The 86,630-nt window shown below is 44.0% G+C and carries 88 protein-coding genes and 1 pseudogene; 44 read left to right on the top strand and 45 right to left on the bottom strand.

Annotated features, from left to right (window positions below):
• Positions 1-48 precede the first annotated feature (48 nt).
• Positions 49-1,485 carry an IS1182 family transposase gene (locus WJM94_RS20605; RefSeq protein ID WP_444493534.1) on the top strand — a complete coding sequence of 479 codons (1,437 nt, stop codon included), beginning with the start codon at positions 49-51 and terminating at the stop codon, positions 1,483-1,485.
• 129 nt (positions 1,486-1,614) lie between these two features.
• Here the strand turns inward: WJM94_RS20605 and WJM94_RS20600 are convergent, their stop codons facing one another.
• The 4 genes from WJM94_RS20600 to WJM94_RS20585 all read right to left on the bottom strand — a co-directional run bounded on the left by WJM94_RS20600 (position 1,615) and on the right by WJM94_RS20585 (position 4,278).
• Positions 1,615-2,406 carry a PhzF family phenazine biosynthesis protein gene (locus tag WJM94_RS20600; RefSeq protein ID WP_444496051.1) on the bottom strand — a complete coding sequence of 264 codons (792 nt, stop codon included), beginning with the start codon at positions 2,404-2,406 and terminating at the stop codon, positions 1,615-1,617.
• Between the two features lie 104 nt (positions 2,407-2,510).
• Complete coding sequence (gene arsB, locus WJM94_RS20595) at positions 2,511-3,566, bottom strand: ACR3 family arsenite efflux transporter (protein WP_444496050.1); 1,056 nt, start codon at positions 3,564-3,566, stop codon at positions 2,511-2,513.
• 87 nt (positions 3,567-3,653) lie between these two features.
• Complete coding sequence (locus WJM94_RS20590) at positions 3,654-3,995, bottom strand: ArsR/SmtB family transcription factor (RefSeq protein ID WP_444496049.1); 342 nt, start codon at positions 3,993-3,995, stop codon at positions 3,654-3,656.
• Positions 3,996-4,155: 160 nt separating this feature from the next.
• A complete protein-coding gene (locus WJM94_RS20585) occupies positions 4,156-4,278 on the bottom strand; it encodes a hypothetical protein (protein WP_444496048.1) in 123 nt (40 codons plus the stop codon).
• Between the two features lie 238 nt (positions 4,279-4,516).
• Between WJM94_RS20585 and WJM94_RS20580 the strand changes: the two genes are divergently transcribed.
• Entirely contained in the window at positions 4,517-6,274 is a 1,758-nt protein-coding gene (locus tag WJM94_RS20580; RefSeq protein WP_444496047.1) for an SgrR family transcriptional regulator, read from the top strand.
• Between the two features lie 31 nt (positions 6,275-6,305).
• Here the strand turns inward: WJM94_RS20580 and WJM94_RS20575 are convergent, their stop codons facing one another.
• Both WJM94_RS20575 and WJM94_RS20570 read right to left on the bottom strand, forming a co-directional pair.
• Positions 6,306-7,025: a hypothetical protein gene (locus WJM94_RS20575; protein WP_444496046.1), complete on the bottom strand. Its 720-nt coding sequence runs from the start codon at positions 7,023-7,025 to the stop codon at positions 6,306-6,308.
• A 66-nt stretch (positions 7,026-7,091) separates the two neighbouring features.
• Positions 7,092-7,421, bottom strand: a complete 330-nt coding sequence (locus tag WJM94_RS20570) for a helix-turn-helix transcriptional regulator (RefSeq protein ID WP_444496045.1) — start codon at positions 7,419-7,421, stop codon at positions 7,092-7,094.
• A gap of 139 nt (positions 7,422-7,560) precedes the next feature.
• On the opposite strand from WJM94_RS20570, the gene WJM94_RS20565 reads away from it, so the two are divergent.
• From WJM94_RS20565 to WJM94_RS20555, 3 genes are all read left to right on the top strand, one after another.
• A complete protein-coding gene (locus WJM94_RS20565) occupies positions 7,561-7,869 on the top strand; it encodes a hypothetical protein (RefSeq protein ID WP_444496044.1) in 309 nt (102 codons plus the stop codon).
• A gap of 698 nt (positions 7,870-8,567) precedes the next feature.
• The gene (locus WJM94_RS20560) at positions 8,568-9,725 is read left to right on the top strand and encodes an amino acid permease (protein ID WP_444496043.1); all 1,158 of its coding nucleotides are present in this window, start codon (positions 8,568-8,570) and stop codon (positions 9,723-9,725) included.
• Positions 9,726-9,958: 233 nt separating this feature from the next.
• Complete coding sequence (locus WJM94_RS20555; protein ID WP_444496042.1) at positions 9,959-10,306, top strand: hypothetical protein; 348 nt, start codon at positions 9,959-9,961, stop codon at positions 10,304-10,306.
• A 42-nt stretch (positions 10,307-10,348) separates the two neighbouring features.
• Here the strand turns inward: WJM94_RS20555 and WJM94_RS20550 are convergent, their stop codons facing one another.
• The 4 genes from WJM94_RS20550 to WJM94_RS20535 form a co-directional block, all read right to left on the bottom strand.
• Positions 10,349-12,220: a methyl-accepting chemotaxis protein gene (locus WJM94_RS20550; RefSeq protein ID WP_444496041.1), complete on the bottom strand. Its 1,872-nt coding sequence runs from the start codon at positions 12,218-12,220 to the stop codon at positions 10,349-10,351.
• 435 nt (positions 12,221-12,655) lie between these two features.
• A complete protein-coding gene (locus WJM94_RS20545; RefSeq protein WP_444496040.1) occupies positions 12,656-14,020 on the bottom strand; it encodes a YjiH family protein in 1,365 nt (454 codons plus the stop codon).
• A gap of 550 nt (positions 14,021-14,570) precedes the next feature.
• A complete protein-coding gene (locus tag WJM94_RS20540) occupies positions 14,571-15,242 on the bottom strand; it encodes a YoaK family protein (RefSeq protein ID WP_444496039.1) in 672 nt (223 codons plus the stop codon).
• A 234-nt stretch (positions 15,243-15,476) separates the two neighbouring features.
• Positions 15,477-15,884, bottom strand: coding sequence for a GFA family protein (locus tag WJM94_RS20535; protein WP_444496038.1), 408 nt, complete (start codon positions 15,882-15,884; stop codon positions 15,477-15,479).
• 287 nt (positions 15,885-16,171) lie between these two features.
• Here WJM94_RS20535 and WJM94_RS20530 point away from each other — a divergent pair, with 287 nt between their 5' ends.
• Positions 16,172-16,801 (top strand): hypothetical protein, encoded by a 630-nt coding sequence (locus WJM94_RS20530; RefSeq protein WP_444496037.1) that lies wholly within the window; start codon positions 16,172-16,174, stop codon positions 16,799-16,801.
• Positions 16,802-16,924: 123 nt separating this feature from the next.
• Positions 16,925-18,220 carry a peptidoglycan DD-metalloendopeptidase family protein gene (locus WJM94_RS20525; RefSeq protein WP_444496036.1) on the top strand — a complete coding sequence of 432 codons (1,296 nt, stop codon included), beginning with the start codon at positions 16,925-16,927 and terminating at the stop codon, positions 18,218-18,220.
• A 64-nt stretch (positions 18,221-18,284) separates the two neighbouring features.
• Here the strand turns inward: WJM94_RS20525 and WJM94_RS20520 are convergent, their stop codons facing one another.
• Both WJM94_RS20520 and WJM94_RS20515 read right to left on the bottom strand, forming a co-directional pair.
• Positions 18,285-20,105, bottom strand: coding sequence for a putative bifunctional diguanylate cyclase/phosphodiesterase (locus WJM94_RS20520; protein ID WP_444496035.1), 1,821 nt, complete (start codon positions 20,103-20,105; stop codon positions 18,285-18,287).
• A gap of 254 nt (positions 20,106-20,359) precedes the next feature.
• Positions 20,360-21,247, bottom strand: coding sequence for a LysR family transcriptional regulator (locus WJM94_RS20515; protein ID WP_444496034.1), 888 nt, complete (start codon positions 21,245-21,247; stop codon positions 20,360-20,362).
• Between the two features lie 105 nt (positions 21,248-21,352).
• On the opposite strand from WJM94_RS20515, the gene WJM94_RS20510 reads away from it, so the two are divergent.
• The 3 genes from WJM94_RS20510 to WJM94_RS20500 all read left to right on the top strand — a co-directional run bounded on the left by WJM94_RS20510 (position 21,353) and on the right by WJM94_RS20500 (position 23,334).
• A complete protein-coding gene (locus tag WJM94_RS20510) occupies positions 21,353-22,546 on the top strand; it encodes a multidrug effflux MFS transporter (protein WP_444496033.1) in 1,194 nt (397 codons plus the stop codon).
• 180 nt (positions 22,547-22,726) lie between these two features.
• Positions 22,727-23,074 (top strand): hypothetical protein, encoded by a 348-nt coding sequence (locus tag WJM94_RS20505; protein ID WP_444496032.1) that lies wholly within the window; start codon positions 22,727-22,729, stop codon positions 23,072-23,074.
• Between the two features lie 125 nt (positions 23,075-23,199).
• Complete coding sequence (locus WJM94_RS20500) at positions 23,200-23,334, top strand: hypothetical protein (RefSeq protein WP_444496031.1); 135 nt, start codon at positions 23,200-23,202, stop codon at positions 23,332-23,334.
• Positions 23,335-23,416: 82 nt separating this feature from the next.
• Here the strand turns inward: WJM94_RS20500 and WJM94_RS20495 are convergent, their stop codons facing one another.
• A complete protein-coding gene (locus WJM94_RS20495; protein WP_444496030.1) occupies positions 23,417-24,031 on the bottom strand; it encodes a glutaredoxin family protein in 615 nt (204 codons plus the stop codon).
• 586 nt (positions 24,032-24,617) lie between these two features.
• Entirely contained in the window at positions 24,618-25,589 is a 972-nt protein-coding gene (locus tag WJM94_RS20490; RefSeq protein ID WP_444496029.1) for a porin, read from the bottom strand.
• 335 nt (positions 25,590-25,924) lie between these two features.
• Here WJM94_RS20490 and WJM94_RS20485 point away from each other — a divergent pair, with 335 nt between their 5' ends.
• The gene (locus WJM94_RS20485; protein WP_444496028.1) at positions 25,925-26,539 is read left to right on the top strand and encodes a fumarylacetoacetate hydrolase family protein; all 615 of its coding nucleotides are present in this window, start codon (positions 25,925-25,927) and stop codon (positions 26,537-26,539) included.
• Here the strand turns inward: WJM94_RS20485 and WJM94_RS20480 are convergent.
• From WJM94_RS20480 to WJM94_RS20470, 3 genes are all read right to left on the bottom strand, one after another.
• On the bottom strand, positions 26,536-26,847 hold the full coding sequence (locus WJM94_RS20480) for an AzlD domain-containing protein (protein WP_444496027.1): 312 nt from the start codon (positions 26,845-26,847) through the stop codon (positions 26,536-26,538). The genes WJM94_RS20485 and WJM94_RS20480 overlap by 4 nt on opposite strands.
• Entirely contained in the window at positions 26,847-27,557 is a 711-nt protein-coding gene (locus WJM94_RS20475; protein WP_444496026.1) for an AzlC family ABC transporter permease, read from the bottom strand. Before WJM94_RS20475 ends, WJM94_RS20480 begins: the two co-directional genes overlap by 1 nt.
• An 84-nt stretch (positions 27,558-27,641) precedes the next feature.
• On the bottom strand, positions 27,642-28,469 hold the full coding sequence (locus WJM94_RS20470; protein WP_444496025.1) for an AraC family transcriptional regulator: 828 nt from the start codon (positions 28,467-28,469) through the stop codon (positions 27,642-27,644).
• 244 nt (positions 28,470-28,713) lie between these two features.
• Here WJM94_RS20470 and WJM94_RS20465 point away from each other — a divergent pair, with 244 nt between their 5' ends.
• Positions 28,714-29,346, top strand: coding sequence for a LysE family translocator (locus WJM94_RS20465; protein WP_444496024.1), 633 nt, complete (start codon positions 28,714-28,716; stop codon positions 29,344-29,346).
• Positions 29,347-29,430: 84 nt separating this feature from the next.
• Here the strand turns inward: WJM94_RS20465 and WJM94_RS20460 are convergent, their stop codons facing one another.
• The gene (locus tag WJM94_RS20460; RefSeq protein WP_444496023.1) at positions 29,431-31,125 is read right to left on the bottom strand and encodes a phospho-sugar mutase; all 1,695 of its coding nucleotides are present in this window, start codon (positions 31,123-31,125) and stop codon (positions 29,431-29,433) included.
• Positions 31,126-31,436: 311 nt separating this feature from the next.
• Here WJM94_RS20460 and coxB point away from each other — a divergent pair, with 311 nt between their 5' ends.
• Genes coxB through WJM94_RS20440 form a run of 4 tightly spaced genes read left to right on the top strand, consistent with a single transcriptional unit; the run spans position 31,437 to position 35,730 of the window.
• Positions 31,437-32,600, top strand: coding sequence for a cytochrome c oxidase subunit II (gene coxB / locus WJM94_RS20455; RefSeq protein ID WP_444496022.1), 1,164 nt, complete (start codon positions 31,437-31,439; stop codon positions 32,598-32,600).
• Complete coding sequence (gene ctaD / locus WJM94_RS20450) at positions 32,597-34,237, top strand: cytochrome c oxidase subunit I (protein ID WP_444496021.1); 1,641 nt, start codon at positions 32,597-32,599, stop codon at positions 34,235-34,237. The genes coxB and ctaD overlap by 4 nt, the downstream gene beginning before the upstream one ends.
• A gap of 16 nt (positions 34,238-34,253) precedes the next feature.
• The gene (locus WJM94_RS20445) at positions 34,254-34,796 is read left to right on the top strand and encodes a cytochrome c oxidase assembly protein (protein ID WP_444496020.1); all 543 of its coding nucleotides are present in this window, start codon (positions 34,254-34,256) and stop codon (positions 34,794-34,796) included.
• Positions 34,797-34,845: 49 nt separating this feature from the next.
• Positions 34,846-35,730 carry a cytochrome c oxidase subunit 3 gene (locus WJM94_RS20440; RefSeq protein ID WP_444496019.1) on the top strand — a complete coding sequence of 295 codons (885 nt, stop codon included), beginning with the start codon at positions 34,846-34,848 and terminating at the stop codon, positions 35,728-35,730.
• 13 nt (positions 35,731-35,743) lie between these two features.
• Here WJM94_RS20440 and WJM94_RS20435 read toward each other — a convergent pair whose 3' ends face one another.
• A complete protein-coding gene (locus tag WJM94_RS20435; RefSeq protein ID WP_444496018.1) occupies positions 35,744-35,980 on the bottom strand; it encodes a DUF2909 family protein in 237 nt (78 codons plus the stop codon).
• Between WJM94_RS20435 and WJM94_RS20430 the strand changes: the two genes are divergently transcribed.
• Genes WJM94_RS20430 through cyoE form a run of 4 tightly spaced genes read left to right on the top strand, consistent with a single transcriptional unit; the run spans position 35,979 to position 39,199 of the window.
• Entirely contained in the window at positions 35,979-36,746 is a 768-nt protein-coding gene (locus WJM94_RS20430) for an SURF1 family protein (RefSeq protein WP_444496017.1), read from the top strand. The two genes, WJM94_RS20435 and WJM94_RS20430, sit on opposite strands and share 2 nt — an antisense overlap.
• The gene (locus WJM94_RS20425; protein WP_444496016.1) at positions 36,743-37,279 is read left to right on the top strand and encodes a cytochrome oxidase biogenesis cluster protein; all 537 of its coding nucleotides are present in this window, start codon (positions 36,743-36,745) and stop codon (positions 37,277-37,279) included. Before WJM94_RS20430 ends, WJM94_RS20425 begins: the two co-directional genes overlap by 4 nt.
• Before the next feature lie 8 nt (positions 37,280-37,287).
• A complete protein-coding gene (locus WJM94_RS20420; RefSeq protein WP_444496015.1) occupies positions 37,288-38,307 on the top strand; it encodes a COX15/CtaA family protein in 1,020 nt (339 codons plus the stop codon).
• Positions 38,300-39,199: a heme o synthase gene (gene cyoE, locus WJM94_RS20415; protein ID WP_444496014.1), complete on the top strand. Its 900-nt coding sequence runs from the start codon at positions 38,300-38,302 to the stop codon at positions 39,197-39,199. Before WJM94_RS20420 ends, cyoE begins: the two co-directional genes overlap by 8 nt.
• Before the next feature lie 206 nt (positions 39,200-39,405).
• Here the strand turns inward: cyoE and WJM94_RS20410 are convergent, their stop codons facing one another.
• The gene (locus tag WJM94_RS20410) at positions 39,406-39,879 is read right to left on the bottom strand and encodes an FKBP-type peptidyl-prolyl cis-trans isomerase (RefSeq protein ID WP_444496013.1); all 474 of its coding nucleotides are present in this window, start codon (positions 39,877-39,879) and stop codon (positions 39,406-39,408) included.
• Positions 39,880-39,892: 13 nt separating this feature from the next.
• Positions 39,893-40,525: a thiol:disulfide interchange protein DsbA/DsbL gene (locus WJM94_RS20405; protein ID WP_444496012.1), complete on the bottom strand. Its 633-nt coding sequence runs from the start codon at positions 40,523-40,525 to the stop codon at positions 39,893-39,895.
• Positions 40,526-40,792: 267 nt separating this feature from the next.
• On the opposite strand from WJM94_RS20405, the gene WJM94_RS20400 reads away from it, so the two are divergent.
• Positions 40,793-41,419 (top strand): OmpA family protein, encoded by a 627-nt coding sequence (locus WJM94_RS20400; protein WP_444496011.1) that lies wholly within the window; start codon positions 40,793-40,795, stop codon positions 41,417-41,419.
• Positions 41,420-41,502: 83 nt separating this feature from the next.
• On the opposite strand, the gene WJM94_RS20395 is transcribed toward WJM94_RS20400, so the two are convergent.
• The 4 genes from WJM94_RS20395 to WJM94_RS20380 all read right to left on the bottom strand — a co-directional run bounded on the left by WJM94_RS20395 (position 41,503) and on the right by WJM94_RS20380 (position 43,358).
• Positions 41,503-41,862 (bottom strand): glutaredoxin family protein, encoded by a 360-nt coding sequence (locus WJM94_RS20395; protein ID WP_444496010.1) that lies wholly within the window; start codon positions 41,860-41,862, stop codon positions 41,503-41,505.
• A gap of 126 nt (positions 41,863-41,988) precedes the next feature.
• Positions 41,989-42,528, bottom strand: coding sequence for a hypothetical protein (locus WJM94_RS20390; RefSeq protein WP_444496009.1), 540 nt, complete (start codon positions 42,526-42,528; stop codon positions 41,989-41,991).
• Positions 42,515-43,060, bottom strand: a complete 546-nt coding sequence (locus WJM94_RS20385; protein WP_444496008.1) for a YaeQ family protein — start codon at positions 43,058-43,060, stop codon at positions 42,515-42,517. The genes WJM94_RS20390 and WJM94_RS20385 overlap by 14 nt, the downstream gene beginning before the upstream one ends.
• Positions 43,061-43,148: 88 nt before the next feature.
• The gene (locus WJM94_RS20380) at positions 43,149-43,358 is read right to left on the bottom strand and encodes a cold-shock protein (RefSeq protein ID WP_005375625.1); all 210 of its coding nucleotides are present in this window, start codon (positions 43,356-43,358) and stop codon (positions 43,149-43,151) included.
• 368 nt (positions 43,359-43,726) lie between these two features.
• Here WJM94_RS20380 and WJM94_RS20375 point away from each other — a divergent pair.
• The 7 genes and pseudogenes from WJM94_RS20375 to WJM94_RS20345 all read left to right on the top strand — a co-directional run bounded on the left by WJM94_RS20375 (position 43,727) and on the right by WJM94_RS20345 (position 49,939).
• A pseudogene (locus WJM94_RS20375) lies at positions 43,727-43,974 on the top strand (alternative ribosome-rescue factor A).
• Between the two features lie 176 nt (positions 43,975-44,150).
• Positions 44,151-44,897 (top strand): outer membrane lipoprotein-sorting protein, encoded by a 747-nt coding sequence (locus WJM94_RS20370; RefSeq protein WP_444496007.1) that lies wholly within the window; start codon positions 44,151-44,153, stop codon positions 44,895-44,897.
• A 31-nt stretch (positions 44,898-44,928) separates the two neighbouring features.
• Positions 44,929-46,158: an ABC transporter permease gene (locus WJM94_RS20365; protein ID WP_444496006.1), complete on the top strand. Its 1,230-nt coding sequence runs from the start codon at positions 44,929-44,931 to the stop codon at positions 46,156-46,158.
• A complete protein-coding gene (locus WJM94_RS20360; protein WP_444496005.1) occupies positions 46,148-47,383 on the top strand; it encodes an ABC transporter permease in 1,236 nt (411 codons plus the stop codon). The genes WJM94_RS20365 and WJM94_RS20360 overlap by 11 nt, the downstream gene beginning before the upstream one ends.
• Entirely contained in the window at positions 47,383-48,096 is a 714-nt protein-coding gene (locus WJM94_RS20355; protein WP_444496004.1) for an ABC transporter ATP-binding protein, read from the top strand. The genes WJM94_RS20360 and WJM94_RS20355 overlap by 1 nt, the downstream gene beginning before the upstream one ends.
• Entirely contained in the window at positions 48,089-49,285 is a 1,197-nt protein-coding gene (locus tag WJM94_RS20350) for a hypothetical protein (protein ID WP_444496003.1), read from the top strand. Before WJM94_RS20355 ends, WJM94_RS20350 begins: the two co-directional genes overlap by 8 nt.
• 174 nt (positions 49,286-49,459) lie before the next feature.
• Positions 49,460-49,939, top strand: coding sequence for a Dps family protein (locus WJM94_RS20345; RefSeq protein ID WP_444496002.1), 480 nt, complete (start codon positions 49,460-49,462; stop codon positions 49,937-49,939).
• Positions 49,940-50,009: 70 nt separating this feature from the next.
• On the opposite strand, the gene WJM94_RS20340 is transcribed toward WJM94_RS20345, so the two are convergent.
• The 4 genes from WJM94_RS20340 to elbB all read right to left on the bottom strand — a co-directional run bounded on the left by WJM94_RS20340 (position 50,010) and on the right by elbB (position 53,985).
• Positions 50,010-50,639 carry an HAD family hydrolase gene (locus WJM94_RS20340; protein WP_444496001.1) on the bottom strand — a complete coding sequence of 210 codons (630 nt, stop codon included), beginning with the start codon at positions 50,637-50,639 and terminating at the stop codon, positions 50,010-50,012.
• A 61-nt stretch (positions 50,640-50,700) separates the two neighbouring features.
• A complete protein-coding gene (locus tag WJM94_RS20335) occupies positions 50,701-51,783 on the bottom strand; it encodes a PQQ-dependent sugar dehydrogenase (protein WP_444496000.1) in 1,083 nt (360 codons plus the stop codon).
• Between the two features lie 162 nt (positions 51,784-51,945).
• Positions 51,946-53,094, bottom strand: a complete 1,149-nt coding sequence (gene yiaY / locus WJM94_RS20330) for an L-threonine dehydrogenase (RefSeq protein WP_444495999.1) — start codon at positions 53,092-53,094, stop codon at positions 51,946-51,948.
• A gap of 240 nt (positions 53,095-53,334) precedes the next feature.
• Positions 53,335-53,985, bottom strand: a complete 651-nt coding sequence (elbB, locus tag WJM94_RS20325) for an isoprenoid biosynthesis glyoxalase ElbB (protein WP_444495998.1) — start codon at positions 53,983-53,985, stop codon at positions 53,335-53,337.
• Positions 53,986-54,257: 272 nt separating this feature from the next.
• On the opposite strand from elbB, the gene yddG reads away from it, so the two are divergent.
• On the top strand, positions 54,258-55,160 hold the full coding sequence (gene yddG / locus WJM94_RS20320; protein ID WP_444495997.1) for an aromatic amino acid DMT transporter YddG: 903 nt from the start codon (positions 54,258-54,260) through the stop codon (positions 55,158-55,160).
• A 79-nt stretch (positions 55,161-55,239) separates the two neighbouring features.
• Here yddG and WJM94_RS20315 read toward each other — a convergent pair whose 3' ends face one another.
• Both WJM94_RS20315 and WJM94_RS20310 read right to left on the bottom strand, forming a co-directional pair.
• Positions 55,240-56,136 (bottom strand): cation diffusion facilitator family transporter, encoded by an 897-nt coding sequence (locus WJM94_RS20315; protein ID WP_444495996.1) that lies wholly within the window; start codon positions 56,134-56,136, stop codon positions 55,240-55,242.
• A 175-nt stretch (positions 56,137-56,311) separates the two neighbouring features.
• Positions 56,312-57,190: a LysR family transcriptional regulator gene (locus WJM94_RS20310; RefSeq protein ID WP_444495995.1), complete on the bottom strand. Its 879-nt coding sequence runs from the start codon at positions 57,188-57,190 to the stop codon at positions 56,312-56,314.
• A gap of 432 nt (positions 57,191-57,622) precedes the next feature.
• Between WJM94_RS20310 and WJM94_RS20305 the strand changes: the two genes are divergently transcribed.
• The gene (locus WJM94_RS20305) at positions 57,623-58,198 is read left to right on the top strand and encodes a class I SAM-dependent DNA methyltransferase (protein WP_444495994.1); all 576 of its coding nucleotides are present in this window, start codon (positions 57,623-57,625) and stop codon (positions 58,196-58,198) included.
• Between the two features lie 79 nt (positions 58,199-58,277).
• Here WJM94_RS20305 and WJM94_RS20300 read toward each other — a convergent pair whose 3' ends face one another.
• Positions 58,278-60,251, bottom strand: a complete 1,974-nt coding sequence (locus tag WJM94_RS20300; protein WP_444495993.1) for an acetoacetate--CoA ligase — start codon at positions 60,249-60,251, stop codon at positions 58,278-58,280.
• A gap of 222 nt (positions 60,252-60,473) precedes the next feature.
• Between WJM94_RS20300 and phhA the strand changes: the two genes are divergently transcribed.
• Together phhA and WJM94_RS20290 are read left to right on the top strand one after the other, a co-directional pair.
• Positions 60,474-61,268, top strand: coding sequence for a phenylalanine 4-monooxygenase (gene phhA, locus WJM94_RS20295; protein ID WP_444495992.1), 795 nt, complete (start codon positions 60,474-60,476; stop codon positions 61,266-61,268).
• Positions 61,258-61,599, top strand: a complete 342-nt coding sequence (locus tag WJM94_RS20290) for a 4a-hydroxytetrahydrobiopterin dehydratase (RefSeq protein WP_444495991.1) — start codon at positions 61,258-61,260, stop codon at positions 61,597-61,599. The genes phhA and WJM94_RS20290 overlap by 11 nt, the downstream gene beginning before the upstream one ends.
• 125 nt (positions 61,600-61,724) lie before the next feature.
• Here WJM94_RS20290 and WJM94_RS20285 read toward each other — a convergent pair whose 3' ends face one another.
• Positions 61,725-63,494, bottom strand: a complete 1,770-nt coding sequence (locus tag WJM94_RS20285; protein WP_444495990.1) for a choice-of-anchor I family protein — start codon at positions 63,492-63,494, stop codon at positions 61,725-61,727.
• Between the two features lie 205 nt (positions 63,495-63,699).
• On the opposite strand from WJM94_RS20285, the gene WJM94_RS20280 reads away from it, so the two are divergent.
• Positions 63,700-64,044, top strand: coding sequence for a HopJ type III effector protein (locus tag WJM94_RS20280; protein ID WP_444495989.1), 345 nt, complete (start codon positions 63,700-63,702; stop codon positions 64,042-64,044).
• A gap of 18 nt (positions 64,045-64,062) precedes the next feature.
• Here WJM94_RS20280 and WJM94_RS20275 read toward each other — a convergent pair whose 3' ends face one another.
• Positions 64,063-64,371, bottom strand: a complete 309-nt coding sequence (locus tag WJM94_RS20275) for a cysteine-rich CWC family protein (RefSeq protein ID WP_444495988.1) — start codon at positions 64,369-64,371, stop codon at positions 64,063-64,065.
• A 116-nt stretch (positions 64,372-64,487) separates the two neighbouring features.
• Between WJM94_RS20275 and WJM94_RS20270 the strand changes: the two genes are divergently transcribed.
• Entirely contained in the window at positions 64,488-64,703 is a 216-nt protein-coding gene (locus WJM94_RS20270) for a DUF3820 family protein (protein ID WP_444495987.1), read from the top strand.
• 70 nt (positions 64,704-64,773) lie between these two features.
• Here WJM94_RS20270 and trpB read toward each other — a convergent pair whose 3' ends face one another.
• Both trpB and WJM94_RS20260 read right to left on the bottom strand, forming a co-directional pair.
• The gene (gene trpB, locus WJM94_RS20265; RefSeq protein ID WP_444496052.1) at positions 64,774-65,973 is read right to left on the bottom strand and encodes a tryptophan synthase subunit beta; all 1,200 of its coding nucleotides are present in this window, start codon (positions 65,971-65,973) and stop codon (positions 64,774-64,776) included.
• Between the two features lie 477 nt (positions 65,974-66,450).
• Entirely contained in the window at positions 66,451-66,699 is a 249-nt protein-coding gene (locus tag WJM94_RS20260; RefSeq protein WP_444495986.1) for a hypothetical protein, read from the bottom strand.
• Between the two features lie 241 nt (positions 66,700-66,940).
• On the opposite strand from WJM94_RS20260, the gene pcp reads away from it, so the two are divergent.
• The 3 genes from pcp (at position 66,941) to WJM94_RS20245 (ending at position 70,206) form a co-directional block, all read left to right on the top strand.
• Positions 66,941-67,579, top strand: a complete 639-nt coding sequence (gene pcp, locus WJM94_RS20255; protein WP_444495985.1) for a pyroglutamyl-peptidase I — start codon at positions 66,941-66,943, stop codon at positions 67,577-67,579.
• Positions 67,580-67,752: 173 nt separating this feature from the next.
• Entirely contained in the window at positions 67,753-68,739 is a 987-nt protein-coding gene (locus WJM94_RS20250) for a CobW family GTP-binding protein (RefSeq protein ID WP_444495984.1), read from the top strand.
• Between the two features lie 174 nt (positions 68,740-68,913).
• Positions 68,914-70,206 (top strand): DEAD/DEAH box helicase, encoded by a 1,293-nt coding sequence (locus WJM94_RS20245; protein ID WP_444495983.1) that lies wholly within the window; start codon positions 68,914-68,916, stop codon positions 70,204-70,206.
• Between the two features lie 67 nt (positions 70,207-70,273).
• Here the strand turns inward: WJM94_RS20245 and WJM94_RS20240 are convergent, their stop codons facing one another.
• The 3 genes from WJM94_RS20240 to WJM94_RS20230 all read right to left on the bottom strand — a co-directional run bounded on the left by WJM94_RS20240 (position 70,274) and on the right by WJM94_RS20230 (position 73,650).
• A complete protein-coding gene (locus WJM94_RS20240; RefSeq protein ID WP_444495982.1) occupies positions 70,274-71,116 on the bottom strand; it encodes an arginase in 843 nt (280 codons plus the stop codon).
• Between the two features lie 6 nt (positions 71,117-71,122).
• Positions 71,123-71,857 carry an IclR family transcriptional regulator gene (locus tag WJM94_RS20235; RefSeq protein WP_444495981.1) on the bottom strand — a complete coding sequence of 245 codons (735 nt, stop codon included), beginning with the start codon at positions 71,855-71,857 and terminating at the stop codon, positions 71,123-71,125.
• Between the two features lie 338 nt (positions 71,858-72,195).
• Positions 72,196-73,650 (bottom strand): ATP-binding cassette domain-containing protein, encoded by a 1,455-nt coding sequence (locus WJM94_RS20230; RefSeq protein WP_444495980.1) that lies wholly within the window; start codon positions 73,648-73,650, stop codon positions 72,196-72,198.
• 180 nt (positions 73,651-73,830) lie between these two features.
• Between WJM94_RS20230 and WJM94_RS20225 the strand changes: the two genes are divergently transcribed.
• Complete coding sequence (locus tag WJM94_RS20225; protein ID WP_444495979.1) at positions 73,831-74,085, top strand: hypothetical protein; 255 nt, start codon at positions 73,831-73,833, stop codon at positions 74,083-74,085.
• A 97-nt stretch (positions 74,086-74,182) separates the two neighbouring features.
• Here the strand turns inward: WJM94_RS20225 and WJM94_RS20220 are convergent, their stop codons facing one another.
• Positions 74,183-75,130, bottom strand: coding sequence for an LLM class oxidoreductase (locus WJM94_RS20220; RefSeq protein ID WP_444495978.1), 948 nt, complete (start codon positions 75,128-75,130; stop codon positions 74,183-74,185).
• A gap of 51 nt (positions 75,131-75,181) precedes the next feature.
• Positions 75,182-75,634: a nuclear transport factor 2 family protein gene (locus WJM94_RS20215; RefSeq protein WP_444495977.1), complete on the bottom strand. Its 453-nt coding sequence runs from the start codon at positions 75,632-75,634 to the stop codon at positions 75,182-75,184.
• Positions 75,635-75,785: 151 nt separating this feature from the next.
• Here WJM94_RS20215 and WJM94_RS20210 point away from each other — a divergent pair, with 151 nt between their 5' ends.
• Positions 75,786-76,709 (top strand): LysR family transcriptional regulator, encoded by a 924-nt coding sequence (locus WJM94_RS20210; RefSeq protein ID WP_444495976.1) that lies wholly within the window; start codon positions 75,786-75,788, stop codon positions 76,707-76,709.
• 160 nt (positions 76,710-76,869) lie between these two features.
• Here the strand turns inward: WJM94_RS20210 and WJM94_RS20205 are convergent, their stop codons facing one another.
• From WJM94_RS20205 to WJM94_RS20195, 3 genes are all read right to left on the bottom strand, one after another.
• Positions 76,870-78,024 (bottom strand): MBL fold metallo-hydrolase, encoded by a 1,155-nt coding sequence (locus tag WJM94_RS20205; RefSeq protein WP_444495975.1) that lies wholly within the window; start codon positions 78,022-78,024, stop codon positions 76,870-76,872.
• Positions 78,025-78,480: 456 nt separating this feature from the next.
• A complete protein-coding gene (locus tag WJM94_RS20200) occupies positions 78,481-78,696 on the bottom strand; it encodes a hypothetical protein (RefSeq protein WP_444495974.1) in 216 nt (71 codons plus the stop codon).
• Positions 78,697-78,700: 4 nt separating this feature from the next.
• The gene (locus WJM94_RS20195; protein ID WP_444495973.1) at positions 78,701-78,886 is read right to left on the bottom strand and encodes a hypothetical protein; all 186 of its coding nucleotides are present in this window, start codon (positions 78,884-78,886) and stop codon (positions 78,701-78,703) included.
• 188 nt (positions 78,887-79,074) lie between these two features.
• On the opposite strand from WJM94_RS20195, the gene WJM94_RS20190 reads away from it, so the two are divergent.
• Positions 79,075-80,046 carry a glucokinase gene (locus WJM94_RS20190; RefSeq protein ID WP_444495972.1) on the top strand — a complete coding sequence of 324 codons (972 nt, stop codon included), beginning with the start codon at positions 79,075-79,077 and terminating at the stop codon, positions 80,044-80,046.
• Between the two features lie 108 nt (positions 80,047-80,154).
• Here the strand turns inward: WJM94_RS20190 and WJM94_RS20185 are convergent, their stop codons facing one another.
• Entirely contained in the window at positions 80,155-81,354 is a 1,200-nt protein-coding gene (locus tag WJM94_RS20185) for an MFS transporter (RefSeq protein WP_444495971.1), read from the bottom strand.
• Between the two features lie 692 nt (positions 81,355-82,046).
• Between WJM94_RS20185 and WJM94_RS20180 the strand changes: the two genes are divergently transcribed.
• From WJM94_RS20180 to WJM94_RS20165, 4 genes are all read left to right on the top strand, one after another.
• Positions 82,047-82,196 (top strand): twin-arginine translocation signal domain-containing protein, encoded by a 150-nt coding sequence (locus WJM94_RS20180; protein WP_444495970.1) that lies wholly within the window; start codon positions 82,047-82,049, stop codon positions 82,194-82,196.
• A complete protein-coding gene (locus WJM94_RS20175; RefSeq protein WP_444495969.1) occupies positions 82,178-83,152 on the top strand; it encodes an alpha/beta hydrolase in 975 nt (324 codons plus the stop codon). Before WJM94_RS20180 ends, WJM94_RS20175 begins: the two co-directional genes overlap by 19 nt.
• Positions 83,153-83,856: 704 nt before the next feature.
• Complete coding sequence (locus WJM94_RS20170; protein WP_444495968.1) at positions 83,857-84,993, top strand: GlxA family transcriptional regulator; 1,137 nt, start codon at positions 83,857-83,859, stop codon at positions 84,991-84,993.
• 120 nt (positions 84,994-85,113) lie between these two features.
• Positions 85,114-86,550, top strand: a complete 1,437-nt coding sequence (locus WJM94_RS20165; protein ID WP_444493534.1) for an IS1182 family transposase — start codon at positions 85,114-85,116, stop codon at positions 86,548-86,550.
• Positions 86,551-86,630 lie beyond the last annotated feature (80 nt).

Genomic DNA, 86,630 nt, shown 5'->3' with positions numbered 1-86,630 from the left:
GGCTAGTCCTTTGATCTAATAGGAGTATCGAAATCTGGATACCTCGACATGCTTCAAGAACCTTCTCCACAACAATACGAACTTGAAATGGTGACGATGGAACAACTTGTTCCCAAAGACCACCTTGTGCGTAAAATTGACTCTGCTATCGATTTTGAATTCATTCGTGATGAAGTCGCCCACCTCTATTGCAAAGACAATGGCCGACCACCTGTAGACCCTGTCCGCCTATTCAAAATTATCCTACTGGGGTACATCTTCGGCGTAAAAAGCGAGCGTCAGCTTGTCAAAGAAATCGAAGTGAATGTCGCATATCGTTGGTTCCTCCGCATGTCCCTCACTGAAAAGGTCATCCATGCCTCGACACTCAGTCAAAACCGTATCCGTCGCTTCAATGGTACGGATGTCTTCGAACGTATCTTTATTAACATCGTTCAACAAGCGATGGCTAAAGGCTTAGTCGCTGGACAAGAGCTCTTTACTGACAGCACTCACCTCAAAGCGAACGCGAACAAAAACAAGCACACCAATAAACAAACGGCAGTCCGAGCGAGTGCATATTTAGATATGCTGGATGAAGACGTTGCACTAGACCGAGCAAAAGAGGGAAAGAAGCCACTTAAAGAACGAACTTCTGAGCAGAAAGCTAATAACACGAAGAGCAGTACGACTGACCCAGAAAGTGGCTTCATGACCCGAGACAATAAGCCGCAAGGGTTCTTCTATCTCGACCATCGCACGGTTGATGGTCAGCATGGCATCATCGTTGATACCCATGCGACCGCGGGGAATGTCAATGACTCCCAGCCTTATATCTGCCGTCTCGACCACACGCTTGAACAGTTTAACCTCAATCCTATCGCCGTTGGTCTTGATGCCGGTTACTTCACGGCCCCTGTTGCTGAATCCCTTGAGCGCCGAGGGATACTTGGCGTGTTCGGCTATCGCCGACCATCACGCACAAAGAATGCCTTCAAGAAGAAACACTTTATCTATAACAAAGAAAAAGACAGCTATCGTTGCCCCAACGGACAGGACCTTATCTACAAGACGACGTCACGCGGCGCTTACCGAGAGTATCACTCAGACCCTAAAGAATGTGCGTTCTGCCCAATGCGTGATGACTGTACTCAAAGTAAAAACATGAAGAAGGTCATCACGAGGCATATCTATACGGAGGCCATGGATAGAGCCAACCAGATGCGGCTCTCTGCTTATGGAAAGAAAACCTACAGGCGGAGAAGTGAAACGGTAGAAAGAAGCTTCGCCGATGCAAAACAACATCACGGTCATCGATACGCTCGCTTTCGAGGGTTAGCCAAGGTGCAGATGCAGTGCTGGTTGGCGGCGGCTGCTCAAAACATCAAGAAGATAGCGTTGGTGGTGAGCACTCTGCGTAAACTCGGCCTAAATCGAGGTGAAATAGCGCAAATCCTCACTTATATACGCCAATTTAAGAACACTAACGCTCTAGAGTTTATCTAACAAAAAATATCGCGATCGCGGCCTGCGGCCGCAAAAAAAACAGAACCCCACCTTAAAAGTGGGGTTCGTCATCAATCTGAGCCCAACTTGCGGTTGGGCTTGGTTTTGGATCGTCTACTGAGTGGTTTATTAAACGAAAATTTTCCCTTTCATATACAGCACACCATCACCGGAAACTTTAACGTGGTCTTCACTCACATCACAGTGTAAAACGCCACCACGTGCAGAAGCTTGGTAGGCGACAAGTGAGCTTTTACCAAGCTCTTTTGCCCAAAACGGCGCGAGCCCGGCGTGAATAGAGCCTGTTACAGGATCTTCGTCACCACCATTGGCGGGCCAAAAGTAACGTGAGACAAAATCATAGTCAGAGCCTTTTGCGGTAACGACAACATCGTACGGAGCGAGTTTCTTAAGCTGGGCAGATTGGTATTCAATGTCTAGCACGTCTTGCTGGTTATCTAAAACGACAAAGTAAGCTTGAGAGCTTAGCAATACACGTTCGACATTACTGCTGAGGCCCTCAATTAGTGCCGTTGGGATCTCTTTAACGGGGAGGGGAGCTCTGGCTGGGAAGGTCATTTCGATCTTACCGTGCGAATTTTTCACTACGGTTAGTTTTCCTACTTTCAGAGTGTAGAATTCGATACTGCCTTCAACATTCAATTGGTCAAATAACACTAATGATGAAGCGAGCGTCGCGTGACCACAAAAGTCGATTTCAGTCAGTGGCGAGAACCAACGAATTTCATACTGATTTTTACCGACTTGTTTAATAAACGCGGTCTCAGAAAGATTATTCTCTGCGGCGATGTTTTGCATCAGCTCAGGTTCAAGCCATTCAGTCAGGGGAACGACTGCGGCGGAGTTACCTTTGAACTGTGAGTTTGTGAATGCGTCAACCACGTAAATATCTAATTCCATTTCTTTTTCCTTTTCTGAGCAAAACCGGAGTAGCGTAAACACTATACTCAAACGCCTTCCGGTTGGGGAAGGCGTTTTCATCTCTGATCGTTAACTATGGCTTTTTAGCTGTTGTATTTCTCTTTCATTCTCAGTGCGACGTTAACCAAAGCAATTAATACTGGCACCTCAATCAGTGGACCAATCACGCCAGCGAAAGCTTGGTCAGAACTCAAACCAAACACGGCGATGGAAACCGCGATAGCAAGTTCGAAGTTATTACCGGTTGCTGTAAAAGCGATTGAGGCGTTTTTGTCGTATGGGAGTCCCATCTTGTTGCCAATAAAGAAGCTGGCAAAAAACATCAATACAAAGTAAATAGCCAGTGGAACGGCCACCCGGAAGACATCCATGGGCAGCTCTAAAATCATTTCACCCTTGAGGCTGAACATCAGCACGATAGTCGCGAGCAGAGCGATTAAGGTGATTGGAGAAATACGTGGAATGAACACGTCGTTGTACCATTGCTCTCCCTTAGTTGCGACTAGCCACTTGCGGCTAATAAAACCAGCTAGGAAAGGAATGCCAAGGTAAATCAACACGCTTTGAGCAATGTCACTCATCGAGATATCAACCACAAATCCTTCGTAGCCAAAGAATGGCGGTAGCACGGTGATAAATAACCAAGCCATAACACTGTAGGTCAGAATTTGGAAAGCACTATTTAATGCGACCAAAGCTGCGCCATATTCTTTATTACCACCACCGATGTCATTCCATACCAGAACCATCGCAATGCAACGAGCGAGGCCAATGAGAATGATACCAACCATATATCCCGGATGATCGCCTAGGAAGGTCAGCGCAAGGATGAACATCAGTATCGGGCCAACGATCCAGTTCATTACCAGAGAAAGCGTGATCGCTTTTTTATCTCTTGTCACCGTTCCTAGCAGACCATAGTTCACCTTGGCCAGTGGCGGGTACATCATCAGGATCAAACCTACAGCCAGCGGTACGTTAGTACTGCCAACAGACATTGCCTGATTCCATTCTGCAACTTGTGGGAATGCCGCTCCAATACCCACGCCAACAGCCATGGCAACAAAAATCCAAACCGTTAAGTAACGGTCCAGGAAGCTCATTCTGTTACTGGCATTATTTAATACTTCAGTCGTCATCGTATCTATTACTCGTTTATCGTCGAAAGACGATGTTTAAATATAACGTTCATCTGCATGCGCCTTATAAAGTGAAAGGATAATAGGCTAACTAAAAAGTGTGGAAAAACTGGTCTTGAAGTTCTCAAGAGTCTCGCTTTGGATTCGGTAACAAACCTTTGGGGGATTTGGCTCGGCAGTGATGAACCCTGCTTGCTTAAGAATACGTAAGTGCTCTGATACCGTGGATTGAGCAAGGCCAAGTTCAGACACTAAATCACTATTCAAGCACCCACCCATAGTGTCTAGTGTATGAAGGATATGCAGAATGCGTAAACGAGCAGGATGTGACAAGGCTTTTGCTTGTGCTGCTAACGTTTTTTCATTGTTAAGTTGTTGCGGAGTAGTCTCGAAAGAAACCTGGCAAATACTACTGCATTTATCGCTCATCGTTTGGTCTTTATAGTTAATCGTCGAATTACGATTGAGTCTACGAGGTACAAGATAGGTATGCAAGAGGTATCTTACCAAAATGAGGAAAAGCAGAACTTAAAGATACGACGTTAGGGGGTGTGGTATCAGGAGCTAAGTTCTGCTTTGAAGAGAAGGGTTAAGTCCAGTGAAACATCTCATTGAGGTGAATCAATGCCATGACTTCTAATTTGCTATGTGACTGTACGACGCGCTGTTGGAAAAAGGAAGCCATCGTTGTCTTATCCATGTTTGACATCATATTTGTTTCTCCTAATTGGGCTGACAACTGCAGTATGCGAAGAAAAGGGGATTGGAAAAAGAGAGTGAATTTCTTAAGTCCGTTCCTGGTTATGTTTAAATGAATAGGAAACCCTGCAAATTTGGGCGGATCTTATGGAAAAAGAGGAACTAGATTGATTGAGGTTTTCTTATTTTGTTTTTGCTAGGTTTAGTAAAATATCCTAACGATAAAATCTTCTATATCTAAGGAATGGTCGGTGTCAGATCTAAACTTGTTTCGCTACTATCAACGTTTGATGTCACTTGGGGTTGGTACAGAAACAAAAACTACACTACATGAAATCGCGGATTTGTTGTTTGTTTCGCCACGTCATGCGCGCAGTCTGTTAGCGCAAATGCAAGAACTAGAGTGGTTGAGTTGGAGTCCTAAAGCTGGCCGGAATCACCGTTCTTCTTTAATAGTAAATATCGAACTCGGCGCGTTGAAAGAGAGCCTGGCAGTCGAGCGAATCAAGTTAGGGAAATACGAAAAAGCACTCTCCATTCTGGATGAAGATGAAGCGGCTTTTGGTCGCTTACTAAAAACGACGTCCGGTGCATCGCTTCAAGAAGGAAGGCTCAATATTCAGCTGACCTACAAGCGTTTGTTTGAGCGTGTGGTGCCTCATCAACTTCAGCGAAGTAGTGAACGCTTTCTGTTGCGCCAAATATATTGCTGCCTCGTATCTAGTGATTACAACGGACAAATCCAACCGGAACTGGCTCATCATTGGCGATATGATGAAGACAATTTTGAGTGGACGTTTTATCTGCGTCCTGGCCTCACCTTTCACAATGGCGGCCCTATTGATGCTGAAATGGTAGTCAGTCTTTTCAATAAACTTAGACTTTTGGATTACTACGACAAAGACCTCGCCCATGTCGAAATGGTTACCGCGCCGAGTCCGCTTAAGATTGTGTTTACATTAAATAAGCCTGACTTGGGTTTTGCCGGTCTTGTTTCGGGAGTGAAGTATGGCATCCAGCCAGTAAGTCAGGTGAATGCGGCAAACAATCTTCTTGTCGTTGGGAGCGGACCTTTTTCTGTCATTGAACACAGTGATAATCGAATTAAGTTGCAGGCTTTCGATGGGTACTATGCTTGCAGAGTATTAACCGACCAAGTTACCATCTGGATTGTTGATGATGAGAAGATGGAAAACCCTTCATTATCTGCGAACACATTGCTAACGAATCGGACAGCGATTGATGGGGTATGCAGTCATTCAATGTCTGCAGTCGACACCGAAGCGCTACCATCGAGCAAAAGGAGTCGCATCGAAGATGGATGTCTGTTTGCTCTATTTAACCATAATGCTAAGCACAAGTTGTCTCAGGAGCAGCGCCGGTACATCAGTGATTTGATTCAGCCTAAATACTTAGTCGAAGTGTTGAAAAGTGAAAATATTGTGTTCGGCAGTATCCCAGCCTTCAACTTATTGCCAGCCTGGAAACCAGTTTTGAGACCATTTGGGGTTGAGAGCAAGTTGCCGAAGCACATTACCATCGCAGGTTATAACTATACGGCTTTGCGTCGATGTGCTCGTGCGATTTCATCCCGCTTAGAAGGTAAAGGTTGCAAAGTAGAGGTTGTGATGTATTCCTACCGAGAACTGAGTGAACGAGCCCGAAATGGCACTCTTGACGAGATGCTCGTGGTGACCAATACCAATCTGGATGATAATCGGCATGCGTCCGCATTCAGCAATTTTTTTAGTAATGCAGTATTACACCATACATTAGGCGAAGAAAACGCAGTCTGGTTGGATGAACAACTCGAAGCACTGCGAGCACATACGCCTCTTAACGATTATTTAACCGCGCTCGAACCCATAGCCACGACGTTAATCAGCGAATACTGGATAGCACCAATGTTTCACCACACACAAACTTTGCGTTTTCAGGGCGTACTGGAAGATGTGGCACTAACCAACTGGGGATGGCCCGAAATACGCTCTGTGTGGTGTGCTGATTAACGTTTGTTGTACGAATCAAGGTCTACAATTTCTATAAAGGTGACTCGACAACCACATATTTTCTCTGATCCCTTAAAGGTAGAAACCAGGTGTTCTGATATTGGAAATACGTCTGCCCATTAACTATGACGGTTTTCTTAGTGCTTGGGAGAGTATCGACTATTTCTCCTTTCTTGTAAGGGCTGTTTGAGGCAGCATTCGAGCCTGACGAGAGCACCACATCATTACTGTCTATCACCGTGTAGTTGCCGGCTGGCGGGCTTTGCACATACACATAGCGGTCGCCATTTTTCTGATAGTAGGCGTCGTGAACTATCGCGTACGTAATCCCGGCAAATATAGCGAATGTGGCGATGTCTACTAAGTCTCTGTGATAGTAATAGTAATGACCACGATAGGGTGGATAACGATAGCCTCTACGAACGTTAATATAGGTTGTGTGATGATGCGGTGGTCTAATCACAACCGGCGGACGGTAATAACTAGGCGGTCTGCTTACATTTGGTGGACGATGATAGCTCGGCGGTCTGCTTACATTTGGAGGACGATAGTAACTCGGTGGTCTATGCTGATACGGAGGCTTTACTGGTTTAGTAGGGTGCTTAATCGGCCGAGTCTGATGTTTGTTACCTGGTTGAGTAACTGGGCGTACATAGGGCTCGTTGTTCGGTTTAGCCGACACTGAAACCATACCAATGAGAGAAAATATCAAGGTTATTACAACCCATCTGATGATTGAACCGCTTTTCATAAAACGCCTCCGTTACATATTTGGAGAGCAGATGTACTCATGCCTAAGTATAACAGAGCATCAGGCTTAGGATGTGCTCTTATGCTGTTCAAGTATGAGAGATAAAAGACGAACTAAAAGGGATTGAGCTTCGGGAGACAGCACCCGGGCAATGGAAGCAAGATCGTTTTCGGAAACGTGCTCTACCCCTCTGATATCCAGAGCGATATCAAGATCAGTTAACTGTAGTGATCTTAAAATAGAGCGGTATTGTGAAAGTTTCAGGTCAGATTCACCTCGTTCGATTCTTTGGTAGGTTTTTACGCTCATACCTGCCATTTGGGCAATTTGTTCGCGGGAAAGACCTTGCTCTTTTCGCCTTTTGATAAGCGCTTCGATAATAGGGTCGACATGCATAGCTCCTCCTTTAGTGGACTGTTTTGACCTAAATAACGCAAGAAGTGGACCAGTTTAACCAGTCACTCTTTACCGATGTTAAAAATAGGTATAAGAATGGCGACCTAAAAATTACACATATTTCAGTTGGTTATAAAAAATGGAAAATTATCAGTCGTGTTATTCAACCACGAGTGAAGCGTTTATTCGCAAAATGCAATGCATTTTAGACAAATTACGCAGTGAAATCGCGGATAAGCCACAGGTATCGAGTGAGAACACTATAGCTCTAACGCGAGAATCTCAATTTCGGTTGATGAACTACAAGGAACTTTATCTGCATCGTGAATCGATTGGCGAAGAAGAGTTACAGACACTTTATGAAACAATGAGTGTGATTGAAAAAGTGATTGCAGATGAAGGAGTTTCTGCGCTGACGTACACGATTGAAGCGTTAGACAGGAAATGATGAGTGAGTATATCAAAGAGAGAAAACGTTCTGGATTTAAAGCCAAATGTTACGGAAGAAAAGATATAAATGCTGGGGAACCACACCCAGCATTTCGACACTGACTTACCAAATTTTCGAACCGTAAATCAGTGTTTAGAGGTATATGAACCGAAACTTGTCGGAACGCAGCGAATAATAGCGATATTGTCCGATCTAGGCTACGCCATTGGAATTTAACGCGCGCTCTCGAACTGTAAAATAAAATGTACGCTGTTTAAATATTAAGCAAAGTAAGTGGCTAGACGTTCGTCATGTCTGCAGGTCAACACAGCAACACATTTATGGTAGTTAAGTCACCTTGTTAAAATATCTGGCTAGAAATCTGACCTTTTACTTTTCAATCATCCTAGTTATGCCTTACAATCCCGCCGAACCAATCCCATTCCGTTAAGAATGGGAGATTGATGAATACGATGGATGATTTTTGCTTCGAACCCAAAAATTTGGCATCCCATCAATCAAAATATCGCCTGGAAATGATCTCCTGCATACCCATGATCATTAGAGTTAATTCTCTTAATGTTCGTTACGTGTTATGGCCTTTTGGTGTTTTTTTTGCGCCCAAATTTTGGCTAGCAGGGGACGTTTTGTTGTTTGTTCTATTTACGTAGTACGACTGGCGAAATAAAAACGGATTGAATTTAGAGGTATTAACCGTGAATCTAAAACTTGTCGGCAGTTCCCTGATCGTTGCAGGTACTGCTCTTGGCGCCGGTATGCTTGCTATACCTATGGTGCTAGCTCAATTTGGCCTCCTATGGGGCACTCTTCTTATGCTTTTCATCTGGGCTGGAACGACTTATGCGGCACTGCTTCTTCTTGAAGCAAGTTGTAAAGTTGGTGGTGGCGTTAGTATGAACGCGATTGCCCGAGATACACTGGGCAAAGGTGGTCAGTTGGTGACTAACGGCCTACTTTACGCACTGCTTGTCTGTCTGCTTATGGCTTACATTATCGGTGCTGGTGATCTTGTGCAAAAAGTCACTTCGTCTATAGGGTTTCCTGTTTCCACTATCTCAAGCCAGGTTGGTTTTACACTTGTGGTTGGCATCATCGTTTCTGCTGGTACCGGTGTTATTGATAAGCTTAACCGTGCCTTGTTCGTTGGTATGATTGTTGCGCTTATCCTCACTCTATTTGCTCTTATGCCAAGCGTAACGTTCGAAGGCTTGGATGAAGTAGTTAGTGAAGACAAAGTGGCGCTGATTAAAACTAGCTCTGTTCTATTCACGAGCTTTGGCTTTATGGTGGTGATTCCGTCTTTGGTCAGCTACAACAAAGAAGCGAGTAAAACTCAGCTGCGCAACATGATTATTGTTGGCTCGACGATTCCTCTCGTCTGCTACCTATTGTGGTTACTTGCAGTGGTAGGTAACTTACCGCCACATGAGCTTGTACAGTACTCAAACGTAACTGAGTTGATCTCGGTTCTGGGTCAGCATTACTCAGGTCTGGAGTTTATTCTGTCGATGTTTACGGGCCTTGCTTTGTTAACCTCATTCTTAGGCGTGGCGATGGCGCTGTACGACCAAAACGCAGATTTGCTTCAAACAAGTAAGCCTGTGGTATTTGTGACCACATTTATCTTGCCGTTATTGGGCGCAATCTTTGCTCCAGAGCACTTCTTAGCGATTCTTAGCTACGCCGGTATTATTCTGGTATTCCTTGCGGTATTTGTTCCGTTATCGATGACGATGAAAGTTCGTCGAGTACCAGTAGAAGACAATAATATCTATGAAGCTGGTGGCGGTGCGATGGGAATGAGTATGATGTTCCTGTTTGGTTGCTTTTTGCTGGTTGCTCAAGCGGTATAGTTTTTAAAAGACAGTTACATCAAATAGATAAAGAGAAAAGCCGCGTGACTACGCGGCTTTATTATTGGTTTTAAGACCAGAATGTAAGAACGAAGGAGTATTATCGCTCTGACGTAAATCTGATATATGGTGAAAAGTTTGACGATTTGGTGAAAAACCTTAGCGTAGGACTGACATGAATTCGACAGATGCTTCCTATTATATGAATAGCTAATTCGATAAGGGGAACTGTTGTGTCAAAACAATTATCTTTTGCCATAGCTGGCGTTATGCTTTCATTAGGTATGTTTAGTGCCGACGCGATGGCTGATCCGAAACACAAGCATGGTCATAGAGATGATCATCACCATTATTACGATTATGATGACGATCATCATCACCATAAGCGTAAATACAAGCACAAACATCGGGAAGTGATTGTCGTTGAATCAAGACCACCGAGATACAGATATTACCACCGAGATCGAGTTCCAAGTAATAGCGTCTTTATTCAAATCGGTAACTTGACCTACTTAAAGGTTGATGACCACTATTACCGTCGTTCGAACGACCGCTATGTCCATGTTGACTTAAAATTATAAAAAACAGCGAGCATTGCTCGCTGTTTTTGATTTTTGACCAATTTATACCGTAAATCGGTTGAGGATCTCATCTTGCTTACGAACGTCCTCTTGCTGTATTTGCATCGCTTCGTTGGTTCGATTCGCTGAGTCAGCGACCTGAGTCGAGAGGTCTTTGATGTTGACGGTATTATTGTTGATTTCCTCTGCGACCAGGCTTTGTTCTTCTGCTGCGGATGCAATCTGCAAGTTCATGTCTGAAATACGTTGAATGGCATCACGGATTCTCTGTAGCGCATTGTTGGCAAGTTCAGCCTTCTCTACTGCGTCCACAGCGCTACCTTTGCTTTGGTGCATCGCATTGGCTACAGATGATGCACCTGACTGAAGCTGTTCAATCATGTTGCGAATCTCTGTTGTTGACTCTTGGGTACGTTGAGCCAGCGTACGCACTTCGTCAGCAACAACGGCGAAACCACGGCCTGACTCACCAGCACGAGCGGCTTCAATCGCAGCGTTAAGTGCGAGTAGGTTAGTTTGGTCTGCGATGTCGTTAATGACTTTAAGGATGGTTTCGATGTTCGCAGTTGCCGATTCAAGAACATGAACTTCCTCTACCGCAAGATCAATACGATCAGAGAGTTGATTGATGGTTTGTGTGGACTCACTAACAATGGATGATCCTTCAATCGTCGCTTGATCTGCTTCTTTTGCTGCACTTGCAGCACCTTGTGCATTGTTCGCTACTTCGTTAGCCGTGACAGACATTTCGTGCATCGCCGTCGCTAACTGTTCTAGTTCCTGAAGTTGAGTTTGAATCGCACTTGCAGAATCTTCTGCGCCTTGAGCTGTAATTTGCGTACCATTTAGGATTTGGTCAGAAATGCTTTTAGACTCAATCATCTGATGCTGCAAGTTCTCTATAAAGGTATTAAAGTTTTTCGCCAGTTCAGAAAACTCAGGATCGGTATTGGTTTCCAGACGTTGTGTGAGATCACCTTTACCTGAAGCAACATCTTTAATCGCGTTGTTAAGTGCATCGAGTGGACGCATTAATGTACGGATCAGCAAAGTCAGAGCGATAATCGAGGCAATAATAGCAATGACCGAATACATGATTGCAGTGTTACGTAAATTGTTCACATCTGCATATGCGATGGTTTCATCAATCACTGCGCCCAGATACCAGTCTTCACCCGTAATATGGGTCAGGCTCACCATGAAAGGTTTGTTATCTAACTCGATTTGCTGAGTGGCGCTCGTAAGGTTCACTTGTGGCAGGTAGCTGCTTAGCTTCTCACCATGGTATTTGCTATCAGGGTGAGCAATGGTTGTGCCATCTTCAGAAACAAGAAACAGGTATCCGGCGTCAAATAAATTTACTTTGTTTACTAACTCAGAAAGGGTAGTCAGCTCCAGGTCATAAAACATAGCAGCCATAAACTGGCCATTTTCTTTGACTGGTGTACCAACAGAGATGATCACGTTTTTCGTTGAGATATCGACATACGGAGCGGTAACTATTAGATCGCCTTTGTTCTTTGCAGCCGTGAACCAAGGACGTTTACGAGGGTCGTAAGTTGCGTCTGGCTCCCATCCATCGTCATTTTCAACTACAGAACCGTTGCTTTCGTATCCTAAACCAATTGCTAAGAAATTGGATTTTAGTGTTGGTTTCTCGACAATATTCTTAACATAATCATGCGCACTAGGAGCGAGTTCAATGACCTCGGTAATAGAACGAGCGAGTTCCTTCTTAGCACTCATCTCTGATTGAACGGTGTTGCTTACACTGGTCAAAATTTCTTTTACGCTCGTATCAATATGCTCTTGAGTCTGAGAACGGATCGTCAACACCTGTTCAATAGACAATAGTGACACGGTAATTAGCAGCATAATTGAAGAAGCGGTGACAACCTTATGTCTGAATTTCATGAGCTCTCCTCTGAGTCTCCCGATTGGCCTAACTCTGCTTTCACCTCTTATTGTTCGGGTAAATTTTGCAGAAAGAGAAAGCGTTAGTGCTTGATTGTTTTTATATCGGCAACCTTATTAAAAACTTGAAGCCAAAGATGATCTTTTGTGAGGAAAATAAGTCAGTATTAAGCCAAGGTTATTATTGGAACGTAAGTTTTTCATTTATTGCTTTCATTTTAATTACTTACGATAAGAGGCATTTACAATACAAATGTTGCTATGCAATTGTAGGGAATAAAAATTGAAAATAACGGAGGCGATATCCATCTGTCGCCTGACTACTTTGTCGTCTAAATGTGGCTTCGACGGAACAGAAATCTGGAGGAGGGACTATGACGGTATGTATAAAAAAGGCTCCGCGATACGGAGCCTTTCTATGTAAGCATTCTGATATTAGAAGATCAGGTGAGCGACGCCAGCAATCACTGGTAGAGTGATTAGGGTACGTAGAATGAAGATAACAAACAGTTCTACGATGTTTACTGGGATTTTACTGCCTAGTAGTAGGGCACCAACTTCAGACATGTAGATAAGCTGAGTTACTGACATTGCTGCAATCACAAAGCGAGTCATTTCATTGTCAATTGACGCTGCCAGAATTGCTGGGATAAACATGTCAGCAAAACCTACAACGATAGTTTGCGATGCTGCAACTGCTTCAGGAATTTGTAACAACTCTAGGTATGGAATAAAAGGCTGACCCAGAATTTCAAATACTGGAGTGTATTCTGCAATTACTAGAGCAACAGTACCAAGACCCATAACGACAGGTAATACGCCGAATACCATGTCAATCGCGTTGTGAACACCTTCTTTGAACACAGATTGGAAAGATGTTACTTCAGATGCACGTTTCAGAGCTAAATCCATACCCCAAGAGAACGTTGTATGGCCTTCAGGTACTGCATCAGCATCTTTATCAGGTTTGCTGCCATCAATGTAACGATCTTTCTTCAGACTCAATGGTGGTAAGCGAGGAATGATTACCGCAGCGATAACACCTGCAAGGCAGATAGTGCCGTAAAACGGCAGGAATAAATGCTCTAGTTGTACCTGAGCAATTACTACCAAACTAAAAGTAATCGATACTGCAGAGAATGTTGTACCCACTACAGCAGCTTCACGCTGGGTGTAAAACTTGTTCTCGTACTGTTTGCTGGTCAGAAGGATACCTACACTGCCATCCCCTAACCAAGAAGCCATACAGTCGATAGCGCTTCGACCAGGTAGGTTAAATACAGGGCGCATTACTTTACTTAGAAGTGCGCCAAAGAGTTCCAAAAGGCCAAAATTCAGCAATAGTGGAAGCAATAGGCCAGCAAAGATGAATACCGCGAATAGTGTCGGCAATAGTCCGGTAAGAACCAGACCACCAGTGTTCTCTTCCCATACTGCTTTTGGACCAATCTGGAAGAAAGTCATCAGAACGGCTGCAGCACCAATAAGGCGAACAATTAACCAAAGTGGAGAAGGGTTGAACAAACCATTAAGGAAACCATTTCGAAGAATCGCAGCAGGCTGGAAGATTTTGCAAAGAACAGAAGCGACAGCCATAAAAGCGATGATTCCTGTAATAATGGCAATCAGTGCATCGCCTAATACAGCGGGAATGACTTTAGCCATGACCGCAACCGGAATAGTTAGATCTCCATCATAAGAGATAGGAGCCATAAAAAGTAGGAGGCCGATTAAGGATGGGATTAAGAACATCCAGAAGTTGCTCTTAGGAGCTTCAGTAGCATTAGTGTGATTGTGCATAGTTGTCTCGTGTTACTACTAGTCAATACCTGTCATAGTCCATGACATAAATATTCACTAAACATCCGTATTTAATCGCAGGTTGCGGAGGGTACCCGCAAACTACATCCATTGCAATACTATTCATTAAATACATTTACTTATTCAGTCGATTTGTCGGAAAATTCGTTAAATAAAGTAATTCTGTATAAGAATATGTTGCTCGTGTTAGAAAATTGTATCATCAAATAACTTTTGTGAAGATAAATATGGGAAGCAGTGTGACTGGAATTGTAAAAAGTCGATTAACTGTGATCTTTATCGCGTCGCTTTTCGGATGTTTTCCATTCTTAGGCATACTCGAAGTAGGGTTTTATCACTTACATGTAGCAATTTTTGATGGACGAAATGAGCGACAGGAAAGCGAGAATACTCTATTGATATCGCAGTAGTGTTTTACTGTATGACAGATGCGGAGGTATTCACTTGGGGTCTTTTGATGTCTTGCTCGACCTCCGCAAGGTTTATGCTGATGAATTTTTACATGTATCTTGTCTGAACTTAAGTGATATCAAGGTGTTTGTTGGCGGCCAAGCGTATATAGATACACCCAATAAATGAGTGCTGTGCTAAATGCCAACAGAGCTGGAAATATCAAAGTGTGTAGACCGTACACAGTAAAGAGCGCTGTACCCGCAATACCCCCTAATAAAAATCCAGTAAAGATAAATATTAACAACTTCGCTTTGCGTCGGTCGAATTGACGTCCCCTTAAGCTTTCACCAATCATTATTCCAAGATCAGTAATGATTCCTGTCATATGCGTTGTTCTGATTACGGCACCACTGAATGTGGTGATCATAGCGTTTTGTAAACCACATGCGGCAGAAGCTAAGTACTGGCCGTACACATTACCCTGCACCAAAAAGCCCAAACTTAAAAGAAGCAGGCTTCCTTCTATACAAAGCGCGACACCGTATCGCCGACCAAGTTTTAACGCGCTACTTTCGATAAAAAAGCCACTGAATGTAGCGCCAATTAAAAAGCTGAATATGATAAAGAGCAGGTGAATGGAGCTGTCCATACCTGTTAGTAAGCTGTTCCCTAGCTGAGTTACGGTTCCGGAAATGTGCGTTATCGCTTGATGTTGAAAGCCGAGAAGACCTACGGCATTGACGCAGCCCGCGAGGAGAGCAAGTAGAAATGCGCCATATTCCACCCAACGAGGAAGTTTTGAAATCACAATTAAACCTCACCAAATGTTAGGAGACGATTATAGCGCTCATACGCAGATACGAAACCCCTTACTGTACAACTGGGTTGATCAGTCTCAAAAAAAACTCAAATAGGAAAATTATCGCAAGGCCATGAGGTTATTGAGTGTACATAATAGCGTTGTATTGAGGTGCTTACCGGAAAATCACGGTTACATCGAGCTTACAGTAGGAGTAAAGGAAATAAGTCAGCATCAGCCTGGCTATTCGATGTGCTCTAAGGTGCACTCGAAACTTACCCAGCCATGTTTTCGCTCCTCATAAATAGATACTGTAGGGCGATGAAACTCTTTATCACCAAATAACCCGACGGGAACAACAACGATTTCTGGCGCTGCAGGCAATAGCAAACGCATGGTCGTCCCACACGAAGGGCAGAATTCGTATCGAACTTCATTCCCATCATCGCTGATTCTGGTGTAGCTAATCACGTCACCATCTAAGATGACACGTTCTTTACTGAAGCGTGCTTGCACCCCAAATACACTGCCTGTTCGCTTTTGACACTCAAAACAGTGGCAAATGGATGTACGTATTGGTTCACCGTTACAGCGAAGCTGAACCAAACCGCAAGCACATTCACACGAGTGGATTATGTTTGTCTTCGGCATCTTAATTACTTTTCAATTTCCCAGAAAATAGTTTAGGACATTTATACCCAATTGACTTCAAATCGTTGCCTTATATGCAATCTGATTCATTATTCACAAGCCAGATAGTGCGACTAGAATATAAGCGTGTTGTCGTGAATTTGTATCGTGCAAAATTTGAACTGAATAGGGCGTTTTTATTTTGAAACATTTGAAGTTTTAAAGGGATATACGTTTTCGGGTTATGGATCATTAATTGGTATATACTCCGAGCGAAAGATACAGAACATAAAAACAAGGAAGTCTTCATGGCTCGTAACCGAATTTTGCCTATTCCACTTATTCTTCTCATTCCCATTCTATTATTAATCGTCGTCATTGTTGCTGGTCTTTACCGATTTAGCCTATCTGATGACGAAATATTGAACAAGTTTCCAAACAACGAAGTTCAATCTAATTCTATTGTTTCGGAAGTTCTGAATATTAAATCTTCAAACCCATGGACAATTCAGGTTCCAGAGCAAAATGCGGTGAGTTTTCTGCAGGAGTGGGATAAGGAGCTTGGCTATTTGATTGGCAACTATGATGCTGGAGCGACGAAAGGCAAGGTTCTGTTACCGACTGAGTTTATTGTACAGCGACAGATTAACCAAGAGCCTTGGATCGTCGCGCCTATGATCGTGACTACACAAGGTACAGGTTCATTTTATTATATTGGTCTGTTCAAATTTGATGCAGTACCAAGCAGAGTGATATTACTTGATAGTGTCTTCATTGGTGACCGTATTAAATTTAACCAATTGCAGTGGCATGATGACACTAATATCGAAATTTCTTATCTGACGCACGATGTTAATCAAGCGATGGCAGAAACACCAAAACAATTAAATTCTGTATTAATTACGCGCGTCGGAAATTTCTTACATATGCAACAATGATGAATTTATTTTGATTCTGTAAAAAATAAGTGTTTTCTGAGCTAGATCTCAAAATTTCATAGTGATTTCTTATGCGGGAATGCATAAGCTATGTCCCATGTTTAAAAGGAGAAAGTAATTCCCGTGTCTACAAATGAAATTACAAGACGGTTGCCGAATCTGACAGGACGTAGAGCGCTGCTGTTGTACTCCTTGCCCGTGTTAGTCGCTATTGGTGTTTCTCACTCTCTCAAAGAGTCATCATTAACGAAAACCATTGCCTTAAATCTGCCTGAATCCAAGGTAGTTGAAAGAATTCTTGATGCGACAACGACAACTGCAACTACAGAAGTTGTCGTTCCACCAAACTTCGAATATCAAATCCAGGCCGGTGATAATCTGAGTACGATTTTTAGTCAGCTCGGTTTCGGTTACAGCTCTCTTATGAAAGTAATGGAAACGGATTTGAACTACCTTGCATTAGATACACTAAAGCCAGGTAATACTCTTCGTTTTTGGCGTGATGATATCGAAGGTGAACTACTTAAAATGGAACTGCAATTCTCTATTGCAGATAAAGTAGTTTATGAGCTAAACAGCGATGGCGGCTATGACTTTACCGACATTTCTATTCCGGGTGTTTGGAATCAGGAACCTTTAGTCGGTGTCATTCAGGGGAGCTTTTCTTCGTCAGCGAGTCGTCTAGGTTTAACTTCTGCTGAGATTAGTCAGGTAGTGACGCTGCTGAAAGAGCAACTTAATTTTGGTCGAGATCTTCGTGCTGGTGACCGCTTTGAAGTGGTTAGACGTGCTCAAAGTATCAATGGTGTCTCGACGGGCAAGAATGAAATCGAAGCGATTAAGATTTATAACCGCGGTCGTGAAATCACCGCTTACCTGCATACAGATGGCCAGTTTTACAACGCCAAAGGTGAGAGCCTGCAACGTGCATTCCAGCGTTACCCGGTTAGTCGCAGTTGGCGTGTCAGCTCTGGGTTTAACCCGCGTCGCCATCATCCTGTGACAGGTCGAGTTGCACCACACAACGGTACTGATTTCGCCACTCCGATCGGTACACCAGTCGTATCAACGGGTGATGGAACCGTTATCATGACACGTAAACACCCTTATGCGGGTAACTACGTGGTGGTCGAGCACGGCAGCAAGTACAAAACCCGATACCTGCATTTGAGCAAGATCTTAGTTAAGAAAGGCGACAAAGTTTCTAGAGGGCAACGCATTGGCCTTTCTGGTAAAACAGGTAGGGTAACCGGTCCACACCTTCATTACGAGTTGATTGAATACGGTCGCCCGGTGAACGCTATGCGAGCAAGTATTCCAATGGCGAGTTCTGTACCGAATAAAGAGATGGCAACTTTCATTGCTAACCGTGATGAGATGGATAAGCTTTTGAAGAACAAAGAGAAAGTGGTTCTTTAATACAGACATACATCTTAATGAATAATCGAGAATTAAAAGGCCAAGCACTGCTTGGCCTTTTTTGTTATGCACTTTTAGCTTGTCGTTTGTTAATCAAAGCTACCATTTCAGTGACGCGGTTTGGCTTAGCGTAAAAATAACCTTGAATGAAATGACATCCCATTTCTATCAACTTTTTCGATGCCTTCTCGTCTTCTACGCCTTCGGCCACTAGGCTGACGTTGAGCAATTGGGCAAGTTGCACGATCAACAAGACCACTTGCTCAGAAGTTCTATTGGAAAGCATATTCCTAACAAACGTTGCGTCTATTTTTATGCTGTCGATAGGGTAGTTGTGGATGTAATTCAAGCTAGAGTAGCCTGTACCAAAATCATCCAAGGCGACTTTAAATCCCAGATAGCGTAAAGAATTGAGAACCATTTGCTCACGACCACTCAGAGATAGAAGAACGGTTTCGGTAAGTTCGATGACAAAGTCATTGGCCGAATGGTGGTACTTTGAAACCATGTTTGTTAAGTGGTTGATATAGCGTTTTGAATCAACTAATTCGTAAGCGGAGCAGTTGATCGATAGCTTCACTTTGTATCCGAGTTTCATTTCCAATTCTTGTTTGGCGATGCAAGCGAGCTCAATGATACGTTCTCCGAGTTCAACGATTAAACCCGATTGCTCAGCAGCTTCTATGAACTCGGTAGGAGAGATGGTGCCTAATACACTGCTATTCCAGCGAGCCAGAATTTCAAAGTAATCCCAGCGATTGTTCGTGACGTCTACTATAGGCTGCACGACAACAAACAGTTCCTGATTGTCGCAAATACTCGTTTTTAATTGGGTTCGGATGGCCTCAATGAGTTGAGTTTGACGGTGATAAAGCGCACTCAACTGGTTGTCATAGTGCTGAATTCTCGTATCTCTGTGTTTTTTGCAATCTTTTAGTGCTAGGCTGGCGTTTAAAATGAGTTCATCACTGCTCAGCATTTTAATGGGAGAGCGTGCAATGCCTATGCTAACCGTGAAGGAGATGCGGTTTGACTTATCGCTGTATCCAGCCTCGATCTTATCCAGAATTTGTTGACAGATAGCCACTGGATCTTCGTCAAAGGTGATAAAGGCAAATTCGTCGCCAGCCACTCGGAATGCATTATCGGGTGATGACAAGCTTTGCTGTATTATATTTGCAGTGAACTTTATAATCTGGTCGCCAATGTAGTTGCCATTGATGTCGTTAATCGACTTAAAGTTATCTATATCAAGATAAGCGAGGTTAAATGGGTGTGTGGCTTGGTGTGTTAAGGTCTCTAGCGTATCCGCTAAACAACTACGATTTAGCAGTCCGGTTAGATTATCATGAGAGACTTCGTAACTCAGTTGATTTAGAAGCTTGTCAGAGCGCTCACTGACCCATTTCTCTCGCAAGCTATGAATGATGACATTGGCATAAAAGCGATGAAGTTCCAGTATGGGCTTAACTTCATTATCTGGGACACTGCGAGCGAAAGTCGATACCAAGATGCCGAGAACATCGCCATTTTGTGTTTTTAGTGGTAACCCTAGATAAGCCCTTACATTGTCATCTAGAAACATTCCCTCATCAGAGACGTAGCGGTAGACATAGTCTTTATAGAATATCTGTTCGCCGATATCCTTCACCACTTCCTCGCAAGGCGTACCAGAAAGTGGGTAAATTAGGTCATCTTCAATTTTACCTCCGCTAGCGACGGATATTGTGTGAGCGGAGTGCTGAAGATGAGCCACCTCTACGATACAGGTACAATGACTCTGTATCTGTTGATGGATATCTAATATCACTCTGTTAAGCAGAGCACTACCACTCAGTTTCAATATTTCAGCAAGCTTTTGCAAACTGATTTGTACATGATCCATTGTACACGTCACCTAACGTTGATTATTTAATATCGAGTGTTGTTTGTTGTTATTCGCGAGCACTTAATATTTGATACGTATCAGACAAACTATCGTTTACTTAGTTGAATTTTTCAAACTTTGTCATTGACCAAAGTAATAAGTGAGCTGCTTCGAAGTGTCATAGTCAGGCAATTTTTCTTTCCTTCATTCAAAGTATTGTCGGCGCAGCAGTGAGAGATTCACTTTTTGGAAACTTGTCAGGCTAAATAAAACTACATTCGTTTCTCTTCTTCTAAACGAGATTTCAAGTAATCGAGGAACAACTGTGTACGAGTATGTTGATAGTCTAATTTAGGATAATAAGCATAGACGATAGCTTCATCTGCCGTGACTTCAGGCAAAATTGGCACTAAAGCGCCAGATTTAAGATCATCTTTAATCATGACATTGTTGGTCATTAGTATCCCCATGCCACGCTTGGCTCCGTGAAATAATGCTTCAGGGTTTGTTGTCGCGAAGTTTCCAGACAAGGTGATACGTTGACGCTTGTTGGTTTTAATTTCCCTAACGGGTTTCTCTCCCCAGATTAGAACGTTGTGCTTGGCTAAATCTTCGACGCTCTCCGGAGTACCATATTTCTCTAAATAGCTTGGCGCTGCGTAAAACTGCGCTTTGTGTTCAAACAAAGGGCTGGCCTTGAAACTTAGGGAGTTAAGCTGTTCTAACTCACGACTAATAAAGAGATCTAAGCTCAGTTCAGGAAGCTGACCGGGTAGAGTTGTCGTTAACTGTAGTGTTATGTCTGGGTATTTCTCGAGGAAGTCATCCAAATAATGAACAAGAAACTTTGAGCCCACCGCAAGTGTAGCGCCTATCTTTAAGAGCCCAGCAGGTGATTGGTTCACCGAACGTGTCTCGTCTAAAACGGATTGCCATGAGTCGAGCTGACTTTTAGCTCTTTCATAAAATAGTGCGCCAGCTTCCGTCTGGCTGATTGAACGGGTGGTTCGTTTTAGAAGCTGTACACCAACCTTGTCTTCCAACCATTGGATACGCTTACTGATTGCAGAGCTGGTTGTGTTGAGTTTTCGAGCCGCTGCGTTGAAGCTGCCTTCTTCGACGACACGAATATAGCTTTGTACGCTTTGAATCCAGTCCACTATATCCTCCTGGGAATCAATTCCTTTCCAATTTATCTGATTATCATCTTAGAGCGTCCAATATACACTGTCTGCTCCAAGTTTGTCAGAGGATAGGAGAGAGGATTGCGTAAAACGCCGTTGTTACTTGCGATGATGATAATAGCTACAGGTCAGGTAGGTGTGAGTATCTATCTTCCGTCGTTACCGCTTATTGGACATGACCTCGCATTACAGCAAGACGCTATTCAAAAACTCGTCACCTTGTTTTTGGTCGGATTCGGTGTCTCACAGTTATTTTATGGTCCTCTGTCTGATTCAATAGGGCGCAGACCTGTGTTCCTTCTCGGACAAAGCGTGTATTTGGCGGGAACTTTTATTTGCATTGTGTTTGCAGACAATATTACTTCTCTTGAGGCCGGTCGATTACTACAAGGACTCGGGGCGGGAAGTGCTTCGGTTCTTGGCCGCTCTGTATTAAGAGACAGCTATGATGGCGTTCACCTGACCAAAGCACTCTCTTATATTTCGGTTACCGCTTCAGTAATGCCAATCGTTGCCCCTCTATTTGGAGGTTGGATTGCTTTCCACTTTAGTTGGCAGGCAGTATTCGCCTTCGTACTTGTGTATTTGGTTGCCATTTTTCTGCTTGGCTTTATGGTATTGCCAGAGACTTTACCGTATCCCAAACGCAGTTTTAATATAGTCCAAGTGAGCACGAACTATTTGAAACTGCTGACGGACAAACAAGTCATCGGCAGTGCGAGTTATAATTGGCTGAGCTATCTGTCAGCTCTGGTGACGCTCTCTTTGTATCCGTTCTTGATGCAGCAGGAACTTGGCTTGAGCACGGCAGACTATGGATCTCTAATGATCATTCCTTCTATTGGTTTGTTAATGGGTAGCTTGGTTCTCAACGCCATTAACACTCGATTTAAAGCACAGCAAATATTGATGATCAGCTTCACTATTGTCGCGGTAGCCGGTAGCGTTTTGCTGTTCTCATCTTTCACCATTCACTCATTACTTATCGCGTTTACGTTTTTGAGCTTTGCACAAGGATTGTCCTTCCCGGTTTCGATAACTTTACTGCTCTCACCACATAAGAGTCAGGCTGGTGCAGTGTCGGCGTTATCTGGCTCTATCCAAATGTGCCTGGCAGGTCTTCTTGGCGGGTATCTGGTGGAAACTTGGGTAACTAATCAGAAACAACTCGGCCTGTTTTACTTCGCTATAGCTGTGCTTTCTAGTTTTGTGCTTGTTTTAAACCAAGGTGATAGATATTCCAGAGATTCGGTACAAGCTGAAGCTTCGGGTTGATTCTTCTTGCAAGGGTTGCACCACCTTCCTAAAATGCGCAGCAAACCGAGTCATAGTAGCAAGCTATTTTTAGAGTGAGTCATTTTGATATGTATCACCAATACCAAACGATTTGTATCAATCACTCAACTATCATTATTTGCATACTGACAATTTATCTGGATATCGTTAGGTGAAAGAATGCAACAAAACGAATTTGAAACGCTGGTAAAAGAAATTACCCAACAAGAAAGCATGCCTAAAGCGCTTGAATTACTTAAAGCATGCGAGGAAGAAGAAGTTGCACAAGCGGCGCAATCTCTAACGGGCCAGTTTGGGCTCGCAGAAGTGGATGGTGAAAAACGCATTTACCATATTACTACTCAAGTCGATGACTCAGGGGAAGAGCAAGAATACGTTGAACACGTAATGAACGAAGGGGATCATCTGATCAAATTTGCTGCTTGGTTTTTTGAAACTTTCTTTGAAATCAAACAGAAAGATACCTATGTTGCCGCTGGGAAAACGTATCAGCAGCCAAAACGCTAGTGATGACGTGTATCTAAGTACTTGGTGAAATTTAATTACGGTTTATTGTGACTTAGATCTTGTTTTTATCTTTTTGTGGTGTAATATTACTACATAGCCTAAAGGAATAAATTCAGGAGAAGGTCATGAATAACGAACTTGGTGGCGCTTACATTGGCCAAATGATTGCTAAAGATGCAATGCACAAAGCACTTCACGGTAAAGCGAAGAAGAAAAAAGCTTCTGTTTTTGCTCGTTTAGTGAAAAAGCTAGCGAATTAATACATAAAGCCCTGATTTGTTAATCAGGGCTTTTTGTTTCAGATACGATTTTGTTTTAAACGAGTGCTATTTTAAACAAGTACTAAGCGGATTGGCTCGGTATCTCGACAACGTTATTTGGAACCTTATCTAACCCCTTTGCCGCTAACCACTTTTCGAGGTTATCAACGCCTCCCACATATTCCCCTTCGAGCCAAATTTGTGGCACTGTCACTGGTGTTTTTTGACCAATGATGGCTTTTACTTCCGGTATCATCCTGTAAAGTGCTGCACTGTCTTTAACAACATCGTAGTAGTGGTAGTCCAGACCCACGTCATCAAGCAGTTGCTTTGCCTTTTTACAATACGGGCACGTGGCTTTGCCGTACACAATGTTCCCTTTCAGTTGGTCACGTTTAATCCACTCAGAAATAACGGATTGCACTAGGGCTCCTCGGTTTAGTGCTTCGCCCTGGCTGATCACTTTACCTTCCACAACTACAATAGGGGCGTGCCAAGCCCCTGATTTTAACGGCTCCCACCAATGGGATAACCAATCTTTTATTTCCAACTCTATTGGCACATCCGACAACTCATTTTTAAAGGTATCGGTTAAAATATCGTTCGTGAGCGTACATTCACCGCAAGGGATGCTTACTTTGAATGGCCCCCAGCTACCCGCCCAGCGATAGAGTGTGATTTTGATGGGTTGTGTCATACGATGTTCCTCATTTCCTTCTCTGAAAATATAGAACTCAAGAGCTAGATTTTTCTTTCAATTGAATGTGACTTTTACTCTCCCTATCTGTGAAGAAAGCAAAACTTGCCTTTAGAGTCCAAGCAGTACCTTAAGTAGTATGATGATTTCATTGAGTATTTCAGAACATTGGGAATGTGCGGATCATACGTTCTATTGGTCATTGCGCCAATAAAAAAAATGCCTCCCATAAGGAGGCCACATTACCAATTCAAAGGACGTGCCTGTTAAAACAGGTACAAAGAACGAGAAGCACAAACGCTGCCATGCATTTGCAATATCTATATTGCAGTTCGCGTGCCAACTTTTATCTTATTGATATATAGGGATATATATTTTTGTTGCTTATGCCACTTAGAAGATATGCACTAAGTCAGTGATAAATTGCATTAAAAGAGGGCAGAGTAATACGAAGAGTTTGTGGGTATTTAGCGCAAGTAAATGAAAACAGGTTAAATAAACAGAGTGAATTCGAGAAAGTATTTCTTAGATCAAAAAATGGCCGACAAAGATGCCGGCCAAGGACTCACTCTAGGACAAGAGAGAATTAGAAATCGTAACGTACGCCTAGACGTAGTGTGTCTTCACCTTCAGTAACCAAACCTGTGTCTTGATCTTTTTCTTCATCAAGTTGGTTGAAGTAGTAAGAAAGGTAAGTACGGAAGTTGCTGTTTAGTTTGTAGTAACCAACTAGCTCGAAACCATCAACTGCATCGTACTTGCCTGAACCGTCTAGATCGTTTTCTTGGTAAGTGTAAAGACCTGCAATCGTTACTTGGCTAGCCACTTTGTAGCTTGCAACCAATTCGTAAGCAGTGAAGTCTTCAGAATCAGACAACTGACCTTGTGAGTAAGTACCTGCAAGGTAAAGGTTATCGAGAGAGTAAGCGATACCACCAAGGATTTGGTCTTCAGAGTTATCCGCGTCAATATCACCGCCTGAGTATGCCAGACCAAAATCTAGACCCATTGGCAGAGAGTACATGCCAGAGATGCCGTATTTGTCTTGGTCGTCGTCAGAGTTTGCTTGGTAAGTTGCTTGAACTTGTAGAGCGTCAAACTCACCACGGTAAGCAAATACACTGTCTTGTCTTTCAGACGATGAATCAATAGCTTGTTGAACGCCAGAGAACTCAGTGATATCCGACATGTCAGAGATGATTACCGCAGCCATATCCTGCTTACCTACTGAGAAAGCACCTGCTTCAGAGTCTACACCAGCGTACATGTAACGGTTTTTAAATTCACTCTTACCAGTGTCTTGTTCTGCTTCGTAAACACCAAATGCAGATAGGCCATTACCGATGTCAGTTTTACCTTTAAGGTTTACACGAGCACGGCTTTTATCTTTCATTGAACCTTCAACTTCCGCACCGCCAGAACCGATGAAGTCGCCACGGAATTCAACACGACCGCCAACTTGTAGTTCAGTGCCGTCATTTGAATAAACAGTTGCTGCAAAAGATGGTGCTGTTACCAATGCTGTAAGAATCGCGGTAGTTAGTGCTGCCTTTTTCATTTTCTTAGAACCTTATTTGTTATAGATGGGCTTTCTTGCCTGATGTGTTGATGACGCTAAGGTAAACCGTGAAAATGAAAGATAGATTTCTGTAGTGTTATGATTTTATTTCATTTTTATTTCTAGTAAGTTGCTGACTTATATGCACTTTACTCACTAGGAGGTCATTGCTGTGCAAACTGAACACTATTACGTGAGGAAATGTTTGCTTCAGATTGGTGACATAAAACTCAAAATGAGCTGAATCTCTTGCTTTTACTATTCGGGTATGCGATTTAGTGTCGTTAGCCTAAGGGTTAGATTATGTTGATGTTTTTGTTTTGCAGGGAAGAGCAATGAATGTAGTTCAAGTTGAAGATAAAAAAGTCACAGTGGGTAAGGTGTTGTGTGTGGGACGTAACTACGTAGAGCACATACACGAATTAGATAACGCGATACCAGACCAAATGGTCGTATTCAATAAGCCTTCAACATCGATATCGACGACTTTACGGTCATTTCACCAAGAGCCTCTGCATTATGAAGCTGAAATCTGCTTTTTGATTCAAGATGGCCAATACGCAGCTGTTGGTCTGGGACTGGATCTGACTAAGCGAGGTTTGCAATCGACATTGAAAAAGCAGGGGCTGCCATGGGAACGTGCTAAAGCGTTTGATGGTTCTGCAGTTTTAAGCCGTTTCGTTTCCCTTGAAGGCGTTGATATCAAAGACCTGAATCTCGAACTTTTGATCAATTGTGTTCATGTACAAAAAGGTCATGTGAAGCAAATGCTTTACCCACCTCTTACGATTCTGGAAGAGCTAAGCAGCTACACCACGTTGCAAAATGGCGACGTGGTCATGACTGGAACGCCAAAAGGTGTGGGGGAAGTGCATCAAGGTGACGTCTTTCTTGGTCGCTTAAAATGTGGTGACGTCACCTTGTTGGAAACGGAGTGGGTTGCGGATTAAAGCTGTACTCTCAGCAGAAGAAACACAACCATACTGATAATCGTGGTCAACAAAACGTTCTTGGTCAGATAAGCGATGACAGCGGCGATAATGGCGGCAAGCAAAAACGGATTTTGTAAGCTCAAACCAAGTTCACCTTCGGGAATAAAAACGATGGGTGCCCAAATCGCGGTCAGAACGGCAGGGCTCGCGTAACTCAAGATTTTTTGAGTACGTGCGCCCAGTCGAAGTGGAAGCTTAGGCTCAAGAAACAAATACCGGCTGGTGAACACCAATGCCGTCATAAGCAGGATGGACAACATAACCATTAGCGTTTTTCCTTAACTTGTTCAACTAAGTACCCGATTAACATCGCCAAAATGCTCGATATCATCAAACTGCCCTCAACCTTGTAGTAAGCAAGAGCAACTGAGCTCACCAAGGCACTGACGACACTTGCCAGAACCGCTCCATTCTTAATGGTTGGCACGACAATGGCAATAAATGTCGCTGCAACCGCGAATTCAAGTCCCATCTCATTGAGTTCAGGGATCATACTGCCCGCTATAATTCCCGTTAGGGTGGCGAAATTCCAAAAGACGTAGAAGCTTAAACCCGCACCTAATGCATACCATCGGTTGAACTGTTTATCTGAATGATGACCTGCTACGGCAAATAACTCATCGGTTAGCAGAAATCCGAGGGATAAGCGCCATTTCAGGGGAAGCGGTGAGATCTTGCTGCGCATAGATACACTGTACAGGAAGTGTCTCGAGGTTATAAAAAGGGTGGTCAACAGCATAGTAGCCAATCCAGCGCCTGCTTTAATCATTCCCATCGCGACCAGTTGCGCGGAGCCTGCGAATAAGATGGCTGAAAGCGCTTGTCCCTCAAGGGGATGAAGGCCAATATCGATAGCAAATGAGCCAGCGAGTAAACCCCAAGGGAGTACCGCTATGCTAAGTGGCATCATGGCTATTGTGCCTTGCCAAAACAGTGAGGCTTTTGATTCTTCTTCTAAAGGCAAAGTATTGTCCATAGTAAGTTCTTATTTATCCAGAGATCAGGTTTATACCTAAGGTAGCGCGAGTAACATTACGCGCCTTGTACAAAGTTGCTGAGGTTAACAATAACGAGCGAATTGACCCGGGGTCACACCTATTGCTTTCTTAAAGTGACGATGTAAGTGACTTTGGTCATGAAAACCACACTCTTGAGCGACATCAGAAATCTTCCCACCTTGTTTGAGCAATTTCTTAGCCATTCGTAGACGTTGTTGAATCTGAAAAGCATGAGGAGGGAAGCCAAACTGCTTTTGAAACTCTCGGAGCAAATGAAAAGGGCTTAGCGCAGCGAGCTTGGATAATTCTTCCAGCGATACGTCGGTTTGAGGAAAGTCTTCCAAAAATTCTTTAACTAACATTACCTGTTTTTGTGCTTTCGTCGATTCTTGAAGTGGCGCCCGGTGGGTGCTGTGCTTGCTGGCCAGTTTGATCAATGTGCCGTAAATCAAGGTTTCTCTAAGCAGTCGATTGTCAGACTTCTCTAATGTGTCAAAGACCAGACGTAACTGATTGGCGAGATCAGGATCGTACACCACCGGTTGAGGAAAGTACGGAAGTGCAATGTTAGGAGAACCAAGCTCTTTCCCTAGGGTTTGAAATTGCTCAGGGACAGGATACATGGCTTTGTATTCCCAGCCACCTTCTGATGCGGAATGGCCGCTATGTACTTCATCTGCGTTGATCAAGATGATGCTATCTTGCGGCGCTATGTGGTTTCCACCGGTACGAAAGAACTTTTGCGCTCCCTTTTCTATCACTCCGATGGTATAGCCTTCGTGGCTATGGCGAGAAAAATGCTGTTTCTCATATTTCGCATCGAGCAGTTCTAAGCCACCAAGTTCTTGAGCAATCTTGAATGTCGCGATTTCCTTTTTCTTTTCTTTCATGATGTCTCATTTACCTAGAGGAACCAAATGGAGAGTATAACGAATCTATGGTGCTTATTTTTGTACAAAATTGCTATGTGTTTTAAACTTGGCGAGATGGTTTTCAAAAGTCTTATGGTTTGATTTATTTAACCAATACCATTATTAATATTGAAAATTAAAAAATAAATGGAATATATTTATTGTTAATGGTTTCTTGATTGGGATAAAATCCTGCGCCATTTTGTTGTAATCCTATTCCTCTATGATTGATTTAGTTGTACTTCCCGTTTATCTCACCGCCGTTATTGCCTTACTTCTGTTGCCGGGTCCTGACATGCTGCTGATTGCTAGCTCAAGTATGAGCTACGGTAAGAAAGTTGGACTGTTTGCTAGCTTAGGTAATGCGACCTCCGGCGTGATCTTAACTCTGCTGGCCGCGATGGGTGTGTCCACCCTTATTGCCATGAGCCCGATAGCACTTAAAGTGTTGCACTTGTTGGGCGGTGCTTATTTACTAAAAATGGGTTGGGACTGCATGAGAGCTCAAGCCTCTGAGGCACCTGGACTTGATCAAATGAGTCAGATGGCATCGACATACTACCAGCGTGCTTTGATGAGCAACTTACTCAACCCAAAAGCGTTAGTATTTTTTGTTATGTTCTTGCCTCAGTTTGTTTCAAGCAACATTACGGCTACATCTGGTGAGCAAATGCTGGCGCTAGGGTTGTTGCTTAATGTGATGGGGCTTCTTTTTAATCTGTTGTTAGTTGCGTTGGCAGGTACAGTTGGTAAGGGATTGATTGAAAATGATAAATTTCGAACATACCAACATAAATTAATGGGATTTATATTCGTGATACTTGCGCTTTGGATGTTGAGTAGTTTCGTGGTGTAGCAAATGCAATAACAATAGCAATTTCAACTAAACAGCCAGCAGTTATTGCTGGCGGTTTCTTTTTCAGTATCACAAGGCCCTTGTTTACAAGCTCTTCTGGTGAGCTTCGATAAGCTCATTCATCTTCGCTTCTGCAGCTTGCTGTGCTTGCTCGTAGGTCATGTTATCTGGGAAGTTTGTGATGACTTCGTAGTAACATTTTAATTTTGGTTCTGTACCTGACGGACGAACGATTACTCGAGATTGATCTTCCAAGTGGTAAATCAGAACATCACTTGATGGTAAGTCAATAGCTTCTTCTGAGCCGTCGTCATAGCTTCTCACTAATGTTTTCAGGTCTTCTGAGATCACCACTTTTTTACCTGCAATATCCTTAGGCGGATTTGTGCGTAGCTTGTCGCCTATTGGTGGAGATTTTGGGTCTAACGCAATACTGCGTTGCGCATTGAAATAGAAGCCATGCTGGCGGTAAAGTGCTTCCAGCTTATCCCATACCGTTTTACCTTGTGCTTTCAGTTTTCCGGTCAACTGAGAGAAGGCAACGATCGCAGAGAGACCATCTTTATCCCAGACTTTATTGCCAACGGTGTAACCCAATGCTTCTTCATAGGCGAACAAGAATGGGTGTTGCTCAGTTTCTTTACTCATTGCTACGTTGGTCAGCCATTTAAAACCAGTCAGGGTTTGGTAGTATTCTGCGCCATGTGCTTTTGCGATGCTGCTCAGTAGACGAGAAGATACAATCGTATTACCCACCAAAGCGTTTGGTTGCTGTTCCAGTAAGTAGTCACCAAATAATGAACCAACCTGATCACCCGTCAGCATTTGGTATTCCCCATCAGGACGTTTCACCGCAACAGCAAAGCGGTCTGCATCTGGGTCATTAGCACAGGCAATATCGGCATCAACCGATTTACCCAGTGCCATCACCATGTCCATCGCGCCAGCTTCTTCCGGATTTGGGAAATTGACAGTTGGGAAGGTGCCATCAGGCTCCCGTTGTTGCGCTACACTTGCCACTTTCGCGAAACCTGCGTCAGCCAAAAGGGTCTCTGCCATATCGGCACCCACGCCATGCATTGCAGTGTAAGCGATAGAAATATCCGTATTTTTATCTGGCGTTAACAATGCGTTCTCGTTCATTGTATTACGGTAGGTTTGGTAGTAGTCATCTTCTAGCCAAACCAGTAAATCACGTTGTCTAGCATCGTCTAATGCCATTAATGGCAACGGTTTAGTGGTTGCTTCGTCGATTTTCGCTGCAATACCTGAGTCGTGCGGTGGAATAATTTGCGCGCCATTTTCCCAATAGACCTTAAAGCCATTGTATTCCGGGGGGTTGTGGCTTGCTGTCACGACAACGGCAGCTGCAGCGTTCAATGTACGCACACCAAACGCAACAATCGGAGTCGCTGCCACTTTGTGAGTCAGGTAGACCTTGATGCCAAGAGCAGTTAGTACAGACGCCGTATCGTGCGCAAACTGTTTGGAGTCCGGGCGACCGTCGTAGCCGATAACAACACCACGAGAAGACGCATCTTTTACCTGCTCAATCAGGTAGTGACCAAGCCCAGTTGCAGTCTCTTGAATTACTAGGCGGTTCATGCGATTAGGCCCTGCGCCAACTTTGCCACGTAGTCCTGCTGTACCAAAAGCAAGGCGTGAGCCAAAGCGGTCAGTTAATTCTTGCTGATCACTTGTATCGACGAGATGTTGCAGCTCTTCACGAGTTCTAGGATCAGGGTCTCGTGCTAGCCATTGATCAATTATTGTGGTCATGTCTCTCTTTCCTTAGGTGGGGAACCTACCTGTTTAGACTTTTACGTCATAGCTTGCATTTAATGTAAATGGTTCTTAATTCCAGTTCAAAGAGGGCAATCGATAAACCGAATTTATTTTCATGTTCAAACAAAATTTATTCTCATTTTATTTCTTGAAGAACCTTAGAACTATAACTAGCCTTTTAACATAAATATAACAAACCATGTTGAAATCGCATTTTTTGCGATTTTTCGTAAATTTGTTCGATATTTGCATCGGGACGCAAGGAAGCTCGCGTAAGCGTAGCGGCTGAGCAGAGGAGAGATCTTTTGAAAAGATTAGCGACTACTCTTGCCTTAACACTGAATGTGATTTTAATCACATTTTCCTCTTACGGATGGTCAAAAGACAATGACTACAATATGACTAAAGGGGTCACAGCGATCAGTGAGCAAGTCTATGAATTGCATATGCTGATCTTCTATATTTGCTGTGCGATTGCCCTCGTTGTCTTTGGTGTTATGTTCTATTCCATCATCCGTCATCGCAAATCAAAAGGAGCAGTTGCCGCTCATTTCCATGAAAGCACAAAAGTGGAAATTATTTGGACTGTTATCCCTATCATCATTCTTGTTGCGATGGCGATTCCTGCAACGAAAACTTTAGTTGCAATGGAAGATACAAGCCAATCGGATATCACCATCAAAATCACTGGCTCTCAGTGGAAGTGGCATTACAACTACTTTGGTCAAGACGTCGAGTTTTACAGCCTTCTCGCTACTAGTCAGAAACAAATCGACGGAATCGAGACCAAGGGAGCGCATTACCTACTCGAAGTGGATAACCCACTTGTACTTCCGGTCAATCGCAAAGTCCGTTTTCTTCTCACTTCTGACGATGTCATCCATTCGTGGTGGGTGCCGGATTTTGCCGTGAAGAAAGACTCTATACCGGGATTCATCAATGAAGCATGGACAAGAATTGATGAGCCAGGTGTATACCGAGGTCAATGTGCTGAGCTTTGTGGTCGCGCACACGGATTTATGCCAATTGTTGTACATGCGATGGCAGAAGACGAGTTTGACCAATGGCTTTCCGATAAGAAAGAAGAAATATCGCTTCAGAAAGCCGCAGCACAAGAGGCATTAACACAAGACTTATCCATGGATGAGTTAATGGCACAAGGTGAAGCGATATACACCGCTCGCTGTGCTGTTTGTCACCAAGCTAGTGGGGAAGGTATACCCGGTGCATTCCCTGCTATTAAAGGCAGCCCTGTGGCAACCGGTAATGTGACTGAACATATTGGCGTAGTTGTGAATGGCCGTGCGGGAACTGCCATGCAATCTTTTGCTAACCAGTTAAGTGATCAAGAAATCGCAGCAGTGATTACCTATCAACGAAATTCTTGGGGTAATGACACTGGAGATACCGTTCAAGCATCTGACGTCAATGCCTTTAAGGCACAAAAGAGTGCTAAGGAGGAAATATGAGCAAGCCAGCAGAAAAGGCCATAAAGTCAGCGCCGATTGAGGCGCAAACCTCGGCGAATTCAACCATAGCCCTTGATGATGATCATGATCTTCATCATGTACCACAAGGGATTACTCGTTGGCTGTATTCGACCAACCATAAAGACATTGGCACGTTGTACCTTTGGTTCAGCTTTACGATGTTCCTTACCGGTGGCGCAATGGCGATGGTCATTCGAGCAGAACTGTTTCAGCCGGGGTTACAGTTGGTGGATCCTCAGTTCTTTAATCAGATGACCACGGTTCATGGTCTGGTCATGGTATTTGGTGCTGTGATGCCCGCGTTTACGGGTTTAGCAAACTGGATGATCCCAATGATGATTGGTGCGCCAGACATGGCATTACCTCGTCTGAATAACCTGAGCTTCTGGATATTACCTTTTGCGTTTCTCATTCTATTAAGCTCATTGTTTTTACCTGGTGGTGCTCCTAACTTTGGTTGGACATTCTATGCACCGCTCTCTACGAAATTTGGTCCCGATAGTACGGCTTTATTTGTGTTCTCTGTACATATCATGGGAATTAGCTCGATCATGGGGGCGATTAACGTCATCGTGACCATCATTAATTTGCGAGCGCCGGGGATGACATGGTTTAAGATGCCGATGTTTGTCTGGACCTGGTTAATCACCGCATTCTTACTTATTGCAGTAATGCCAGTTTTGGCTGGTGCGGTAACCATGGTGCTGACGGATAAATACTTTGGTACCAGCTTTTTTGATGCCGCTGGTGGTGGTGATCCTGTCATGTTCCAACACATTTTCTGGTTCTTCGGCCACCCTGAAGTGTACATCATGATACTTCCGTCTTTTGGTATCATCTCGGCGATTATTCCTGCCTTCAGTGGTAAAAAGCTATTCGGCTACCATTCGATGGTGTATGCGACCTGCAGTATCGCTTTGTTGTCATTCCTTGTTTGGGCACACCATATGTTTACAACCGGTATGCCGGTGTTTGCTGAAATCTTCTTTATGTATTGCACCATGATGATTGCGGTGCCGACGGGAGTGAAAGTGTTTAACTGGGTTGCAACTATGTGGCGCGGTGCACTGACGTTTGAAACCCCAATGTTGTTTGCGATTGCATTCATTGTGTTGTTTACGATTGGTGGCTTCTCGGGGTTAATGCTCGCTATCGTTCCAGCCGACTTCCAGTATCACGATACCTACTTTGTGGTCGCACACTTCCATTACGTGCTGGTTACCGGTGCTGTGTTCTCCATTATGGCGGCAGCGTATTACTGGCTCCCGAAATGGACAGGGAATATGTATGACCACAAGCTGAGTCTGTTGCACTTCTGGTGCTCGCTTATTTCCGTCAATGTGTTGTTCTTCCCGATGCATTTCTTAGGTCTGGCTGGTATGCCGCGAAGAATTCCGGACTACGCGATTCAGTTTGCGGATGTGAATCAAATCGTATCCATAGGTGGTTTTGCTTTTGGCCTTTCACAGCTGATTTTCTTGTGGGTGGTGATTAAGTGCATTCGTGGTGGTGAGAAAGCCAGCGCGAAACCTTGGGAGCGAGCTGAGGGTCTGGAATGGACAGTACCAAGTCCGGCGCCACATCATACCTTCACTACACCACCTAAAATCGATTAACGGATAGGTGGCGATTGTGACTAAGTCAAACCCATCCAACAGAAAACTGGTCATCAAGTTGCTTATGGCGACGGCAATGATGTTCGGTTTTGGGTTCGCGCTGGTCCCTTTATATGACGTTATGTGCGATACGTTGGGGATTAACGGCAAAACCAATGAAGTGGCGGCAGTTCAGCCAGCCGGTATGGTGCCAGATATGAGCCGGACCATCCGTGTGGAATTTATGGCACACGTGAGTCCGGATATGCCTTGGGAATTTAAACCAAAAGTTATCTCGATGGATGTCCATCCCGGGCAGGTTGTGCAAACCGAGTATCTTGCGTACAACGAAAGCGGTCACAAATTGGTTGGACAAGCTGTGCCTTCGGTTTCTCCAGGCATTGGCGCGGCTTACTTTAATAAGATTGAGTGTTTTTGCTTCCACCAGCAACCTCTGGATGGCAATCAACATGCCCAAATGCCGCTGATTTTTTACATTGAGCCGGATGTGCCTGACTCAATAAATACGTTAACGCTGTCGTACACACTCTACAAACTGCCTCCGATGGAAGGCAGTTAACCTCTCATGGAGAGAGACAGACTAAATAGTGTCTGTAAGGAGAGAACTTATGAGTAATAAACCCGCGACTTATTATGTTCCTGCCCAAAGCAGCTGGCCGATCATTGGGGCTTTTGCTCTGTTCTTGGTGGCGGTCGGGGCTGGCATGACGGTGCTGGGAACGCAAAGTGAAGGTGCGGTTGGAACCATAGGTCATATTGTTTTGGCCGTGGGCTTTTTGTTTCTACTGTATATGTTAGCTGGCTGGTTCAGTAACGTGATTACTGAGTCTTTGACTGGTCAGTATAGTTCGCAAATTACTCGTTCATTTCGTCAGGGGATGAGTTGGTTCATTTTCTCCGAGGTGATGTTCTTTGGTGCGTTCTTTGGAGCGCTGTTCTACGCGAGAATGGTTGCCGTGCCTTGGCTGGGGGGGGCGGACAACAACCTCATGACTAACGAGGTTCTCTGGCCCAATTTCGAAGCTATGTGGCCACTGACCACCACTCCTGATGGAGAAACCACTCAAGCGATGCACTGGCAAGGGATTCCCTTAAGTAACACCATCATTCTTTTACTCTCTTCTGTTACGTTACATATGGCGCACATCAGCTTAGAGCAAAACAAACGTACCGCGCTGATTATTTGGTTGGAAATCACGATTGTACTTGCCGGGTTCTTTCTGTTTTATCAGGCAAAAGAGTATATCCACGCGTATCAGGAAATGGGGTTGACTCTACAATCGGGAGTTTACGGCAATACCTTCTTTATGCTGACCGGCTTTCACGGAATGCATGTCTGCTTGGGAAGCATCTTTCTGATTGTATTGCTCTTTAGAATAGCGAAAGACCATTTTTCTCCTCACAACCATTTTGCGTTTCAGGCAGGTAGCTGGTATTGGCACTTTGTAGATGTGGTCTGGTTGTGTCTGTTCGTATTTGTTTATGTGCTCTAGAGCAGTTCAACATCTAATATGGCCGAGGGTTAGGCTCTAACCAACCTGAACTCAAAGCGATCAGAAGAAGGATGACGACCAACGCGGAAAACATGACACGACGACCTAAGTAGTGGCTCATTGGTTTATGGCTGCTATCGGGATTATCCGGGTCTTCACGAACCATTTCGATAAGCGCTTTTGCGAGGTTGAAGATGATGAAAAGCAGCAAAAGGATGAGCGTCAATTTGAACAGGAATACGGTGGACATGGAACCTCCGGTTTCATTGCTATTTCTATCGAAGCGGTTTTGGATTGTTGTTTGTATAACTGTGGCTGTGTTTTCTCTGTTGGTCAAACTGGGCTTCTGGCAACTAGAAAGAGGCGTAGAAAAACAAGCGCTTGAGCAATCAATCCTGGCACGTGCTGACTTACCATATCAGGAAATGAACGCTGTACTCGATAACAACGACTGGCGTGAAGAAAGTGTCATTGGGATTAAGGTTAAAGCGCATATAAAACCTGAGCCTTTACCTGTGATTCTGCTGGATAACCAAACCTATAACGGGAATGTAGGTTATCTCGCTTATCAGGTCGTGTCAGTCAGTCAGGAGCAGAATATATTAGCGCTCATGGAGCTTGGCTTTGTGGAAGGAGAGCGCTCCCGATCTGAATTACCTGTCGTCAAAGATTTAGAGGCGCCGACTTTGGTGACTGGCCGTTTGTACCGCAAGTCGATGAACCCTCTAAGTTCCGAGTTGATGCCTGAGCTAGGAGAAATAATCCGTGTACAAAATCTCAATATCTCTCAGTTGAACAACCTGTTGAATGTCGAGTTAATGCCAGCCGTTTTACAGCCTGACAACTTAGATAACTGGCCATACGAATTTCCATGGAATCCATTACCACTCACGAGTGCCAAGCATTTTGGTTACTCAGTACAGTGGTTTGCGATGGCTGGTGTTTTTCTATTACTTACTATCGTGGTTTTTATTCGTTGGTTAAGAACCATGGCATCACATGGAGGTGAAGCATGACGTCGAATGTCATAAGAGGACGTTTAGTCCTGATTTCATTGGTTTGCTTGTTCGCCCTTCCGGCTATCGCCGCTAAGTTGATTTTGAGTCAGGGCTGGTATCACAGTGGTGTGACTAATCGAGGCAAACTGATAGAGCCTTACACAACACTAGAACAACTAGGACAGGCGTCACCACAAGCGCTTCACGGATGGCAGTTGGCGTATGTGGTTCCCAATCAGTGTGAGGAGCAATGCCTGCAACAACTGTATCTTCTCAAACAAAGTCATATTGCCTTGGGTAAGTACCAAGATCGGGTTGTGCCCGTGTTATGGACATCGGAATCGTCAGACTCGGTAGAAGCGCTAATGGAGACGATGGCAATGAACGCATCGGTAGCGGAAATAGTTGTGCAGGGACAGGTGGTTATCGTTGACCCTTTAGGGCAGTTAGTGATGTCCTACACGCCAAAGCCAAACGAAGATTTGGCCAAGCTCAGCAAGGATATGCTGGCTGATTTACGCAAACTGCTTAAGTTATCCCGCGTGGGATAGGGGGAAACATGACATTAATTCGACTAGTAAGAGTAAGCTTACTTCTCACATTGGTAGTGATCATGCTCGGTGCGTATACACGCTTATCCGACGCTGGCTTAGGCTGCCCTGACTGGCCGGGTTGCTATGGTCATTTATCGGTACCGCATCATGAAGACGATGTCGCAACGGCTAACCTCAATTTTCCTGAGCGTGCAGTTGAGCATGAAAAAGCATGGCTGGAGATGATTCATCGTTATTTTGCCGGAACGCTTGGAATTGTCATTCTTATTATGACAGTTATCGCATCGCGCTCAGAGCGGGTGAATGCATCTATACCTATGATGCTCTGCCTGCTAGTGATAGGGCAGGCAATGTTGGGTATGTGGACGGTAACCCTTAAGCTTATGCCCGTTATCGTGATGTTGCACCTGCTCGGCGGCTTTACATTGCTGGTACTACAAGCGGTGTTTTATTGTCAGCTTAAAGCACAAGGCAATTTCTACTTTTCTCCCTCTTCCAACACGGTGCGTTTGTTCTCAATGGTGGCCTTTGCAACAGTGTTCTTACAGATACTGCTGGGTGGTTGGACATCCTCAAATTACGCCGCTTTGATGTGTACTACGTTTCCCATTTGTGAAGGCGATTGGGTGAATTATTTATCCTGGCAAGAAGCGTTCTCGTTTTGGCAAACGGGATTTGAGAACTACGAATTTGGCATTTTAGAATATCCGGCAAGAATGACCATTCATGTGTCTCATCGTATGGGGGCCATTATTACCGCGATAGTAGTGACGTCATATTCTATATTGCTGATAAAACAAGGCTCTCACTATTCTCGAACCTTAGGAATGTGGATTGGGTTAGCACTCATCTGTCAAATCATGCTCGGCGTGAGTAATGTTGTGTTTCAGCTTCCTATCTACGTAGCTGTGGCACATACACTTGGAGCGGCGATTATGTTGTGCCTGATTTGTGTGAGTCAATTTTACTTGTGGCAAGGTAAAACCCAATGGAGTCATCAAGCGAAAGGAGTTCGCTATGAGTAAAGAACTTGCATTGTCACTAGAGAGTAGAAAGAGAATAGGTTCCACTTACCTTAAACTTACCAAGCCCAAAGTAGTGGCACTTATGCTGGTGACAGCCGTAGTCGGTATGAGTTTGGCGCCCGTGGAAAGCTTTCCTTGGCTACAAGCCGCGATAGGACTATCTGGAATAGGGTTGATGGCAGGCTCTGCGGCAGCATTTAATCATCTTATCGACCGTCACATAGATGCACGAATGGCGCGTACTCATAAACGTCCATTGCCATCCGGTGACACCAACCCTATGTCTGTGGTGATATTTGCTGTTTGCTTAGGGATTGTAGGGTTCGTATTGCTGTATGCTTGGGTAAATCCACTGACCGCTTGGATGACGTTATTGAGTTTGCTCGGTTATGCGGTTGTCTACACTATGTATTTAAAGCGGGCTACGCCACAGAACATTGTGATTGCCGGTATAGCGGGTGCGATGCCACCGCTGTTAGGCTGGACTTCGGTTACTGGAGAGTTACATGGCAATGCGTGGCTTTTGGTCATGATTATCTTCATCTGGACGCCTCCACATTTTTGGGCTCTCGCGATTCACAGAGTAGAAGATTATCGGAAGGTGGATATTCCGATGCTCCCTGTTACCCATGGCATCGAATACACCAAAACCTCAATTCTGTTGTATTCAGTGCTTCTTACGCTGGTTTGCGTGATGCCGGTGTTGGTTGGTATGGTGGGCTTTGTCTACCTGTTTGCGTCACTGCTGCTCAATGCTGGGTTTATTTACCATGCCTGGAAACTGAAGTTTGCCCCAGAAGAAAAGAGTGCAATAGAAACGTTTAAGTTTTCCATCTACCATCTGTTTATGTTGTTTATTGCTTTACTTGCTGACCACAATATCAACTTCTAAATGATGTGAGCCTCTCTGCATACAACAGAACCAATCGTCTAACGATTTTTATCGGCGTCATTCCGGCGAGTTTTAGCGAGACCAGGAATCTAATATCAGCGAACTGAGAAGTTAGAGAAATAGATTCGGCAATAAATTGCTCGGAGAGTAGATCCTGAATATGCCGTTCGCTGTTGAGCGAACGGCATTAGCAATGTTGTTTGAAATTATTGAATTTCCAACAACTCAATATCAAAGATCAACACACTGGCTGGTGGGATTGGACCTGAACCACCTTTGCCGTAACCGAGTGTACTAGGTACGAACAGGCGGATTTTCTCACCCACTACCATGTACTGAACACCCTCTTGCCAGCCTTTAATGACTTGGTTTAGACCGAATGAGATTGGCTCGCCGCGATTTACTGAACTGTCAAATACCGTACCATCGATGAGTGTGCCATGGTAATGCACTTTTACTTTGCTCGTTGCAGTCGGATGAACATCACCCGTACCTTTTTCCAAGACCATGTATTGAAGACCGCTTTCGGTGGTGATAACACCTTCCTTATTGGCATTTTCTAGCAGGAATGCTTGTCCCTTTGCAAAATTTTCATCCGCAGCTTTATGGTTTGTCCATGTGCGGTAAATGAAAAACGCCGCCAAAACAAATATGATAAGAGGAAACAGAAATTTAGACACGTTGGCTCCTTGTCTATTTAGGTTGTTTTAGTAAGTAGTTAATGGTTTCTGCCATGCCCTCAACACTTTCATGACCGCTGGTAACCACCTGATATTTACCATTGACGATGAAGGTTGGCACTGAGTTAATCTGACCATTAGTCGTTATCGCATCTGCTTTGTTGATGTATTCAAACAGCTGCTTTTGTTGTGTTTCATCAAGCTGATAAGGGCTGATCAGGTTTCGAGAATCAAATGCTTTTTCTACCGCTGCCTGGCGCTTTTCTGCCGTCGCTTCAGGCCCCATTTGCACCGCCGCAAAAAGGTCGGCCATAAATGCTTTATCTGGTGTCGCGTTTAGCTGCATTACCGCTGTATAGAAAATGATAGCGCTGATCTGTGCACTTTCATTAAACGTAACATGCATCTTATCAATTTTTTGCTCAGTCAGAGACTCAATCTGCGGGACAAATTCTTCCATTGAGCGACAGTGGCCACAGGTTAAGGAGAAAGCTTCGGTAACGGGTGCAAGCTGGTATTCTTTTAGTGACACAGGCAGAACTTCATATTGTTTGCCTTGTTGTGGCTGAGAGTTGCCGCTGTCACAAGCAGAGAGTGCAGATACTGCGGCAACAAAAGCCAATCCTTTCAAAATGTTTCTAAACATATTAGCGTTCTAAATGAGGAATTTTCGCTAGTTTATCGGTTAACGATAGCGACTAAAACCATTAAAACTGATTGTTACACTAAAGTGGGATAATTATAGCCAAATAGCCTCGTTACAGAGCCTTGTCACTGGCATGAACGGTGCATCAAGAGCCAATATCTTAACGTCATTTGGGTCTATGACCTGATTTTGAGTTGACAAAAGTGCTAAAGACAACGAGCACTTAGTCGACATAGTGAATATGAATTTTTCTACGTTGGTAACGGTATGAAGCAGTGGTTTTTAATTGTGTGTGGCATTCTCTCGGGGTGTGGCAGCATCAATCAAGATATGGTTCTGGGTGGAAACATGTTAGATACGGCCCCAAAAACGAACTCTGAACTGAGACACCCAGAATGGGGCTATGCCAGCTCAACAGGTGCTGTTACTTCTTCTCATGTGAAACAAACTTCAGGCTCTGCAGCAACTGCTTCGCAAAACATCACCTCACTGGAGATGTTTTTAGACAGGCACAATATTTCCCATGAGACGATTAGTGGGGGACATTTAATGGTGCGTTTGAAAGATCAGGTACACTTTCAGACAGGCTCTGCGCAGTTGTCGTTACAATCGCAAGATTGGTTAAGAAGTCTGGGGCACTATCTTGCCGGTAGAACCGATGTCGACGTCGTGATTGATGGCCATGCGGACAGCACAGGCGCTACCAGTTTCAATGACACCTTATCAGAGAAGCGGGCACGTGAGGTTGAAAAACAATTATTAGCAACCAGTATTCCACGCCAGCGAGTTTTCTCCCGTGGGTTTGGTGAGCACGTCCCACAATGCAGTAATGCGACATCAAGTGGTAAAGCGTGTAACCGACGTGTGGAACTGATGTTGATTGTCAGTGACTAGCGGCTGACAATTAGTGCAATAGAAAAAGAAAAGAGGCACCAATTGGTGCCTCTTTTACTTTCGCCGGTGTTCTTAGGGGGAACTTAGGCAAATTCTTTTTCAATGTACGCAACAATGTCTGATGACTCATAAAGCCAGTCTGTCTTGCCATCTTTTTCGATTCGAAGACAAGGAACTTTGATTCGGCCACCGCCTTGTTCAAGCTCTTGTCGATGCAGTGGGTCGTTTTTTGCGTCACGTAATTCGATATTTACTGATTGTCGTTTCATCGCACGACGAACTTTTACGCAGAAAGGACAAGCTTCAAACTGGTAAAGCGCAAATTGTTTTGCTTTGTTGTCAACGCTCATCTGTTCATTAGCATCACGCTTGATTCCACGAGGAGAAAAAATAGCGTTAAGCAATAATATGACTTTGCCTAAAAACCAACGAATAAACTTCATAACGAATCCTTGATGTTCAATGGAAGAATGCCCTTTGTGTATGCAAGCATGATAGGTGTTGCATTGGAAAGGAGTCTATCAGTTGTTCAGGTTGGATTAAACCATGCTTTTTATCAGGACTTTTTATCAGGGTAATAATCGTTTGAGCCAGCCTAAAACGCCACCGGACTTTCTTGGGTTTGCTTCTCGACCCAAGTAAAAGCTGCGCATCAGTTCTGATCTGAAAGCGTCCATGTCCATTCGTTTAATCACTAACTCGTGCTGGAGGGTAGCTTGGGTTTGCTCCGCATGATCGTGAGCCAAGCTGAAGTCCATATTCAGATAACCCTGAGTATAGAGCCAAAGATGAGTGACAAGAATGAGGTCTTCTGCTGATTGATTGATGAACTTACTTGCGTGTTCATAGCCTACCGATTCGCTGAGTGCTATTTGCATCTGCTGTGTAGTGTGAGCGTGCTGCTCATAAAGTGCACTGGCTTCAATATGCGATTTAGTAAGCAAGCCCAGTAGATGAAGTGTCGGGGCTGTTGTCGGTTTGTTTTCACATACTCTATTGAACAGCGAATTTTGCTCTTCCAACCAACGCTTCTTTGCCGCCTTATGCTCGGTTACAAAGGGAATCGTTCTGACTCCCATTTCATTAATCAGTTCATTAAGTGGCGTCATGACTTTGCAGTTCCTTCACCGTGACTTCGATATGTTGATCATTGATATCAACAAATATAGACGTACCGGTGATCATAACAGAAAGGCTCGCGCCTCGGTCAAGGTGCTGACAAATCATATCAATGGCTTCGTAATCAAAGCTCGCGACACTCACAGGAAGCATCGAAAACTTGCCTGATACTTTCTCCCACCAAACAGAAGCTTTCGTGTTGTAGCTGTAGACTTTTACGTTCTTGGCCTGACGTGTGGCTTTCTTTATTCGGTCTGGATCTGGCTCACCAATGTCAATCCAGTGGATGATACTTTGGTCATCAGCAATGTGCCACAAATCAGGCTCGTCAGTTGTCGATAGCCCTTTGGTAAATTCCAAGTCACTTTCCGCATTTAGGCAATATGCTAATACACGAGCCAACATGCGTTGCGATTTCTCAGAGGGATGCAGCGCGATGGTGAACTTTTTAGAATCATAATAGTCGTTGTTCATATCTGAAATATCGATACGAAACTTATAAATTGTTGGTTTTAGCGCCATGTTTTTATCAGTGCTTGATGCGAAAAATTAGTTACAGGAAAAAAAATAGCCAGCTAAAAGCTGGCTATCATATCAAATTCTTTAAGAATTAAAGTACTTTGATTTGCTCTGCTTGAGGGCCTTTTTGACCTTGAGAGATAACAAATTCTACTTTCTGGCCTTCAACTAGAGTACGGAAGCCGTCACCAGTGATTGCAGAGAAGTGAGCAAATACGTCAGGACCGTTTTCTTGTTGGATGAAACCGAAGCCTTTAGTTTCGTTGAACCACTTAACTGTGCCAGTAGCTGTGTTAGACATGTCTATTTTCCTAAATATCTAAATTTGTGTAATCTTTCGCCTCAACGGCGCTTATAGCGTGGAAAAATAAATTGCTATTGCGTACCACAGGACGACGGAGTTACAAGTAATCCAACGAAATGTGAAAACAAAGAACTTTCTTTCTAGCCGTGGTTGAGTCTAGGTTAAATACAGTAAGAGTCAACAGATATTAGTAGTTTAAGGGAAAATATTTGTATTTTGTCACTATTTAATCAGCATGTTTTAGAGTAATTTTCAATTAAATGACGTCGTTGTGAAGTTTTTGAGCATAATTCTCATTTTAATTAATTAAATTGACTTATTTTTCTTATTATTGTCCAATCTGATCCGACCATTAAGGAGGATTTATGGCGAAGTTAAAAACTAATCCTCAGCCGAAAGAATTCAATAGAGATACCGAGTTCGGCAGAGGTGAAATAAAAGACAATGCGTTAAAAGCCGTTGTTACCAGTCAATTATTTAAAACACGAATTGTTAGCGCGAAAAAAGGTAAAGGCAGCTTCAGTCGGAAAATGAAGCATAGAGGCAAAGAGCCCTATTCAAAGTTCTCCCAATGTGGATTTTGAATAGGGCTTTTTTTACACGTTTCTCATGATTCTCGAAGGAAGAACAGCGTACTGATTGCCAGTGGAACTGTGCGTATCTTCCACATCCGGTTTTTCTGCTTTAAATCGCCTAGTCGATATCAGTTCCTTGCTATACTCAATTGAATTCCATGTTTTTATTGTGATTTCTGTGACGGCTTCCAGTCGGTTTGGCGCGAGGAGAGTTATGTTTAAAATCTTCATAATCCTGCTATGTATTATGGCCTCACCGCTTTCCCTGGCTAAAACAGCCTTTGAGATCGTCCAAAAGTCTGATCAAATGATGCGAGGAAAGTCTAGTTACAGTGAAGCAACGATGGACATTATCAGGCCAGATTGGCGACGTTCGATGACGATGAAAAGCTGGACGAAAGGCACTGAACTTTCCTTAGTTTTGGTGACAGCTCCGGCAAAAGATAAGGGAAGTGCTTCACTAAAGCGTTACAGAGAAATGTGGAACTGGGTGCCGAGTATTGAGCGAATCATTAAAATTGCACCATCAATGTTGAGCCAGTCATGGATGGGGTCGGATTTCACCAATGATGATCTGATTAATCAGTCCTCTATCGTTGTGGATTATCAACATACTTTGGTGGGAGAAGATACTTTTGATGGTGACAAAGTATGGAAAATTGACGCTATCGCCAAGCCCGATGCCCCAGTCGTCTGGAACAAAATTTCATTGTGGATTTCTCAGAGCACTTACCTACAGCGCAAGATAGAATTTTATGATGAGTTTGATGATCTGGTTAATGTGATGACCACTTTTGATGTCAAAACTTTGGGTGGCAGAAATGTTGCAACCCGCATGGAAATGCAACCTCTCGAAAAGCCGGGTAATAAAACGGTGCTCACCACACATCAGGCGCAGTTCGACTTTAAAATTGACGATGACTTCTTCTCTCAACAACAAATGAAGTCACTGCGAGATTAAGGCGTTTTGTCATGGGTGAAGAGGTTAGCGTATGCTGATGAAACTTGCGTGGCGAAATTTGTGGCGGCAAAAGCGGCGGACGTTGTTAACTGCGACTGCGTTGGCTTTAGTGCTGTTTCTTTCGTTGATAACACGAGCCTTTCAGGAAGGTAGTTACACGTCCAACATAAAAAATGCCGCCAAGTTCTACACGGGTTTGATCCAGTTACAGAATCCAGAGTTTAGTGATTCTTCCAGCATTGACGATGTTCTGCCGCAGAGCGAGACGTTTATCTCCTTTGCAAGGGAGAACCCGAATATTAATGTCATTTTGCCAAGACTTGAATCTTTTGCACTTGCTGCCAAAGGTGAACGTTCCAAGGGGGCTCTGGTTCTGGGTGTTGATCCGGAAGCCGAGGACGAATATTCCAGCATCAGTAGCAAAATAGTACAAGGTACTTATATAGCGGCAGGACAAAATTCAGTCCTCGTAGGCGGCGGGTTAGCTCAGTATCTTCGTTTAGACGTTGGCGATGAGCTGGTCTTATATGGCATGGGCTATCATGGACAGACGGCGGCGGGACTCTATCGCGTTGCTGGTATTTTGCATTTCCCTTTGCAGCAATTAGATTCCCAACTCGTGTACATGCCGCTTGATACTGCGCAATCTCTGTATTCCCTTGATAAACAGGTTACCGCTTGGGTACTCAATACGGAAAGCTTACTAAGCTTGCCTGCAGTCGTTGACCAACTAAGCCGAGACTATGGTAAAGATGTTGCTGTGAAAGACTGGAAAACTTTGTCTCCAGAACTTTCACAGCAGATTGCGTTAGATAAAGCTGGCGGAATCTTTTTAATTTATATCCTTTACGGCATCGTTGGTTTTGGCCTGTTTGCAACCATTCTTATGACCACTCTGGAAAGGCAGCGAGAATTTGCTGTTATGTTGGCAACCGGAATGCTGAGGAGGAAGTTGATTTCATTGTTGGTGATTGAATCTCTTTTTATCTCCATTTTTGGGATTCTGCTTGGTTTGCTTGTTAGTGCGCCCGTACTTGGTTACTTCTACTTTAATCCGATTGAAATTACTGGTGCGGCTGCCGAGGTCATGTTAGAAACTGGCTTTGAACCCATCGTTCCTGTCTCAGTGGATCCACACTTAGCGTTGAATCAAATTCTGGTTGTTCTTCTTATTCTCTTTTTGTGTCTTTTGTATCCGATGGCTCGCTTATTACGCCTGCCAATTGCAAGCGGACTAAAAGGAGGCGCGTATGTTGATTAAATTAGCGTGGCGCAACTTATGGAGAAATAAGATCAGGACATCCATCATGATGGGCGCCATGGTATTTGGCTTGATGGGTGTCGTTGCCATGATTGGTTTTATGAATGGCCTCGTCGATAGCATGATAAGAAATTCTATTGCCTGGCAAACCAGCCACTTACAGATTCATCAAAGCGAATATCTGATTAACCCCGAACTTAAAGACATTATTCCTGATGCTCAGGCAATTGCCGATATTTTGACAAATCACCCAGAAGTGAAAGCAGTGTCGGAGCGTTTTCTGGCTGATGGAATGATAGCTTCTGCTCGGAGTACACGAGGCATCCGTATTAATGGCGTCAATATTGAGCAAGAACAGCGAATCACGCCACTTGCAGAACACATTCTGCAAGGTCAATGGTTGGATGACGAGGGGAGAAACCCGATTATAGTCTCCCAGAAAACCGTGCAAAGATTAAAGTTGCGGATAGGTTCAAAAGTGATTTTGACGCTTTCTGATGTTAATGGCGAGGTTTCTGGGGCAGCTTTTCGTGTGCGGGGGATATTCAAAACGCCATCCACGGCATTTGACGATGGTAATGTATACGTCCGTAAAGCGGACCTTGAAAAAGTCGCAGGTCTTAGAGGCGCACACGAGATATCTATTTTACTCAACTCGAACGACGATAAGCTCCTTGAGAAAACCAAGACGTTTACTCAGTCGTTATTATCTCAGATGACAAAAGAACCGCTGGTAGTGAGGAAGTGGATTGAGATACAGCCTTTGCTTTCAACAATGATGAGTTCGATGGACATTTCGAATCAAGTCATGCTGGTGGTTTTTGTATTGGCTATGACACTGGGCATCATCAATATAATGCTGATGTCGGTGTTCGAGCGAACCAGAGAGTTTGGGGTGTTGATGGCTGTTGGCATGCAGAAACACAAAATTCGCTCATTGATCATCTTAGAAACCATGTTTCTCGGTCTGTCAGGTTGTACGTTAGGATTGCTTGGCAGTGCCATCATGCTGAAAGTTCTAAGTATTACTGGATTGTCTCTTGGTGGTCTTGCTGACGGGCTTGGGGCATACGGGGTTGATACCTTGCTTTTCCCAAGAGTCTCTTTTGATGAATACCGAATGATCATTGTGGCAATTTTTGTTGCCAGCCTGTTTGCTGCGTTGTATCCCGCGCGACAAATACTCAAGCGTCGACCAGTGGATGCCATGGCGGAGAAAACCTAATGACGATTAAACTCGAACGATTGACCAAAACATACAACCCCGAGAGCGATTTCCCAGTTCATGCGGTTAAGTGTGTGGATTTAGAAATCAAGCAAGGAGAGTTTGTCGCCATAATGGGACCTTCTGGTTCAGGAAAAACGACCTTATTAAATATGCTTGGTGGCATCGATTCACCAACTTCAGGTCGAGTCGAGATAGACGGTTGTCTTATCTCAGACATGTCTGAGAAAGAGCTGATTGCATATCGACGAGACAATATTGGTTTTATATTTCAGGACTACAGCCTGTTACCCGTTTTAACTGCGCTGGAGAATGTGGAATTTGTCATGCAGTTGCAAGGCAAATCGGAAAGGGAGTGTCGCGAGCGTGCTACGTCTTTGCTGGAACAGGTGGGGTTGTCTTCTCAAATGCATAAGCGTCCGAGTAAAATGTCCGGTGGTCAGCAGCAACGCGTGGCGGTAGCGCGTGCTCTTGCACCTAAACCTCGTTTTGTGATGGCTGACGAGCCAACTGCCAATCTGGATGCGAGGAGTACGGCTGAACTGCTCGACATTATGGAGCAACTCAGTGAGCAAGAGGGTACGACATTTATCTTCTCTACACACGATCCTCGGGTGATTAAACGCGCACACCGTATTATCGTCTTTGAAGACGGACGTTTAGCTCGAGATTTCATGAATATCGGCAATACAGCGGAGAGAACGCATGCCTAGGGAACTGTATAGCTGCAGCCTGAAACAGGCGTTGACTATTCCCTTGCTAACACTCACTATTTTTCCAGCTTTCGCCGCTATTCCGGGTTTAGAACCGGAAAAATCCTGGGACTTGGACGGCTATGTCAAGTACATGGCAACGTATAGCATTCCCGAAAAGCAGAGCAACACGCTCGATCATCTCATTCATAATCGCTTTAATCTTGAGTATCGATTTTCACCAAATTGGCGTGTAAATGTGGGAATGAGAAATCGCGCGATATGGGGTGATGCGCTGGACATTGCTCAATATCCGGATCTGGTCTCACTGGATAATGGCTACCTCGATTTGAGCAAAAACTGGCGTGAGGATAAAGTCATTCTCAATACTCAGCTCGACCGTCTCTACGTGTCCTGGCAACAAGAAGACTGGATCGCTCAATTCGGCAGATTCCGAGTCAACTGGTCGATGAATACCGTCTGGAATCCAAACGATATCTATAACGCTTACTCTATTTATGATTTTGATTATGAAGAGAGAGCGGGGACCGATGCGGTTATGGTTAGCAAAAAGCTGGGTTTTGCCGATGGCATAGATTTAATTTTCGCGCCAGCCAAAACGCCGGATAAAAACAGTGTATCAATGCGCTATTTCGCGAATAGTTCAGGTCTGGATTATCAGTTGATTGCAGGTCGTGCGAACCGGGATTTTGTTCTTGGAGCAGGTTTTGCGACGGATATTTACGAAGCAGGTTTTCGTGGAGAGCTGACATGGTTCGATCCTGTTGACTCGGAGTATCAAGGTGAACTTACCGAGAGCACCATGGTAGGCAGTCTCGAGATGGATTACAGCTTTGGTGGAACGCGCAGTTGGCTAGGACGTGCGGCTTGGTTATTTATTTCGGATCCTGAAGATGCATCAAGTGCTTTGGCATACCTAAATCTGCCTCTGAACGCAAAAACGTTAAGCTTCACGCAACACACGGTTTATGCGGATTTGAGCTTTGACCTCACATCACTCAATCGCCTCACCGCATCGGTAAGTTATTACGATGATGGTTCGTTTTTTTCTGGTCTGTCGAGCAATTACTCACTTGCTAACGATTGGCAACTTCTTACTGTAATACAAAGCTTTAACGGATCAAATGACAGCCTTTTCGGCGAAACACCTACCATTTTATTGTTTGCGAATATTCGATACAGCTTTTAGCGACAGCTAGTTTATTGTCTCTAAGCGATCACTTTATCAAGATGGGTCTAACTATAGACTTTGGTTATCAAAGTTATAGTTAAAACCGAATTTTCTTACTCAGTGCACAGATCTAATATGACTCCATCGGCAGCAAACACTGCAACAGAATTTTTAATTTACCAGGAGCACGATATGAGCACACAAGTAAGCCTGATTGGTTTGGATCGCCAAGACTCTGAGCAACTAGCACAACAGTTGAATCAACTACTTGCCAACTATCAAGTGTTGTACATGAACACCCGTGGTTATCACTGGAACATCAAAGGACATCAATTCTTTGAGCTACATGTAAAATTTGAAGAAATCTACACAGACATACAAGTGAAAATTGATGAACTGGCTGAACGTATTTTGACCCTGGGTTACACTCCGGCTCACGCCTTTAGTCACTATCTCGAATCAAGCGAAATTAACGAGCATCAAAATGCGACTTCAGGTGATGAGTGTGTGAAAGGTCTGGGTGATGGCTTTGGCGTTCTTCTTATCAAGCAGCGTGAAATTCTGCACAACGCTGGAGAAGCAAACGACGAAGGCACGGCTGCGCTGATGGGTGACTACATCCGCGAACAAGAAAAGTTGATGTGGATGCTAAATGCTTACCTTCAAAGCTAATCAAATAAGAATCGGGGAAATAAGTTCAAAAGAGCACGAGCGTGCTCTTTTTTTTATTTGATGAAACTGACTAACTGTTTTGGGTTTGGCGCAGGTGTGATGATTCGAAATACATCAACAAATCTGTGAGTTCTTTCACCGCGAGGGATGCGGAAGAGTTAAACTCCGTATGGTTCCCATGATGAATAAGACAAGAAGGCATTTTTGCATTGTACGCTGCCTGCAAGTCATAAAGGAAGTCTCCCACATACAGCACTTCGTCGGGCATCAACCGCCAATCCTTCGCTAACACCTGCAGAGACAATGGGTCGGGCTTAGGTGGATAGCACTCTCGAGTAATAACACGCTCAACCACGATCTGGTTATGTTCTAGTTTTCGTTGTGTTGCAATTTGGCAATTTCGTGTGACGATGGCCGTCTTAATAGCTTTCTGATGCAAGTAGGCCAGAATTTCATGACAGCCTATCATCGGTGATGACTGATTTGCATCAGATATCTCGTGATCAAAAATAACGTTATGGGCGTGCTCTTTATGGTGCGGGTGTTCTAACTTCTCCACAAAATCCAATAAGTCTTCAGACTGCGGACAGCCAAGTTGATGACGTAGATGTTTGAAGTCCATATCAGAGCTCACAAGCGTGTTGTCTAGATCGAATATAACGGCTTTGATTCTATCGAGTATTAATGGAAATGGGACCATTGTGACCTCATGGGGAATTAAAACTATTTTTAAAACATAAGCTTAATTATTAGTTTAGTCTCTATTTTGATTTCTGCTCAAGACGAAAAATTTTCCCAGTGTCGGTTGAAAAGTAGAGGTATCCATCAGGACTGATGGTGATGTCTCTGATTCTCTCCCTCAGGTTTTCCATCAGTCGCTGATACTCAGTCAGGTTACCGTTTTCAATAGAAACGACATTGATGTGCGTAAGCTTAAGCGCGCCGGCAATGATTTTTCCATTCAGATCCGGGTATTTATCGCCGCGATAGACCACTAAGTTACTTGGTGCGATAGAGGGAATGTACACCAGTTTTGGATCTTCCATACCCGGTAAGGATTTGGCCTCACCGACGTCAAGCGGTCCCCAGTATTCCTGACCCTGAGAGACTCTGGCCCAGCCATAGTTAGCGCCTTTCTTAATCAGGTTGATTTCATCGCCACCTCTCGGACCATGTTCAATGGACCACAGTTGTTTAGTGGACTCATCGTAGTACAAACCTTGCGGATTACGGTGGCCATAACTCCAGATTTCAGGTCGTCCTTCAGGGCTTTTAAATGGGTTATCAGCAGGAACAGTACCGTCCAGATTAAGGCGTAAAATTGACCCTGCATGGGTTTGCCGGTTTTGCCCGTTATCGCGCTCCCCCCGATCTCCAATAGAAAAATAAACCTTATCATCAACAAACGCTATGCGGCTTCCGAAATGCCTTCCAGTATCAGTAATTGCATCTGCTACGAAGAGATCTTTCCAACCGACTAATGCATTTTGCTGAAGAGTCGCGGTGGCTAAAGCGACGGTGTTCCCTTTTTCGGTTCGCTTACTGTAAGTAAAGAAAAGTTGTGGATTTTGTTTATCAGCATTCGGTGCAAGAGCCACATCGAGTAAGCCAGCTTGTCCGATATTACTGACGCCTGAAACCGTGAAAAGCGTTTCACGTTTACCCGACTCGACGTTAAGCAGAGAAATAGTACCGTTCTTCTCGTTAACCACAGCACGTTGTGAGTCGAGAAACTCAATTCCCCACGGAACCTGGAATCCGCTTGCGATTTCTTTTGCCTGATAAGTTGCGGAGTAGGTGGGAAGCGATAAACAAGCGAGTAAGCCGATGATAAATGTTCTCATGGATCCTTCCAATTTAGAGCGTGTTTGCTACTAAAAAATTAACACCAGATCGATGGGTTTGTCAGGAATTGATCTGTATACAGATGTAAAAAATCGATGGAAAAACCCCCGATATGAAATCGGGGATTGAATTGCGTTATCGAGAATGAATAACTGGGCGTTTTACATTGCTGCTTCGAAAATGGCAGAGATTTCTTCGTGCGTAGCTTGTTTAGGGTTAGTGAAACCACAAGCATCTTTCAGAGCGTTGTCCGCGAGCGTAGGGATGTCTTCCAACTTAGCCCCGAGCTCTTTGATGCCTGCCGGTATACCGACGTCTTTAGCTAACTGGACAATCGCCTCGATTGCAGCCGCTGCACCTTGCTCTGGTGTCAGGCCTTCCACATTCACTCCCATCGCTTTCGCCACGTCAGTCAGGCGTCCAGGGCAGACTTGCGCGTTGTAGCGTTGTACGTGAGGAAGCAGGATAGCATTACATACACCATGTGGCAGATCGTAGAAACCGCCTAGCTGGTGGGCCATCGCATGGACGTAACCCAGCGAAGCATTGTTAAATGCCATACCAGCCATAAACTGTGCGTACGCCATTTGCTCACGAGCTTCTAAGTTTTGACCGTTTTTCACAGCGGTGCGCAGATGTGCTTGAATCAGCTCAATCGCTTTGATTGCTACAGCATCAGTGATTGGAGTCGCTGCAATGGATACGTATGCTTCGATCGCATGAGTTAGTGCGTCCATGCCAGTAGCTGCGGTTAGTGAAGCAGGCTTAGCAAGCATCAGTTCCGCGTCATTTACAGAAATAAGCGGTGTAGTGTGTTTATCTACGATAGCCATCTTAATGTGACGCTCTTCATCGGTGATGATACAAAAGCGAGTCATTTCGGAAGCTGTACCAGCGGTCGTGTTGATAGCGATTAATGGCAGCATTGGTTTCGCAGACTGATCAACCCCTTCGTAATCTGAAATGTGGCCACCATTTGCTGCGACTAGTGCGATACCTTTCGCGCAATCGTGTGGTGAGCCACCGCCAAGTGAGATTACGAAGTCACAATCGTTCTCTTTTAAAAGCGCTAAGCCATCATTAACGTTGGTGATAGTAGGGTTTGGTTGAGTGCCATCGAACACAACGGTTGGGACGTTTCTTTCATTAAGAAGGCCTTGAACCTGTTCAACTACGCCGATTTGGTTAAGGATTTTATCGGTAACGATCAAACCTTTTTTAAAGCCTTGTGATTGAATACTGTTCGCTGCGTCTTTGAGGCAGCCAGCGCCCATTAGGTTTACCGTAGGGATAAAAAATGCACTTGTCATATTGGATTGCTCCGTCGTTCGTTATTGGTTTTATTAATTGGAATTTGCTGTTGCACAGTATGAAGGTGCAACACTAATATAACGTAGCGCAAAAGTGCAACTTGTTGCTTAAAAGATTAGTAAAAATTGAGGTTTAATGGCGATTTGTATCTAAATTAGACTAAAGTATAAGAAATCCCCATCAATTGTTGAGTTTATCAATGGGGATTTGGTCAGTGCTTTTAAGTTATCTATCAATAATTAAGCTATTTCGACCAGTTTTGATACTAACTTTTCAATACCTGATGCAGCTTGAGAGATATTTTCCGCTAACATATAGGCAGGTGTTGAAAGTACATTGTGTTTCTCGTCAAATACATACTCATCGACTGTACACGAGATATGCTCTCCGCCCATTTGATTAAACGCAGCCGAAGTTGCTTCATCATTACCAATGGTTCCTTGCACTCCATGTTCATAAATCATCGGAATGATGACAGGAGCGATACATAAGTAACCCGCAGGTTTGTTCGCATGAGCGAATGAACGGCAGGCTTGGGCGACGTGCGTGTTGATAGAGCACTCAGCGCCAGACACTGCGAAGTCAGTTAAGTTTTTTGCCGCACCAAAACCGCCTGGTAAAAGTAATGCATCAAAATCGTCAACATGCAGCTTGGCGACATCTTCAATCTTTCCTCGTGCGATACGCGCTGACTCAACTAAGACGTTTCTGGTTTCGTCCATTTCTTCACCAGTTCGATGGTTGATAACGTGTAGCTGGTCTATATTTGGCGCAAAGCAATGCCACGTAGCACCTGCTTTTTCAATTGCATGGAGCGCTAATACTGCTTCATGAAGCTCTGTACCATCGTAAACACCAGCGCCACTGAAGATTACTGCGACTTTTTTCATCTGAGAGTTCCTTTAGTCTGAGATTTCCATTTATTTCTCTTTTCTATTAGAGAATAAACATGAGTTTCGACGCTTATATTTTCGCTATCTACTTCTTCATCATAGTAGTGCACGAAACAAGGTGTCAGCATAATGCGGCTAAATTGTTTCGTATTTGTTCTAAACTCGTAACGGAATAATATTTAAACGTATTTTTACCAAATAGTCTGTTGAAGCCAGTTATTTATGAGTTAAGCTGACGCTTAATTTGGCATTCGTGAGTAGTAGGTCACATGGAATCCGTGCAGTTTCGGTTCACACTTTATGGTTGTATTGCCATTCTTTCTTGGAGTTGCTTATTAGGTATTGCAAGATTGGTCACTGAGAGTCTTGGGCCCGTCGGTGGCGCAGCCATGCTGTATTCTCTGAGCTCTGTCTTTCTCCTGATTGTGGTGGGTATTCCAAAACTATCTTGTTTCTCCCCTAAGTATTTAATCTTAGGCGGTTCGATGTTCATCTGCTATGAGATATTTGTTGCTTTGGCGCTCGGTTACTCAAACTCACGTGCGCAGGCGATCGAAGTTTCTATCGTGAATTATCTGTGGCCTGCGCTGACAGTGTTATTTGCCGTGCGAAGTAGTAATAAGAAACCAAGTTGGCTGCTTTATCCTGCGGTAATTATCGCCTTTGTTGGTGTCGCCTGGACGGTGAGTGGCGATAACGGATTATCGTTGCAACAAATCGTTACGAATGTAAATGGTAATCCGGTAGTGTACTTTATGGCCTTTACCGGTGCCGTCATTTGGGCTGTGTACTGCAATCTCACCCAGAAGCAGCAATCTAAACACAATGCTATAACGCTATTTTTTATCGCTACAGCGGTCTCTTTATGGGTTAAGTTTGCTGTAACGGATGAACCAGATATTACATTCTCTTGGTCAGCAATCGGCTATTTGTTTGCTTCTTCTGCTTTGATGGCGGGTGGCTATGGCTTATGGAATATCGCTATTGTCAGCGGAAATATGGTATTTCTCGCAACGCTTTCTTATTTCACACCTATATTTTCTGCGTTATTTTCTTCAATCATTCTTGGCGTTACGCTTAGCCAGAGTTTTTGGAGTGGGGTTGTGATGGTGACAATAGGCTCTCTCTTGTGTTGGCTAGTAACAAAAGAAAAACGAGAAGCTGCGGGTTAGCGCAAGTTTCCTCTTCAGTTACAACGCTAAACACAAAAAAGCTCCCTTGTTTGGGAGCTTTTTACTGGTGTTCGATAATCTAGCAATGTGCAACGTTTAGCTGAAGCTGAAGTTTGAATCTATGTTTCGACAAGCGTGTTGTTAGTTGCTTACGTGTTTGCTCTAGCGTTTCTAACTCGAGCATATCATCATCCACATGAAGATCGATGTTGACTCGCAACTCTTGTCCAACCTTAGTTATACCTGCAACTTTTAGCTGGTGGTCTGAAACTTTTTCTATCTCAAGTACATCATTACCTACCACCTGACATAGCTCTTTGCTTGGTGCCATCATGAGTAGTTCGCGTAGTGCACCACATAACATATCAAACGGTACTTTTAAAAAGTAGAAGCCCATTAGAACCATCATTACGGGGTCAGCGTATCTAGCGTATTCCGCAAACGGTGATAAAGATACTAACCAAGCCGCTACAAACCCCACAGTCACTGCCACACTTAACAGTGTATCCATTTGCCATTGCTTCGTCTCTGCTTCAATAAGTCCGGATGTTGAGAGACGGCTTCTTTTGGCCATAAACCACCAAGCGTAAGCACAGCCTAAAATGTTTACTGCACCAAAGATTGTGGCAATAGATGCATCTACTTCACGACCACCTGACATTAATGAAGAAATCGCAGAGTAAAGAGAAAATAGCACCACTACGAGAATAACTGTTGCCTTGATCGCAATAACGATAGGCTCTAATACTGCTTTACCAAATGGAAATACAGAGTTCGATGGTTTGTTAATGTAGTAAGAAGCAGCCAGTGACAATAATGTTAGCAGTAGGCTGACTAAAGAGTAAACACCATCAAAAACGATAACAATTGACCCAACGAGCAGCCCAAGCACGATACCACCAGCAGCAAACCCAGATGCTAAAAGGGCTGAGATGGTTAGAATATGGTTTTCGCTTCTGCTTGTCCTGACACACATGATATATACCTTGTAGTTTTTATACCTCTATATTCTTTGTCTACAAGGCTATTAAGGCAACTGGAATTTGAGTAATTACGATTGCATGTTTAGGGTTTTTGTTTTTATTTAAATTAAATCAATAAGTTATGTTGTATTTTTGGTGTCATTAAAATTGACGCTCACTGTGAGGTGTTTAGAAGTCAAATAAATATTCGCTTAGTTTGTCCTCTAGCCAGGTTATTGCAGGGTGCTCAATTTGGCCGTTTGGAGAAAACATACAGTAGTCTTCTTGTGTTAATCCATAGGTGTGTTTGATGACAGCTAGCTTTTGTTGGCGAAGGTAGTGGCGGATCAGAGGCTCTGGCAGCACTCCCCATGCGTCTTCTTCCAAAATAGTGCTAAGCATGTAGTCGAAGCTAGAAAACCCAATGTACCTGGTCGAGAATGGTTGCAATTCAGGGTTATCTTTCTCATTTAAATAAACCATCAGCGCTTGCATCTGGCTGCGTAACTCCTCGTCGGAAACACGACGCATTTTGCTTAGTCGATGTTCTGTATTGCACACCGACATCATTCGTATTTTTCCCAGCGGGTTATAGACGATATGCGGATCGTTCACGCGCTCATAATCGACACCAAAAGCGAAGTCTACTTGATGAGTGCTAACCAAGTTTGCCAAGTCACCACTTGAGGCGAGGATCAAGTTGAAGGTGGTCGACGGGAATCGGTTATTTAATGTGTGCGAAAGTTCTTGCCAGAGATCGTCAGGTAATGAGTCGTCTCGTGCGATCCAAACTTCCGCGTTGAACCCTTCTGACATTTGACCGCAGGTCTTTCGAATACGTTGCTCGATAACTAATAGGTATTCGCAATCTTTATAAATGGCTTTACCGGCTTCAGAGAGCGTAAGTTGATTCCCTGTTCGAATAAATAATTCGACATCGAGCTCTTTTTCCAAGGATTTAATCGACATACTCAGTTTGGTTCGGTTGCAGTCCAATTGCCGTGCGGCTTCAGATACGGATCCACAATCAGCGATAGTACAGAAGGCTTCTACTTGCGTTAAGTTCATGATTTGAAACGACCGAAAAGTAATTTGAAATTAGCGGGAATAAGGTACATAGCTATTCCGGATGCTGTGAAAGACTAACGAAAAAAATGTGATTTCGCCAGATAAGTCTATGGTCTTTTTGTGGTTTTGGGGTACCCTATACCGAGAAAATGTTGACCCGTCGAATTTATTTTTGCAATGTGTCGTAATTGGCTATTAATAGCTTAGGCTGTAATGTGACTTGGTTATCATAATAAGCCTATTATTGCGGCATCTGCGCTGAATAGATGTTATCTGAAGGAAGCTTCTTGGGGTGTAACGCCCAAAGTGTTTTATACAGTTTGAACGGGATTGAAGTTAGATAACCAAGCAAAATCCTCTTCACCTTAACTAGAGCAGTTTTGGCGTCACATGGTGAGATGTGAGATATAAGAAGTGAACATGGAGGCCACGATGGCACAAGATTGGGACGGCTTAGCAAAGAACTGGGAATCAAATCCCGCAACAAAGCAATTTGCTCAGTCAGTGTTTGAACAGCTACAACAGTTAACTCAGCTTGATGGCATTAAAGTATTAGATTTTGGATGCGGAACAGGGCAATTAAGTCAGTTATTGTCACCAATCGTAAAAGATATCGTGGCTCTAGATGCATCTGAAGAGATGATCGAAGAGTTAGACAAAAAAGAACTGATTAACGTTGAGCCTGTCGTTGATACATTGTCGCGCGGCCTTGTTGCTCAACATCCAGCATTTCGTGGACAGTTTGATTTAGTGGTTGCATCTTCAGTTTTAGCTTTTGTCGATGATATTGATACAGCATTGAATATTTCGCAATCATTACTAAACCACGGCGGTTACTTTGTACACTTTGATTTTGTATCTGACGTAGCACAAGAAGGGGTTACGTTGGCGAAATCTGAAGACGCGCTAATCGCAGCCGGTTTCACCGATGTTGAAGTGAAGTCTGTTTTTGATATTACATCAGATGGGCAGACCCTGTCGGTATTGATGGGTGCTGGTCGCCGTTAAGACCAATTTAAAACACAAGAAAACAAGCGAGCTCAAAGGCTCGCTTTTTTATTGGTTATTACCCAGACGCTTAACCTGCTTAGGCAGAAATGAGCGTTTTAATTTCATCTAAAACCTGCGCGTTGGCAATGGCGCCGATATTATCTATCTCTCTGCCATTAATCACTTGTTTGACAGCGAGTTCAACTAATTTGCCCGATCTTGTTTTTGGAATATCACTGATAGCAAAGATTTCACTTGGAACGTGCCGTGCTGAACAGGCAGACTTGAGCTGAGCTTTGATTTTCGCCACCATGTCATCATTTAATTTATCGCTATTTGCAAGTTGAACAAACAGCCAAATCTGCTCGTTACGATCGACTTCTTTCCCGACTGCTATCGAGTCCACAATTCCTTCAATTGCGTTTACTTGCTGATAAATTTCAGCGGTGCCTATCCTTACACCTCCGGGATTCAAGGTGGTGTCACTTCGTCCATAAAAGATGTAGCCGCCAGTAGATGAGTTTAACTCTACATCGTCACCGTGGTGCCACACATTATCGAACTTATCCCAGTAAGCTCGGTGGTAACGTTCTCCGGTATCATTCCAGAATTTGACAGGGAAGTTAGGAATTGAATTGATACACACCAACTCGCCTCGCTCACCCAAGACTTGATGGCCTTGTGGATTAAAGACTTTTGCGTCAACCCCTAGTCCGGCGCACTGACATTCACCACGGTAAACAGGAGATATCGGATTACCTAATACAAAACAGCCACAGATATCTGTACCCCCAGAAATGGAAGCGAGGTGAACATCTTCTTTTAGATGTTGATAGACATAATCAAATTGTTCAGGGTAGAGGACTGAACCTGTTGAGCAGATAGTTTTTAACGATGGAAATGGATCGTTTTCTTTCGGCGAGTAACCGGCTTTTTCTATCGCTTCGAGGTATTTTGCTGATGTACCAAATAGTGATACGTCCGCATTTTTTGCCAGGTTCCATAGTACCTTATGTGAGGGATACATTGGACTGCCATCAAATATAACCAGGCAGGCTCCACTTGCTAGTGTGGACACGTGCCAGTTCCACATCATCCAGCCGCACGTTGTGTAATAAAATACTCTGTCATTTGGCTGAATATCACAATGTAACTGATGTTCTTTGACGTGGTTGAGTATCGTGCCACCGACAGAGTGTACGATGCATTTAGGTTTCCCGGTTGTGCCGGACGAGTAGAGTACAAACAACGGGTCATTGAAGTTAACGCGAGTATAAGTGAGTGGCTCTGGAGCATACTGATTTAACACGTTTTGCCAGTCTTGGGTGCAAACATCACATTCAAAGACGTGTGGTTTCAGGTAGCTGATTTGACAAACCTGTTTTAATTCATCGAGCTGATCCGCTATGTGCTGGTTCTTGTCCGCCATATCGAATATTTTGCCGTTAAATGAATAACCATCACAGGTAAAGAGGATTTTGGGTTTTACCTGCCCAAATCGTTCCAAAACACTCTCTACACCAAAATCTGGGGAAGTCGATGTCCATGTTGCACCCAGACTGGTTGTCGCCAGCATAGCAATGACGGATTGAGGCAGATAAGGAAGGTAACCAGCAACCACATCACCTTGCTTGATGCCACAATCTCTCAGCCACTGTTGAAGGCTGGAAACGTCTTCACATAGCTGTCGCCATGTGTAAGTTTGTCGCTCTTCTCTTTCATTTTCGAACCAAATCGCAAGATCATCAGGATTGTGATACGCGAAGCTGAGCAAGTTTTCCGCATAATTTACATGAGCATCAGGAAACCAAAGTGCGTCACGATTAGGAACTGGTTGTTGCCATTTACTTTCAGACTGGCTTTTAACCGTTTCTCCGGGATTACCAATCACGTCACAAAACAACCAGACTTCTTGCCAAAATTTCTCTGTATTTTCCAACGACCACTGATGCAGATTGGCAAAACTTTCGATGTCATTCCCTTGCCTGTTTATGTGTTCGATAAACTGGGTGATGTTGGCTTCCTTGATACGACTCTCGCTCGGTTGCCATACTTTGTTGTTCTCGCTCATAGCTTCCTTCTATAACAAAGTGATAACACGTTAAGTCTGAAAGGTTTCATAAATAATGTCAAACTTGGGGTTAAGTGTTTGATGTGAGTAATATCATAACCTTACGTGTTATTGTAAACAATTTGTTACACCAAATTAAGTTAGGGAAAATCGCTGAGGGATTGGAACCAGAAAAGAGTACGGATAGGCTTAATGTAAAGGATTTGTTAATGGAGAATAACCATGACTCAGTATCATTCTAAGCCCGTTGATCAGGATGGAAGGGTGGAATGGAGCATCGAAGAGGATGCTATTTGGCGAGACTTAGTGACGAGACAGATGAGTGTTATTCAAGATCGTGCGTGTCAGGCGTACTTACATGGACTGTCGTTACTGGATTTGCCTCAGGATCGTGTGCCACAACTGCCAGAGATTAACCGAGTACTGAAGGAAACGACGGGTTGGCAGGTAGAGCCTGTCCCAGCACTGATCGATTTCGATCGATTTTTTAATCTGTTAGGTAATAAACGCTTTCCTGTCGCCACTTTTCTTCGTAGCCGAGAAGAGTTTGATTACTTACAAGAACCAGACTTCTTCCACGAAATATTTGGACACTGTGCCATGCTGACTAACTCTGATTTTGCTGCGTTTACGGAGCATTATGGGCAGTTAGGGCAAGCTGCGACACCTAAGCAACGAGCTTATCTTGCTCGCTTGTACTGGTTTACTGTCGAGTTTGGCTTAGTAAAAGAAGGCAACACAACCAAGATTTACGGAGGAGGCATTCTTTCGTCCCCGGGTGAAACCATTTATGCGTTGGAAAATGATATCGCGATTCGCGAAGCATTCGATTTACAAACCGTTCTGCGAACGCCTTACCGCATCGACATTATGCAACCGAAATATTACGTCATAGATGATTTTTCACAGCTTTATCAAATCAGCCAGTTAAATTTATTGAAGCAAGCCGATAGGGCTATTGAAGCTGGATTGCTTCCACCATTATTTGAACCAAAGGAACCTGCTCATGTTGAATGAACAAAAATGCGAAGCTTGTAGTATCGATGCCATTGCACTTAGTAAAGAAGAACAACAGTCTCTACTTTTGCAACTATCTGATTGGCAGATCATTGAGAGAGAGGAGATTCCTCAGTTAGAGAAAGTGTATAAATTTAAGAACTTCAAGCAGGCTTGGGCGTTCAGCAACAAAATCGCTGAGTTGGCTGAAGACGAGTTCCATCATCCGTCGATTTTGCTGGAGTGGGGCAAAGTGACGGTGACGTGGTGGAGTCACTCGATTAAGGGCTTACACAAGAACGATTTTATCTGTGCATCCAAGTGTGATGCTCTGGCTATCGAAGGGCAATAAAGCACCTAAACATAGCCTGCCGTATCTTCCCGATAACGACAAAGGTACGTAGTCGGGAATCTCAGACTGATACAATTACGCCCGAATTTGCATTCGGGCGTAATCACTTAGGAGAAAAATAAACGTTACAGCTCGATACGATACACAGAGGTGGTGCCCGAAACCTCATTACCTACCGCAATAAAGTGGCTGCCGTTGCGTGTGAAGTAATTAATTGACTCAGGTGCGAGATCACCAGCTAACGGGTTGTAGGTATCGTTAGCACATTCATTATCTTCAACTTGTGTGCACACTGGCTGTTCGTAGTTGCGATTGTTAATGTATTGAATGAATACGGCTTGTTTAGGCTGCGTAATATCGTAAACCATGATGCCACCTTGGCGTTCAAGTCCTATGAATGCATAGTGGCGACCGTTGATTTGTGCAACTTCGATCGCTTCGGGCTCAATGCCTTTATCGTCACTTCGATTGTCACCGCTGTCATTACTGTCGTTGGTGCTGTTGAAGTTTTTTCCTTCATTAATCAAAGCGATGGTTTCAAAATCATCACCGCTGTCAAAAACACGTTCACCGTTCTCATCCCAGATTGAAAAAGATCGGGTACCAAAAGCCTGAACATTGTCGCTTGCAGATAGGGTTGTCGCGGGTTTGATGATTTTTAAACGGCCTAACAGCTGCTCATCTTTCAGTGCAGGAGCAAGCGGGTGATCGTCTGCTACTTTTAGTTTTTTGCCGCGAACTTCATCCAAGTGACTCAAGCACGTGCCTTCTTTGCTGGTGTAGGCGTCTGTGCCTTGGTAGTCATCTTCATCCCACGTAAAATTCGCCTGATCACAACGGTCCTGAGTGGTTTTGAAACCATACTCTCGTCCATCGCCCTCATTGGCTGAAACAATGTAGGTGTTACCATCCACGGAGTAACTGTCGAGTGTATCTGGCATGTACAATCCAACCAGTTGCGGGTAGCTTTTAAAATTACCGACGATCTTGTCTTTGTCAGACGCATCCAACTTAGGTTCTGACCATGATTTCTCACCTAACCCGACGATTTTTTCTACTGATTTACTTTCTGGGTTAATGATAGCCATGGCGTTATTTTCTTGTAATGCCACATAAATCTTGCCGTTGTCAGCAAACGTTAAGTATTCAGGCTCCAGATCTTGAGCGACGCTAGCGTTTGGTCCAGAGATACGCACGTTTGCAGGTAGCTCATTAGCACGCGCATTATCAAAATCACCAAAACCGATTTGTGTGACTTCGGCGTTGGTAACGCTTTGGCTTAAATCCACTAACGTTACGCTGCCTTCCGGGTCTACGCTGTAATCACCGTTTGGCTCGCCTTCATTGGCGGTAGCAATATAACGACCATCTTTAGAAAAACCGACCATATCTGGTAACGCACCTGCAGGGAAGGTTGTAATAAGAGAGAGGTCATCTGAACGATAAAGCGCAATGATGCCGTTGTCCGTTTTGTTGCTATTCTCTATTGCAACCGCTACAAGACCGTTGGATACAGCGACGCTGTTTGCAGCACCAATATCGATGGACGCAGCGTTTCCGGCACTGTTCAAATCAATGAACGCGGATTTTGTAGGGATCCCCTTTTCATCCATGGATAAGACATCGACACGTTTCGCCTGCGCGTTAACGACATAAAGTCTATCACTACAAGAGTCGTAGCTGACAATTTCTGCCGCCGAAGTATCAAATGGAGCATCTGCGATAGACGTCCCCATTAACGTCAAACCGTGGACAGAGGTTTCGCCGGCAACGGGTGCAATGGTACTTTTACACTCCGCACTAAAGGAAGCCAACGTATTGTCAGGTGTTGAAGAACATGCAATGGCGAGTGAGGAAAGTGCTAATACACCGATGGCCTTGAATGGGGTGGTCATGATTTCTCCTTATCAATCCGGTACAATGTCGTTCAATGCATAGCCTTGTAATAAATATTCACTTCTATAGTTGAATAATTTTGGAGCATTGATCGATGTGTGTTTTGGTAAGGCTATGAATATATGTATGATTAATGACTTTTATATTGGCTTTTTATTAAACAAATATGTCATTGGAATGATGGCATAAGGATTTGGAATTAAAATGGAACTACAACAATTTTTAAATGCAGTGGCGTCGACACCAGAACAAATTGAATTTGAAACGACGATAGCGGTGATTGAAGCGAATTACGAATTCACACCTACTGCGTTTACAAATGGTGCGACAGAAAATGGCGCTGGTGAGAACAACGGCTCGTGCAAGATCTTTGCATTTGGCCTGTTGAATAACCTTGATAAGGAAGCAACACTTGCTTGTTTTGGTCGTTTTTACCGTGAAGATGTCTTACAACATCCAGAAAGCAATGATCATCAGAATATTCGTAACTTTATGGTAAGCGGATGGGATGGTGTGAAGTTTGAGTCACCAGCTCTTGTAGCAAAATAATTAAATAGAGCCAGTCGTTTAAGCGACTGGCTTGTTCTCCAGACACTTGCGACAAAGGCATAACTGTCCTTCCTGAGGTATTGGTAAATCTCTGACCTCAACGTCGAAACACCAACACGTTTCTTTTCCTGCTGCGATATCACAGTGTGCCTGAGTACCGCACTCAGGGCATGAGTGGGTAGAATCACGACCAGTAATTTGATCTATTAGGTTGTCTCGCTGTTCATCCGTTTTATCCTTCCATTGGATGATCTCTTCAATTGTTCGGTGACAACCCGAACAGATGCCGCCATTATTTTTACATGCGGCACGGCAAGGTGACTTCATTGATTTCTCGTTCTCTTTTTGAATGGCGGTTACTTTAGCATAAAGCGAAGTGAAACTGGTCGGGAGATCGCGCCAATGATACTCTTAGACGAATTACGTTAATCACAATCCAACTTATGTTAGAAAAAGAAAACCTGATAAAACTGGCGAGAATGCAAATGCCTTATGGGAAATACGCAGGGAGAGTCCTGATTGACTTACCTGAGGAGTATTTGCTGTGGTTCGACAAAAAAGAATGGCCAAGTGGCGAGTTGGGGGATTTACTCAAGTTGTGCTTAGCTTTGAAAATTGAAGGCTTAGACAGCGTTGTAAAACCACTCAAACGAATGTAAGCCTAACAGGTTCCCAAATACAGCAAAGCCACCTGTTTTTGTAGGTGGCTTTAAATTAGCAATCTAATGCTTAGATCAGCGATTCAATCCCGTATTTCGCACCGTAATTTTCGACAACAAAATCGATATCTTTATCACCGCGGCCAGAAAGGTTGATAAGAATCGAACCCGTTTCGCCTTCTTTCGCAAGTTTTATCGCGTATGCCACTGCGTGAGAAGACTCAATCGCAGGGATAATGCCTTCCTCTCGTGAAAGCTCAAAGAATGCATCAATTGCTTCGTCGTCATTGATTGAACCGTAATTTACGCGTCCGATATCCTTTAGGTAACTGTGCTGTGGGCCAACAGACGGATAGTCCAGACCGCTTGCCACTGAATAGACTTCTTGAGGCTCACCTTGCTCATCTTTGAGCATGTAAGATTTAAAACCATGCATGATGCCAGGCTCACCCAGACTCAAGGTTGCCGCATGTTCGCCCACTTTTTCCAGAGAACGACCTGCCGGCTCAACACCGTGAATAGCAACCTGCTCGTCTTCTAAAAATGCGCTAAATAGTCCCATAGCGTTTGAGCCGCCACCGACACAAGCGACGAGATTATCCGGCAATTTACCTGTCATCTCTTGAAACTGAACTCGCGCTTCGTTACCAATAATAGATTGGAAGTCTCGTACCATTTTCGGGAATGGGTGAGGACCAACCACAGAGCCAATGGCGTATAGTTGGGTTTCTGGATCTTTTAAATAGGCTTCAAACGCAGCATCTACCGCTTCTTTCAGCGTTTTACGTCCATGAGTGGCAGGAATGACATTGGCACCGAGGATTCTCATACGAACCACGTTTGGATGCTCTTTAGCAATGTCGACCTCACCCATATAAATATCGCACTCCAGACCGACAAGTGCTGCGGCAGTAGCTAAAGCCACACCGTGTTGACCAGCACCAGTTTCGGCAATCAATTTCTTTTTGCCCATCTTTTTGGCGAGAATCGCTTCGCCCAGACAGTGGTTGATTTTATGAGCGCCAGTGTGATTGAGATCTTCGCGCTTCAGATAGATATCAGCACCGTATTTTTTGGATAAATTCTCTGCATGGAAAATAGGACTAGGTCGGCCAACAAAGTGTTTGTAAAGGCGCGCCAATTCGGATTTGAACTCGGGATCTTTACAGCATTCTTCATACGCTGAGTTTATGTCGCGCATAATTTGTTCTAGTTCTGGTGGAACAAAGCTACCACCATATTCGCCGAAGAATCCATCACTGTTTGGCATCGAGTAGTTGAACGAGTTTTCCATTTTTACATCCTAGTATTTACGAGAGTCTTTATGCATTTATACCGAAAATCAAACCGTTATTGTGTGATCAGTTGCTTAAATCGTGATGCTGTTATCGTGAACTAGTTTATTAGTGCAAAATCGACGTAGCAAAGTTTTATTCGAGAATGCAGGCAGATTGAGAGAAGCATAGAAAAAGTTCCCAAAAGATCCGATGCTGTCACAAGGATCTTTTGGGACAAACAGAGTACAAGAAAGTGTTCTCTGCGATGGAGTCTGAAAACGAACAACCGCTTTCGCTTTTGATATTAGGAGTACGCGCCGAGTGCTTTGTCAGTGGAGTGTTACTGTGCCGCAAAGTTTGTATTTTATTATGTAACAACGGGTTATAGATGATTCTTTAGTGACTAAAGTAGAAAGCAGGTACAAAAAAGCTTGCTTAAAGTAAGCAAGCTTATCTAAATTGGGTGTGTCTTAATGGGTACGGCTCGGGCCGTTGCGAACAATATCTTTACCGTGGTCGTAAACGTGTTTTGATACCCAACGCCCCAACAGAAGTTGGTGATTTTCGCCTAAAACAGCAATAAATGGACGGCCATCGCTGTTGGTCGTAGCTAGTGCAATGCCAGTGACACCCTCAAGGCCAAGAGCTCCGCTTTCTACCAGGTGGAGAAATGTTTCTAGCTCTTCAATGGTTTCGATCACTTGATTATCGATATTCATTAATTTCAATCTCTTCGAAGTGCAGATTCTTTGTGGCACGTACTCTACCTAAGTTAAGTAGAGAAACCAAGTTTCTGATAGTTCGCGTAAGAACCGTCACTGACTCTCCGGTTGGAATGGTGTCACATAATACCCACAAATAAACAGGTTACAGTGAGTTAAAATTTGGAGAGGCGACACGGGGGTGTAATAATTTTTGGATATTTCGTCCGTTTGATTGAAGATTTGATTGAAGACTAAAATGAAAAAAATCCTGATTACTGGTTTCGAGCCATTTGGTGGAGATACCATCAATCCCGCTTTGGAAGCAGTCAAGAGGTTAGAAGAAGTGGCTATCGATGGTGGCGTTATTGTCACTTGCCATGTTCCCGTTACCCGTTATGACTCTATTAACGCAGTGATAGAAGCCATAGAAACGCACCAGCCAGATTGCGTGATAACGGTAGGGCAAGCAGCTGGTCGCGCCGCGATAACGACAGAACGCATTGCCATCAACGTTGATGATTTCCGAATACCTGACAATGGTGGTCACCAACCAATAGATGAACCTATTGTTGCAGAAGGGCCAGATGCTTACTTCACCACGTTGCCAATAAAACGAGTGGTACAAGCTCTGCAAGATCAAGGTATTCCTTGCCAAGTCTCTAACAGTGCAGGGACGTTTGTATGCAATCACCTGTTTTACGGCGTACAACACTACCTCAAAGATAAGCCAGTTCGTCATGGTTTTGTGCATATTCCGCTGTTACCGGAACAAAATCCTATGGGTGATCAGCCAACGATGGCCTTAGATACTATAGTGGAAGGACTAAGATTGGTTGCGCAAGTGGCGATTAACCATGATTCAGATATTGTTGTTACTGGTGGACAGATTTGCTGAAACCTCTTGATATTGGGTTCTGTTCGAGCGTCGAAGTTACGTTAACTGAATAAGCTTTTTCTATTTCAAATCGTGGGTAAGGTGTTGCTCTTCCAGTAGATAAAAGCATTGAAGCACATCTCAATGTCCGTATACTTTGCGATAGCATAAAAGCACTAACGTCGGAGAAAAACATGTCAAATCGAGTACCTACCAACATACTAACGGGATTTTTGGGCGCAGGTAAAACGACGACGATTTTAAATCTATTAAAGAATAAGCCTGAAAACGAAAATTGGGCTGTGTTGGTTAATGAGTTTGGTGAGATTGGCATTGACGGCGCTTTGATGACAGAGCAAGGTACCTTAATTAAAGAGGTACCTGGTGGCTGCATGTGTTGTACTGCTGGGGTACCTATGTCTGTCGGCATTACTGCGTTGCTACGTCAAAAACCAGACCGTTTGCTCATTGAGCCAACAGGTTTGGGCCATCCAAAACAAGTGATTGCGACGCTGACGTCTGAACAATATCTGCCATACGTTGATCTGAAGGCGACAATTGCATTGGTGGATCCACGTAATCTAAGCAATGAAAAATACCTGTCTAATCAAAACTTCATTGATCAACTAGACAGCGCGGATGTAGTCATAGGCAGCAAAGTTGATCTGTGTTCTAGCCATGATATCGATGTATTCAATGACTGGATTACGGATCAGTCACCATCGAAAGTGTTTAGCAAGTTGATCCATGATGGTGAGTTACCACTTGAAGTCTTAGATATAGAACGAATCCATGGTTGCGCCTCTTCACATATTGAATCGCATCATCATGATCACGCTCACCAAGAGCCTCAATTTCAGTTGCCGCCCGGTGAAGCGTTTATCCGTAAAGAGAATATAGGGCAAGGCTACTATAGCTGCGGCTGGTTGTTTGGTGCCGAATACACCTTCGATTTTGACCAGTTATTTTCCATGCTTTCGGCTCTGACAGCGGAACGAGTTAAAGCGGTAATAAATACGGATCGTGGATGCTACGCATTTAATGTTGCCAATACCGTGGTTTCAGTTAATGAAATTAGTCTTGAAGGCTTTGAGTCGAGATTAGAAGTCATTGACTCTCAATTGTTGCCTTGGGATGACCTCGAACAGATTTTGTTAAAATTGTCTGGCATTGAGTTGTAATAGATAGAAGCTAAACGGTGAATCGTCTTCATGTCAGGATTCGCCGTTTTCGCTACTAAGCGAGACTAAAACTGAAAAAAGAGAGAAAAGTGAGATAAATCACTTAAATTCGGGTATAGTGCACGGCTGAATTTTTAAAGCTATTTTTAGTGGTTTGTTTAAGGAATACGCTCAATGTCATTTTCATCTCAAGGTTTTGCACCAGAAGTGGTAAAAGCGCTGGCAGAATGCGGTTATGAAAAGTTAACGCCAATTCAACAGAAGGCGATTCCAATGGCTCGCAAAGGCCATGATATTTTCGCTACAGCACAGACAGGTACTGGTAAAACTGCAGCATTCTCATTGCCTATGATTCAGCAGTTGCTGGACAGTAATCGTAGTGCGTCGCGTAAAACGGCTCGCGCACTTATCCTGGCACCTACGCGTGAACTGGCTGAGCAAATTGCTGACAACATTAAGGCGTACACTAAATACACTAATCTATCGGTGACTGCTGTTTTTGGTGGTCGCAAAATGTCTTCACAAGTGACGGCACTAGAAAATGGTGTCGATATTCTTGTGGCGACACCAGGTCGTTTGGAAGAGCACATCGACCAAGGCAACGTGTCAGTTGCAAATTTGGAGTTCCTGGTTTTTGACGAAGCTGATCGTATCCTCGATATGGGCTTTATTCACGCCGTTCGCAAGATCATGTTGGATGTGGACACCGATCCGCAAATCATGATGTTCTCTGCGACAACGTCTAGCCAGCTAAATCTATTGGCAAAAGATATTTTGCGTAAGCCAAAACGTATTGAAGTAGAACGTGCGAATACCACTGCACATACTGTTGCTCACGTGCTTTACCCAGTTGATCAAGAGCGCAAAACAGAACTGCTTTCTGAACTGATTGGTCGCAAAAACTGGAAGCAAGTGTTGGTGTTCGTGAACTACAAAGAAACGGCAAATGACGTTGTTAAAGAGCTTAAGCTGGATGGTATCAAAGCGGTCGTTTGTCATGGTGACCGTGCGCAAAGTGCTCGCCGTCGTGCTCTTGAAGAGTTCAAAACGGGCAAAGTTCGAGTGATGGTGGCGACAGACGTTGCTGCTCGTGGTCTGGATATTGAAGATCTGCCACATGTAGTGAACTACGATATGCCATTCTTGGCAGAAGACTACGTTCACCGTATTGGTCGTACTGGTCGTGCAGGAAAGCAGGGTCACGCTGTTTCTTTCGTAAACCGAGATGAAGAACTGACGGTGGTTCAGGTTGAAAACTTGATTCAGCAACGTATCCGTCGTATCGAGCTTGCGGGCTACGAGCCTAAACAACGTGAATCATACATCGAAAAGCTGAACTCAAAACCTGCATTTAAAAACCGCCAGGGTCGCCGTAACAATCCAAACCAATCAGCAACAGACCAAGGTTCTGCGGAACGTCGTCTGGCAATGGTTAAGCGTTTGAAAGCACGTCGCACGACAAAATAATGTCAGCATTGATTGGATCAAAAACGCCCTTCTCGTGAAGGGCGTTTTTATTTGAGTTTACTTGCAGTTAAGCTGCGTGATCAATCAGAGGAGCGATTTGATATAGCTCTTCTATGATCGCTTTGGTTTGTCTTGAATAGACTAAACGGTCACGATCACCAACCAACTGGATAGCTTTGACTTTGCCAGACACCAAACACAGTCTGATGGTTCTCAATACCATTTGAATATCTAGCGACATGTCGCCATCAAGATTGTTTTTTGCGACAAGCGAACCTAAGTCAACCGATACAATAATTTGGTTACAGTGATCCAGATAATTACTCACTTGTTGTTTGACATTATTTCGGTGTCGGAAAGTAAATTCTCGCGCTGTTACCCAATCGCAGCCTTGATCCTCGGCGTATTCCCACGTCTCTTGCTTGATATCTTGTTCATTTACGCCAGCAAAAAACAGACGGACGTTTTGATATCTGGATAGCGCGAAATGAAAAGCAGAGCCCACCCGTGGTTCAAGAGTCGGTTTTAAGTGCATTTTATGCCCGATGCTCACAATGCCGACTTCATCTTGGCACGAAACAACCACAGGTAGCATAGACAAAATGGCTTCGGTGCAGTTCGTTACTAACACAGGGATAGAGTGGCGCGAAAGCGACAAACTGAGTGCTTCCTGAAAGTCGCCATTCTCCAGCTTAGTATGAGTAAAATGACCACAATCAGCTGCTGTTGTCTGGTCATGTTGCTGATATAGCCATTCACTTGCATTGTCTAAGCTCTGATCTGCTAATTCAAACGCGCCCTTCGACATAGGAGCTACGTGCTCACATACCGTCATAAATGAGAAAGGGTAGTGGTGCATTGGTGCTTTTGTTGTGTGATGAAATTTATAGCGTTTGAAAAAGCTCAACATGATGAATTACCTTTCTGGTGGTAGTGCCCTTGCCGCCTGCAGTACGTGTAAAACGATGCGCTGGTTGTCCTTTTCGACACGGTGTGCTGGAGCCATCACTGAAACAGCGCCAACAAGCTTACTTCCTTTCATGACCGGTGCGCTGATACCAGAAACACCGGGGTCAATTTCGGATGTACTAATGGCATATCCTTGTTTACGGATAGTGGCGAACTCTTGTTCCCAGTCATTAAGTTTATGATCTTGCTTGAAATAGCGTAAGATCTTCTCACAACGACTTTTAGGCATGTAAGCCAGCATCACCTTGGATGAGGCGCCACGAAGCAGGGGTTGACTTTGACCCTGGACGAAGCTGCACCGTAGCGCCTGCATACTTTCTTTTTGTCTGACACAGAGAGCTCGATAACCAGATGGGACCATATAGGCCGCCATTTCACCAGTTTGTTGTACCAAGCGAGATAAGATCGTTTCGACCAAATCAAGACCGTGCTGAGCGCTTTCATAACTGTGCATCAAAAGCAGAGCAGCAGGCCCGACGACAAATGTCTTATCGTGAACGCTTTCTTCAATCAAGTTCCATTCTTTTAGCAGTTTTAAATGTCGATAAAGACTGCTCAATGGTACGTTTAATTGTTCGCTTAGTGTTTTCGCAGATACTGGGAATGGGCTCACTGCGACTTTCATTAATAATTGCAGGGCCTTTTCGTTTACCTGGTTAGCATTAGCTTTGTTTGTTGTCATGGATATGTTGTAACTTGTTAGATGAATTAGGACAAATATAATTCTTAATAGCTGAGAAAATAAAAATAATTTTTGAATTCATTTCTCATTAAATGAGAAAATGCAAGTCTCCCATAAAAAGATTGGTTTTTTCGCTCATTTCTGCGCCTCAAGTATGAAGACAACGAACGCTCTATCGAGCAATTTTGTCATTCAACGCGAGAGTGCAGTAGTTTTGAATGCGTTAATCTAATTTGCCGATGAATTGAAAATAAAGCTTACTGCCAAGGGAATCGAAACACCTGAGTAAGCCGATCCCTAAGAAATATTCATCGGCAGGGATTTTTCTGCGAAGAGAACTAGTACTGGTACACCTGAGCCCGGTAACATTGTACTTCGTCATCAAAGACAAACTTTAAGTCGTTTTTGATGCTTTCTAAACGGTCTTCCTGATAATGAGAGACGTACAGGAGCTGACTCAGATTTTCACGTGCAATGAGCTCTAACGTGTTTTTGACCAATCGTCTTCCTAAGAAGTCCAAACCCTGATAAGGTTCATCCAGAATCAAGAGTGTTGGCTGCTTAACTATCGCACGGGCGATCAGTAGTAAACGTTGTTGACCGTATTCCAATTGGCGAAATGACGTTTTTTGATATTGACTCATATGTAGAATTTCTAGCCACTCTTTCGCGACGTCAATCTCTTTACGTGTTGGTTGGTGGTATAAACCGATCGAGTCGTAAAACCCGGATAATATGACCTCTAAAGCACTACAATTCACCCGGTACTGTAGGTGCAGAGCGGACGACACCATGCCAATGTGTTGCTTTATTTCCCAGATACTTTCTCCGGAGCCCCGTTTCTTACCAAAAATATGAATGTCATTGCTGTAACATTGTGGGTGATCGCCAAATATCATTCCAAGCAAAGTACTCTTGCCACAGCCATTTGGTCCTTTAACTTGCCAGTGCTGACCTTTGTCGATACGCCAGTTTAAGCCAGTAAAAATCCGTTTCTCAGTGTATTCTACGTGACCATTTTTCAGCTCAAAGATAGGGTTTTCGAAGTGTGTAGAGTGCTGATGCTGACGTATCAAAGTCATCATTTCTTCGCTTTGTTTCTTTGACTGCGATTTAATTTGCTCAATGATAGGGTGTTCATCCCAACTCTGTTTGTCCATGGTACTGTCAAGCTTACCCACATTGAACAGAGCGACGCGGTCTATCCACTCTGGCATATCGGATTCTCGAGAAAAGCTAATCAGCATTTGTACAGATTGAGAAAGTGAGTGCAAATAGTTGGCTAATGAAGCTCTGTGTCCAACATCCAAGCCTGTAAAAGGGTTATCTAGCAAGACTAAATCTGGTTTTGTTGCCAAGGCGCGAGCAAGCATCACTCGTCTTGTTTCTCCCGTGGACAACACACGAAAACCACTTTGCTGAAGGTGAGTAAGATCTAATTCTTCTATTAACTTTTGAGTTATCTCTTGGTCTTGGCAGCATTCAAAAATCAGTGAGTAAACGGTGCTGCCCTGGTCGATCCTGTCAAGAAAATCAGTGTCATCTTTTTTGAGTTCAAGATCTAAGAGCCGTTGCTGCTCAGACAATGAGACCTGGGCAACTTTCCATCCGCCAAGATCGACATTGCCATCAGTTGGCTTAAGTTCGCCACAAAGCAGGTCGCCAAGTAGTGAACCTATATCCCCTTCGGAACTAAAAATACCCCAAGCGTGCCCGGTTTCAATTTCCCAATGTTGGATATCTAGCGTCGAAGTCCATCCCTTCGCAATTACGTTTTTAAAACAAATCTTCACAGTGCTTCCTTTCTTAACTAAACCGTTTCTATCTTTATTGATGCTGTTATACCAAGCCTTGAAGAGTGGTGTAAGTAAATTGATCACAGAGAAACGCATCGATGGCGTGTGTTGGTAATAAACCCAGCATCCGATAACACCACTTCTCCCATCTAGACTGCAGATGATGACGCAACCACTATGTTGCGATGCCGTGCAGAAGGGCAGGAAGATTTCGGTACATGTCCGGCTGGTATTCTACGCATGGAGGACAACGAGGCTAGTATTGTGGTCCTTAGCCCGGCAGAAGAAGAATTCACGATTAATTTCATGAAAGATTATGTCAACGTTACTAATGGTGAAGTAAAAGCTGAACTAGATGGCGATACTTGGAATGTGGTGATTAATGGTAAGGAAGTTTATCAAGTTCCTCTGGCCGCTATCGAGGGTGGCTAATTTTTAGTTGAGCCTTCTCTATGAGCTATACGGTTACAAAGGCTAACTCCAATAACGAGCAATGCTTTCAGACAGCATTGCACGTGCTTGATGACCTTTAGTCCTGATTGATAGCGGGCAATACGAACTCACCCATTTCCTCAATGACCTCGTTCGCAGGTCGACGTGAGGGCTTAAGGTTGAGAGCAATATGACGAACACCAATTTCTTTGTGTCGCTTTAATCTTTCTATCAGTGCATTTCGGCCAATGCGAACTACGTTGTAGAAGCGTTGGTATGGCGCGTTAGGGTTAGCATCAAGATCAAAGAAGGTCGCGTAACCGTATTTAGGCGCTGGACGATCCCCTGCTGCGGTTTTCAGTGATGCCACAATCTCAGTGATTGCGCGTTCATCATCGACTGACCAAATCCAGGCATCGACGTTGCGAGCCAACCAGTCAATTGGTTGACGAGAGCGTCCAACTGCCATCATGGGAACTTTGCCGTGTATTGGCTTTGGATGCATGTCTAAGTTGCCGGTGAGATCACCGTAATGGCGGCTTTGCATTTGTGGAAATGATTCACTGTGAAGAGTCTTAATCATTTCTACTGAGTTGCGATATAAATCAGCTCGTTGGTCAAAGTCAACTCCAAATGCAGGGTATTCTACAGGGCGATCACCGGTAGACAAACCAAGTACGAATCTACCCCCGGTCAGATAATCCAAAGAGGCCGACTGCTTGGCCACTGAAATAGGATCACGGAGCGGTAACACAATTCCGGCTGTGCCCAGAGTAATCGACTTTGTTGCTGCGGTCATGTATCCCGCGTAAACGAAAGGGTCGAGCATCTGTGCCGCATCACCAAAGTTTGGATCGTAAAAGGGTACGTCACGCAACCAAATACTGGCAAAGCCTGCTTGCTCCGCTAATTGAGCGGTGTGCTGGTGGTCTGCCAACGTGGGAAATGGTGAGCTAGGATAACCTTCCAACGGTGTGAGCAGCCCGATCGTGATCTTATCTTCGGAAAACACGCGCGTAAAACTTGGGTTCAGTGTCTCTGTCATGGTTGTCTCTTTTTAATTCCATCAGTGTATTGGTAGCGTGGGCGAGGATTACTAAGCGTCAGGCCAGAGAACATCAAGCTCTGAGTGGGAAATACGCCATTCACCATTTACGCGAACATAATTATCCAAGTAATGACCAAGTAGTAAAAATGGGTGCTGTGCACTTTCTCGATCCGTGACGAAATCAAGCAAGTAGCAACTGCCTTTCGCGTGGTTTTCATCAATAAGCGTAATGTCATGATTAGTGACAGCGTGGATGAATGGGAAATGCTTGCGATCTTTGGTGTCGAACATTTTGTAAGCTTCAGCAAGACTTTGCTTAATTTCATTCAGACCTTGCATGGATCCGACGGTTACTTTGACTTCTGCGTCCTCAGTAAAGACTTCCCCCATAAGTTCTGCCTGCCCACCGTCTAATAGTTGGCTATAGCGCAAACGTAAGGCTCTAATTTCTTCACGATCCAATAAGGCTTGAATACGCTTCATATCAATTTGATCAGTCATGGGATATCTCCATTCAATATTTGAATCACGATGGAAAGCATTGCGACAGCAGTTAAGCGGGCAATATCATCTTGTGTGGAAGTATTCTATTGACTTATTTAAAGATGATAATACAGTTTAAATTCCATTTATTTAGTCCCTGGATTCCATAATGAGGCTATATGAAACCCAATTTTCTGGTGTGGTTGAATATGTCGAAACACTCAAAACGGGTTCTTTTACCGCTGCAGGTGAGAGGTTAGGGTTGACTGGTTCTGCGGTAGGTAAGAGCGTAACTCGACTTGAACAGAAGCTTGGAACCACATTACTGCACCGAACGACTCGCAGTTTAACTCCTACTCCGGAAGGGCAGAGATTCTTCGATGGCTGGGTGGCAATACTAGACGAGATAGAGAGTCTTGAATCAGGTGTTGTTGCTGGAAGTAGCCAGATTTCCGGGCGCTTGAATATTCATTTACCAGCGGCTTTTGGGCGAAGACATGTAATGCCGGTATTATCACGTCTAGCGACTCAGTATCCGAGTTTGGACATGTCTGTAAACTTTACCGAGAGACGAATCAACCTTATCGACGAAGGTGTGGACTTGGTAGTGCGAATTGGCACGTTGGAAGATGACGCGGATCTGATTGCTCGTAAGCTGGGGAGCCAGCGTTTGGTAGTGTGTGCAAGCCCGGATTACATTGAACGCAGAGGTGCTCCACAGTTACCTGCCGAGTTAACTGAGCACGATTGTATTATTGGCAGTCGACGTAGTTCGCAGCCAGCTTGGCTATTTCGTCAGCCAAACGGAGAGTCTTTTTCTCAAGTGATTCGAGGACGTTATGACTTTAGTGATGGCGACGCGATGATTGATGCGACACTGAATGGTATGGGGTTAAGTCAGTTGCCTACTTGGCTGGTCAATGAGCATTTGGCAACTGGAGCCTTAGTGACTGTTTTAGACCAATGGGCTGGTGCAGAAATGCCTATACATGCTGTGTGGCCACGTTCGCGCTATCTAAAACCGCGTCAGAGAGTTGTGATTGATGCGTTGCTTGAAGAATCGCATTCGCCGACTTCTGTCTATCACCTATAAATTAAATCCCGTCGAAGAATATTCATCCCGTTAAAAAGGCTTGTGCTTTGACCTTATATCAAGTCGTCAATTGTTATGGATCCTGTCCACTTTTAAGCTTTGGGCAGGGGAATCGCAAAGATTCCCCCGATTATCAGGCACTGATTTTTTTAGATTGGTATTACTGCCTCCACCAATGAGAAAAAGTCTGATTGTTATCATCTAAGCCGACTATTTCTCCAATCATTGGTGTCATTAAGCGGTAATCTTGGTTCTGGCTCGCCTTAGCAATTCGCTCTAGCGGTTCATACCAAGCATGTTTAGACAGCTTGAATTTACTATTGTGTGAAGGCAGTAATGCTTTTGCATTAAGATCGTTGGCTGCCTGCGCGACTTCTTCTGGCATCATATGAATGAACGGCCAGTTTTCGTTGTATTGACCTGTTTCAAGCACCGCAATATCGAAGCCGCCAAACTGCTCGGCGATAGTTTTAAAATGCTCTCCGTAACCACTGTCACCGCCGAGATAAATCTGATGCTGACCTGATAAGATCACGAATGATGCCCAAAGTGTACGGTTGCGTTTTAGCAATCTACCCGAGAAGTGTTGTGCTGGGAGAATATGAATACGACCAGCTTTTGTTGAGACTGAGTCATACCAATCTCCTTCGGTGACCTGATTAGGTTTGAATCCCCACTGAGTGAAATATGAGCCGACACCGATTGGGGCGACAATGTGAGCGATTTTTTGTTTAAGCGCATTGATGGTCGGATAATCGAGATGGTCCCAATGGTCGTGAGAAATCAATAAATAATCTATTTCTGGGATATCATCTGCCGTGTAAACGTTACTGCCGGAGAACGCGACATTGGTATACGGAACGGGAGAAGTATTTTCACTAAAAACCGGGTCAATTAAATAGCGGATACCATCCAATTGAACAAAATAGCTGGAATGACCCATCCAAACCATCACGTTATCGTTAGGGTTAAGGCTCAATAAATCGGACTTTATTGAAGGTAGCGTTGTAACTGGTACCGCATCAACTACCGGGTCCGTGAGGAAGCGATAGAATCCGACCAGAGCACCCTCACTTGAAGTCGATACCGGAACTTCTTCAATATTGTGAAACTTCCCGTCTGTGAATTTACCTTGATAGCTGGCTTCTTTAACATAAGGTGCTGCAAACTGTGGCTGCAACATATAGGTATAGATACCGGCAGAAACTATCGCGAGTAAGCTAATGAATATCTTGATAAACTTGCGTATCCTTTGCCACAGATTTTTAGTTTTTACGTAAGTTAACTCGACGGTTTGCGTTTCAGATTGGGACATTGGTTCTCCACATTCCGATAGTGAATGTTTAATTTGGCGTTAATTGGGCTTGCTGATTCTGTCGATTAAACGGAGTGTCACTATTTTTCATAGTGTTACTCACATATTTTATCATGATATGAATTTATGCAGGTTATTGTCTGATATGAGCAGAAGAGAATAAAGACCCATTTTTGTCTTATTTTTGCCTATTACTACGGCGTATGATTAACCCGATTAAGATCGCCAGTGCGATTAAAGGTTCAAAGACGACGGCTATTCGTCATTTAAAGGTGTCGATGGTTATCCGGCTTAACTTGAGACAGACCTCACCTTGTCTCTAAATAATAAAAGCGGCGCGAATATTCGCGCCGCTTTCAATCTGGTCGGAAGATTAGTGACCTTGAGCTAAATTCTCATTCAGATACTGATTGGCTTTGCTGATAATAGCTTCTGCATCTGCAGGCATGTCGTGTTCTACAACATACCATTGAACGTATTCTTTCTGTGCAACTGGCAGTACTTCATCCCATGCCATGATGCCATCGCAAATTGCTCTTCCAGCGTACCTACATCCCTTAAGGTGTACATTTGCAGTGCGATATCGTCCGGATTGGCGTTTGCCGTGACAAGTGATGATGACAGTAAGCCTAAAGAGAGTACGCCAGTTTTAACCCAGTTTTTCAGTTTCATTGATTCAGTCTTCCTTGTCTAAGCCCATCAGGCTGCGGTTTAGGTTATATTCTTGTGTACCAGACGCGAAATCATCAAACGCTTTTTCGGTACGATTAATTAAGTGTTTTTGGATAAAAGGTGCGCCTTCTGCTGCTCCTTGTAAGAACTGGTTGTAAACCATACCTGCGATTTGAGCACCAACCAGCATACCTACCTCAAACCCTCTGCTATTCTTTACTTGCTTAAAAGCATTATTTCGTTGTAACGCTCAGTATTTACCATCGTAGAGCATTGACTATTTTTTCTGTGAAATGTGGCGTTTCATCTTATTACATTGATTGGTTTTAGATTCGTCTTTTACCAATATTTGAGTTTGCGAATGATTAAGGAGAAGTAATGTCGGAACAGTATGCTTTGGTGGGGGATATCGGGGGAACCAACGCTCGCTTAGCGCTTTGTGAGTTAGAAACAGGGGCAATAAGCGATATTGTTACTTACCCTGCCGCAGAGTTTGAAACTTTGGATGTGGTGATGCGCCAGTACCTCGCTCGTCATGAAAATCAAATTTCTTCAGCGTGTATTGCAATTGCTTGTCCAATAACAGGGGACTGGGTTTCAATGACTAACCATCATTGGGAGTTCTCGATTCAGGAGCTGAAAACCCAACTGAATTTGAAGGTTCTGGAAGTTATTAACGACTTTACAGCCGTCTCGTTTGCTATCCCGAGCTTAAAGCCAGAGGACAGTATTCAAGTTGGTGGCGATGCACCAATTTTACATAAACCAATAGCAGTATACGGTGCGGGCACTGGGTTAGGTGTCGCTCAGTTAATTCATGGTGGTAATCTTTGGCATAGCGTACCGGGAGAAGGTGGGCATGTTGACCTGGCAGCTTGCACTCCAGAAGAAGATGAATTAATTGTTTACCTGCGTAACAAATTTGGACGCGTATCCGCAGAGCGCTGTTTATCCGGCCAAGGTATCAGAAATATTTACGATTTTGTTGTCTCGCATCGTGGCGCTGAACCAGAAGATTTCACACCAGCGATGATCACCGAGAAGGCGCTCAAAGCGGAATGTGAGGATTGTGAAAGAGCCCTTAATCTGTTTTGCATCCTGATGGGACGTTTCGGCGGAAACTTGGCATTGACGAATGGCTCGTTTGGCGGAGTCTACATTGCTGGAGGTATTGTACCTAAAATTCAGGAACTTTTTGTTAAGTCTGGCTTTCGCGTCGCATTTGAAGATAAAGGTCGTTTCAATGAATACCTTAAATCAATCCCGGTGTTCTTAATTACCCATTCTGATCCTGGACTACTTGGTTCTGGTACATACATCAGGCAATCATTAAATATCTCTATCAATTAATATTTTTTACAGTAAGCCGAATTCGCAAATGGGATTCGGCTTACTCATCGCTAAATACCCAAGCTATCCTTGCTCGACCTAGCGTCTTTAGGTTGTTTCAGGTCAGTACTATGGCGTTTCGCGAGCCGTTTCTTTTTGAACACGTGCCATGCGGCTTAATAATATAACCACCGACCCACAGAGCGCTAACCCACCGTAGCTACTGGCAATCTGCAACAAGCTAAATTTTTCTGACAGCTGACCGGAAATAAATGTTGGTAGCGCTGCTCCAATATAGGACGTTGCGTAAATCACCGAAAAGACATTCGCTCGTTCGTGCGGCAATAAGCCTGAAACCATCGTGCCTATACTCCCAGTTAGAACCAATCCCTGAGCAATACCGGCACAAATACTGGCAGCAAGGAAGGCGCTGAGTAATCCTTGTTGCAGTGCTAACAAGATACTGCCTACAAATACCGTAAATGAAAGCATCCCTGTGAACTGAGCTCTTTGTGGTGTCATTCGGCCAGCGATAGAAGCGCCAATAGAGCTTGGTGCCATGATAGAAGCAAAAACCAAAGCAGCTGCTACCGCACTCTGAGAATGCAATTGTTCACGAGCCATAGCGGGTCCAAATGCCTGAAAAAATCCGCCGAGCGCCCAAGTACATACAAATGTGCACGCAGCCAGTGGAAACGCTTTTTTAGCAGAAGGCGGTAGTGTGAAGTTTGGTTTAAGTGAAAACAAAACACCCGGCTTGCGCTTCATGGTTTCTTGACTCTTCAGTATCAACACCATACAGCAAACGATCAGACAGAAAGCAATACCGAAAGGTAATAAACGCGGGTAAGGGGCGTACTCGATTAAGAAACCGGAGCCAACCCCCCCGACAGTAAGGCCAGTCATCGGTCCACAACTGATCACCGCTGGGGGGATCCACGATGGTACGGAAGGTGCGTGATCAACCACCCATGAAGCAAGGGCAGTCGATGATAAACCACAAGATAGGCCTTGTAATAAACGTCCTAAAATGAGTGGAGTCGCGCTGTGTACATTGAGGAACACAACCACGGACAGTGCAGCTAACAATAATGAGATAACTGAAACGGTCTTTCTTCCCCAGTGGTTAGATAGTCGACCAAATAAGACCAGTGCGGTGACCGCGCCAATAAAGTAGACCACAGAGCTTAAAGACAACTCAAGGTAGCTCACATGGTCATGAAGCTGGTAAGTTCCATAAAGTGGGATGGGTACCGCGGAAGTAACGTAGGTCACCATCAGGGACAGTGAAGCTCCCACAAAAGAAAATCGATTAATGTTTATTTGCACGGGAATATCCTTTCGACAACTTAGATCATCTAAGTCAATGCCGTATGACGAGATAAAAGGGTGGTAGCAAGTTCAAGCCAATAGACTGATTGTACGTGGGATGTGGTTGGATGCTGTTGCCCGATATTCCACAAATCTTGCCAGAAAATGTCTAATCGTTATGTTCGCTTTTTCATGGAAGTGCTCAGTAATGCATCAGACGCGTTATGTTGTGCAAGGTTGGTCAATCTCGCTTGCAACATTCTATGTGAAAGGGCGATGAAACAGTGATACTGCGTATATGACTTATTCCTAGAAAGGGTAAATACATGATCAGGCAGCAGCTAAAGTCTCTGCGAACAATACGTAGTAGCGTGATTAACACTAACGAATTTCAATATATTTAAATATATCAGTAACTAATAGTTTGTCGTTGATCGGCTGTGCCTAGGCTGTGCACACGCTTGGTTGTGAAATACAGCTCCTTATGGTTATCAACTTGGAGGATTGTGCAAAGAATACGTAGTATCCGGATAACGTAAATCGGTGACTTGTTACATCATAGATATCAATAGATTCGCAAGGAGAATCACTCTTCCTATAGCGAAACCCGTTCGCAAGCTAGACGAATTGACTCAGTCTGCGGATGGCTACTGAAAGCAAGCATCGACACTGAGCTAACGAGATTAGCTGGTTTATCAGGAGAAACTAGAATGAACAAGCACGACAATAACAACACAATCGCTAGTCAGGATTTGCCTGACGCTAGCCGTCGAAATGCATTGAAATTGACTGGTGCAGGCGTGGTTGCTTTGGCGTTGGTGCACTTACAGGAGGTCAGGCCGTGGCAAGCCCAAATATAGAATTAAGTAATAGCTGGGACAAAACGTTCGCGAAAAGCGACAAGGTTGATCACAAAAAAGTGACTTTCAAAAACCGTTACGGTATTACGCTTGCTGCTGATCTTTATCAGCCAAAAAACAGTTCTGCCAAACTTGCAGCCATCGTTCTTAGCGGACCTTTTGGTGCAGTAAAAGAGCAGTCATCTGGGCTGTACGCACAAACAATGGCAGAACGTGGATTTATTACGTTGGCATTTGACCCTTCTTACACTGGTGAAAGTGGTGGTGAACCACGTAATGTCGCTTCTCCGGATATTAATACTGAAGACTTCAGTGCTGCAGTTGACTTTATTGGTTTGCTGGAAAATGTTGATCGCGAACGTATCGGCGTAATCGGCATTTGTGGCTGGGGTGGCATGGCATTGAATGCGGTAGCAATCGACAAACGTGTTAAAGCCGTTGTCGCAAGCACTATGTACGATATGACCCGAGTCATGTCGAAAGGCTACAACGACAGTGTCACTCTTGAACAGCGTACACAGGGCCTAGAGCAATTGGGGCAACAACGCTGGAAAGACGCAGAAAGTGGCAAGCCTGCTTACGGTCCTGTCTCACTTGAGCTACAAGGTGGTGAACCACAATTTGTTGTTGAATATGCGGCTTACTACAAGGATCCGCAACGCGGCTTCCACCCAAGAGCAATTAACTCAAATGCTTCTTGGACGATCACAACCCCATTGTCGTTTATGAACATGCCGATCTTAACTTACATCGCAGAAATTTCGCCGCGTCCGGTTCTGCTTATCCATGGTGAAAAGGCACACTCGCGTTATTTCAGCGAAACCGCTTATGAAGCAGCTGCAGAGCCGAAGGAACTGATGATCATTCCTAACGCTAACCATACGGATCTTTATGATCAGATGGATGTCATTCCTTTCGACAAAATTGAAGGCTTCTTTAAAGAGCATTTAGCGTAAGTCAGGCACTCGTCCAGGCTGAATAAGCCAGCTTTTACAGCTAGCCTTGAAGGCGTCTTACTTTCGACGAGAGCGAGGCAATGAGCCAGTAAACACCCCTAAAAGAAGCCAACATCAGTTGACCACAGACGTTGGCTTCTTTGTTTTTGTGCGAAGAATAGTTATTTATCCGACAGTACAATAAATTTTTTCTTCATGATGACTATTTCTGTGTGCAAATTCACTGAATTGCATTTTTATTAACTGTAATGTTACGTTTGCGTAACGTTTAAAACAAATGATTTACCATCCTAATGTGTACGTGGATTTACAGTTTTTCCCATTTATATCATTGTCTTAAAGCAAACCGAATAATTGATCTAAGCCTTTAAATTGTATGGTTTTTATTGGGTCAAAAAATTGAGTGCTTGTTTAATTTTGCATTATTTTGGTGCGTGTGATTGCAGTAAGTTGGTTAGAAGCATCGGAAAGGTGCATCTGATACAAAATCTGTCATCGGGTTACTAAAAAAATAGACAATACATTCAAACAGATATCTTGGCTCATGTAGTTTTAAACTTGATGTTGCAAAAATATTCGCCTTATGTAAATACATAGGCATAGTTGTTGCTTAGACAAAGGTGCTCAATGCGGTGTACTAAGCCCATATAAAAATAGCTAGTTCTACCGATTAATAATAAATCTCCTTTACATTGGAGTGCGCTATGTCAGTCTCAATAAGTAAGTTCGATTACGCGTCGAACAAGGAAGTAAACCGTATTGGTTTTTTGCTGTTGGATAATTTTACTATGCTTGCGTTTTCATCAGCGGTTGACCCGATGCGCATGGCGAACCAGCTGACAGGAAAGGAACTGTATGATTGGTATGTGATCTCGGAAGATGGTGACGACGTTGAATCTAGCGATGGTATTACTATCAAGCCAGATTGTTCAATGGCCGATGCGCCACAGCTAGACACTCTGATTGTAGTGGGCGGTGTGAATATCACACGTAGCTTCACGCGCAAGCAAATAACTTGGTTACAGTCTTTAGCTCGTAAGCATGTTGTTCTTGGTGGCGTGTGTACGGGGAGTTATGTGCTGGCAGAAGCTGGTCTTCTGGATGGCTATCAGTGTAGTGTTCATTGGGAATGTCTTGCGACGTTGCAAGAGCGTCACCCTCGAGTAAATTGTCTCAATCACTTGTTTGTTATCGACCGAGATCGTATGACATGTAGTGGTGGAACCGTGCCATTGGATATGATGATCACCATGATCCAGAAAGATTATGGTCGTGAGCTTGGTTCAAGCATTTCTGAAATGTTTATCTGCGACAATATCCGCGGTGAAAATGATACTCAGCGTATCCCTCTTAAACATACGGTTGGTACCGCTCAGCCTAAGTTAGTTGAAGCTATTATTTTAATGGAAGCGAATATAGAAGAGATCATCGAACTTGATGAATTAGCGATGTACGTCGGTTTATCGCGCCGTCAGTTAGAGCGTCTGTTCCAGAAATATTTGCAGTGCTCACCATCAAAATACTATCTGAAGCTTAGATTGAACCGTGCAAGACAGTTGTTAAGACAAACCTCGATGTCAATCATCGAAATCGCGACAGCGTGTGGTTTTGTATCATCACCGCATTTCAGCAAGTGTTATCGTGTCCATATTGGCATTTCTCCGAAAGCGGAACGATTGGGGACACATTCATCGGCTGTGGCGAGTGTGAATGTTGCTCCGCCAGCGTTGGAAACCGACACTATCGTTGATTTAATGCAATTTAACACCAAGCCAATACGTTCATCTAAAGTGTTGTATGAGGCGAAACACGAGCCTACTTATGGTTCGATCTCAATCTAATCTGTAAAGTTTGATAAAAGACCGCTATCCCAAGAGATAGCGGTCAGACTGCTGACAAAGGACTAGCCATCAGGCTAGTCCTTTGATCTAATAGGAGTATCGAAATCTGGATACCTCGACATGCTTCAAGAACCTTCTCCACAACAATACGAACTTGAAATGGTGACGATGGAACAACTTGTTCCCAAAGACCACCTTGTGCGTAAAATTGACTCTGCTATCGATTTTGAATTCATTCGTGATGAAGTCGCCCACCTCTATTGCAAAGACAATGGCCGACCACCTGTAGACCCTGTCCGCCTATTCAAAATTATCCTACTGGGGTACATCTTCGGCGTAAAAAGCGAGCGTCAGCTTGTCAAAGAAATCGAAGTGAATGTCGCATATCGTTGGTTCCTCCGCATGTCCCTCACTGAAAAGGTCATCCATGCCTCGACACTCAGTCAAAACCGTATCCGTCGCTTCAATGGTACGGATGTCTTCGAACGTATCTTTATTAACATCGTTCAACAAGCGATGGCTAAAGGCTTAGTCGCTGGACAAGAGCTCTTTACTGACAGCACTCACCTCAAAGCGAACGCGAACAAAAACAAGCACACCAATAAACAAACGGCAGTCCGAGCGAGTGCATATTTAGATATGCTGGATGAAGACGTTGCACTAGACCGAGCAAAAGAGGGAAAGAAGCCACTTAAAGAACGAACTTCTGAGCAGAAAGCTAATAACACGAAGAGCAGTACGACTGACCCAGAAAGTGGCTTCATGACCCGAGACAATAAGCCGCAAGGGTTCTTCTATCTCGACCATCGCACGGTTGATGGTCAGCATGGCATCATCGTTGATACCCATGCGACCGCGGGGAATGTCAATGACTCCCAGCCTTATATCTGCCGTCTCGACCACACGCTTGAACAGTTTAACCTCAATCCTATCGCCGTTGGTCTTGATGCCGGTTACTTCACGGCCCCTGTTGCTGAATCCCTTGAGCGCCGAGGGATACTTGGCGTGTTCGGCTATCGCCGACCATCACGCACAAAGAATGCCTTCAAGAAGAAACACTTTATCTATAACAAAGAAAAAGACAGCTATCGTTGCCCCAACGGACAGGACCTTATCTACAAGACGACGTCACGCGGCGCTTACCGAGAGTATCACTCAGACCCTAAAGAATGTGCGTTCTGCCCAATGCGTGATGACTGTACTCAAAGTAAAAACATGAAGAAGGTCATCACGAGGCATATCTATACGGAGGCCATGGATAGAGCCAACCAGATGCGGCTCTCTGCTTATGGAAAGAAAACCTACAGGCGGAGAAGTGAAACGGTAGAAAGAAGCTTCGCCGATGCAAAACAACATCACGGTCATCGATACGCTCGCTTTCGAGGGTTAGCCAAGGTGCAGATGCAGTGCTGGTTGGCGGCGGCTGCTCAAAACATCAAGAAGATAGCGTTGGTGGTGAGCACTCTGCGTAAACTCGGCCTAAATCGAGGTGAAATAGCGCAAATCCTCACTTATATACGCCAATTTAAGAACACTAACGCTCTAGAGTTTATCTAACAAAAAATATCGCGATCGCGGCCTGCGGCCGCAAAAAAAACAGAACCCCACCTTAAAAGTGGGGTTCGTCATCAATCTGA

Origin of the sequence: Vibrio sp. YIC-376 (assembly GCF_052353105.1) — a bacterium.
GTDB lineage: Bacteria > Pseudomonadota > Gammaproteobacteria > Enterobacterales > Vibrionaceae > Vibrio.
This window is presented reverse-complemented; position numbering and strand designations above follow the sequence as displayed.

Bases quoted from the DNA above. Each gene is read 5' to 3' on its own strand.
- WJM94_RS20605 (WP_444493534.1), top strand. From the start codon at position 49: ATGCTTCAAGAACCTTCTCCACAACAATACGAACTTGAAATGGTGACG.
- WJM94_RS20600 (WP_444496051.1), bottom strand. From the start codon at position 2,406: ATGGAATTAGATATTTACGTGGTTGACGCATTCACAAACTCACAGTTC.
- arsB (WP_444496050.1), bottom strand. From the start codon at position 3,566: ATGACGACTGAAGTATTAAATAATGCCAGTAACAGAATGAGCTTCCTG.
- WJM94_RS20590 (WP_444496049.1), bottom strand. From the start codon at position 3,995: ATGAGCGATAAATGCAGTAGTATTTGCCAGGTTTCTTTCGAGACTACT.
- WJM94_RS20585 (WP_444496048.1), bottom strand. From the start codon at position 4,278: ATGATGTCAAACATGGATAAGACAACGATGGCTTCCTTTTTCCAACAG.
- WJM94_RS20575 (WP_444496046.1), bottom strand. From the start codon at position 7,025: ATGAAAAGCGGTTCAATCATCAGATGGGTTGTAATAACCTTGATATTT.
- WJM94_RS20570 (WP_444496045.1), bottom strand. From the start codon at position 7,421: ATGCATGTCGACCCTATTATCGAAGCGCTTATCAAAAGGCGAAAAGAG.
- WJM94_RS20565 (WP_444496044.1), top strand. From the start codon at position 7,561: ATGGAAAATTATCAGTCGTGTTATTCAACCACGAGTGAAGCGTTTATT.
- WJM94_RS20550 (WP_444496041.1), bottom strand. From the start codon at position 12,220: ATGAAATTCAGACATAAGGTTGTCACCGCTTCTTCAATTATGCTGCTA.
- WJM94_RS20545 (WP_444496040.1), bottom strand. From the start codon at position 14,020: ATGCACAATCACACTAATGCTACTGAAGCTCCTAAGAGCAACTTCTGG.
- WJM94_RS20535 (WP_444496038.1), bottom strand. From the start codon at position 15,884: ATGCCGAAGACAAACATAATCCACTCGTGTGAATGTGCTTGCGGTTTG.
- WJM94_RS20530 (WP_444496037.1), top strand. From the start codon at position 16,172: ATGGCTCGTAACCGAATTTTGCCTATTCCACTTATTCTTCTCATTCCC.
- WJM94_RS20520 (WP_444496035.1), bottom strand. From the start codon at position 20,105: ATGGATCATGTACAAATCAGTTTGCAAAAGCTTGCTGAAATATTGAAA.
- WJM94_RS20505 (WP_444496032.1), top strand. From the start codon at position 22,727: ATGCAACAAAACGAATTTGAAACGCTGGTAAAAGAAATTACCCAACAA.
- WJM94_RS20500 (WP_444496031.1), top strand. From the start codon at position 23,200: ATGAATAACGAACTTGGTGGCGCTTACATTGGCCAAATGATTGCTAAA.
- WJM94_RS20495 (WP_444496030.1), bottom strand. From the start codon at position 24,031: ATGACACAACCCATCAAAATCACACTCTATCGCTGGGCGGGTAGCTGG.
- WJM94_RS20490 (WP_444496029.1), bottom strand. From the start codon at position 25,589: ATGAAAAAGGCAGCACTAACTACCGCGATTCTTACAGCATTGGTAACA.
- WJM94_RS20485 (WP_444496028.1), top strand. From the start codon at position 25,925: ATGAATGTAGTTCAAGTTGAAGATAAAAAAGTCACAGTGGGTAAGGTG.
- WJM94_RS20480 (WP_444496027.1), bottom strand. From the start codon at position 26,847: ATGGTTATGTTGTCCATCCTGCTTATGACGGCATTGGTGTTCACCAGC.
- WJM94_RS20475 (WP_444496026.1), bottom strand. From the start codon at position 27,557: ATGGACAATACTTTGCCTTTAGAAGAAGAATCAAAAGCCTCACTGTTT.
- WJM94_RS20470 (WP_444496025.1), bottom strand. From the start codon at position 28,469: ATGAAAGAAAAGAAAAAGGAAATCGCGACATTCAAGATTGCTCAAGAA.
- WJM94_RS20465 (WP_444496024.1), top strand. From the start codon at position 28,714: ATGATTGATTTAGTTGTACTTCCCGTTTATCTCACCGCCGTTATTGCC.
- WJM94_RS20460 (WP_444496023.1), bottom strand. From the start codon at position 31,125: ATGACCACAATAATTGATCAATGGCTAGCACGAGACCCTGATCCTAGA.
- ctaD (WP_444496021.1), top strand. From the start codon at position 32,597: ATGAGCAAGCCAGCAGAAAAGGCCATAAAGTCAGCGCCGATTGAGGCG.
- WJM94_RS20440 (WP_444496019.1), top strand. From the start codon at position 34,846: ATGAGTAATAAACCCGCGACTTATTATGTTCCTGCCCAAAGCAGCTGG.
- WJM94_RS20430 (WP_444496017.1), top strand. From the start codon at position 35,979: ATGGAACCTCCGGTTTCATTGCTATTTCTATCGAAGCGGTTTTGGATT.
- WJM94_RS20435 (WP_444496018.1), bottom strand. From the start codon at position 35,980: ATGTCCACCGTATTCCTGTTCAAATTGACGCTCATCCTTTTGCTGCTT.
- WJM94_RS20425 (WP_444496016.1), top strand. From the start codon at position 36,743: ATGACGTCGAATGTCATAAGAGGACGTTTAGTCCTGATTTCATTGGTT.
- WJM94_RS20420 (WP_444496015.1), top strand. From the start codon at position 37,288: ATGACATTAATTCGACTAGTAAGAGTAAGCTTACTTCTCACATTGGTA.
- cyoE (WP_444496014.1), top strand. From the start codon at position 38,300: ATGAGTAAAGAACTTGCATTGTCACTAGAGAGTAGAAAGAGAATAGGT.
- WJM94_RS20405 (WP_444496012.1), bottom strand. From the start codon at position 40,525: ATGTTTAGAAACATTTTGAAAGGATTGGCTTTTGTTGCCGCAGTATCT.
- WJM94_RS20400 (WP_444496011.1), top strand. From the start codon at position 40,793: ATGAAGCAGTGGTTTTTAATTGTGTGTGGCATTCTCTCGGGGTGTGGC.
- WJM94_RS20395 (WP_444496010.1), bottom strand. From the start codon at position 41,862: ATGAAGTTTATTCGTTGGTTTTTAGGCAAAGTCATATTATTGCTTAAC.
- WJM94_RS20390 (WP_444496009.1), bottom strand. From the start codon at position 42,528: ATGACGCCACTTAATGAACTGATTAATGAAATGGGAGTCAGAACGATT.
- WJM94_RS20385 (WP_444496008.1), bottom strand. From the start codon at position 43,060: ATGGCGCTAAAACCAACAATTTATAAGTTTCGTATCGATATTTCAGAT.
- WJM94_RS20380 (WP_005375625.1), bottom strand. From the start codon at position 43,358: ATGTCTAACACAGCTACTGGCACAGTTAAGTGGTTCAACGAAACTAAA.
- WJM94_RS20370 (WP_444496007.1), top strand. From the start codon at position 44,151: ATGTTTAAAATCTTCATAATCCTGCTATGTATTATGGCCTCACCGCTT.
- WJM94_RS20365 (WP_444496006.1), top strand. From the start codon at position 44,929: ATGCTGATGAAACTTGCGTGGCGAAATTTGTGGCGGCAAAAGCGGCGG.
- WJM94_RS20360 (WP_444496005.1), top strand. From the start codon at position 46,148: ATGTTGATTAAATTAGCGTGGCGCAACTTATGGAGAAATAAGATCAGG.
- WJM94_RS20355 (WP_444496004.1), top strand. From the start codon at position 47,383: ATGACGATTAAACTCGAACGATTGACCAAAACATACAACCCCGAGAGC.
- WJM94_RS20350 (WP_444496003.1), top strand. From the start codon at position 48,089: ATGCCTAGGGAACTGTATAGCTGCAGCCTGAAACAGGCGTTGACTATT.
- WJM94_RS20345 (WP_444496002.1), top strand. From the start codon at position 49,460: ATGAGCACACAAGTAAGCCTGATTGGTTTGGATCGCCAAGACTCTGAG.
- WJM94_RS20340 (WP_444496001.1), bottom strand. From the start codon at position 50,639: ATGGTCCCATTTCCATTAATACTCGATAGAATCAAAGCCGTTATATTC.
- WJM94_RS20335 (WP_444496000.1), bottom strand. From the start codon at position 51,783: ATGAGAACATTTATCATCGGCTTACTCGCTTGTTTATCGCTTCCCACC.
- yiaY (WP_444495999.1), bottom strand. From the start codon at position 53,094: ATGACAAGTGCATTTTTTATCCCTACGGTAAACCTAATGGGCGCTGGC.
- elbB (WP_444495998.1), bottom strand. From the start codon at position 53,985: ATGAAAAAAGTCGCAGTAATCTTCAGTGGCGCTGGTGTTTACGATGGT.
- yddG (WP_444495997.1), top strand. From the start codon at position 54,258: ATGGAATCCGTGCAGTTTCGGTTCACACTTTATGGTTGTATTGCCATT.
- WJM94_RS20315 (WP_444495996.1), bottom strand. From the start codon at position 56,136: ATGTGTGTCAGGACAAGCAGAAGCGAAAACCATATTCTAACCATCTCA.
- WJM94_RS20310 (WP_444495995.1), bottom strand. From the start codon at position 57,190: ATGAACTTAACGCAAGTAGAAGCCTTCTGTACTATCGCTGATTGTGGA.
- WJM94_RS20305 (WP_444495994.1), top strand. From the start codon at position 57,623: ATGGCACAAGATTGGGACGGCTTAGCAAAGAACTGGGAATCAAATCCC.
- WJM94_RS20300 (WP_444495993.1), bottom strand. From the start codon at position 60,251: ATGAGCGAGAACAACAAAGTATGGCAACCGAGCGAGAGTCGTATCAAG.
- phhA (WP_444495992.1), top strand. From the start codon at position 60,474: ATGACTCAGTATCATTCTAAGCCCGTTGATCAGGATGGAAGGGTGGAA.
- WJM94_RS20290 (WP_444495991.1), top strand. From the start codon at position 61,258: ATGTTGAATGAACAAAAATGCGAAGCTTGTAGTATCGATGCCATTGCA.
- WJM94_RS20285 (WP_444495990.1), bottom strand. From the start codon at position 63,494: ATGACCACCCCATTCAAGGCCATCGGTGTATTAGCACTTTCCTCACTC.
- WJM94_RS20280 (WP_444495989.1), top strand. From the start codon at position 63,700: ATGGAACTACAACAATTTTTAAATGCAGTGGCGTCGACACCAGAACAA.
- WJM94_RS20275 (WP_444495988.1), bottom strand. From the start codon at position 64,371: ATGAAGTCACCTTGCCGTGCCGCATGTAAAAATAATGGCGGCATCTGT.
- WJM94_RS20270 (WP_444495987.1), top strand. From the start codon at position 64,488: ATGTTAGAAAAAGAAAACCTGATAAAACTGGCGAGAATGCAAATGCCT.
- trpB (WP_444496052.1), bottom strand. From the start codon at position 65,973: ATGCCAAACAGTGATGGATTCTTCGGCGAATATGGTGGTAGCTTTGTT.
- WJM94_RS20260 (WP_444495986.1), bottom strand. From the start codon at position 66,699: ATGAATATCGATAATCAAGTGATCGAAACCATTGAAGAGCTAGAAACA.
- pcp (WP_444495985.1), top strand. From the start codon at position 66,941: ATGAAAAAAATCCTGATTACTGGTTTCGAGCCATTTGGTGGAGATACC.
- WJM94_RS20250 (WP_444495984.1), top strand. From the start codon at position 67,753: ATGTCAAATCGAGTACCTACCAACATACTAACGGGATTTTTGGGCGCA.
- WJM94_RS20245 (WP_444495983.1), top strand. From the start codon at position 68,914: ATGTCATTTTCATCTCAAGGTTTTGCACCAGAAGTGGTAAAAGCGCTG.
- WJM94_RS20240 (WP_444495982.1), bottom strand. From the start codon at position 71,116: ATGTTGAGCTTTTTCAAACGCTATAAATTTCATCACACAACAAAAGCA.
- WJM94_RS20235 (WP_444495981.1), bottom strand. From the start codon at position 71,857: ATGACAACAAACAAAGCTAATGCTAACCAGGTAAACGAAAAGGCCCTG.
- WJM94_RS20225 (WP_444495979.1), top strand. From the start codon at position 73,831: ATGTTGCGATGCCGTGCAGAAGGGCAGGAAGATTTCGGTACATGTCCG.
- WJM94_RS20220 (WP_444495978.1), bottom strand. From the start codon at position 75,130: ATGACAGAGACACTGAACCCAAGTTTTACGCGCGTGTTTTCCGAAGAT.
- WJM94_RS20215 (WP_444495977.1), bottom strand. From the start codon at position 75,634: ATGACTGATCAAATTGATATGAAGCGTATTCAAGCCTTATTGGATCGT.
- WJM94_RS20210 (WP_444495976.1), top strand. From the start codon at position 75,786: ATGAGGCTATATGAAACCCAATTTTCTGGTGTGGTTGAATATGTCGAA.
- WJM94_RS20205 (WP_444495975.1), bottom strand. From the start codon at position 78,024: ATGTCCCAATCTGAAACGCAAACCGTCGAGTTAACTTACGTAAAAACT.
- WJM94_RS20200 (WP_444495974.1), bottom strand. From the start codon at position 78,696: ATGAAACTGAAAAACTGGGTTAAAACTGGCGTACTCTCTTTAGGCTTA.
- WJM94_RS20195 (WP_444495973.1), bottom strand. From the start codon at position 78,886: ATGCTGGTTGGTGCTCAAATCGCAGGTATGGTTTACAACCAGTTCTTA.
- WJM94_RS20190 (WP_444495972.1), top strand. From the start codon at position 79,075: ATGTCGGAACAGTATGCTTTGGTGGGGGATATCGGGGGAACCAACGCT.
- WJM94_RS20180 (WP_444495970.1), top strand. From the start codon at position 82,047: ATGAACAAGCACGACAATAACAACACAATCGCTAGTCAGGATTTGCCT.
- WJM94_RS20170 (WP_444495968.1), top strand. From the start codon at position 83,857: ATGTCAGTCTCAATAAGTAAGTTCGATTACGCGTCGAACAAGGAAGTA.
- WJM94_RS20165 (WP_444493534.1), top strand. From the start codon at position 85,114: ATGCTTCAAGAACCTTCTCCACAACAATACGAACTTGAAATGGTGACG.